This window comes from Enterobacter sp. ENT02, assembly GCF_019219165.1.
Lineage (GTDB): Bacteria > Pseudomonadota > Gammaproteobacteria > Enterobacterales > Enterobacteriaceae > Enterobacter > Enterobacter mori.
The window spans coordinates 629,388-744,730 of sequence record NZ_JAHUWD010000003.1 but is presented as its reverse complement, the minus strand read 5'-3'; the positions used below and the strand labels follow the sequence as shown (position 1 = coordinate 744,730).

The following is a 115,343-nucleotide window of genomic DNA, read 5'->3' as shown; positions in this document are numbered from 1 at the left end:
CAGCCCTTCAACAATGGCGGTTTTACCAACACCAGGTTCACCAATCAACACCGGGTTGTTCTTGGTACGACGTTGCAGTACCTGGATAGTACGGCGAATTTCTTCGTCACGGCCGATCACCGGGTCAAGTTTGCCCTGTTCAGCACGCTCGGTCAGATCGACCGTAAATTTCTTCAAAGCCTGACGTTGGTCTTCGGCTCCCTGATCGTTCACGCTTTCACCTCCGCGCATTTTCTCAATCGCCTGAGTCACATTGGCGGTGGTTGCACCAGCAGATTTCAGCAGGTCGGTTAAGGTACCGCGTGATTCAAGCGCCGCCAGAACAAAAAGCTCTGACGATATAAAGTTGTCACCACGTTTTTGCGCCAGCTTGTCGCAAAGGTTCAGCACGCGCACCAGATCCTGAGACGGTTGAACGTCACCACCGGTACCTTCTACCTGCGGTAAACGGCTCAGCGCCTGATCGATAGCGGTGCGTAACTGGCCAGCATTAATGCCAGCGGACGTTAATAAAGGACGTACCGATCCCCCTTCCTGATTCAGCAAGGCGCTCATTAAATGAAGAGGTTCGATAAATTGGTTGTCGTGCCCCAGTGCGAGAGACTGGGCATCGGCGAGAGCAAGCTGGAATTTATTAGTAAGACGATCCAGACGCATAACTCCTCCCATTACAGGTCAAATTTGCTACTGGAGATTAAATGAGGTCATCCCTCAATTATTCAAGGTTAATGACCTGAATTATGTGAAAAGAAAACGGCACGTACCGGATCGTCTTGATTCTTTAGGTTATATCAGCCAAATGAAACTTGCCATACGACCCGTCGTCTTGTCGCGGCGATAAGAGAAAAAATCACCCTTTTCGGTGAAGGTACAGCGATCGCCGCCGAAGATCTGCGTTACGCCCACGTTATTCAGGCGCTGACGAGCGAGCGTGTAGATATCGGCCAGATATTTACCCCCTGAAGGCAGGAAGGCTTCCACTGCTTGCGGATCTTTTGCCATAAAGGCTTCGCGGACCTCTGGGCCCACTTCAAATGCGCGAGGACCAATGGCCGGGCCGAGCCAGGCGATGATATTGTCTGGCTCATCGTTAAAGCAGGCGACAGTCTCTTCCAGCACACCTTCACACAGACCACGCCAGCCCGCATGAGCTGCCGCGACTTCAGTGCCCGCACGGTTACAGAACAGAACCGGCAGGCAGTCAGCGGTCATCACGGCGCACACCGTTCCTGGCGTGTTGCTGTAGGAGGCATCGGCACGTTTAGACGCATAGGGTTCCCCCGACAGCGTCAACACATCCTTGCCGTGAACCTGCTCAAGCCAGACAGGTTTAGACGGTAACTTGCCCGCAGCAAACAGACGTTTACGATTTTCTTCAACGTGTTCCAGGTTGTCACCACAGTGCGCGCCGAGGTTCAACGACTCCCACGCACCCTGGCTCACACCGCCGATTCGGGTCGAACTGCAGGCAGCCACGCCTTCGGGCAGCGGCCACTCCGGAACAATCAGTTTGGTCATAACCAGTCCACGTGATCCTTATGTTCTTCAAAGTCAGCGCGCATGGCGTCGATAAGTTCCACCATATCCTGTGGGATCGGCGCATGCCATTCCATCTGAATCCCCGTAATCGGGTGGTAAAGACGCAGCATGGTTGCGTGCAGTGCCTGACGGTCAAACTTACGCAGTACAGAAATGAACTCATCAGACGCGCCTTTTGGCGGACGAGGACGACCACCGTAGACCTGATCCCCCACCAGCGGATGGGTAATGTGCGCCATATGCACGCGGATCTGGTGAGTACGGCCGGTTTCCAGACGCAGACGCAGGCGTGTATGTATGCGGAAATGTTCCATGATGCGGTAGTGCGTCACCGCTGGTTTACCCATCGGGTGCACCGACATATGGGTACGTTTGGTCGGGTGGCGACTGATAGGCTCTTCAACCGTGCCGCCAGAGGTCATATGACCAATGGCTACTGCTTCATACTCACGGGTGATTTCGCGCAGCTGCAGGGATTCCACCAGACGAGTCTGAGCAGGAACAGTCTTTGCCACTACCATCAGACCCGTGGTGTCTTTATCCAGACGGTGCACAATACCGGCGCGCGGTACATCTACGATTGGCGGATAATAATGGAGAAGTGCGTTAAGTACCGTACCGTCAGGATTCCCCGCGCCTGGATGAACAACCAGGTCGCGCGGCTTGTTGATCACCAGAATGTCATCATCTTCATAGACGATGTCCAGTGGGATATCCTGCGGCTCGAAGCGGATTTCCTCTTCGATTTCAGCATTGATGGCGACAGCTTCCCCACCTAACACTTTCTCTTTTGGTTTGTCCCAGATCTTGCCGTTTACCATCACGCGCTGGTCAAGGATCCATTCTTTTATGCGTGAACGCGAATAATCAGGGAACAATTCGGCCAAAGCCTGATCTAAGCGTTGACCGAGCTGATTTTCGGAGACTGTTGCGGTGAGTTCTACTCGTTGTGCCATAAACTGCTTCTTCGTTTAACGTTGGGTTTTACGGCTTTGCCGTTTAATATAGTGTGCTATTGTAGCTGGTCTTAATCGGGAGCAGGAACAGAGTTTCTCCCGGACAAACATTTGAGGAAAGTCAAAACGTCATGACGCGCATGAAATATCTGGTGGCAGCGGCCACGTTGAGCCTGGCTTTGGTGGGCTGCTCCGGTTCAAATGAACAGGTCCCTGACAATCCGCCGAATGAAATCTATGCGACTGCACAACAAAAGTTGCAGGACGGTAACTGGAAACAGGCGATAACGCAACTGGAAGCGTTGGATAATCGCTATCCATTTGGTCCCTATTCACAGCAGGTACAGTTAGATCTTATCTACGCGTACTATAAAAATGCCGATCTTCCGCTGGCTCAGGCCACCATCGATCGCTTCATGCGTCTGAACCCAACTCATCCTAACATCGATTATGTCATGTATATGCGCGGACTGACCAACATGGCGTTGGATGACAGTGCACTGCAGGGCTTCTTTGGCGTGGATCGTTCTGACCGTGACCCGCAGCACGCACGTGATGCCTTCAATGACTTCTCCAAGCTGGTGCGCGGCTACCCGAACAGTCAGTACATTACCGATGCCACCAAGCGTCTGGTGTTCCTGAAAGATCGTCTGGCGAAATATGAATACTCCGTGGCTGAGTACTACACCCGCCGTGGCGCTTGGGTTGCCGTGGTTAACCGTGTTGAAGGTATGCTGCGTGACTATCCGGATACTCAGGCAACGCGCGATGGCCTGAAGCTGATGGAAAATGCCTATCGTCAGATGCAGATGACTTCGCAGGCTGAAAAGGTCGCGAAAATCATCGCCGCGAACAGCAGCAACACCTGACAGAAGCGTCAATGCAAATCGGCAGCCTCAGGGCTGCCGATTTTTTATTCATTTCTGTCACCCGCTGAAGCGCTTTAGCCTCAACACATCCCGTCAACTATGGCCCCAATTTTTGTCTTCGACAAGGTAAATCTCACCTCTTCCTGCCCTGCCTCACAAAAAAGATTCCCTGACAAAAAGTGACAAAATAACGTGATCTAAATCACACATTTTGACATTAGGTCGGGTATGCTGGAATCACCAAGACGGAAAGACAAGAGGTAAAATTTATGACAATGAACATTACCAGTAAACAAATGGAAATTACTCCGGCAATTCGCCAGCACGTCGCAGACCGTCTCGCCAAACTGGATAAATGGCAAACACATTTGATTAACCCACATATCATTCTGTCCAAGGAACCGCAGGGTTTCATCGCTGACGCAACTATCAATACTCCAAACGGCCATCTGGTCGCCAGCGCAAAACATGAGGATATGTACACCGCTATTAACGATTTGATCAACAAGCTGGAACGGCAGCTCAATAAAGTGCAACACAAAGGTGAAGCCCGTCGCGCCACAACATCGGTGAAAGACGCCAGCTTCGCGGAAGAAGTTGAAGAAGAGTAATCCTTTAAATTGAGTGTACCGCCAACGCGCCTTCGGGCGCGTTTTTTATTGACAGGGTGAAAACAGTACGGGTACTTTAACGGTATCAATTTCAGGATGACTTTATGAAACTTACGCCGTTCTTCTTCGCATTCTTTTTTACCTTCCCCTGACTGGGAGGCGTTTCGTCGTGTGATAAAGAATGCGAAGACGAACAACAAGGCCTCCCACAGCGGGAGGCCTTTTTTATTGATAACGATAAAACGAGACAGGCAACACTATGACACCGGAAAACCCGTTACTGGATCTGCGCGTAAAAATCAGCGCGCTGGACGAGAAATTACTGGCGCTGTTGGCCGAACGCCGTGCCCTCGCCGTCGAGGTGGGTAAAGCCAAGCTGGACTCTCACCGCCCCGTGCGCGATATCGACCGCGAGCGCGATTTACTGGAACGGTTGATTCAGCTCGGCAAAGCGCATCATCTTGATGCCCACTACATCACCCGTCTGTTCCAGCTCATCATCGAAGATTCCGTTCTGACCCAGCAAGCGTTGCTCCAGCAGCATCTGAACAAAACCAACCCGCACTCTGCACGCGTCGCGTTCCTCGGTCCAAAAGGCTCCTACTCCCACCTGGCTGCGCGCCAGTACGCAGCCCGCCATTTCGAAGAGTTCATTGAGAGCGGTTGTGCGAAGTTTGCTGATATTTTCAATCAGGTAGAAACCGGCCAGGCGGATTACGCCGTGGTGCCTATTGAGAACACCAGTTCCGGCGCCATTAATGATGTCTACGATCTGCTCCAGCACACCAGCCTGTCGCTGGTTGGCGAGCTGACAATCCCAATCGACCACTGCGTGCTGGTCTCCGGCTCAACCGACCTGAGCAAGATCGAAACGGTTTACAGCCATCCTCAACCGTTCCAACAGTGCAGCCAGTTCCTGAACCGCTATCCGAACTGGAAAATTGAGTACACTGAAAGCACCTCGGCGGCGATGGAAAAAGTGGCGCAGGCTAACTCTCCAACCGTCGCCGCGCTCGGCAGCGAAGCGGGTGGCGCGCTGTATGGCCTGCAGGTGCTTGAACGCAATCTGGCAAACCAGACGCAAAACATCACCCGTTTCGTGGTGCTGGCGCGTAAAGCAATTGATGTCTCGGATCAGGTTCCGGCAAAAACGACCCTGCTTATGGCTACCGGTCAGCAGGCAGGCGCACTGGTTGAAGCGCTGTTGGTACTGCGTAATCACAATCTGATCATGACAAAGCTGGAATCACGTCCGATCCACGGTAATCCGTGGGAAGAGATGTTCTACCTCGATATCCAGGCCAACCTGGAATCTGCATCCATGCAGAAAGCCCTGCGCGAACTCGGCGAGATCACGCGCTCCATGAAAGTGCTGGGCTGCTATCCGAGCGAGAACGTGGTCCCGGTTGACCCGGCTTAATGTTCAATAAATCGACTTTTCTTCATCCCTGCCACGCTGACGGGCAGGGTGAAGATGGCACCGGAGAGGGGGTACTTCGCCACCTCTTCCGCATCCATATTTTCCCGCGTGGTGGTAATAAACAGCGTTTTCATGTCATCACCGCCAAAACAGACCATCGTCGGGCAACGTACCGGCATGCGGTATTCTTCAAGTTGCTCCCCTTGCGGTGAAAAACGGGCAATACGCCAACCGTCAAACATCGCGCTCCAGTAGCAGCCTTCTTCATCCATAGCCGCACCGTCGGGTATGCCTTCCCCCTCGTTAAACCGGCGAAACGCCTCGCGCTTGCCGGGTTCGCCCTGCTTATCAAGCGGCGTACGGTAGATCACGCCGTTTGGCGTGTCTGAGGTAAACATCCACTGCTTGTCCGGACTAAACGCTAAGCCGTTATGCCCGTGAATATCACACTGGATCACTTTCGGCGTCAGGTCGTTATCGATACGCATCAGCATGGCACCGTTATAATCTCCCGGCCCCCAGAAGGTGCCTGCATAGAACCGTCCCAGATGGTCGGTACCCCCGTCGTTAAAACGAGCAAGCTGCGGGTTGGACGGGTTATCGCACACCTTGCGCCGGAGCAGACCGTGTTTATCGGTCAGCCAGATCCCCGTACGCATCGCCACAATAAACCCGCCACGCTCGCGCAGCGCGAAACAGCCCACCTCTTCGTGAAAAGAGAGCACTGTGTGTTCTGCCGTGGGCAGATGAAAACGATGGATCTCCCCTTCCAGAATATCCGCCCAGTAGAGTGCATTCTCTTCCGCACTCCACGTCGGGCACTCTGGCAAATGTCCGGTGTAATTCAACAGCAGCTGCGGTTCAGCCATGACAAGTCCCCAAAATGAAAAAAGCCAGCAACGCTGGCTTTCAGTATATACATCATCGCATTACTGGCGACTGTCATTTGCCTGACGCAACAGCGTGCGGCTTTCACTCTGGAAACGCGTGGCGTAATCGCCAAACCAGTGCTCTACCTTACGGAAGCTGTCGATAAACGCCTGCTTGTCTCCGTGCTCCAGCAGCGTAATAGCTTCGCCAAAGCGCTGATAGTAGCGCTTGATCAGCGCCAGGTTGTTTTCGGAGGACATAATAATGTCCGCGTAAAGCTGTGGATCCTGAGCAAACAGGCGCCCGACCATCGCCAGTTCCAGACGATAGATAGGTGAAGAGAGCGCCAGCAGTTGTTCAAGCTGCACGTTTTCTTCCGCCAGATGCAGACCATAGGCAAAGGTTGCAAAGTGGCGCAGCGCCTGAATGAAGGCCATGTTCTGGTCGTGCTCAACCGCGCTAATGCGGTGCAGTCGCGCCCCCCACACCTGAATTTGTTCCAGGAACCACTGGTATGCTTCCGGCTGACGCCCATCACAGTAGACGACTACCTGCTTCGCCAGGCTGCCACTGTCCGGGCCAAACATCGGGTGCAGACCCAGTACCGGGCCCGTATGCGCAGCCAGCATTGCCTGCAGCGGACCATTTTTGACGGAAGCCAGATCCACCAGAATGCAATCATCCGGTAAAGGAGGAAGCTTCCCGATGATCTGCTCCGTCACGTGAATCGGGACGCTGACAATAACCATTCCGGCATCTTTCATGAGTTCCGGGGCATGCTCCCAGTCCTCTTTTTCCAGAATGCGTACCTGGTAGCCAGAAAGCGTCAGCATTTTTTCAAACAGACGGCCCATCTGACCGCCGCCGCCGACAATCACTACCGGGCGCAGCGAAGGACAAAGGGTTTTGAAGCCTTTGTCATTTTCACTGGAGTAAGATTCGCGCATCACGCGGCGCAGGACATCTTCAATTAAATCCGGAGAAACGCCCAGCGCCTGAGCCTCTTTACGGCGGGAGGCGAGCATAGAGGCTTCGCGTTCCGGGACGTAAATCGGCAGGCCGTATTTGCTTTTGACCTCACCGACTTCAGCAACCAGCGCCATGCGGCGCGCCAGCAGGTCCAGCAGCGCCTTATCCACTTCATCAATTTGATCGCGTAATGCGGTCAATTCAGCAACCATAACTACCCTCTTAAGCCAGACGCGTCGCCAGCTGGCCGTTCAAATCTTTGTGGATCTCACGCAGCAGCGCATCGGTGGTTTCCCAGCTGATGCAGGCATCCGTAACGGAGACGCCATGCTTCATTGCGCTACGCGGTTGTTCCGATGACTGATTGCCTTCATGAATGTTGCTCTCAATCATCAGGCCGATAATGGAACGGTTGCCATCTTTAATCTGTGCGATCACCGATTCCGCAACCGCAGGCTGGCGACGGTAATCTTTATTCGAATTACCATGACTGCAATCTACCATCAGCGCCGGGCGCAGTCCTGCCTGTTCCATCTCTTTTTCACACTGCGCGACATCAGCCGGGCTGTAGTTTGGTGCTTTACCGCCGCGCAGGATCACATGGCCATCGGGGTTGCCCTGCGTTTGCAGCAGGCACACCTGGCCCGCCTGGTTGATACCGACAAAACGGTGCGGCATTGCGGCAGCGCGCATCGCGTTAATCGCCGTCGCCAGACTGCCATCGGTACCGTTTTTAAAACCGACCGGCATCGACAGGCCAGACGCCATCTCGCGGTGGGTTTGTGATTCCGTGGTACGCGCACCAATCGCAGACCAGCTGAAGAGATCGCCCAGGTACTGCGGGCTGTTCGGATCCAGCGCTTCGGTAGCCAGCGGCAGCCCCATGCTCACCAGTTCCACCAGCAGGCGACGCGCAATTTTCAGTCCTGCTTCCACATCAAACGAGCCATCCATGTGCGGATCGTTAATCAACCCTTTCCAGCCCACGGTAGTACGTGGCTTCTCAAAATAGACGCGCATCACGAGATAGAGGCTATCGCTGACCTCCTCCGCTAATGCTTTAAATCGACGAGCGTACTCAATGGCGGTTTCAGGATCGTGAATGGAGCAAGGACCGCAAACCACCAGCAGGCGCGGATCGCGGCCAGCGATGATGTCAGAAATGGTCTGGCGCGAGTGCTCGATTTGAGCTTCCTGCGCAATGCTCAGCGGAAATTCCGCTTTAAGCTGATCCGGGGTGATTAAAACCTGTTCGTCAGTGATATGTACGTTATTCAGCGCGTCTTTTTGCATGATGGCGATCCTGTCAAGCTCGTTTGCGATAGTTGGTTTTCCTCGAAGAGGTGAAACCACCATACCATAAAAAGTAAACATTTCAATCCAAAATACGTACACATTAGTTTACACAAGCCAATTTATTGCAAAATTCAGCCAATAAAAACGTAAACTTTAAATTACAGACGAATTTTCATTTACCAGGCTATGCTGAAGAAAAAGGAGAATGGCTATGCGTTCAATTGCTCTTACGCTGTTGTCACTGTTCTTATCAGGTTGCCAGATCAATCCTTACACCTTCCAGCCTGACTGGACCAGCCCGAGTTGGTTTGATGCAGGTAAAGAAGACGCCATGAATGGCCTGCCGGTTAAAGATAATCAAACCCTGGCCGATAGTTTTAACGACCCCCATGTCGATCGGAGTGAATATCTCCGGGGTTATACTGACGGTCAGAAGAAAGTGTGTGAAGAGGGTTTTATTCACGCATGGGGATTAGCAGGTAAATCTTTTCCTGCCAGTTGTGATACTGCCGAAAATGCAGCAAAGCTGCATGAGTCATGGCAAAAAGGGATGGATGAAAGTATGAGTACCAGCAGACTTAATTGAGTCTGGCTTTTAATGTCCAAATATAAGTAATTGTAGGATTTAGCTTAAGTCTGGCCTGCGATTTTTCTGACATAATGACGGCGTTGATAAACAATGGTATTCTGCCAACAACTCTTAAGAACAACTATTTCCAGAGCAGTGTGGCGGAATCTGGTGAGAAATTTATTCTTGATCTCTTTGTTCCGATTCACTCTGGTGATAATGCTGTTCTTTACGGCAGGTTCAGCGACGGCAGCTCCGTTCACAGATACCGATAAATCGGTACGTTCGATTGTTTCCGGTATTGTGAGCTATACCCGATGGCCTTCACTCTCAGGGCAGCCTAAGCTCTGTATTTATGCTTCATCTCACTATACGCAAATACTCAGCAGTGAAGATGCGCAAAGCCAGTTACCTTATACTCCTGTCATTGTACGTAACGATCAGGAAGCACTCTCCGCGACGTGCGATGCTATTTATTTCGGGGCTGAATCGCCTGCAAAACAACTTGAATTAATTAGTCAATATCAGGGCCGAGCGTTGCTATTAATCTCAGAGCAAAATCCTGAATGTGTTATTGGCAGTGCATTTTGCCTGATAACAGAACAGAACCAGGTCAGATTTTCCGTCAATCTGGATGCATTGACGCGCAGTGGCGTGCGCGTCAATCCAGATGTATTAATGCTTGCACGGAATAAAAAGCATGAATAAGGATTTCGCCTCTACACCGCGTCCGACGTTTAAAAGAACGTTGCGCCGGATCAGCATGATAAGCGTCATCATTACAATGACATTTATATGGTTATTGCTGTGCTTCGCTTCCGTGGTGACATTAAAGCAATACGCGCAAAAGAATCTCGAACTCACCGGCTCAACCATGAGTCACAGCCTTGAAGCCTCATTGGTTTTCAATGATTCACTCGCGGCCAATGAAACACTTGCAGCCCTTGGGAAACAGGGGCAATTTGCCGTGGCGGAAGTTCTCAATGCCCACCAAAAACGTTTCGCTTACTGGTCATGGGATCCGGAAGATAACACCGACACCCTGGGTGCGCTGGTCAGTCGCTGGCTGTTTCCTGTCCCTGTTGCACAACCGATCGTGCATAACGGCACGGTGATTGGCGAAATTCGCCTTACCGCACGAGACAGCCTTATCAGCCACTTTATCTGGCTGTCGTTTGCTGTCCTGACCGGCTGCATTCTGTTAGCTTCTGCCGTTGCGCTCACCATTACACGTTCCCTGCATCACGGCATGGTTACGGAGATGCAGAATATTACCGACGTCGTCCATGACGTGCGCGCCAACCGTAATTTCTCCCGTCGGGTGACGGAAGGCCGTATTGAAGAATTCCACCAGTTTGGCGAAGACTTCAACAGCCTGCTGGATGAGATGGAAGAGTGGCAGCTTAAGCTCCAGGCGAAGAATGCCCAGTTACTCCGTACTGCCATGCACGACCCGTTAACCGGGCTGGCTAACCGCGCTGCGTTTCGTAATAGCATTGCGGCACTGATGAACGATTCATCGGCAAAGGCAAACTCGGCCCTGCTTTTCCTCGATGGGGATAACTTCAAGTTTATCAACGATACCTGGGGACATGCGGCAGGTGACGGCGTGCTGATTGAAGTCGCCAGCAGGATGGTTGAGTTTGGTGATAAACGTCATCAGTCATACCGCCTCGGCGGCGACGAGTTCGCTATGGTGCTGTACGGCGTCCATTCTGAGCGTGAAGTTCAACATATTTGTGCTGCGCTTTCGCAGCAGTTTATCCGTCCGTTTGATCTGCATAACGGGCAAACCGCATCATTGTCACTCAGCATTGGCTTCGCTCTGGCGTGGGAAAATGCCTCCGTGGAAGCATTACTGGAGCAAGCCGACCGCAATATGTACCTGGTCAAAAATCAGCGTACAAAAACAATAACTTAGAAAGGAATGCACTATGTTAAAGCGATATATCGCGCCCTTGCTACTCGGATCGCTGGCCCTGGCAGGCTGCCAGACACCGCCAGGTAAATTTACACCAGAACAAGTTGCGGCGATGAAGTCTTACGGCTTTAACGAACTGAATGGCGATTGGTCCCTGGGGCTGTCGGATAAAATCTTATTTGATAAAAATGATGCAAGACTGCGCCCGGAGAGTGAAACACAGATCCAGACCATGGCCTCGCGTCTGGCGGCAACCGGCCTGAACCACGCCCGGATGGACGGTCACACGGATAATTATGGTGAGGATAGCTATAACGAAGCGCTCTCGTTAAAACGCGCCAATGCCGTTGCAGACACCTGGGCAAAGGGTGCGAATATCCCACGCAGTAACCTCACCACGCGGGGATTAGGCAAAAAATATCCTGTTGCCAGCAACAGCACCTCGCAAGGGCGCGCTGAAAACCGCCGGGTCGCGGTAGTCATCAGCACGCCATAAGGTTATTTAACGGAGGATCCGGCGAGCGACACGCCTGACGCCGCTCGCCAGCGTAGCCAGTCGACAAAGATAAACAAGACCAGACTAACGCCCATCACCGGCAACGCCAGTCCCAGCAGAGCACTAACCACTATCGTGACCGCCCTCCCCCAGATTGACAGCGCCAGCCAGCTCTGACAAAGCGTCTGCACCGGGTTCGCAGCTGACCTCGCCGGACGACGCATCCACCACATTCGGTATCCCCAGATAATGAGCACGCAAAGGGCAAGTCCGAACGCAACGAGCAGCAGCTGATTCACCAGCCCGAATAAGATCCCCATATGGAAATCCACGCCCCAGCGGGTCAGTTTTGCCATTAATGGGAAATCTTTAAAGCGGGTTCTGTCCATGACCTGCATCGTATTGGGATCAACCGCAACGGCATCAATCTGCGTTGGCCAGCTGCGATCGATTTCCGTTACCGTCCAGGCTCGATCGGACGTACTGGCGGGGCGGATCTCAAGCTTGTTAGCATCAATTCCTGCCTTTTGCGCAGCACTCAGCACGCCATCAAACTGCGTCAGATCCATCGCCGTCTCCGGCACGATCATTCCCCCATGATGGCCGTGATGTTCGGCGTGTTCGTCCATGACCATGGGCGTACCGGAGAGCATTGTATTGACCTGCGGCGTCAGCCAGTTCATCTCAGCACGCAGCTTATCAACGTTCCCCCCCGCCCACTGGGACCAGGTCAGGCCGGTTGCTGAGAATAACAACATTCCGCCCAGCAGCGTCCAGCCTAACGCCACATGCACTCGACGCCGGTTCTGAAAGGAGTTGTTAATGCGCCGTTTGGGTCGGGTATAAAACCACAGCGCAATGCCGCCGAGCGCAGCGACCCACATCCACGAGGCCGCCAGCTCGCTGTAGAGCCGCCCAACATCGCCCAGCATCAGCGACGTATGCAGATAATCAATGGTCTGACGCAGCGGTAAAATCCCGCTGGTGCCGTATACCGTCATGTCCCCCAGCACCGCCAGGCTTATCGGATCGACAAAGATAGCCCGATGCTCCGACGGGCCAAGCGACGGGTCAGCAAACATCACGCGGGTGGTTTCACCCTCAGCCAGCCCCGGACGAACGGCGTGCAAACGCAGATCTGTTCCAAGGGTTTTTTCCGCCACGGCAATTTGTTCCGCCAGCGGCTGCAACTCACCCACAGAATTTGTGTGGAGCGCATGCCGGTAGAGCGCATTCTCCAGCTGCGGGGTTGCCACATACAGCGTACCGGTCAACGCAGCGAAGAAGATAAACGGGCCGACAAACAGCCCGACGTAGAAATGAAGGCGACGCAGCAGGTTTCCCCATGCCGCGCGCGGCGTGCAGGTAGTCATACTTTTCCTTTTTAAGGCAGTAAGTTATCGATTTATTTTTAAAGGGAAAAAGCAGACTGCCGCGGCGGCGCGCGGGTATCAGGGTAAAGCCAGGGAAAAAAGTGCCAGTGGCTGACCGCCTGGCGCGGCGGCTTAACGCGCAGCCTTTGCAGCACCGCGCTTAGCAGGACGATCAGCGCCAGCATCACGCCAGGGACATGCGCTAACAGCACGCAGTAGCCGCAGGCCTCCGCATGGTCAACAGGCATGGAATGCTGCATATCGCCGTGATGGTCATCCATCGACATCATGCTCATATCATGATGCATGCCCGGCATGGAGCTCATGGGATCTTTTTGCAGCGAGACAGAGATAAGCGGCGCGACCACGATCAGCAGGATCGCAAACAGCGCGGTCAATGCCGCTGCGCGTTTCCCATTATGCTGATGCAGTACGTTATCCACTTACCCTCCGGTGAAGAGGCAAGCATTGTAAATGATTTATGTCGAAAGAGTTAATGCGTGAGATGCGATTACAAAAAAAAGGGCCAGCCTTTCGGCCAGCCCTTTCTAACAGGATGTCGCTTAAGCGAATCTTAGTTCAGACGCTCTTTAATACGAGCAGACTTACCAGTACGCTCACGCAGGTAGTACAGTTTAGCTTTACGTACAGCACCACGACGTTTAACAGCAATGCTGTCAACTACCGGAGAGTGAGTCTGGAAGACACGCTCAACGCCTTCGCCGTTGGAAATTTTACGAACAGTGAATGCAGAGTGCAGACCGCGGTTACGAATAGCGATAACCACGCCCTCGAATGCCTGCAGACGTTTTTTGGAACCTTCAACAACCCATACTTTCACTTCCACGGTGTCACCTGGACGGAAGGAAGGTACGTCCTGCTTCATCTGCTCTTGTTCAAGTTGCTTAATAATGTTGCTCATAATTTAATCTCTTATCCTGGGTAAACTGATATTCGGGAGCGTATTACGCATTCCCATCATGTTCATGCTGCTGGTGCGCGTGTTCAGTTTTGAACTCGGCCAGCAACTTTGCTTGCTCTTCAGTCAGAGCCAGGTTTTCCAGAAGTTCAGGTCTTCTAAGCCAGGTTCGGCCCAGCGACTGCTTCAAACGCCAGCGACGTATCTCGGCATGGTTTCCAGACAGTAACACTGCCGGGACGTCCATCCCTTCTAACACTTCAGGACGAGTATAGTGTGGACAGTCCAGCAATCCATCGGCAAAGGAATCTTCCGTTGCCGAAGCTTCATGGCCCAGTACCCCCGGAATAAACCGGGCGACGGAGTCAATCAGCGTCATTGCGGGTAACTCACCACCGCTGAGAACGTAATCGCCGATAGACCATTCTTCGTCAATCTCGGTTTGAATTACGCGCTCATCTATCCCTTCGTAGCGACCACAGACCAGAATCAGCTTTTGATTCGTCGCCAGTTCGCTCACGCCCGCTTGATCAAGCTTGCGTCCCTGAGGTGACAGATAAATCACCTTTGCGCCTTCACCTGCCGCGGCTTTTGCTGTGTGAATGGCGTCCCGTAAGGGTTGCACCATCATTAACATCCCCGGTCCGCCGCCGTAAGGACGATCGTCCACGGTACGGTGCCGGTCATGAGTGAAGTCACGAGGACTCCAGCTCTGGATGCTCAGCAGGCCATTCTTTACTGCCCGGCCAGTTACCCCGTAATCGGTAATCGCGCGGAACATTTCAGGAAACAGGCTAATTATGCCAATCCACATAGCGCCGTCTTTTACCGTTTATCCGGAGAATTTAAAAACCAGGATCCCAATCTACTTCAATGGTTTGAGTAGTGAGATCGACTTTCTTGATAACCTGTCCATCGAGGAACGGAACCAACCGCTCCTTGATGCCAAATGCATCTTTCAGGTTTGCCTTAATGACGAGAACGTCATTTGACCCGGTTTCCATCATATCGATGACTTTCCCCAGGCTGTAGCCTTCGGTAGTGACTACCTGGCAACCCATAAGGTCTTTCCAGTAGTAGTCACCCTCTTCCAGCTGTGGCAACTGCGACGAATCCACGACAATTTCACAATTAGTCAGGGCATTCGCGGCATCACGATCGTCAACGCCTTTCAGCTTGATGATGATGTCCTGATTGTGGTGACGCCAGCTTTCCAGCTCGACCTCTTCCCACTTACCGCCTTTCTGGATAAACCAGGGCTGGTAATTAAAAATGCTATCAGCGTCTTCAGTGGAGGAAAACACTCTGAGCCAACCACGGATACCGTAGCAAGAACCCATTTTTCCCAATACGATCGGTTCAACAGGTGCTTTATTGCTCATCATGACCACCGTGACAGATTAAGCTGCTTTGTTTGCTGCTTTGATCAGCGTAGCAACGCGATCGGAAACAGTAGCGCCCTGGCCAACCCAGTGAGCGATACGATCCAGATCCAGACGAGTTTCTTCTTCTGCGCCAGCGGCCAGTGGGTTGAAGAAACCAACGCGCTCGATGAAGCGACCGTTGCGTGCATTACGGCTGTCAGTCACAACAACCTGGTAGAACGGACGCTTTTTAGCGCCGTGACGAGCTAAACGAATAGTAACCATAACATCCTCTTGTGTGAATAAAACAACCGGGCCCCATCGAGGAACGGAGCCCGGGTGTCATATTAAAAGCCCGAAAATTTTACTCATTTTCGGGCAAAAAGCAATCTCAAAAGCGATTAACGCCCTGGAAAACCGGGTGGCATCATGCCTTTCATGCCGCGCATCATCTTCGCCATGCCGCCTTTCTTCATTTTCTTCATCATGCGCTGCATGTCGTCGAACTGTTTCAGAAGGCGGTTTACGTCCTGCACCTGCATGCCGCAACCGGCCGCGATACGGCGTTTACGGGAACCTTTGATGATTTCTGGCTTCGCACGCTCTTTCAGCGTCATCGAGTTGATGATCGCCTCCATACGCACCAGCACTTTGTCATCCATCTGGGATTTTACGTTGTCAGGGATCTGGCCCATGCCCGGCAGTTTGCCCATCAGGCTGGCCATGCCGCCCATGTTTTTCATCTGACGCAGTTGCTCAAGGAAGTCGGTGAGATCGAAACCGTCACCTTTTTTCAGCTTGCTGGCCAGCTTCTCGGCCTGCGCGCGGTCAACCTTGCTCTCGATATCTTCGATCAGCGACAGCACGTCGCCCATGCCGAGAATTCGGGAAGCAATGCGGTCCGGATGGAACGGCTCCAGCGCTTCGGTTTTCTCACCGACGCCGAGGAACTTGATTGGTTTACCGGTGATATGACGAATGGAGAGCGCCGCACCGCCGCGGGCGTCGCCGTCCACTTTGGTCAGCACCACGCCGGTTAACGGCAGCGCTTCGTTAAACGCTTTCGCGGTATTCGCCGCATCCTGACCGGTCATGGCGTCAACAACAAACAGGGTCTCTACCGGGTTGATAGAGGCATGCACCTGCTTGATCTCGTCCATCATCGCTTCGTCGACATGCAGACGACCGGCGGTATCCACCAGCAGCACGTCGTAGAATTTCAGCTTCGCTTCTTTCAGCGCCGCGTTAACGATGTCGACAGGCTTCTGCGCCACGTCCGACGGGAAGAAATCCACGCCAACCTGCTCTGCCAGCGTTTCCAGCTGTTTGATCGCCGCCGGGCGATAGACGTCCGCAGACACCACCAGCACTTTTTTCTTGTGCTTTTCGCGCAGGAATTTACCCAGCTTACCAACGCTGGTCGTTTTACCCGCACCCTGCAGGCCCGCCATCAGCACCACGGCCGGAGGCTGAGCGGCCAGGTTAAGCACCTGGTTCTCTTCGCCCATCGCCGAAACCAGCTCGTTACGTACGATTTTGACGAACTCCTGACCCGGAGTCAGGCTCTTGTTAACTTCATGTCCAACCGCTTTTTCTTTTACGCGGTTGATAAAATCACGCACGACCGGTAACGCAACGTCTGCTTCGAGCAGCGCCATGCGCACTTCGCGCAGCGTTTCCTTGATATTCTCTTCGGTGAGGCGTCCGCGGCCGCTGATGTTGCGCAGCGTGCGCGACAAACGATCGGTTAAATTATCAAACATTGTCTCTCGCCTGGGGTAGAAACGTTGGGTCGCGTAAGCGACACATACACAGAATTTTGCCGGAGTATAACATGAAGGCAGCTTTGTTGTTATGCAACGGTTGGAGCACGCGTCACGTAACGTTATACTGCTTATCTTTCTTATTAAGACAACTGTCGACGCCTATATGCCTGTTTTCGCACTGATCGCCCTTGTTGCCTACTCTGTCAGCCTCGCGCTGATCATTCCCGGCCTGCTGCAAAAAAACAGCGGCTGGCGGCGCATGGCTGTTCTTTCGGCGGTGATAGCACTGATAAGCCATGCTTTTGCACTGGAATCTCGCATTATTCCTGGCGACGGCAGCGTGCAAAACCTGAGCGTATTGAATGTCGGCTCACTGGTCAGCCTGATGATTTGTACGGTGATGACCATTGTTGCGTCCAAAAACCGCGGCTGGCTTCTGCTGCCGATTGTTTATGCCTTTGCGCTGATCAATCTGGCGTTAGCCACGTTTATGCCCAATGAGTTCATTACCCATCTGGAAGCCACGCCGGGGATGCTGGTGCATATCGGCCTGTCGCTGTTTGCCTACGCGACGCTGATTATTGCGGCGCTTTACGCCATGCAGCTCGCCTGGATTGATTACCAGTTGAAGAACAAAAAGCTGGCCTTCAATCACGAAATGCCGCCGCTGATGGTCATTGAGCGTAAGATGTTCCACATCACCCAGGTCGGCGTGGTGCTGCTGACGCTCACGCTCTGCACCGGTCTGTTTTACATGAAGAACCTGTTCAGCGTGGAGAATATCGATAAAGCGGTGCTCTCCATCATCGCGTGGTTTGTCTATATTGTCCTGTTATGGGGCCATTATCATGAAGGCTGGCGCGGTCGTCGCGTAGTCTGGTTCAACGTCGCGGGCGCGGGCATTCTTACCCTTGCCTATTTTGGAAGTCGCTTCATACAGCAATTTGCTGGCTAAGTAACAAAGGAGTTCCCCCTGGAACACATCTCCACCACCACGCTGATCGTCACCCTGATCATCATGGTGGTCATCTCCGCCTATTTCTCAGGCTCGGAAACCGGCATGATGACGCTCAACCGCTACCGGTTACGCCATCGCGCCAAACAGGGTAACCGTGCCGCCCGCCGTGTCGAAAAGCTGCTGCGTAAACCGGATCGCCTGATTAGCCTTGTGCTTATCGGTAACAACCTCGTCAATATTCTCGCCTCGGCACTGGGCACCATCGTCGGGATGCGCCTGTATGGCAACGCTGGCGTCGCGATTGCCACCGGGGTACTGACGTTTGTCGTGCTGGTATTTGCGGAAGTACTGCCCAAAACCATTGCCGCGCTTTACCCGGAGAAGGTTGCCTACCCGAGCAGCTTCCTGCTGGCACCGCTGTTGATACTGATGATGCCGCTGGTCTGGCTGCTGAATATGGTGACTCGCCTGCTGATGCGCATGGTCGGCATCAAAGCAGACGTCACCATCAGCAGCGCGCTCAGCAAAGACGAGTTGCGCACCATCGTGAATGAATCCCGCTCGCAAATCTCCCGGCGCAATCAGGACATGCTGTTGTCGGTACTGGATCTGGAAAAAGTCAGCGTGGACGACATCATGGTGCCGCGTAACGAGATCGTTGGGATTGATATCAACGACGACTGGAAAGCCATCGTCCGACAGCTGACGCACTCCCCACACGGGCGCATCGTGCTGTATCGCGATTCTCTGGATGATGCCATCAGCATGCTGCGCGTGCGTGAGGCGTATCGTCTGATGACCGAGAAAAAAGAGTTCACTAAAGAGGTGATGCTGCGCGCCGCAGATGAAATTTACTACGTGCCAGAAGGGACACCGCTCAGCATACAGCTGGTGAAGTTCCAGCGTAACAAGAAGAAAGTCGGTCTGGTGGTTGATGAGTACGGCGATATTCAGGGATTAGTGACGGTCGAAGATATTCTGGAAGAGATTGTCGGCGACTTTACCACATCCATGTCACCTTCCCTTGCCGAAGAAGTCACCCCACAAAATGACGGCTCGGTGCTAATCGACGGCAGTGCAAACATCCGTGAACTCAATAAAGCGTTCAACTGGCATTTACCGGAAGATGAAGCGCGCACCGTAAATGGAATGATTCTGGAAGCGCTGGAAGAGATCCCGGCAGCAGGAACGCGTGTGCGTATTGAACAGTATGATATTGATATCCTGGACGTGCAGGACAATATGATTAAGCAGGTTAAAGTCCTGCCCGTTAAGCCTCTACGCGAAAGTATTGCCGAATAAAATGTAGGCCGGGTAAGGCGAACGCCGCCACCCGGCACTACAGGCAGCACGTTACGCTTTCGCTTTCGCCACGGTCACCATTGCCGCGCGAATGGTACGGCCGTTCAGGGTATAACCTTTCTGCATCACACCCAACACCTTACCGGCTTCAATCTCTTCAGATTCCACCATGGCGATCGCCTGGTGTACGTTCGGATCCAGCGGTACATTGGTATCGGCAATCACCTCCACGCCAAACTTACGTACCACGTCCAGCATCGACTTCAACGTCAGCTCGATACCTTCGATCATTGCCGCGTTATCCGGATTCGCTTTGTCTGCCACTTCCAGCGCACGATCCAGGCTATCGATGACCGGCAGCAGTTCATTGACGAATTTTTCCAGCGCAAATTTGTGCGCTTTCTCAACGTCCAGCTCGGTACGACGACGCAGGTTTTCCATTTCCGCTTTGATACGCAGCACGCCATCGCGTTCGCGATTTTGCGCTTCTACCAGCTGGGCTTCCAGGTTGGCAATTTTTTCATCGCGCGGGTCCACCTGCTCAGCAGACGCTTCTGGCTCTACAGCCTCAACTTCATCGTGCTGTTCCGTGATAATTTCTTCAGGGGCTTGCCCCTCAGGCGTTTTCTGTTCTTTACTACTCATGAATTTCTCCGCGTTTTTCTGCATTCATCTCGCTAACTTCGCTTATTATGGGGATCAGTTTCCGGGATTCAAGGGAACAAGACAGATTGTCATCATTCATCAGGCACAAGGACCTCCAGAAAATGAATAATCATTTCAGGTGTATTGGGATCGTCGGGCATCCGCGTCACCCTACCGCATTGACGACACATGAAATGTTGTATCGCTGGCTGTGTGGCAAAGGCTATGAAGTGATGGTCGAACAGCAGATTGCTCAGGAGCTGCAGCTGAAGGGCGTTAAAACCGGCACGCTGGCAGAAATTGGTCAGCAGGCGGATCTCGCCGTGGTGGTGGGCGGCGACGGCAACATGCTTGGCGCAGCCCGCACGCTGGCGCGTTATGATATTAAGGTCATCGGCATCAACCGTGGCAATCTCGGTTTTTTAACCGATCTCGACCCGGATAATGCCCAGCAACAGCTTGCTGACGTGCTGGAAGGGCACTACATCAGCGAAAAACGTTTTTTACTGGAAGCGCAGGTGTGCCAACAGGACTGCCAGAAGCGCATCAGCACCGCGATCAACGAGGTGGTTCTTCACCCCGGTAAAGTGGCGCACATGATTGAGTTCGAAGTGTATATCGACGAAATCTTTGCCTTTTCGCAGCGCTCTGACGGGCTGATTATCTCAACGCCGACGGGCTCTACCGCCTACTCGCTTTCCGCTGGTGGCCCAATCCTGACGCCATCACTGGATGCCATTACCCTGGTGCCGATGTTCCCGCACACGCTCTCCGCCCGCCCGCTGGTTATCAACGGCGACAGCACGATTCGTCTGCGCTTCTCACACCGCCGTAATGACCTGGAGATCAGCTGCGACAGCCAGATAGCGCTGCCGATCCAGGAAGGTGAAGATGTCCTCATTCGTCGATGTGATTACCATCTGAATCTGATTCATCCGAAAGATTACAGTTATTTCAATACATTGAGCTCAAAACTCGGCTGGTCAAAAAAATTGTTCTGATTTTGCACCCAGCACTTTACTGTATAAAAAACCAGTTTATACTGTATGAAAACACAGTCATGGTTTTTCATACAGGAAAACAATTATGCTGGCACAACTGACCATCAGCAACTTTGCCATTGTTCGTGAGCTTGAGATCGACTTCCACAGCGGCATGACGGCAATCACCGGTGAAACCGGTGCGGGTAAATCTATTGCCATTGATGCCCTCGGCTTGTGCCTTGGCGGCCGCGCAGAGGGCGATATGGTGCGCCGGGGCGCAACCCGTGCCGACCTGTGCGCCCGTTTTTCCCTGAAAGACACCCCTGCAGCCCTGCGCTGGCTGGAAGCGAACCAGCTCGAAGACGGACGTGAGTGTTTACTCCGCCGCGTCATCAGTAGCGACGGTCGTTCCCGCGGTTTTATCAACGGTACAGCGGTCCCCCTTTCCCAGCTTCGCGAGCTTGGCCAGTTGCTTATCCAGATCCACGGTCAGCACGCGCATCAACAGTTGATTAAACCCGAGCAGCAGAAGGCCCTTCTTGATGGCTACGCAGGTGAGTACGCGCTTACTCAGCTTATGGCGGAACACTATCGCCAGTGGCATCAGAGCTGCCGTGAACTCGCTCAACATCAGCAGCAAAGTCAGGAGCGAGCAGCCCGTGCGGAACTGCTGGCGTATCAGCTTAAAGAGCTGAACGAATTCAACCCGCAGGCGGGAGAGTTTGAGCAAATCGACGAAGAGTACAAACGTCTGGCTAACAGCGGTCATTTACTTTCAACCAGCCAAAATGCGCTCAACATGCTGGCAGATGGCGAAGACGTAAATCTACAGAGCCAGTTGTATAACGTCCGTCAACTGGTTACCGAACTGGTCGGGATGGACAGTAAACTCTCTGGCGTCCTGGATATGCTGGAAGAAGCGGCTATTCAGATCTCCGAAGCGGGTGACGAACTGCGCCACTACTGTGAACGTCTGGATCTCGACCCGAACCGTTTGTTTGAGCTTGAGCAGCGTATATCCCGTCAGATCTCACTGGCGCGTAAGCACCACGTCACGCCGGAGGAGTTGCCAGCCTTTTATCAGTCTCTCCTTGATGAACAACACCAGCTCGACGATCAGGCTGATTCACTGGAAACGCTGTCTCTGGCGGTAAACCTGCACCATCAGCAGGCGCTGGCAACGGCGAAACAGCTGCACGATATCCGTCAGCACTATGCGCAGGAGTTAAGCCAGCACATCACCGACAGCATGCACACCCTGGCGATGCCGCACGGCGTGTTCAGTATTGATATTCGCTTCGAAGAGAGCCACCTGACTGCGGAAGGCGCGGATCGCATCGAATTCCGCGTCACCACGAACCCAGGTCAGCCTTTGCAGGCCATCTCTAAGGTCGCCTCCGGTGGCGAACTGTCGCGTATTGCACTGGCGATTCAGGTGATTACCGCGCGTAAAATGGAAACCCCGGCGCTGATTTTCGATGAAGTGGATGTAGGGATCAGTGGTCCGACAGCGGCCGTTGTAGGCAAACTGTTGCGCCAGTTGGGCGAATCGACTCAGGTAATGTGTGTCACCCATCTTCCGCAGGTGGCTGGCTATGGTCATCATCACTTTATCGTCAGCAAAGAGACGGATGGTGAAATGACCGAAACGCACATGAAACCGCTGGATAAACGCGCGCGTCTGCAGGAGCTCGCGCGCCTGCTCGGTGGTAGCGAAGTCACCCGCAATACGCTCGCGAATGCGAAAGAACTGCTGGCGGCATAAACTTTTTCGGGATCTCAGAGTCATAGAGAACAACAAAAACGCCGCCAGACCGGTTTCAAAGTGGGGCAAGGTCTATTATCATCGGCATATTACATATGAGCCGCGTTCTGCTCGGGCCCGAAAAGGAATCAAATCACTATGCGTTGTAAAATGCTGACCGCTGCCGCAGCGGTTCTTCTGATGTTGACCGCAGGCTGTTCCACTCTGGAGAAAGTGGTTTACCGTCCTGACATCAACCAGGGGAACTACCTTACCCCTAACGATGTGTCCAAAATCCGTGTGGGAATGACACAACAGCAGGTCGCTTATGCACTGGGAACCCCGATGATGTCCGATCCGTTCGGTACAAATACATGGTTCTATGTATTCCGTCAGCAGCCAGGCCACGAAGACGTGACCCAGCAGACCCTGACGTTGACCTTCAGCAGCGCCGGTGTCTTAACCAACATCGACAACAAGCCTGCCCTGACCAAGTAATCAGGTGTCAGAAATGCAAAAAGGTGCTCAATGAGCACCTTTTTTGTTTTCCGTTGATTCCCTCGCCCCTTTGGATAGAGGGTCAGGGTGAGGGATAAGAAAGCGCTACTTACCCGCTTTCTCCGCGCGCTGACGACGCAACTCTTTCGGGTCAGCAATCAGCGGGCGATAAATCTCAACCCGGTCGCCCTCTTTCAATACGTCGCCAAGTTTCACCGGACGGCTGTAAATCCCGACCTTATTCTTCGCCAGGTCGATATCGCTGCGAAGCTCAAGGATGCCGGAAGCGCGAATAGCCGCCTCGACGGTGGCCCCCTCTTCCAGCGTCACGCGCTGCAGATACTGCTTTTCCGGCAGCGCATACACCACTTCCACCGCAATCTTATGCGACACTGTAAACCTCTTTGGCGCGGGTCGTGAACGCCTGAACCATATTAGACGCCAGCTCTTTGAATATGCGGCCAAACGCCAGCTCAATAAGCTTGTTGGTAAACTCGAAATCCAGCTGGAATTCGATACGACAAGCATCTGCGCTCAGCGGCGTAAACTTCCAGCCGCCCATCAGGGTCTTAAACGGACCATCCACCAGATGCATCAAAATACTCTGATTATCGGTCAGCGTATTGCGGGTGGTGAACGTCTTGCTGATCCCCGCTTTGGAGACATCCACCGCCGCCGTCATCTGCGTTGGGCCGGACTCCAGAACACGACTTCCGGTACACCCGGGGATGAATTCAGGATAAGACTGAACGTCGTTCACTAACTGATACATTTGTTCCGCGCTGTAAGGCACGAGCGCAGTACGGCTAATCTGAGGCATAGCATTTTCCATGGTCACACAACGGACAAATAATAACATTTATCACCTGTTAAAAAAACGCTAAGCCTCATCTCGTGCTAATATAGCGCGTTAGACCTCACGGGACGCAATGAGGTGACTTTTTGAAATCAGATTACCGACGGCTTTACGACACTTATGACGAAGAAAAAAGCACATAAACCAGGATCGGCGACCATTGCGCAAAACAAGCGTGCTCGCCACGAGTATTTCATTGAAGAAGAATTCGAAGCAGGCCTTGCGCTGCAGGGCTGGGAAGTAAAATCGCTGCGCGCGGGTAAAGCGAACATTGGCGACAGCTACGTGATCCTGAAAGACGGCGAGGCTTTCCTGTTCGGTGCGAACTTCACGCCGCTGACCGTCGCCTCTTCACACTACGTATGCGACCCAACGCGCACGCGTAAACTTCTGCTGAACAAGCGTGAGCTTGAATCTCTTTACGGGCGCATCAACCGTGAAGGCTTTACCGTTGTTGCGCTCTCTATGTACTGGAAAAATGCCTGGTGCAAAGTGAAAATCGGCGTGGCGAAAGGTAAAAAACAGCACGACAAACGTACTGACCTGAAAGAGCGCGAATGGCAGTTGGATAAAGCGCGTATCATGAAAAACGCAGGACGTTGATTCTGCACACTTATTGTACTATTCAATAAGTTAGCGTTTCGGGCTGGTATCCAGGAAGTGAAATCTGGTATACTCAGTTCAACACTATTGGGGCTGATTCTGGATTCGACGGGATTTGCGAAACCCAAGGTGCATGCCGAGGGGCGGTTTGCCTCGTAAAAAGCCGCAAAAAAATAGTCGCAAACGACGAAAACTACGCTTTAGCAGCTTAATAACCTGCTAAGAGCCCTCTCTCCCTAGCTTCCGCTCTTAAGACGGGGATCAAAGAGAGGTCAAACCCAAAAGAGATCGCGTGGAAGCCCTGCCTGGGGTTGAAGCGTTAAAACTAATCAGGCTAGTTCGTTAGTGGCGTGTCTGTCCGCAGCTGGCGTGCGAATGTAAAGACAAACTAAGCATGTAGTACCGAGGATGTAGAAATTTCGGACGCGGGTTCAACTCCCGCCAGCTCCACCAAAATTCTCCATCGGTGATTACCAGAGTCATCCGATGAAGTCCTAAGAGCCCGCACGGCGCAAGCCCTGCGGGCTTTTTTGTGCCCTCAGTTTCCGAAAGAATCACTAGCAAAATCATATCCCTACCAACTATGGTTTCTTGTCATCTAGGTTAAAAATCATTATTGTTTTCAGATACCTGATACAGCGGAATGTGGCGATGTATTCGATAAGTTTGCAGCCAGTGAAAATCTCAAATCCGCTGCCCGGTATGTCAACGTGGGCTTTTAATCCTGATGAAGAGATATTTTCAGCCTCGCAAGAAATCCAATGCCTGTCAGGACTCCGTGCAAAACTACAAAGCCCCAGCCTGTGGATGATCGCAAAAGTATGCTTTGCTACCGGCGCGCTGGAGTCAAGCTGAAAATCTTCAAGGCCATCAGTTATCAAAATACCGGATCACCTATACCAAAACCAAAGGCAAGAAAAAGCGACCTGTACCGATATCTCAGGAGCCGTATGACGAACTCCCCAAGAACGGAGGGAGACTATTCACCCCGTGCAGAAAAGCCCTTGAACGGGCGGTAAAAAGAACTGGTATTGAACTGCCTGAAGGCCAATGCACCCACGTGCTACGTCATACATTCGCCAGTCACTTTATGATGAACGGCGGAAACATACTCGTCCTTAAAGAAATTTTGGGGCATGCCGATATAAAGATGACAATGATTTACTCACACTTTTCACCTGTTCATCTTGAAGATGCAGTTACAAAAAACCCTTTGCATAATCTATATGGATTTTAAAATGGACATTAAAAACTCTATAATAATATTGGCAGTATACATAATCATTCTAGCATCAATTATTGCTCTTATAGTATTTAAACGATGGTACAAACTAGATCATAGGAATTTATTCTCTCAGGAGATTTTTTGGTTTGCAATATTAACACCTCTTTTTAGTTTTTTTTACTTTGGGATTTTTTCATGGATAGGCCATCTGCCACAACTTGACAACGAAGGAATGAATAATTTCATAGCGATTTCTAAACTTCCATTACTTTTGCTAGCATCATCAGTACCGCTCGGCGCTATTGTCACTAATCTTCATAGAACTTATCAAGTAGAAGCTCAAATAAAAACTGCCGAAACCAAAAACCATACAGATGGTTATTATGCTCATAATAAGTATCACGTAGAGTTTCTTGGAAAGGTTAATTATAGCAAGAGAGTGGTAAAATCTCAAAATGAGAAAACAGAACAAGCAAACAATTTAATTATATCCGTCGCCCAACCTCACAGCTTGTATAAAAGATTATTCCCAGACTCATCTCCAATACTAGGGCCACAATATACACCATCTAATTCAACAATAAAAAAAATCAATATATTATTAGATAAAAATATAAACGCATTCAAGGCATTAGATAGCAACTATTACATTAACACAATATCTAATGGCGTTGATGAAAACAATGAAGAACTAAAAACAATAAGAATAAACCTGCTAACTTTATGCGCTTTTTTATATTTAAATGATGACGTTAGAGATATTACTGTAATTGATACAAAAAGTCGAAGCCCAAAATTATGCATGATAATTACTATGTTAAGGATGAGACTTATTTGTCATAAAATTAGCGTGGTTCTATTAGAAATCCTTGATATATATGGAATTACTAAACAGAGCCATCCTGACTTGATAAATAAAGTGAAAAGCTTTCGTAACAGCGCTAAAGAAGCAAGGCTCATTTTAGATCAAACACCATTGCCAGCGCGTTCAAAACCCTTGAAAGGGGTTTTAACTTCTATAAATGAAGCTGAGACAGCTTCTATGCAGGAAGATAAACATTCAAGCGAACAGCCTGCAAAGTCTCTCACTGAGCCATCCAGTGAATAACAGAGTAAGATTTAGTAGTTCACCTACACAAATGTTGTAGGAGGTAAGACTTTGCTTGGCGGCAGGGTATTAAAAATGCGTAAAACGGAAGAATACCGAATAATACTAACCCACTGTTTTTAAGAGTAAATGGCTGTTTTTACTATACTAAAAATGGTATGTAGAAATTTCGGACGCGGGTTCAACTCCCGCCTGCTCCACCAAAATTCTCCATCGATGATTACCAGAGTCATCCGATGAAGTCCTGAGAGCCCGCACGGCGCAAGCCCTGCGGGCTTTTTTGTGCCCTCAATTTGTCCCGCGAAGTCCGTAAATTTTCCCGACCATACTGGAGCATCACGCCATTAAACATTATTTCTCTCATGCTCAATGAGCCATTCTTTTCGAGAAATACCGCCGCCATAACCTGTCATCGCGCCATCTTTTCCAATTATCCTGTGACAGGGGATCACAATCGCAATCCGGTTTGCACCATTAGCAGCAGCGACGGCGCGCACAGCATTTGGCTTATTCATCCGTAGTGAAATGGCCTGATAGTGTGAGGTCTGTCCATAGGGAACTGCCCGCAGCTCGCGCCAGACGGATTGTTGAAAATCACTCCCTAGGGCATCTACTGAGAGATCAAACTGTCGGCGCGTTCCGGCAAAATACTCACTGATTTCCTTTACTGTCTGCCGGGTATGGCTGTTTTCTCCGGTGACGATTTTGGCGTTAAATAAATGCTGAATATCGCGAAATTCTGTTTCTAACATCCGGCGATCGGTAAACTCCAGTAGACAAACTCCCCGCTCTGTCGCACAGACAAACATCGGCCCAAGCGTCGTGGTAAAACGGTGAATGACAATCATCTGGGTTGCCTGAGTCGGCGCTGCACCAGTAAGTCGCTTGTAGGTATAACCAAACCCGCTCAGGGATTCATAGCCGTTGTCCAGCGCAACGTCAGTCGCCGTTCGTCCGCTTTTCAGCTCCTGCAGGGCAACGTTCACCCGCTGCATTCGTTGGAAAGCCTGAAAAGTGATGCCGTGATGTTGCAGGAACCAGCGTCTTACCCGCTCCGGACTGATTCCATGCTGGCGAAGCTCCGCGTCTGCAACACGGGATTTAATATCGCGCCTGACAAGCTCAAGCGCCTGTTCAACAAATAATGGCGCGCTGTGCGCATTCTCAGCGGGTCTGCAGACCTTACAGGGTCGAAAACCGGCCGCAAGGGCAGATTTGGCATCTTTATAAAATTCGACATTTTCACGTTTGGGCTTTCGCGCCCTACATACCGAAATGCAGAACACGCCAGTGGTTTTGACGCCGACAAAAAACACGCCAGTATATTCTGAAGCACGTTCCAGTAATGCCTGATACCAGATATCACATAAATTCTTATCGGTTATTTTCATCACCAAAAAGTCCTTCAAACGTCTGACGAGATCGGATCGTAAGCATGATATCAGTCAGCGTTGACTGCATGGCTGAATGCACAAAATTGCCCATAGAAATGCGGCTTACTCCGGCCATCTTCAGCCTGTCGAACGACGAAAGCTCGGGCATACACATGACATTAAGAGGAAGACCCGTTGCCTCTGCAATGAGGCTGATGTGTTTCTCTGACGTCAGGCAGGGAACAAAAAGGCCGTCAGCACCTGCAGCTTTATAGCTTTGACCCCGTAATATCGTCTCCTGCAACGCATCTACATGCCCGAGCAGGTAAGTGTCAGTCCGGATGTTCAGAAACAGGCTATGATTTTCGCTTCTCAGCGCATCGCTTACTGTTCTCAGGGTACAGGAAAAATCAGAGGCATCGTCAAGCTGACGCACGCCGTTCATGACTCTGCTGTCTTCAAGGTTAACGCCTGCGACGCCTGTCTGAGCAAGGCGCCTGAGATTGGCTGTAATCTCTTCGGCTGAATCACCATACCCTGCTTCCATGTCAACGCTCAATGGCAGCTTGCTGACAGCCTGGATACGGGTGACCATATAAAATAACGCATCAAACGGCATTCCCTGCCCGTCTTCATATCCCAGCGTGGACGCGATTGCTGCGCTGGACGTTCCCAATGCCTGATAACCTGCTTCTTGCGCTGCGACAGCACTGGCTGCATCCCAGACATTAGCGATAAGAAGTGGCTCATGCTGGTTGTGGAGTTCTGCAAAGTTCATATCCATATCCTCTCGATAAATTGAAAATGAATCTAAGCAGTAAGCAAGAACGTCACAACCGAAATTCAGACGACCATTTTTTTAGCAATCGTCGTCTGAACTTGGGGGCGAACCAGACCGAAACCTTTAGGGTCGGGTTCAGGCTTTCAGCATGGCAAGAACCGCCCATCGTGCCGCATCGTCTGCGATATTTTTCGGCAGCGCATCAGCGCGCAGATTGATATAAGCGTCAATAGCCTTTCTGATGGCCATGCTGACGGACTCACGATCGTGCGTTGCCAGCGTGGATGCAAGCAGGCCATCGGGATCAATGCCATGGAATTCAATGCGGCGAACCCCACGTTGCGGCAGATTTGCACGACGGCACAGCATAGGTCCCAACACTTGCTCGCGGAAGAATGACAGCATGCCAATCGCTTCAAAATGTTCGCCTCTTCCCAGTTTCACCGCCGCATAATGAAGCCAGATCCAGGCTCGGGACTCAAACCACTCCGGCGTCATGTCAGGCCATTGAGCACTATATTTTGCCAGTTGTTGTTCCAGAGCCAGGTGATCGCGGGTAAATAACACTGCAGGCTCCTCAACGCGTTGAGTGAGCATGTCCAGTGTGACAAATTTCAGATCGACATGGAGGAGTTCAGGACCATACAGGCATATAAGCAGACGAGGCTCTCCGACATGTTCCCCGGTGAAGGCATGCAGCAGATGCCCCAGCGTTCCGGCGAACTCAGTACGCTGCGCCATGATTTCGTCATAGCAGAGAGGGTCTACCACAACGACAAAATCGAGATCGGAGTAATTATCGAACCCGCCATGAACGAGCGAGCCGCCAGCAAGAAGAGAGTGAATTCGCGAGTCAGCCTGAAATTTAAGCTTGAGTTGCTCTGCAAAACTTCTGTGTAAATCGGGTAATGTACTTAGCATCCTTTTTCCTGTTCACAAAAAAGACAAAGCATTACAGACTATCGAGCTCTTTAAATAAGGGCCAGATATTTTTTGCAGTAGCAGTTTTGTCCCTGAGGAGTTTACTCGCTTAGCCATAAAGCAATCTCTTAGATATGAAGGGCATAGTTATGTTCTGACTGCCAGGCACGATATCGTAATTCATCACTTCAGCGATTGTTGAATCTGTTTTTAATCAGCCATACCTGTTATTGTTTTATATAATTTAAGCAGGAGCATTCAACGTTCAGGAGTGAATAGTGATAGACGCGCAACAGGAAACGAAACTTCGTTCATACGGGTTTACTGATAGCTTTGCGTGCCGTACTTAAAGACCCGAAACGTAAAGATCGGACTCTGTATTCACTTTTAGTTGAGCTAAAAAGACGCCTCTACACGTCCTGGATCATTGTCATTGGTTTACTTTTTTTTGCCACCTATACCACTATCACTAATGATTATGGAAATGGTTGGGTTTATTTCGCAACAATTATCGTTTTATCTCTTTTTATACTGGGAATGGCCCCGCTGTCTGTTTCATGGAAGGCGGTGAAATTTTTACGCAAGGAGGAGTAACCCTCCTTTCTGCCTGGCGAGTAAACTCTTTTTCATCGGTATTATATGTTTGCCAATTGTATAAAGTTTATGGGCTAATTTTTTTACCTTCAATAGCCAATGCCGACCCTGTCATTAAATACGATGAGGCGTTACATTAAAAACTATTTTCATGCGTTCAATATCAAAAAGCATAAAAACATTTCTGTAATTACAGGGATGACTAATGAATGTTGCATTCAAAAAATTGTATAGTGTTTATATAGGGAGAAAATTAGCCAGAGATATTATCTCAACCACGCTGTTCGTCATGATGAGGTGCTGAATGGGATTCACATACCCCGCCGTTGCTGGAGCAATGCAGAATGATCAGAGAGCCTTTTCTGCTGCTCTAGCTTCGCTGCAAGGAACGGCGTCAAACTTTGCTGCACATTGTATACAGGACTCGCGTGTCAGAGAGCAATATTTGCGCGATATTCAGAAAATGTCTGCTGAGTTTGTGCAAGCAGTGGAGAGTGGAAAAATGTCTCCCCGAGAAGCAGCAACTTTAGCCTCCCAAACGCGTAACGAAATACTCGACCTTTCGCGGCTAAGAAACAGCCCTGTAGGCAAAGCCTATGCGAAAAAGCTAAAACCATCGGGACGCACGATGGCTGACCTTACCGAACATTATGCAACTAAAATGTTTCAGCAATCTTTTGTGTCTTTATCGGAAAGGCAGCAGGCCACTGTATTCAAGGAAATGATCCAGTCGGCCGGACGTGACAGGGGCGTGGTATCAGGTATTGCTAAAACATTGGGTAAGGCTGGTAAACGGGTTATCTTCGTTTCTTTAGCGGTCGCCGCGTATGAAATTTATCAGGCAGAAGATAAAAGCACCGAAACAATGCACCAGGGCGCTATAGTTACTGCGGGTATTGCAGGCGGATGGGGAGCGGGTGCAGCGGTGGTAGCCACGGGTGTGTGCGCAGCAACTGCACCCGTTTGTATTGGTGTTGCGGCATTAGTGGGCGGAATTCTTGCGTCGATTGGAACAGACCTCCTGTTCGGAACCGTGTATGTTTCACCGCAAGGGAGAAATTAAAATGCATTTGACTGAAACTCAGCTGATCGCCCGCGTCCCCGTCTGGCACGCCTTATCAGAACTCTTTACCGGCCGCGAACTCCAGGAGTATGACTATCAATGGATGGCAGAGGTGCTGAAAAAATCCGGATTAAACCGGGAAGAGATCTTCAGAATTGTGGATGAGGAAGTCGCCCCTGCTCTACAGGCTAATCTGCTTTACAACCCAACGCCGGTGATGGACGGTTGGTCAGAGGAAGACATCAAACGGCTTGTCACAGCGTATTTGAAAAGAAAGCCGACAATTATCGAACGCATCATTCCTGCCCGGCTACTGTTAAAACAACGGCGTAAACACATCAGCAAGGAACTTAACAGGCTATCCGCTGAGCTGGATAAAGGTGTAATAAGTTAGAAAGCGAGATGATAACTAAAGGATGTTAATAGCACAGGTCTTCTCGCACAGACAAAAACCGCACACCTCAGGCATGCGGTATTTATATACCCGTCAGGTCAACCTTACTCGGCGACCACAAACCCCGGCAGCTCGGCATCGAAGTAATTGTGATACATATTCATCACCTCAGGGTTGCGGAAGCTGTAGGTTTTCAGCAGCCAGCGTTTTTCCGCGGAGTAAGGATCTCGCACCTGGATGATTTCCCGGTTATGCAAAGAGTCCTGATTGGCGAAGGAGAACAGGTCGCCTTTGTTAATCGCGACGCGGCCTTTTGCCGCTTTGGTGATCGACACCTTAAGGTCAATCAATGCTTTGATCGCCTCTGCTGGCGCGTCCGGAGAATAAGTCGTTCGTGTGTCGTAGTAGCGGAAAGTATGAATATTTTCCAGGATCGGATGCAGTTCAGAATCAATCTGGCTGGCGTTCGAATCGCGAGAGTATTCATCAAAAGGGGTAATAAAAAGCGGCTTTCGTAACCACTCCTGGGATTCAGCTTTCAGGTTATCCAGAATCGCTTTACCGTCCAGGTAGCCAGTAAAAATCAGGTTTTCTTCGCTGCAACGCATGCCTAATAAGCTGAGAAAATCAGCGCGCACGGGGTGAGCGGTACGATCGTTGTGGTAGTAAAGTTCGCCGTCCGTTTTTTGCGTTTGTGTGTTGCTGTATTTTTTGTCGGCATAAACATCATGGAAAAAATCACCGTTGTTGCGCGTGCGGTAGGCCAGTAACGGGGAGTCGGTGAGCTGAGCGAACAACTCCAGCAGCGCCTCTCCAACAAAGGTCAGCTTTTTGGCGTACTTATCGTTAACGGGATTGGTCTGATCAAATTCAGGAATGATGGTGTCGAGTGGAACGTTTTTTAATAAATGCGCGTTAATCCCCTGATCCTTGCGTTCTTGCCTGACGCGCTCGCAGGCCTGTACAAAAAAAGTAGGAACCAAACCATTTTCAATGAGTTCGGTGATGGACTGCTTGAAAAGTTTGTAGTCCGTATAAGGGCTGATGGTGACGCGGCTGATAAGTTTTGATAGCTCATCTTTTTGAAGATCGTTAAACTCTAGCTGGGTGATCATAGTTTGATTGCCTTATGTACGCTCAAAACAGACGCTGCACCCTGAGAAAGTAAGGCGTCTTGTTTTGAGTCTTATGGTTGTAATGGATTAAATCTTTCCTGTTTGCCTTGCGTAAGCGAACAAGCCACCCGCGGCGACAATGTTCGCAAGTTCCCCTACCGGAGCGGTTTTCAGAATCCCATCAGCAGTAGCGATCTGATGAGCGTCTAAATCGATTTCAATGGTATCCCCCGTTTTCAGCGCACGGATATCGCAGCCTTCATTCAGCGTGACGGGCATGATTTGCCCCGTGGATACACAGTTACGGAAAAAAATACGGGCGAACGACTGCGCGACGACGGCCTTCACGCCGGATGCTCCCAGTGCCACTACCGCATGCTCGCGCGAAGAGCCACAGCCAAAATTTTTCCCGGCCACAATAAAGTCATAACCGGCACGCTGCGTCTGCGAATTGATAAACGGCAGCGCCCCTTCCGGCAGTCCGCACATGGCAAGCGTTGCCAGCTCCTCACGCCCCTCGGCAGAGGCCGGGTTAATTTTCAAATATTCCGCCGTTAATATCTGGTCGGTATCGATATTGTCGCCTAACACATAAACCGTACCGCGCATTACGTTATTAATAGTCATTAGTTAAGTACCGTTCTGGATTAGTAATAAAACCGGATACTGCTGCGGCAGCCACGGCATAAGGTGAGGCCAGATAAATCATCGCGCCCTTATTTCCCATTCGCCCCACAAAATTACGGTTGGTGGTTGAAATCACGCTTATCGGATCCCTGACTCTGCCAAAGGTATCCGCGGGTCCGCCGCAGCAGGCCGCGCAGCCGGGTTCAGACGATAATTTGACGCCAGCACGGGTCAGAATTTCGTATACGGAACGGCCCTTCACCTGGGTGGTGATCAGATTATGAAATACCTCTTTGGTCGCAGGGACGGCATAGGTTGGAATGGTCACCTTGCGCTGCCAGAGTATTTCTGCAGCAGCAATAAAATCATCCGTTTTACCGCCCGTGCAGGAGCCAATATAGGCTTGTGAAATAGCAATGTTTTCCAGCTGCGCTACCGCTACCACATTATCAGGCGAGTGTGGCCGTGCAATAACGCTGGTTAATCCCGATACGTCAATATCGATCGTGCGAACGTATTGAGCATCTTCATCAGGCGTCATCACGGTATACGGGATGCGGGTTCTGGTCGCCAGATAATCCAGCGTGGCCTGATTTGGCACCATAATGCCGTTTTTAGCCCCGCACTCCACGACCATATTGCACATCGTCATCCGCTCTTCGACCGATAATTCGTCGATGACGTTTCCGGTAAATTCGATGGCATTATAGGTCGCCCCTTCCACACCCAGTTCTTTCATCAACACCAGAATTAAATCTTTCGCCTGGACGCTTTTCGCTTTCTTTCCGTAGTAATTCACTTTTATGGTGGCGGGAACCATCAGCGGGATCGCCCCCGTGCCCAGGGCATACGCCCCGTCAGTGATCCCCACGCCAATGGCGAAAGTGCCAAAGGCGCCAGCGGTCACGGTGTGAGAATCGGTCCCCAACAGCACCTCTCCCGGCCGGGTATGTCCCCCTTCCGCCAGACCGATATGGCACACACCTTTATAGTCTGGAGTACCCACATCATAAAAATGCGTAATATTTTGCGCGTTTGCGAATTCCCGCATCACCCGAATATTTTGATTCGCCTGTGGGTCTGCGGAATAAACAAAGTGATCAGGGATCATAATAAAACGATCCGGGTCCCAGACTTTTGCTTCTTCACCAAACTCTTTTTTAAATACGCTGGCGACGCCAGGCGTGCAGGGATCGTGGGACATCAATACATCAACATTCACGAAAAGAACTTCACCCGGTGAAACATGCGTTCTGTTACTGGCTTTGGCGATAATTTTTTCGGTTAACGTCATCCCCTGATTGATATTTACCGACGCATAATCATCAGTTTCGTGAATATTCATTTTTTTCTCCTTATTATCTGATGAGGAAATTACACCGTACAGAGAAGGGTCTTTCAACGGGAATCCGTTATTAGTCAGGTTAGTTTCATTTTGCGTGTGAATTGTTCCTCAGGTGGAACTGTGGTCCCCGCAGCGTAGATTCTTTAAGTAAAGAAGAGCAGATATGCATACCACCGAAATATAGATCAGACAGAAGATCAGCATCAGCGTGGTAAAGTCCCTGCTCACCAGCAGCCACGCCCCGACGGCCAGTAAAAATGCATTGGCCAGCCCGAAATCACGCTCCATGCGTGCAAACACGCGCATGCGCTCATCCGGGGTATTGGCAGAGAGATCGAGGTTAGCAAGCGTGACGGGCCGAATCGTCCCTGAGCCAAACCCCAGCAGCACCAGCGCCAGCAGCCCGGAGATAAAATAGTCCATGCCTTTCGCTGCAAGCCATTCATTGCTGGCAAAAAGCCCCAGCGCCGCCGTCATGAAAAGGCTGGTCGTCGACAGCAACGCCGTTACCCCAAACCGGGCGATGAAAGGTCCGGCTATTTTGATTGCCCCCCAGGACGAGAGCGTGAAGCAGCTCAGCACGGCCCCGAAAAGCAGAGGGTCGACGTTCACCATAATAAAGTAGAACGGAATAAAGCCGATGAAAGGCGCCAGCGTAAACGCTCTTGAGATGGAATAGAACAGCATCCAGAAGAGCTGATCCCCTCTGGGCGAAAAAGAGACCCGCTCAACAGGCCGCGCAGGTTCATGCTCTGACTCCTGCACGCGAATCAGCAATACGCATCCGGAGGAGATAACGCTCACCAGAATGGCGGCGATAAACGGCCACTGGGGATTATAGTCAAACAGAATGCTCCCCAGCGAGCCTGCCACCAGCGTGGCAATAAACATCCCGCTTTGCGACGTGGTCTGGATCTGCATAAACCGGTGCTGATCGCCTGCGGTGAGCTGGCGCAGCAGGGCCGCATCCGTGGTTAGCGCGATGGTAAACCCCGCGCCGCCAAGCAGCTGCGACGCCACCAGCAAAGTAAGATTGACCTCACTTTGCCGGGTACTCCACAGCATCAGCGCCATTCCCAGCGCCTTCAACAGTTCGCCTGCAACCACCGTCTGTCTGGGAGACCAGAAGCGCAGCAGCCAGCCGGGTATGCCGCTGCTGAAAGTACTGGTTAATCCATACAGCGCCAGCAGGAAAATAATCCGGTACATCCCCATATCTATCGTCCAGAAATAGAGTAACAAGACGGGAAGATGGAAATAGCAACGGGAAATAATACGGTAGGCCAGGAACAGGCCATGGTTGCCAGATCCGGGATGTAACCGGCGCGTCGTCATGACGACAGCATCGCCATAATGTCCATATCTCCCGCACGAAGGATGTTAATCTCCTTCTCCAGCAGCGAGACGATGGTGCTCGAGACCGTTGTCACAGGGCGCTGGGCTGCGGGCAGAATATAACCCACACGGTCGCCAAACGTCTGGCGGGCGGCATCAATGTCGATCAGGCAGTCAGACTCCACACCGGAGAGATTGGCTGAACTCATCCCCAGCGGGCGGCCAAACAGCGCAATGACCTCTCGCAACACGCTCTGATGGTTGCACACCAGAGAAACAGATTCAGGCTTCAGATACGGGTTCTGCGGTACTTTATCCGATGCCGGAACCACCACATTCAGCGCGCCGGGCATGGCACCAATCAGCTTGTCGAGCGCAGCGCGGTGCTGAAGCTTATCAACAGCGATGTACTCCCACGCCTGTGCCGGTTCCGCGACAAAAAGCGTCAGCGGTTTCTGTCGTTCGCGTTTTTTGAGATCGTAAATTTTCTGGCAGGCGTCAATATTCCACGGGTCTGCCGCCAGGGCGTAATTGGTATCCGTGGGAACCAGAACCACCTCACCGCGCTTGAGGGCGGCGACCGTATTGTGTATATGCTGCATCTCTTTTCCTGTTTAAATGTTGACGGTTACGCTACGGCCCGCGAGACAGAAACTGGCGGGATCCGGCACGTCTTTCCAGTCGATATCGATATGTGCAGTCAGGACTTTCACGGGCAACTGGCGCCGCGCGATTTCAGGTGGGGGCTGAACGTCCCTTTCCCCTACCGCCACACGTCCACTCCCCGCGCGGAGGGTTCTTATTGTTCCTTTCCAGCGCATGGCTGACGAGGTGCTCAGGCGAACCGTGACGGCCATCCCCGGACGCAGACGATCGGCATCAGACTCATCAAAAAACGCCTCAACCCAGCGGGTGCGGCAATCCAGAATGCGCACAATCGGCGAGCCGTTCTGAACGCTTGCGCCATTCTCCTCGGTGACGTCCCAGATCACGCCGTCCGTGCTGCTGCTGAGCGTCGCCTGCTGACGAGAGTGAAGGAGCGCGGCAACTTCCTGAATGCTTTGCGTCGTCGCCTGCCTGCGGGCAATCAGCTGCAGCCTCTCCTGCTGCATATTCTCGATCGTGAGCGACATATCGCGCTGATTTTGCTGTGGCGCATCCAGCGTTCTTGGCCCTGTCAGCTGAAGGCCGGATTTCGCGGCATTCACGTCAAGTAAACGCTGACGCAGCTCGGCCGCTTTCGCCTCCTGGCTGGCCTGTAGCACCTGCGTGTTGTTCTTACGCTCTTCATACTCCATGCGGCTGATAAAACGCTGCTGGTAGAGGTTTTTATAGCGCTGAAGCTGCTGTCGGGAGAATGCGGTTTGCGCCGTAATCGCGCTCAGCTCCTCCTTCAGCTGCACAAACGTGGCTGCCGATTGTTTCTCACCTAACTGCTGCTGCATCCTGCTCTCTGCGAGGTATTGCTGTCGCTGCTGCTGATAAACCTGCAGTCGCTGATCGATCCCCGAAATGTGCTTGTCGAGCTCAGCAAGCTGGATCTCCAGCGCGCTGCGCTGGGCCACCAGGCCAGGGATCTGATCGTTTGCCTGTGTGGTCACCACATTGCCCAGGGACTGTCGGGCCTGGACCGCCTGGCCCGGCGCGATGTTCTTCGCCAGCACGAGCTGTCCCGGCAGCGGGGAGAGCACCGTGGATATTCGACCATTGATAAAGGCCTCCTTGCTGGAGACCCCCATTCCTGCGAAAAACAGCAGAACAATGGCCGCCAGCACGCCACCCGCCACGCCCCATTTGAGGAGGCTATGCCGGGCGAAAACCGCTCTGATTCGGTTAATCACACACGCCTCATTAACGCTTATACAGCGTGACGATGCTGGCTTTCTCAAGGGTATGCATGTTGATGAGGAAACGTATCACCGCGTTGGGCAGATCCGGCGTCACGCCCAGATCATCACAGCTCAGGGCGTGCAGGGTGAAGATGTAGCGGTGCGGAATATCGCCTTCTGGCGGGCAGCAACCGCCGTAGCCAGGCGCGCCAAAATCTGATTGCGCATGTGTGATGTCGGGTGTGTTCGCCGGGTTTCCCGCTCCCGCCGCAAGTGCGGTCAGGCTGGCAGGAATGTTATAGGCCACCCAGTGCCAGAAACCGCTGCCCGTTGGCGCATCAGGATCGTAAGCGGTGACGGCAAAACTTTTGGTCCCCTGCGGGACATGTTCCCAGGACAAGGCGGGAGAGACATTATCGCCATTTCCGCCAAAATTATGATATTCGTTCGCTTTAGTAAGAAAACCATAGTCGTATAAACCTGCAATAGATAATTTCATAGCGTTAACCTCTGCTTGATTGTTGGCATTTGCCGGTGGGTTGTTCTATTGGTAACCGATTGAAAGCAAAACCGGTAACAGAATTCGCCAACCCGGCGAATTGCCCAGGAATAACGCGATATTGTTCCAACACTGAAACAATGCGGTGAAAATTTCTCTGCCGATTGCGAAGCCTCTTATTACACGACATCCTTGCCCTAAATTTATGACACCAGTGTGGTGCAGGGAGAATGAATGATGAATAAGAAAGTCGCGTGGAATGGTCAGGTTCAGCCGGAAGCGATTAACGTATTATCGGCGGAAGGCGGAATGATTGTTTGCCCTACGAAAGTGGGTTATATCATTATGACCTCGGATAAAGAGGGGCTTGAGAGAAAATTCGAAGCGAAACAGCGAAACCGTAATAAACCCGGCGTGGTATTGTGCGGCAGTATGGAACAGCTGAAATCGCTGGCGGAAATGAACCCGGAAATTGAGGCATTTTATCAGGCACACTGGGATGCAGACGTATTACTGGGCTGTATTTTGCCGTGGCGAGAAGATGCCATCGCCAGATTGCCTGATAACGGCCTGAAAGATCTGATGATGGACGGCAGAAAAACCAGCTGCTTCGTGATTAAATTTGGCAAACCCGGTGAAATGATTGCCAAAGAGCTGTGGGAAAAACATCAAAAATTCTCTTTTGCCAGCTCGGCGAATCCGTCAGGCAAAGGCAACCGCGGCATGGTGGAGTTCATTGGGGAACGCATCGAAGCGCGTGCAGACGTAATTATTTGTGCCAACGAGTACGTTAAGTCTATTCAGCCTGATGAAACCCAGGAGAGTCGCTATGAACAAGGCGTCATGGTGTCAATGGTAGACAGTGAAGGGAAACTGGTTCCTGAACAGGGTAGCGCCCGAAAAGTGACCCCTTGCCCGGTATTAATTCGCAAAGGTCTCGACGTCAATAAAATTATTAACTTCATGTCAGCCCAGTTTAATACCTGGGACTATCGCCACGGCGATTATTATTAATATTTCGGGTTTAACCACGTCACAGGGATATCGATAATTATGTCATTTATAGACAAGGCCATTACCGTATTGCGTAATAGCGGGATCATACTGATCCCTACCGATACCCATTTTGCACTGGCGGCCGATCCTTACAGCCTGGACGCCATGGAAAAATTGACGCTGTTAAAAAGATCGCCCGGTACGAGAGAGATGACGTTTTGCTTCTGCGAACTGGCTGATATATGGGAATGGGTGGATGTCAGCCCGTGGCAAAGAAGCAAAATTGAAATGCTCAGCCGGGCCTGCTGGCCCGGCACCCTGAAAATCAGCCTGCGAAAGAAACAGCTAGCCGGTTTTCTTCCCGGCGCAGGCGATATTCTTCCGGTCGTCTGCGTGAAAAACAGTCAGATGCGAACCATCATCAGCCGGTTAGGCAGGCCTTTGGCGGTCATCCCGGCAGGATATCCGCAGGCTGAGGGCGATCTTGTGAGTTTTACGCTCGCCCGGGAAGACATGGGAGACCGCGTCGATCTGGTCGTCCCGTCCAACTGCAAAAATCCCAGCCGTACCGCCACCACGCATATCTCTTTGCTGGATGACAACGTCTCGATCCTTCGTCATGGTGAGCTGGATATCAGTAGCCTGCTTTGACCTCAGCTCCGGTGATAAGCTGCTGAAGTTCGTCGCTAAAACGCTTAATGCCTGACGTCATCGTATTTTTATTTTTTGACAGCAGCCAGACTTTATATTCATCCATCTGCCAGCCGGGTAAAAGCCGGACCAGTTTTCCGGTGGCGAGACTTTCTCGCGCAATGTAATTGGGCAAGTAGGCAATGCCCAGACCGGAAAGTGCCATGCTGATCAGCGCCACGCTGTTATTACTTCTGAAGCGGCTATGGACGTCAATATTGACCTTCTGTTTCTCTTTTCTGAACGGCAGCGAAACCGTACGTGCCACACCACGGAACAGGATGTAGTTATGGGCGGGGAGATCGCTCGGGGTCTGGACAGGACGCATCCGGGAGATAAAGTCAGGGGTAGCATACAGCCCCCACTGGATGGAGCATAAAAATTTGGTATGCTCATGCGTTGGCGTGTCCTGAGCCACGATGATGGACAAATCGTACGGGCTCTCTTTGATATCCACCGCTTTATCGGATAAATCGAGATCGACGTTGGCCATAATATTTCGTTCTAAGTAAGCATTTAAAGCTGGCACAACATACTCTTTTCCGAACGTCACCGGGGCCAGTATTTTTATTGTCCCCGCCGGCTCCTCATAATAATCCCGTATAAACCGTTCTGCAGAACGCAGCTCATTCAATATTTTGAAGCAGTGCTGATAGTAGCTCAACCCCAGCTCCGTAATCTCTATTTTCCGGGTGGTACGCTTAAGCAGCATTGCACCAATACGTTTTTCCAGCGTTGAAATATCCCGGCTAACTGACGACTTCGACATTCCCAAAGAGAGTGCGGCCTCGGTGAAGCTCAGGGTTTCGACGACACGCGCGAAAACCACCATCGGAATTAAATTCTCGATTTTTTCCATTCTACAATCTGCACCCGATCAGCAAACGTCACCCGACAATTAGTCGCAAAAGTCCTTACTAGCGTCAAGTGAAAAATTTCCAGCGTGCCGCCCTTTGTGCGTTTTTTATTAACGCAAAGAGGGCGTGTTGATATTTTTTCTCATCGACGCAAGGATATATTTTCGTCGAAAAATGAGAGAAGCCGACAGGTGAATATCCACGCACTAAAAGAAAAATATCTGGTTTTTTATGCTTTATTTATTGCTTCTGAATACGAATTAAATATTTAAATCCGCTAATTTCCCACTAGCATAACGACTCAGGGTGAATGTTACTAGAGGGTTAACAGTGAGTGAATGCATAGTTTCAGGAACACAGTGGGGGGCACAAAACCCCATCCGCGAGGACGATCTTGCGGCAAGGATCGATGCCTTACCGGCTTCCGCCGGGCTTTGGCGATTCATCGCCTTGCTGTCTCTTGGCGGTTTTTTTGAGCTTTACGATCTGTTTCAAACTGGCTATATCAGCGCCGGGCTCATTGCTGATGGGATCTTTCATACCGGGCAGCAGGGTGTGTTCGGTATGGCCGACCAGGCCGCATTTGCTTCCGCGACCTTTCTGGGGCTCTTTATCGGTGCCAGCCTGCTGAGCCCCTATGCTGACCGCATTGGCCGACGCGCGACCTTTATGTATGCCCTGCTCTGGTACGGGCTGTTTTCCCTCGTCATGGCGTTTCAGCATCAGGCGGAATGGGTGATCTTTTTCCGTTTTATGGTGGGGATCGGGCTCGGCGTTGAACTGGTGACCATTGATACCTATCTGACAGAGTGGGTACCCGCTCACCTTCGCACCCGCGCATTTGCTTTCGCCTTTTTCATTCAGTTTCTCTCCGTTCCTGCCGTGGCGCTGATGTCGTGGTGGCTGGTCCCGCAGACGTGGTTTGGCCTGAGCGGATGGCGGTTCGTGGTGATTGCCGGCGCGCTGGCGTCCATCGTCATCTGGCTTGTACGTAAGGGGCTGCCGGAATCGGCACGCTGGCTGCTGCAGCAAAAGCGCTATCTGGAGGTAAGGAACGTCATGCATGAGATGGAAAAACGCTGCGGTGCCGACGAGCAGGCTGATTTCCCTCTCCGTGCCGGGCAGCACAGCGACCAGCCTTCCATCAAGGGCAGATTTAAAGACATCTGGTCCCCGCGCTACCGTGGCCGGGTTGTCATGCTGGTGGTGATGAATATCTTTCAGGCGATCGGCTTTTTTGGCTTCGGAAACTGGCTCCCTGCCCTGCTGTCCGGCAATGGGACATCGGTCACGCACAGCCTGCTGTATGCCTTTTTCATCACGCTGGCCTATCCTCTCGGTGCGCTCATCTGTAGCCGCTATGCCGATCGGATGGAAAATAAATGGCAAATCGTCTTGTCCTGTCTGACCACGGTCATCTTTGGTTCGCTGTTCGCGCTTCAAAGCAACCCGCTGCTGTTGATTGCCTGCGGCTTCTTTATTACCTGGTCCAATGCCTGGCTGACCTACAGCTACCACTCCTATCAGTCTGAGATTTTCCCCACCCGTATTCGGGCTCGCGCGGTCGGCTTTTGTTATTCCTTTAGCCGTTTATCCACCGTATTCAGCAGTATAATTATCGGTCTTATCTTGCAATATAGCGGCTCGACGGCGGTTATTGCCTTCATTGTAATAAGTATGCTGATTGTGATGCTGACCATTGGTATTTTTGGCCCCAACACGCGTGGTATCGATTTGGAAAATATTTAATCACCGTGACTAATAAAATGCCGTCTCACGCCAGGTGAGCGGCATCCATGATTATTTCTGCTGCCCCGGAAATAATAGCCCCGTCATGGCATCTCCCTTTTTACAGTTTTTTCCTAAAGCCGCTTCGCTTCGTCTGTGACATGCTGAATCACGCTCATAACCGATAACGTTAAATGAGGATATTATGAAAAAAACAATTATCGCATTATCTGCCATTCTGCTGGCTTCCCCCGTTTTTGCTGCGACCACACATGCAACTGACGACACTGTCGCCGCGGCGAAAGCAAACGCCAACGACGCGAAGCAAAAACTGCACGAAGAGCAGAACAAAGGTGAAGAACTGAAGCTGAAAAACGAGCATGCCGCAGAAGGTAAAAGCGAAAGCTTTGGCAGCAAGGTCAGCGAAGACTCCCAGAAAGCCTGGCATAAAACCAAAGAAGGCACCGAAAAGGGGTGGGATGCCACCAAAGAAGGTGCTGAGAAAGGCTGGAATAAAACCAAACAGGGTGCCAGTGAGTTAGAAAAGAAAGTCACTGAGTAATCCCCAAAGAGGCCGCGTTAGCGGCCTTTTTTTTGTCTCTCCGAACAAAGACGCAAGATACCCGCGTGGCGCGCAGAAAAAGATCGGTGTTGCTATCAACCGAATGTATTTACCCTTCTCTCAACGACGTTTAGCGCTCTCTAATTAGCAGAAATTTGTCTGCGCATCAGAATATATTTTACTACTTCAAAAACATAATATATCTTACATCAAAAATGTTACCCTAACTTAAACACGAATTAAGCAACCATAAATAATATAATTTAAAATAAAGGGTGACTTTCTTTCTGCCGCATTATTTTACTTCTTAAGAAACGTTCAAAAAGATATCAGGCTTTAATAAAAAACCTTCAAAAACAGAGCGTTAATTATTTGCACCGATAATTAACATCAATATATTAATGCCAACTTCACAATACCCACCAGTATTTACAGCAGCTTAATTTGCATATCGAGACTTTTCTGACTATATCATTTTCATACCGTTTCGGATTAATTCCTCTATTAATTACAGGGTTATCTAGAGCACAAAAAAAAGAATACGCAATATTTTCCATCAAATAAATAGATTCGCTCTGATGTTGCCACTCTATATCCTGGCGGGCATCGTTCGCTCTAAAAAAAATACGGTGAGTACTGCTTAATTGCAGTGACTCCGCCGGGGGCGCGCTTTTCCCTTCATAAACAGATGGCTCATCTTGCACGCCGTTCACGACAACTCGTCTGGAGTAATGACTAAATGAGCCAAATCTCTGTTATATCGAAACTTACTGGCGTGGAAACCACCACAGAGGGCACCCAGGTTACGCTGAGCCATTCCTCTATCGTGGAGCTACACGTAGAGCGAACCGATATTTCTCATTTCGCCCGTAGCGGTAACGATCTGGTGGTAACGCTGCACTCCGGCGAGGTGATCACCCTGAAAAACTTCTACGTCACGGATGCCCAGGGCGTGAGCCAGCTGGTCCTGGAGGAGAGTGACGGCGCGCTGTGGTGGATTGAAGATCCTACCGGGGCCGCCACATACGAATTAATCGCCTCCACGGACGTATTACTTGCCGCGTCAGGGAGTGATGCAGGCGGTGCCGCCGTCTGGCCATGGGTGCTGGGTGGTCTTGCGGTAGCGGGTGGGATTGCCATCGCGGCGGGCACCGGCGGAGGAGGTGGCGGTGACGATGATGACAACAGCAACCCCGGCAATCCGGGCACGCCGACGGATCCCGATACCACGGCGCCAACCGCGCCAACCAACTTACAGTTCTCCGACGATGGCAAAACCGTCACGGGTACCGCGGAGCCGGGCAGCACCGTCACGCTAAAAGATGCCGACGGTAACGTGGTCGGCACCGGAAAAACGGGCAATGACGGCAAATTTACCATCGTGCTGGATAAGCCCCTGACCAACGGCGAGGTGATCACCGCTACCGCGACGGATTCATCCGGTAATACCAGCCAGGCCGGGCACGTCACCGCGCCCGATACCACCGCACCGGATGCGCCCACCAATCTGCAGGTATCGGATGACGGCACCACCGTCACGGGTCGCGCTGAACCGGGCAGCACCGTCACGTTAAAAGATGCCGACGGCAACGTGGTCGGCACCGGGAAAGCAGGCAGCGATGGCACATTCACAATTGAACTGGGTAAACCGCTGACCAACGGCGAGCAGCTTACCGCCACCGCGACGGACACCGCGGGCAACACCAGCCAGCCTGGTCAGGTCACCGCTCCAGACTCCACCGCGCCAGATGCGCCAAACCTTCTCATCGTAAACGATAATGTCGGCACGGAAACGGGCCCGCTGGACAATGGCCAGCGCACTGACGACGCCCGCCCTACCCTCAGCGGCATTGGCGAAGCCGGAACCACCCTCACCATTTACGATAACGGCACCCAGATCGGCACCACCAAAGTGGATGCTAACGGCAACTGGAGCTTTACCCCAGCAGGCAATCTCGCCAACGGAAGCCACACCATCACGACCACGGCAACCGATGCGGCGGGCAACACCAGCGCGCCATCGACCGCCGTGACCTTTATCGTCGATACCGTCGCCCCGACGGCGCCGGTCGTCATCAGCGTTGTTGATGATGTCGCCCCCATTACCGGTACGCTGGGCAATGGCAGCAGTACCAACGATCCGCGGCCACAGCTCACCGGTACCGCAGAAGCAGGCTCGACCGTCACCATTTATGACGGCACCATCGCGATCGGTACCGCCGTGGTAGCCGCTAACGGAAGCTGGACGTTTACGCCCTCCGTGAACCTCAGCGAAGGCAGCCATCAGCTGACCGTGCGTGCCACCGACGTCGCAGGCAACATCGGCCCAGCCTCCCCGGCGTTTACCCTTACCGTGGATCTCACTGCCCCGTCTACGCCGTCTGCATTCGTGGTTAATGATGATACCGGAGGCCTCAAAGGTGCCATCAGCGCAGGACAGTTTACGGATGCCTCACAGCCGCGTCTGACGGGCAGAGGTGAACCTGGCAGCACCATTACCGTTTACGATAACGGCGCGCTCGTAGGAACTGCCACGGTGCAGCCTAACGGCACATGGAGCCTGACCCCGACATCACCTCTTGCAGAAGGCGCGCACTCGATTACGGTGCGTGAAACCGATGCGGCAGGCAACCAGAGCGGCCTGTCTCAGCCGATTAATTTCATCGTTGACACCACACCGCCGGATCAACCCGTCATTTCTCTGAATCCGGCTGGCACGCAGATTACCGGCACCGCCGAGCCCAACAGCAGCATTGTGATCACCAACAGCGACGGAGACGTCATTGGCCGTACGACCACGGACGGCAACGGTAACTTTGTTGCCACGCTTACCCCTGCGCAAACCAACGGCCAGCTGATCTCCGTGGTGGCGTCTGACGCTGCAGGTAACCAGAGCACGCCAGCGATCGCTACCGCGGCCGATACCACCCCGCCAGCCCTGCCCGGCAACCTCGTGGTGTCCGACGATGGTCAAAGCGTCAGCGGGACGGCAGAACCGGGCAGTACCGTCACCATTAAAGCCCCGGATGGCACAGTCATCGGCGAAACGACAACCAATGGCGACGGGACCTTTAGCACGCCAATCAGCCCGGCCCAGACAAACGGCGAAGTGCTGACAGTTATCGCAACCGATGACAGCGGTAACGTTAGCCTGCCGGCTACGGCCACTGCACCTGATTCGACGCCACCTCTCGCGCCGGATAACGTCGTCGTGTCCGGTGACGGCACAACGGTCACGGGCACCGCTGAACCGGGTAGTACGGTGACTATTCGTGAAGGTAACGTCACGGTGGGTCAAGGCAAAGCCAATGATGACGGTAGCTTCAGCGTCACGCTCACGCCGCCAAAAGCCAACGGCGAAAGTTTGACCGCAGATGCCACCGACGCCGCAGGCAACACGGGGCCAACAACCCCTACCGTTGCGCCGGACATCACGCCTGCGCAAACGCCGGTGATTATTTCCGTGGTGGATGATGTGCAGGCCACCACGGGTCCTGTCGCCCAGAATGGCCTCACTAACGACCGGACGCCTACCATCAACGGGACGGGTGAACCCGGTACAACCATTACCGTTACCAGCGGCAGCACCGTCATCGGTACCGTGACCGTTCCGGCGTCCGGCGAATGGAGCATTACCCCAACCGCACCGCTGCCTGATGGCGGTTACGTCCTGACGGCAACGGCAGTCGATGGAGCAGGTAACCCGAGCGGATCCTCAAATCCCTGGAGCATCACCGTTGATGGCACTGCGCCGGTCGCACCGGTCATTACGCAGGTCGTGGATGATGCCCCTGGACGCACCGGCCCGCTCGATACCGGTGAAACGACAAACGACGCCACCCCGACGCTCAACGGTACCGCCGAGCCGGGTTCAACGGTCACCATTCGTCTTGATGGCAACGCCATTGGTACCGTGCTGGTCGACAGCAACGGTGCGTGGACCTTCACGCCCACAACGCCGTTGAGCGAGGGGCCGCATACCCTGACCGCCGTCACCACCGACGCGGCGGGTAACACCAGCCCGTCATCCGGCGGCTTTACGCTGACGGTCGACGTTACGCCACCGGTGGCGGCCACTATTGAGACAGCGCTGGATAACGTGGGTCCGGTGCAGAACCCGCTTCAGGACGGTGATACGACGGACGACACCCAGCCTCAGCTGCAGGGGACGGCACCGGCGGACACCATCATCACGCTTTATGACGGTAATACCCTGCTCGGCACGGCGACTGTAACGGGGGGAACATGGACCTTCACGCCAACCACCCCGTTAACCAACGGCCCACACTCCCTGACGGTGCACGCCACGGATGATGCCGGTAATACGACGATTTCGCCTCCGTTCGTGCTCACCATTGATACCATCGCGCCTGATACACCGGCGATACCGGATATCACCGTAAACCCGGACGGCAGCACGCCGGGTACCGCACTGAACCCGGGTGAAACGACCCGCGATACCACGCCAACCCTGAGTGGAACGGGCAACCCGGGTGACGTGGTGAATATTTATGATGGCACGACCAAAATCGGTGAATCTCTGGTGGACGGTGACGGTAACTGGACCTGGACGCCGAACCCACCGCTGGGTAACGGGACCTACGATCTCTCCCTGACGGTCACCAATCAGGATGGCGCAGGCAACGAAAGCGCCCCGTCCACCCCGGTGACGATCACCATTGATACTGAAGCCCCTCTGGCCCCAACGGTGCCGGTCGTGACCGACAGCGTGAGCCAGATCACCGGCCCCGTAGCCGACGGCGAAACCACCAACGATCCGCGCCCGGTATTGAGCGGAACAGGTACGCCAAACGATGTGATCACCATCTATGACAGCCGCGATGGCGGCACAACGACGACAGCCGTAGGCACGGTGACGGTAGACGGAAACGGCAACTGGAGCTGGCGCCCTGATAGCAACATTGGGGAAGGCACGCATGAATATACCGCCACGGCCACCGATGAGGCGGGCAACGAATCGGATCCATCAACCGGCATCACCATTACGGTAGACACGCTCGCGCCCGATACACCGGCGATCTCGGCCATCGGTGGTGCACAAAACGGTGGTTTTACGACGGATAACACCCCAACGATCGGCGGAACCGGTCCTGACGGTGAAACGGCGATCATTTACAACAACGGTGTTGAACTGGCGCGCGTGGATATCGTCAATGGCCAATGGACATACACGCTTCCGACGGCCCAAACAGACGGCCCGCTGAATATTACCGTTGCGGCAGTGGATAGCGCAGGTAACGTCAGTGCGCCAGGCCCGGTCTTTACCGTGACGATCGATACGCAGGCTCCCGCGACGCCAGCTATCGACGCGGTTTCTGATAGCCAGCTCACCAACGGCACTCTGTACTCACGCGACGGCACGCCAACGCTCTCAGGAACAGGTGAGCCCGGAACGATCATCACCGTCACCGTGGATGGCTCCGCCTCAACGGTGACCGCGACGGTACAAGCTGACGGTACATGGGAGTGGACCTCGCCTGTAACATTAACGGATGCCCCGCATACCTTCTCGGTCGCCGCGAACGATCCTGCCGGCCTCAGCTCCGGCAGCTCTCCAACCCTGAACGTCACGGTCGATACCCTCGATCCCGCCGCGCCGACGGGGATCAGCGTGGCCGCTCAGGGTACCCCGATGACCGGGAGCGCGGAAGCAGGCTCCACCATCACCGTAACTGATGCTGACGGCAACGTGGTTGGCACTGGCGTTGCTGCCGGCGGCGGCAGTTTCTCTGTTGCGCTCAGCCCTGCTCAGCCAAATGGTGCAGTGCTGACCGTGACGGCTACCGATGCCGCGGGTAACTTAAGTCCTGATGCCTCCTACACCGTCACCAACACTTTACCTAATCTCCCTGACGTGCCGATCATCACCGCTATCAATGATGATGTTTCCCCGGTCACGGGGGATGTAAAAGACAAAACGACCAACGACACCACACCAACCCTCGTCGGCACAGCTGAAGCAGGCAGTATCATCACCATCTATCAGGACGGGGTACAGATCCCACTGATTAACGTGGTTGCGGACGCGAACGGTAACTGGAGCTATACGCCGGTTCTACTTACTGAAGGAGAACACACCTTTGAAGTCACCGCCACGCTGAATTTACAAACCAGCGGACGCTCTCCTGCCGCAACCGTCACCATTGACCTGACCGCACCCGACACACCGGCTATCGGCTCCATCATCGATGACGTCGGTCCGGGCATTGGGCCATTGAGCGACGGCCAGACCACCAACGATAACCGTCCAACGCTGAACGGCGTGGGGAACGTGGGTGATACGATTACCATTTACAATAACGGTACTCCGTTAGGCAGCGTGGTCGTCGGCTCAACGGGCACATGGACCTACACCCCGCCTGCGCTGGCTGATGGCGATCATACCCTGACGGTCCGGGCCACCGATCCGGCGGGCAACGCGAGCGGACTCTCTACGGGCATCACCATCACCGTTGACACCGTCTCCACGACGCCGGTGATCACCAGCGTGACCGACGACGCGGGGAATGCCGCGACCGTAGTACCTAACGGTGCGCCAACCAACGACGCCACGCCAACCCTGACCGGGACGGCGGAAGCGGGCAGTGTCGTCGTTATTTATGATGGCACAACGCAGATCGGTATCGTGGCAGCAGACAGCGTCACCGGCGCATGGACCTTTACGCCTGAAACCGCCCTCGTGGAAGGCTCTCACTCCTTCACCGTCAAAGCCACCGATCCGCAGGGCAACGTGAGCCAGACCTCCAACGCCTGGAGCGTTGACATCGACCTGACGGCGCCAACGGTGCCGACGCTCGATACGGTTAACGACAACGTGGCGGGCGGCGTGACCGGTAATCTGACCGCCGGCCAGGTCACCAACGACAATACGCCGACGCTGAGCGGGACAGGTGCGCTGGGCAGTACAATCCACATTCTGAATAATGGGGTGGAGATTGGTACCACCACGGTAGACAGCAACGGCAACTGGACCTTTACGCCTGGCACTGCGCTTGGCGATGGCAACTATAACATTCGCGTCAACGCCACGGATGCCGTAGGCAACGTCTCGGCTAACTCTCCGGTATTCGCCTTCACCGTGGATACCGCAGGCCCTGACGCGCCGGTTGTAACGACTGTCATTGACGATGTCGGGCCGGTCACCGGGACGCTCCTCACCGGCAACAGCACCAACGATGCGCGCCCAACCTTCAACGGCACGGGCGAAGTCGGTGCGACGGTTCACGTGATTGTGGATGGCACTGAAATTGGCACCGCCGTGGTGAATGCTCAGGGGAACTGGACCTTTACCCCGGGCACGGCGCTCGGTGAAGGGCTGCACGCCATCACCTTCAACTCCACCGATACGGCGGGTAACACCGGCGCCACCTCGCCAGCGTTTAACCTGACGGTGGATACCGTCGCACCGCTGGCACCGGTCTTTACGCCAGCAACGGATAACCAGGGTACCGTTCTCAACCCACTCACCTCGGGGCAAAGTACCGACGACACTACGCCAACGCTGAACGGAACCGCAGCGGCCAACGCCACTATTACCCTTTATGAAAATGGTCAGCAGGTCGGTACCGTTCAGGCCAACGGCAGTGGCGTATGGAGCTTCACGCCTGCTAACCCGCTCAGCAGCGGCAGCCATACCTGGACCGCCACGGCAACCGACGCGGCAGGCAACGTCAGCCCGGCTTCACCGGCCTTTACGCTGATTGTCGATACCACTCCACCGAACGCACCGGTTATCTCGCAGGCTATCGATGATGTCGGCACGGTGACGGGCGCGCTTGGCTCAGGGCAAAGCACCGACGACACCGTACCGCGTCTTGTGGGCACCAGCGAGCCATTTGCTACGGTGAACATCTATGAAGGCACAACGCTTGTCGGCACGGGCACTGCAGACGCCAGCGGCAACTGGAGTATCTTGCTCAACACGACGCTGGCGACTGGCCCGCACAGCTTTACGGCACAAGCCACCGATGCGGCTGGCAATACCAGCGCGTCATCAGCCACCTTCACGCTGACCATCGACACCACGCCGCCAGCGCTGCCGGTGCTGACAAGCATCACGGATGACGTCGGTAACGCCGCCACGCCAATCGCCAACGGTGGCTTAACCAACGATGCGCAGCCGACGCTCACGGGCACGGCAGAAGCGGGCTCAACGGTGAAAATCTTCGATAACGGCGTGCAGATAGGCAGCGTCGTTGCGACCGGCGGAAACTGGAGCTTTACCCCTTCTCCGGCGCTGGGCGACGGCTCGCACAGCCTGACCTTCTCGGCGACCGATCCGGTAGGTAACGCCAGTGCGCAAACCACTGGATATGTGATTAACGTTGACGCAACCGCGCCAACAGCGCCGGTTATCAGCTCTGTTGTCGATGACGTGGGCACCGTCACCGGTCCGGTGACGGGCAGCAACCCGACCAACGACACGCGCCCTACGCTCAACGGCACCGCGGAAGCCAACGCCACCGTTCGCATCTATGACGGTACGACGCTCGTGGGTACCGTGACGGCGGATGCCAACGGGAACTGGACGCTACCGCAAACCAACACCACGCTGGCGGAGGGGCAACATAACTTCACCGCCACGGCGACCGATGCCGCAGGCAACACCAGCGCGCCATCGTCAGTCACCACCATCACCGTTGACCTGACGCCGCCAGCGGTTCCTGCCGGCCTGGCGGTGATCACCAACGGGACGCACGTCACCGGCACCGCCGAAGCGGGCAGCACGGTTACCATCACCACCAGCACCGGTACGGTCCTCGGTACGGCGGTAGCAGACGGTAGCGGCAACTTTAACGCCACGATCTCCCCCGCGCAGACGGGAGGAGAGTCGCTGGTGGTCTACGCCACCGATAAAGCCGGAAACGCCGGTGTGAGCGCATCGGTTACCGCGCCGTTCACGACGCTGCCGAACGCGCCAGTAATCGCCACTATTACCGACAACGTCGGTACGGTCACCGGTAATCTGACCAACGGTAAAACGACCGATGACACCACGCCAACCCTGAGCGGAACGGCGCAGCCTAACGCTACCGTCACGCTCTACAATAATGGCGTCGCAATGGGCAGCGTTGTCGCCGACGGATCAGGCAACTGGACCTTCACCACTCCGGCGATGAGCGAAGGCTCCCATGCGTTTACTGCCACCGCGAGTAACGGCTCGGGAACCGGTCCGTTCTCTTCCGCCACGACGGTGATTGTCGACCTCACCGCGCCAAACACGCCAACCGGCAGCTTTAACGCCGACGGTAGCGTCCTGACGGGTAACGCCGAAGCGGGCAGCACCGTCACCATCCGTCTGGCAGATGGCAGCACGGTGACCACAACGGCAGGCAGCAACGGTACCTACAGCTATACCTTCCTCAATAAACAGACCGAAGGTCAGACGCTGCAGGTCACCGCGACCGATGCCGCAGGTAACGTTTCGCTGCCAGGATCGGCCCTCGCCCCGGTCGTGCCGCTGTCGGCCAGTAGCAACGTTGAAGAGTTGGACCTCACCACAACCGCAACGGTCACCAACTCGCAGTACAGCGATTACGGCTTCCTGCTGGTGGGCGCGCTGGGTAACGCGCTGACGCTGCTCGGCAATGACACCGCGCAGGTCGGCTTTACGGTGGGCAGCGGCGGCAGCGCGGACATCACCGTCAACGCCAACGCCACGGGTGCGGTGCTGTCGCTGCTCAATACCCTTGAACTGGTGGTGCAGCGGTTCGACAGCGTCAACAACACCTGGACAACGGTGGTGGATACCGGCCAGCCACAGTTTGCCGATCTGCTCACGCTCGGGGCGACCGGCGTTTCGCTGAACCTGAACGGCCTGGCTAACGGGCAGTATCGCGTCCTGAGCTACAACACCAACCTGCTGGCGACGGGCTCTTACACCAGCATTGATGTGGGCGTGAAAGAGACCAGCGCAGGCACCGTCACCGGCGAAACCAGCCTGGGCGGCAACGTCATCCTCGACGTTGACCCGACTACCGGTAGCGATAACGCTCCGGCTGGCACCACGGTTACCGCCGTCACTAACGCCCTGGGGGTAACCACCAGCGTCACCGCCGACGGCACGGCAATTCAGGGGCAGTACGGTACGCTGACCATCAACCGCGACGGCAGCTACACCTATACCCTGACGAATACCAGCGCCTCGGTGATTGGCCGTACGGAGAACTTCACCTATACCATCTCCCACAACGGAACCAGCGCCTCGGCGAACCTGGTGCTGTCGCTGGGAACAGGCACAGCCACCAGCGGCATCGTGGCCGTAGATGACACCGCATCGCTGACCTTTGACACCACCGTGAGCGCCATTAACAACGGCACCTCGTCGCAGGGCGGCTTTACCGTGGTCGGGATTAACCTCGGTAATACCCTGGGCCTGAATCTGCTGGATGATTTGAGCAATCCGATCATCTACAGCGTGGAGGAAGGCACCACCCGCACCATGACCATTCAGGCCTCCGTGGGGGGCGTAGCGCTGGCCTCGGTGTTTGACCTGTACATCTATAAGTTCAACGATGCGACCCAAACCTTCGAGCAGATGCGCGTTCAGCCGGGCTGGCTGCGCGCGCCGCTGCTGGGCGGCACCTCATCCACGCTGACGCTGAATCTGCCGTCTGGGGAGTACCTCTTCCTCCTGAACACGGCGGCGGGGATCACCGCGCTGACGGCCTACACGCTGAACGTGCTGGAAGACCACGTCTATAGCGTGGCAAGCGTCGGTACCAGCACCACCGGGGATGTGCTGGCGGATGACGTCGCGCCATCCGGCACGCTGGTGACGGAAGTAAACGGCGTGGCGGTAAACAGCAGCGGCCTCACCACCATCGTGGGGGAATACGGCACGCTCTCCATTAACGCGTCCGGTCAGTACACCTACACCCTGAAGAGCGGCGTTGGCGCTGACCACATCAGCACGCCGGATACCTTCGTCTACACCATTACCGCGCCGAACGGTGCCAAAGATACGGCCTCGCTCAACATCACCCCAACCGCGCGGGCGATGGATGCGGTGAACGATGTCAGCACCGCGATGGACGTGACCTCGGTACACCATACGACGGCCTACTCGGATACAACCGTAGGGACGGCGAGCTGGAACGCCGCGCTGTTGGCATCAACCCAGGGTAGCGGAAACGGTACCTTCGTGGTGGATCCGAATACGGCCCTGCACAACGTGGTCTTGACCTTTAACGTCGCATCGCTCCTTTCTCTGGGCGGGTTGACGGTGGACTGGACGATAACCAATGGCGCGACCACCGTAAGAAGTGGTTCATTCAACGGCGGGCTGCTGCTGGGCGGCACAGCCACCATCAACCTGACGGGACTGGATCTGGATGCAGGTACCTATACGCTCAGCTATACCGGCAAAATGGGCCCACTGGCTGCGGGAAATATCACCATTACCCCAAGCGTCAGCGGCACCGCCTACTCCCTGACCCAGTTCGACTCCACCAGCGGTCATACCGTCAACGGCAACATCTTTGACGGCACCGACTCCGCCGGGGCAATGGATCAACTGCACTCGGTGGATACTCGCCTGAGCATCACCGGCTACAACGGCGTGACCACCACCCTGGATCCTTACACCGGCAGCACTGCGGTGAACATTGTTGGCCATTACGGCACGCTGGCGATTGCGGCAGACGGTCATTACACCTACAGCCTCAACGCCGGGGTATCGCTCTCAACCATCACCTCGAAGGAGGTCTTTAACTACACCCTGACCGACGCGACCGGTAAAACGGATACCGCCTCGCTGACCATTAATATGGCGCCGCAGTTCATCAGCTCTGAACACAACGACGTCATTACCGGTACGGCTTACGGCGATACGCTGATTTACCAGGTGCTGAACAGCACGGCAGGCAACGCAACGGCGGGGAACAGCGCGGGCGACCACTGGACCAACTTCTCACTGGCGCAGGGAGACAAGATCGACATTGGCGATCTGCTGGTGGGCTGGAACGGCAGCGCGTCGACGCTGGGTAACTATCTCACTGTTTCACAAAGCGGTGGCAATACTGTGATCTCCATCGACCGTGACGGTACAGGGGCCGCCTACACTAAATCTGCACTCGTTACGTTGGATAACGTTCAGACCACCTACGACGAGCTTGTTAACCAGCAGCACATCATTACCTGATAGCAGCAGAACCACCTGACCCGGGCGCACAGCGCCCGGGCACAACAATAAAGCTGTACCATTTTATTAGGGACAAGACATGGGAAAGAAGATGCCTTACTGGTGGCTCTCGTGCTGCCTGATATCTGTGCCCGCTCTAGCTGCCAACCCGGCGGGAACGATCAATGCCGAACAACTCAGCGAAACGCAGGAACTCCCCTCTTTGAACGGCCGCGTGGCCCCGGTGGCCACGAAAGCCGCGCCCGGCACGCTGCAGCTGAGCGAAGCCGTAAACCGTGCCGTCACCTGGCACCCGGCCATCAGCGAAGCGGTAGGTAAACTCTACCAGCAGAGCGAAAACGTGGACGTCGCCAAATCGAAATACTATCCGCAAATCAATGCCGGAATGGAGAACGGCTATACCCACGACGGTGACGACAACGGCTTCACGCCATCGCTGGTGCTCTCCCTCTCGCAAATGCTCTACGACTTCGGCAAAGTGGCGAGCCAGGTGCGCGCCGAAAGCGCGGGCGTCGCCCAGCAGCAGGCTAACGTGCTGGTCAGCATTGACACCATTGCCCACGATACCGCCATCGCCATGGTGCAGGTTCAGACCTTGCAGCAGATGGTAGACACCGCCAAAGAGCAGCTTGATGCCCTCTCCTCTATCGGAAAGCTGACAAAGCTGCGCAATGACGAAGGGGCCACCTCTCTCTCTGACGTGGTGCAGACCGATGCCCGTATCGAAGGCGCGCGCGCCCAGCTGATGCAGTACCAGGCCAGCCTCGACAGCGCCCGCGCCACGCTGATGAGTTTTCTGGGCTGGGACAGCCTGAACGTCGTCAGTAACGACTTTCCCCAGAGCCTGGCCCGCAGCTGCGACATCGCCGAGCCGGACGATCGTCTGGTGCCCGCCGTGTTAGCGGCCTGGGCGCAGGCCAACGCCGCGCAGGCCAACCTTGACAATGCCAACGCGCAGATGACGCCGACCATTTCGCTTGAGCCGGAAGTGCGCCACTACCTTAACGACCGCTATGCGGGCAACGAAACGCGGGATCGCACCCAATACTCCGCCTGGGTCAAAGTGCAGATGCCGCTCTATCAGGGCGGCGGCCTGACCGCCCGACGCAATGCGGCCGGACATGCGGTCGAGTCAGCGCAGTCCACCATTCAGCGCACCCGCCTCGACGTGCGGCAAAAACTGCTCGAAGCGCGCAGCCAGGTAATGAGCCTGATGGCCACGCTGCAAATTCAAGGGCGTCAGGAAGCGCTCAGTGCCCGCACCCGCGAGCTATATCAACAGCAGTATCTCGACCTCGGCTCGCGTCCACTGCTCGACGTGTTAAACGCCGAACAGGAGGTTTATCAGGCGCGTTTCACCCAGCAGCAAACCGCCGGACAGCTGCATCAGCTTCAGCTCAACTGCCTGTACAACACCGGGCGCTTACGTCACGCGTTCGATCTTGATAACCGTACCATCCAGACCGTGGAGATCCAGCCATGAAGCAACGCGATATCCCACAGGGTGAAAACATGACGGATGATGCGCTGGAACAGTGGGCACAGGCGTTTGGCTACGTGGCAACGCGTTATCGCGTAGCCTGTTCACCCGGCGCGCTGATGGCGGGTGCGCCGTGGCTGAAAGGTAAACCGATGGTGCCTGCCCTCACCCAGCTTGCGCGCGAGGCCGGACTGTCATTTGAGCTGCTGACGGCAGATCGGCAGTCCATCAATAGCTGGCGTTTGCCCGTCGTGGTGGAGCTGAGCGAGGGGAAAATCGGCGTTATTGAACATTTCGACGGCGAGGACACGCTTGAGGTCAGCTTTTTCGACGACAACACGCACACCAACCGCCTGTCGATGACGGCCATGCTCCCGGCCATCCGCCATGTAATCGCCCTGCGTCCCCTGGCCGCCCTGAAGGACAGCCGGGTGGATGCCTATATCTCTAAATATCGCCCGGACTGGCTCTACCGGCTGGTGATGCGCGATCTGCGCCCCTACAGCTGGGTCATGCTCGCCGCGCTGTTTATCAACGTGCTGTCGCTTTCGGGGATCGTGTTTTCCATGCAGGTCTACGACCGGGTGATCCCGGCCCAGTCCTACCCGACGCTGTACGTTCTGACTATCGGGGTGCTGATCGCCACGCTGTTTGGTTTTGTGCTGCGCGTGGCGCGCGGGCACATTATGGATCTGCTGGGCAAGCGCTCGGATCTGCGCGTGTCGGATCGCGTCTTTGGCCATGCGCTACGCCTGCGCAACAGCGCCATCCCCCGCTCCACCGGCAGCTTCATTTCCCAGCTGCGCGAGCTGGAGCAGATCCGCGAAATGGTCACCTCCTCTACCATTTCCACCATTGTTGACCTGCCTTTCTTCCTCCTGTTTGTGGTGGTGCTGGCGATCATCGCGCCGCAGCTGGCGTGGATCGCCCCGGTCGCGGCGGTGATCATGGTATTGCCGGGCCTGCTGCTGCAAAAGCGGCTGGCGGAGCTGGCGAAGCAGTCGGCACACGAATCCACCCTGCGCAACGCGGTGCTGGTGGAGAGCGTGCAGGGGCTGGAGGACATCAAATTGATGCAGGCGGAAAACCGCTTTTTGCAGCAGTGGAACAGCTATATCCAGATCACCGCGGAATCTGGCCTGCGTACCCGCGAGCTGACGCAGAACCTGATCAACTGGGGGATGACCATTCAGAGCCTGGTGTATGCCGCCGTGATCGTGGTGGGCGCACCGATGGTGATCGACGGAACGTTAACCACCGGCTCGGTGGTCGCCGCCTCTATGCTGGCCTCCCGCATGATCGCTCCGATGGCGACGCTGTGCGGTGTGCTGGCCCGCTGGCAACAGGTGAAAGCCGCCAAAGAGGGGCTGGACAGCATTATGCAGCTTCCCACCGAAAACCAGCGCGAAGAGACACCGATCCGCCAGGACGTGCTGCGCGGCCATTACCTCTTCGAGCAGGCGCAGTTCCGCTATCACCCGGAGGATCCGCGCATGGCGCTGCGCATTAACCGTCTGGAGATCAAACCTGGCGAGAAAGTGGCGATCCTCGGGCGCAACGGCGCGGGCAAGTCCACCCTGCTGCAGGCGATGGCGGGCGGGATGGATCTGGCGGGCGGCGAGCTGCGGCTCGACAACTTCAGCCTGCCCCATCTCGACGTGGCGGACGTGCGGCGTAACGTCGGCTTTATGACCCAGAACGCGCGGCTGTTTTACGGCACCCTGCGCGAGAACATCACGCTGGGTATGCCGCGCGCCACCGATGAAGAGATTTTTGAAGTGCTGGAGATGTGCGGCGCGGCGAGCTTTGTGCAGAAGCTGCCGAAGGGGCTGGACTACCCGATTATGGAGAATGGCGTGGGGCTGTCCGGCGGGCAGCGGCAGTCCATTCTGCTGGCGCGCATGCTTCTGCGCGATCCGAATATCGTGCTGATGGACGAACCCACGGCGTCGCTTGACGAGCATACCGAGCGGGAATTTATCCAGCGCCTCAACGCCTGGCTCGGCAACCGCACGCTGGTTGTCGCCACCCACCGCGTCCCGGTGCTGGAGCTGGTGGAGCGTGTGGTGGTGTTGAAAGAAGGGATGCTGGTGATGGATGCGCCAAAAGCGCAGGCCCTGAGCAACAGCCGTATGCAGCAACAGCAGGCAGCAACCGGACGGGAGTGGAAAAATGAAAATCAGTCAGCGTGACGTTGCCGCAATGGACGATCTGGATAACGCCCTCGACTCCGAAAGCGGCTACACCGGGGCGCGGCGGATTGTCATCTTCTCTCTGCTGCTGTTTGTGGTGCTTGGCGTCTGGGCGTGGTTCGGCATTCTTGATGAAGTTTCCACCGGAACCGGCAAAGTGATCCCCAGCTCGCGCGAGCAGGTTTTACAGTCGCTCGACGGCGGAATCCTGACGGAATTGAACGTGCACGAAGGGGATCAGGTTCAGGCTGGGCAGGTACTGGCGCGACTCGATCCGACGCGTTCGGAATCGAACGTCGGCGAAAGCGCGGCGCGCTACCGGGCATCACTCGCCTCCAGCGTCCGGTTGTATGCCGAAGTGAACGATCTGCCGCTGAAATTCCCGCCTTCGCTGGCGAAATGGACGGATCTGATCGGGGCCGAAACGCGCCTTTATAACTCACGTCGCGCACAGCTTGAAGATACCCAGCGCGAGCTGCGCTCGGCATTAGATCTCGCCAATAAAGAGCTGGCGATCACCCAGCGGCTGGTCAAAACCGGTGCCGCCAGCCACGTGGAAGTGCTGCGTCTGCAGCGGCAGAAAAGCGATCTGGAACTCAAGCTGACCGACGTGCGCTCGCAGTATTACGTCCAGGCGCGCGAGGCGCTCTCCAAAGCCAACGCGGAGGTGGATATGGTTTCCGCCATTCTCAAAGGGCGTGAAGATTCGGTGACGCGTCTGACGGTGAAATCCCCGGTACGCGGCATTGTGAAAAACATCAAAGTGACCACCATCGGCGGCGTGATCCCGCCCAACGGCGAGCTGATGGAGATCGTACCGGTGGACGATCACCTGCTGATTGAAACCCGCCTGTCGCCGCGCGATATCGCCTTTATCCACCCTAATCAGGAAGCGCTGGTCAAAATCACCGCCTACGATTACGCGATTTATGGCGGACTGCATGGCGTGGTGGAGACCATTTCGCCGGATACCATCCAGGACGAAGCTAAGCCAGAAGTGTTCTATTACCGGGTATTTATCCGCACCAGCCAGGATTACCTGGTGAATAAGGCGGGCAGGCACTTCTCGATTGTGCCGGGGATGATTGCGACGGTGGACATTAAGACCGGAGAGAAAACGGTGCTGGATTATATGATCAAGCCGTTTAACCGGGCGAAAGAAGCGCTGAGGGAGCGGTAGTCAATCGCCGGGTGGCGGCTCCGCCTTACCCGGCCTACATCCGCATGGAGTAAAAATTCGCTATGATTTTCTCCCTCTCCCTGTGGGAGAGGGCTGGGGTGAGGGCATCACAAAATGCAGAAAACCAAGGAGCGAGAATCGAACACCTCTAACATAACCATCACCCCCCAATCTGCTAAAGTAGCTCAAACTCATTTTCAGGAAGAAACCATGCGCCAACGTACCATTGTCTGCCCCATCATTCAGAACGACGGGGCCTATCTGCTGTGCAAAATGGCCGACGATCGCGGCGTATTTCCCGGCCAGTGGGCGCTGTCCGGTGGAGGGATGGAGCCGGGTGAAACGATGGAACAGGCGCTGCGCCGGGAAATCCGCGAGGAACTTGGCGACGCGCTGGAGATTACCGAGGTAAAACCCTGGGCATTTCGTGATGACACTCGGGTGAAAACCTACGCCGACGGCACCACGGAAGAAATTTATATGATTTACCTGATCTTCGACTGCATCAGCGCCAACCGTGAGGTGACCTTCAACGAAGAGTTTCAGGAAATTGCCTGGGTTCGCCCGGCGTCCTTACAAGATTTGGATCTGAATGAAGCCACTCGTATGACATTTGCCCAGAAAGGGCTGCTGTAAGAAAGGCTTGCGCATAACGGCAGGAGCGCCATTATGCGCAGGTCTTTTACAGCGAGATTTTCAAACGTCGAACCGCTTCTTTCAACTGCTCATCCGTTGGCGTCACAAACGACATACGCAGCGTCGTATGGTCCGGTTCATTGCAGTAGAAGAACTCACCTGGTACAAACACCACGCCGTTGCTTAACGTCTTCTCCAGCCAGCGCGTGGTGTTCATGCCGTTGTTCATTTTCGCCCACAGGAACATGCCGCCCTTCGGCTTGTGGAACGACATCACATCGCCCAGCTCGGCCTCCAGTTCAGTGGCAAACGTCTGGTATTTCTGGCGATAGGCTTCGCGGATCATCTTAATCTGCCCCGCCAGACGACCGGTTTTCAGGTACTCATAGGTCATCAGCTGTGACAGCGTGCTGGTGTGCAGATCGGTGGTTTGCTTCAGATTAACCACCGCACGTTTCAGCCACTCGGGGACCAGCACCCAGCCCACGCGGGTTCCCGGTGCGAGGATTTTAGAGAAGGTGGAGGTGTACACCACGTTCTCTTCATTGCCGATATCTTTGGCGTGAGCAATCAACGGGCGGAACACTTCGTCGGTGTAATTAATTTCGCTGTACGGGTCGTCTTCGATAATCACGAAATCATAACGTTTTGATAATTCCACCAGCTGTTTACGGCGCGCTTCGGAAAGCGTCACGCCGCCGGGGTTACCAAAGGTTGGAACGATATAGACCGCTTTGATGGCTTTATTTGCCACCAGCGCTTCAAGCTCATCCACCTTCATACCGTCGCCGTCGGTGCCGACGGATTCAAAGTTGGCCTGCGCCAGGCCGAAGACCTGCAGCGCGGCGAGATAGGTTGGACGCTCAACGACAACGGTGTCACCCGGGTTGATTAACGCACGCGCCAGCACGTCCAGTGATTGCTGCGAGCCGGAAGTAATAACGACATCATCGGCCTTACAGGCGATACCGCGCCCCTCGCAGATGCGTTTAATTTCCTCGCGCAGCCCCGGGACGCCCTCCGTCAGGCCGTACTGGAACGCCTCGCCAAAATGCTGTGATAAGACGGAATCGGCAGCAATTTTAAGCCCTTCGTGATCGAACAGCTCGGGATTAGGAATACCACCGCCCAGCGAAATCACCCCTGCCATTTTGCTATGTTTTAATAATTCACGGATGGCAGAAGATTGCAGGCCCTGCGCGCTGCTGGCGAGTTTGTTTGCAGACATTCTTTGATTACCTTCTTTTTTTATATTGTGCCCAATCTTAGCAGAATATGGGCGATAAATTCCGTAAGCTTAGGCAGTTGACGTAAATCCTGACGCCACAATAAATGCACCGGCCTCGGCGCGGGCGTGTACTGCTCCAGCACCCGCACCAGCCTGCCGCTTGCCAGCTCTTCCGCCACCAGCACCTCCGGTTGCAGCAGTAATCCTGCACCTGCCCGCGCCGCCATGCGTAATCCATAGCCATCGTTGCATCTTAAGATCGCATCCCGCTTCCAGCGCACTTCTCCTTCCATGCCCGGTAGCCGCCACTCATTACGCGCGGTCCACACCGTGTGCGATAGACACAGATGATTCACCAGATCGGCAGGCGTCTGTGGCGTGCCGTAGCGCGCTAAATAGTCCGGCGCGGCGCAGATCACCATCCGGTAGGGGCAGAGATACTTCGCTACCAGATCGTCGTTTTGAATGTCGCCAATGCGAATGGCCAGATCGACCCCTTCATCCACCAGATCGACCATCCGGTTGGTGAGATCCAGCTCCACACGCACCTCCGGATACCGCTGTAAATAGGTGGCGGTGAGCGGTGCAATCACACAGCCACCAAACGACGTCGGTGCCGTGACGCGCAACGTTCCGGCAGGCGCCGCACGCAGCCGCTCGACTGCATTTTCAGCAATGGAGACCTGCTCCAGCACCCGCTTCGCCTCCTCGAAATAGACGCGCCCGGCGTCGGTCAGGCTTTGACGGCGCGTGTTGCGCTCCAGCAGTCGCGTGCCGAGCTGGGTTTCCAGCAGGGCAATATACTTCCCCACCATCACCGCCGACATCTCCAGACGTGATGCAGCACCAGTAAAGCTACCGCTTTCCACCACCGCAATAAACGTCTCCATACCGCGAAGCTTATCCATATTCCGAACCTCTGGTTAGCAATCTTCTAACGTTAGCCCAGTTTATCTGACTTTTTATTTATTAAAGAATGAAGTCTCACAACATAAGGAGTCTGCTATGAAAATCGTCATTATTGGTGCCAGCGGTACAGTCGGTCGTGCAGTAACGGAAGCGCTGAGTCGTCGTCACGAAGTCATCCGCGTGGGTCGCACGCAGGGCGACTATCAGGTGGATATCACCTCGCAGGCGAGCGTCCAGGCGCTGTTTGAGAAAATCGGTCCGGTGGACGCGATTGTCTCCGCCAGCGGCAGCCTTCACTTTGGCCCCCTCGCGACCATGAAGGACAGCGATTTCAACCGGGGATTGCAGGATAAGCTTTTGGGGCAGGTGCGCCTGGCGCTGACCGGCCAGCACTACCTGAACGAAGGCGGCTCGATTACGCTGATAAGCGGGATTGTGGCGCACGAGCCGATTGCGCAGGGCGTGAATGCCACCACGGTAAATGCGGCGCTGGAAGGGTTTGTGCGCGCTGCAGCCTGCGAACTGCCGCGCGGGATCCGCATCAACCTGATTAGCCCGACGGTACTCACCGAATCCGTCGAAGCGTACGACGGCTTCTTCCCGGGGTTTGAGAGTGTTCCCGCCGCGACCGTGGCGCAGGCCTACCGTCGCAGCGTGGAAGGCGTGCAGAGCGGACGCGTGTATAAGGTGGGTTACTGAGCCTTACGGGCGGCGATCAGCACCAGCATCGGGCGCTCTGCCTCTTCGGCCAGCGCGGGCCAGGCGTCAATCTGCGCCTGCGTTGGCCCCCACTCGTTGACCTCGCTTATCGTTAACCCGGCGCCTATCAGCGCGTTCAGCGTGGTGCCCAATGTGCGGTGATACTTGATAACGCCGTCCGCCAGCCAGTTGCTGACGCGCTTGCCTTCTTCCTGATAATGGTTCACGCCCCAGAACCGCTCGCCACTGTCGTCGGTCAGCCAGCCTTGACGGGTGGCGCAGGTGTAAATGGGGTGCTCCATGGAAAAGACCAGGCTGCCGCCGGGCTTAAGCGCGCGCTGAACCTTCGCAAACAGGGCATCCAGCGCCGGCAGGTAGTGCAGCGCCAGCGAACTGTAGACCAGATCGAGGCTGTTCTCGTTGAGCTCAAGTGATTCCAGATCGCTACGCTGATAGTGAACCTGTGGGTCAGCGGTAAGCTCCCCAGCGCGGGCGAGCATCTTTTCGGAGATATCAACGCCCGTGACGTCAGCAGCGCCCAGCTCGCGCGCCGCGCGGCAAAACCAGCCGTAGCCGCAGCCGAGATCGACAACCGATTTGCCGGTTAAATCCGGCAGCATGGCTTTAAGCGCGGGCCACTCCGGCGCGCCGTCGAGCCCCTGAACCGAGCGCGGAAGCTGGGCGTAACCTTCGAAAAATGCCGGGTTGTCGTAGATGTTTTGTGCCATGACGGACTCCTTTATCGCAACTGGGGCGAGGGTAAAACACCCCTCGCCCGTTGACAACGTATCCGTCTGATAAATCAGAGCCTGCGTCGGATTTTCTCCACCATGGCGGTGGTTGAGATCCCGTAGCGGTCATGCAGGGTGGGCAGCGCCCCCGCATCAAGGAATGCGTCCGGCAGTGCGACGGTATCGAAATCCACATTCACGCGGTTACGCATTAGCAGCGACGCGACAGCCTCACACAGCCCGCCAACGCTGCTGTGGTTTTCCGCCACAATGACCAGCCGTCCCGGCTTCGCGGCCTGTGCCAGGATCGTCTCTTCATCCAGCGGCTTAATCGTGGGCGAGTGCAGTACCGCCACGCTGACATTATCCTTACGCAGCTGTTTCGCCGCCTCCAGCGCGCGCATAGTCATCAATCCTGAGGCGATGATCAGCACGTCGCGCCCCTCTTCCAGCAGCGCGGCTTTGCCAATCCTGAACTGATAGTTGTACCGATCCAGCACCACCGGCACCTTGCCGCGCAGCAGGCGCATATAGACCGGACCATCGTGCGCCGCCATCGCCGGTACCGCCTGCTCGGTGTCTATCGCGTCACAGGGATCGATAATCGTCATGCCCGGAATACCGCGCATAATCGCAACATCTTCCGTTGCCTGGTGGCTCGGCCCGTAGCCGGTGGTCAGTCCCGGCAGCGCCGCGCAGATCTTCACGTTGAGGTGCTCTTCTGCAATCACCTGATGGATAAAGTCGTAGGCGCGGCGGGTGGCGAAGACGGCATAGGTGGTGGCGAAAGGAATAAAGCCCTCTTTCGCCATGCCGCCCGCGGCTCCCATCAGCAGCTGCTCAGCCATACCCATCTGGAAGAAGCGTTCCGGGTAAGCCTGAGCAAAGATATGCAGATCGGTGTATTTCGACAGATCCGCCGTCATGCCAACCACCTCCGGGCGCTGTTCCGCCAGCTTTACCAGCGCGTGGCCAAACGGTGCGGCGCGCGTCTCCTGCCCTTCTTCCGCGATAGAGGCAATCATGGCCGACGTGGTTAAACGCGGTTTTTTCTCCGTGGTCTGGCTCATTACTGCACTCCTTCTGGTTTGTTCGCATCCAGCACGGCGAGAGCCTTTTGCCACTCGTCAGCGTCCACGCGAATAAAATGGTTTTTATCTCGCTGTTCGAGGAAAGGCACGCCTTTGCCCATCAGGGTGTCGCACAAAATGACGCGCGGCTGGTTTTCCGGGTAGCGTTTGGCGTTGTCAAACGCCGTCACCAGCGCAGGGACATCGTTGCCGTTTACGCGCTGCACGTACCAGCCGAAGGAGGTCCATTTATCCTCCAGCGGCTCAAAACCGAGAATGGTGTGCGAATTGCCGTCAGCCTGCTGGCGGTTGATATCCACCAGTACGATCAGGTTCGACAGGCCATGGTGTGCCGCAGACATCGCCGCTTCCCAGGTGGACCCTTCGTCAAGCTCACCGTCCGACATGGAGTTGACGACCCATGCCGCGCTCTGCTTGTGCTTCATCCCCAGTGCCATGCCGACACCAATGCTTAACCCCTGCCCCAGCGAACCGCCGGATATCTCCATGCCCGGCGTGTAGGTCGCCATGCCGGACATCGGCAGGCGGCTGTCATCCGAACCGTAGGTTTCGAGTTCCTCTTCCGGAATAATTCGCGCTTCGATCAGCGCGGCATAACAGGCAATGGCGTAGTGGCCATGGGAGAGCAGAAAGCGGTCTCGCCCTTCCCACTCCGGCTCGCCCGGTTTGATGTTCATAGCGTGGGCAAACGCGGTGGCCAGCACGTCGGCATAGCCCAGCGCCTGACCGATGTAGCCCTGTCCCTGCACTTCGCCCATTCGCAACGCGTAGCGGCGAATGCGCCAGGCGGCTGCGGCGACCTGTTGAACTGTCGTATCCGTCATCTTCATGTCTCCTTAATGGATCAGCATGCCGCCGTTCACGTCGAGCGTGATGCCGGTGGAGTAAGACGAGAGTTCGCTGCCGAGAAACAGCGCGGCGCGGGCGATATCCTGCGCGTCGCCGAGGCGATTAAGCGGGATCCCCGCCAGGATGGCGGTTTTCATCTCATCGCTGAGCTTGCCTGCGGTAATATCCGTCTGGATAAGCCCCGGCGTGATGCAATTTACGCGCACGTTATCCGGCCCCAGCTCGCGGGCCATCGCTTTTGCCAGCCCCAGCACCCCCGCTTTAGCCGCGCTGTAGTGAGGTCCGCCAAAAATGCCGCCGCCGCGCTGGGCAGACACCGAAGAGATGCAGACAATACTGCCCGACTTCTGCGCGCGCATCGTCGGGATTACCGCCTGGGACATCAGCAGCGTACCGCGCAGGCTCACGTCCAGCACCGCATCGTAATTCTCACGCTTAATCTCCATCAGCTTGATCGGCTGAGTAATACCCGCGTTATTCACCAGAATGTCGATGCGCCCGTATTTTCCCAGCACCTGTTCAATGGCGGCGTTGACCTGAAGCTCGTTGCTGACGTTCGCCGCAAGGCCCAGATGTTCGTCCCCCAGGCTCGCTGCTGCTGCCCGGCTGGCTTCGGCATCTAAATCAATAATCACCACCTTCGCGCCCTGCCCGGCATATAATTTTGCCGTGGCGAAACCCAACCCGCGTACGGAAGCCGCGCCGGTAATAACGGCGACTTTATCTTTCAGAAGCATATCGTTACTCCATTCTTTTAAGAGGGATTTAATTTATTATTTCGGTTCTTCCAGAAGCATAATCAGCACTAAGCCAATCGCTGCGCAAATACCGAAATAAATAAAGACAGAATTAAAGCTGCCTGTTTTATCCAGCAGATACCCCGCCAGCATCGGTGAAACAAATCCGCCGAGATTACCGCCGCTATTGATAATTGACGCAGCAATCGGATAGGTTTTACTGTCCGCAACGGCCATGCCGTAAGCCGTAAAAGCGGGCCAGCCAATATTCAGACAAAGACCGACAAAAAATAGGCCGATGCAGACCGCTACGGTGCTTTGCGGAATATTCAGCATAATGACCATCATTAAGACGGTGCTGACGGCGGTAAACATCATGGTCGGTTTGCGACGACGGCCGAGCAGCTTATCGGAGACGTAACCGCCAAAAATTGCCCCGATAAATCCGCCAATGCACGGCATGCTGGCGACCAGCCCCATGCTCATAAACGTAAAGCCTTTCTCTTTCACCAGATAGAGCGGGATCCAGGTCAACAGGCCGTACAGCACGCTGACCATCATGAAATAGGCCATACAATCACCGAGAATATTCTTTGAGGTGAACAGGCCTTTAACCGTGCTTACCGGGGCTAAGTCCCGTACGCGGATCAGGCGATCCAGGCGCGCAAAGCCTGGTGAAATAACGATATTGTCTCGTCTGGCATCCGGCGTCTCCTGACCGGCGGTAATGGTCTCCAGCTCCGCTTTCGAGACGAAAGCACTCTCGGAGGGCTTTGTACGCACCAGCAGATACCACAGGACGGCGATGACCAGCCCGGGGATCGCGAAGGAGAAAAAGACCCAGCGCCAGCCCCAGGTCATGGCGATCCACACCGCCAGCGGCGGCACGAAGATGGGCGCAAACATGGTGGCCGCGATGTAGACGCCCGTGGCCGTGGCCTTCTCCTTTGGCGGAAACCAGTTATTGATGGTGGAGGCCAGTCCGACGGGACACGGCCCCTCCGTTAATCCCAGCCCCAGACGAATGCACTTCAGCCCCAGAACAGAGGTCGCCGTGCCCATCAGCCAGGTAAACGCGGAGAAGCCGAATATCGACAGTGCCACCATGCCGCGAATACCCTTTTTGGCGATAAAAAAGCCTGCCGGAATTTGGCTCAGGGCATATCCCAAAAAGAACATACTGGCAATAGCGCCGGCTTCGAAATTATTGATATGAAATTCGTCAATGATAAACGGCAATACTGCACCAATATTTGTTCTGTCGGCATAGTTAATGGCATAGACAATAAAAATCAGTGCCAGCACAACGAAACGATAATTGGTTTTTTTAGTGTTTATGTAGGGGACAGCTTGTTCTATACGAGACATATTTTACCTCATCATTCGAACAACGTGAGTCGTTTTATTTATATGTTCAACGTCAATATATCGGCTCACGAATGAAACGCCATGCAATAAAACTCATTTATTACTGAGATAAATTTGATTCGCGATACAGCTCAAAAAATAACATCGGGATAAAATTGCCCGCCGGTAGGCTCAATGTTATGTTTTTTATCAGTAATCATAGAAGGAGTAGGCCATGTCCGCGCCGGACCGCCAGACGTTATCTCTGCCCTCGCTCAGAAATCTGCAGGCTTTCATCGCCGTCGCTAACGCATTGAGCATCCATCAGGCCGCTGAACAGCTCAACGTCACGCCCTCGGCGGTGAGCCATCAGATCGCGTCGCTGGAGTCCTGGATGGGCAAGAAATTGTTCATCCGCAGCGGCAAAGGCGTTCAGCTAACGCCGACGGGAGAAAAATATCTGCGGGAAGTCTCAGCGGCAATGAGCGCCATCGGCCGTGCTACCGATCAGATCGTCAAAGAGAAAGATAACGCCGTGCTTCGCGTGCACTCCTCGCCCACCTTCGGGTTGTCATGGCTGTTGCGTCGTCTGGGTAAGTTTCGCGCCGAGTATCCCGATATCACCATCAATCTCACCTGCTCGTATGAAAACCTGCAGTTCGCCAGAGACAATATCGACATTGATATCCGCCACGGCATACCGGACTGGGATGCCTATCGGGTGATGACCATTAAAAACGACACGCTGGTGGTGCTGGCCTCACCGGAGTATGCAGAAAAACATCCCATCGTCACGCCCGCCGATTTACTACAACAGTCGCTCATCTCCTCCACCAGCACCCTGGTAAACTGGGAAAAATGGTTTGCCTGGCACAACATTGACCGACCGTGGCTGAACTTTAGCCTGAGCTTTGACCGCTCCTATATGAGCTTTGAAGCGGCGCGCATGGGGCTGGGGTTTATTCTGGAGAGTAAAATGATGGCAACCGATCACCTGAAAGATGGCTCGCTGGTGCAGGTGCTGCCGGATGAGATGGGGATCGCCATTAACGCGCACCATTTGGTGATGCCGCACATGAACGAACGCGCGTGGAAAATCCAGCAGTTTGTCGAGTGGATTGACCGGGAGTTGCGATTGTCGGGGTATCATCTGTAACGTCGGGTGGCGGCTTCGCCTTACCCGACGTACAAAAGTGCGGCCTGATGCCCTCACCCCAACCCTCTCCCACAGAAAGAGGGAGAAATGCACGTCAACCCACAACGCCCCAGACCAAATTGCCCTTGTGGAACGTCGCGGTACGAGGTGAAATGCGCGCCACCGCTTCGGCGGAACAGGAGGCATCCACCAGCACAAAGCTGGCGTCGTCCTGCGCTTTCGGCCACACGCGCTCGCCTTTGTCGTTCAGCGGCAGCACGTCGCCGGTGGCGATACCGAGCGCGCGGGAGAGCGTCTGCTCGTTCGGGCGGATGTAGAGCTGCGCATAAAGATTCGCTTTTTCCAGCATGTCCCCCAGACCGTAGGGCGACCAGTGGTCGATCACGCTGTCGGTCCCCGTCATCACGAACACGCCCTTCTCACGCAGCTGCTTCAGCGGCATATGCAGGGTGCCAATCGGCACGGTGGAGGCGATGGTCACCTGCTGCGCCGCCATGCGGGTGGCGATCTCATCCACCTGCTGCTCGTTGAGCGTCGCCAGCGCGAAGGCGTGGCTGATGGTCAGTTTGCCCTTCAGCGCCGGCGTTTTCTCCACGGTTTCGACCATGTAGTTCACCGCCGCCACGCCCGCCGGGCTGGTTTCGTGCAGGTGAATATCCACCCCTTTGTCGTAGTCCAGCGCGATCTGGAACATCAGATCGAGAGATTTCTCCATCGCACCGTCAACGTTAGTCGGGTCCAGCCCGCCCACGTAGTGCGCCCCGGCCTGCATCGCCTCGCGCATCAGCTTTTCAGAATTCGACAGCAGCAGCCCATGCTGCGGGAAGGCGACGATTTCGCAGTCAAACCCCGCTTTGCGGCGCGCCAGCACCGCCTGCAGATTTTCCAGGTTTTTCAGGCCGGAAACCGGCTCAATATTACAGTGGCTGCGGGCGATGCTCGAGCCTTTCGACTGGATCAGGTCGATCAGCTTTTCCGCGCGCTCCTGGGTGTAGGGCTGCAGCTCCGGCAGCATTTTTTGTTCCAGGCGGATCATGTCCTGAATCGTGGTACCCGCCGGACGGTTCAGCGAGCGCCACGGGCCGCCGTAAAAGGTTTTATCCAGGTGGATGTGCATGTCGCGCATCGCCGGGAGCATCAGCTTGCCGCCCGCGTCATAGTGCGACAGCGTGGCGTCGGCATGGCTTTTATTGTCGCGCAGGGCGACGATCTTGCCGTCTTTGATTTCCAGCGTTTTCAGCTCGGTGCGGGTGCTTGTCGCCACGCTGCCGTCAACGTTAAACCCGGCTTCGAGCAGCACGTTGTCCAGATAGTAATGCTTAGCGGTGATGTTCATCAGTTTGCCCGTCTCGCAGGTTGGCTTTGCGGTATCCGCAGCATACGCGACGGAGCCGGTAGCGCCAAACAGCGCGCAGGCGGTGACCATTTTACCGCTCTGGCTGATGAATTCGCGGCGGCTTTTATTTTCACTCATCTTAACTTCCTTCATTAACAATATGGGTACCGGTTTCTTCGCGCAGCGCCGCGGGCAGGCAGTCCGGCGAGGTGATAATCACGCGCTTGCCGCCATGGTGTAAAAATTCCAGCGAGGCGACGATTTTGGGGAGCATGCTGCCCGCCGGGAAGTGGCCCTCTTCCATGTAGCGCGCCATCTGCGCCACGTTTACAGCATCCAGCGCCTGCTGGTTTGGCTTGCCGAAGTTGACGCATACCTTTTCCACGCCAGTGGTGATCACCAGCACGTCGGCGCGGATCTCGCGCGCCAGCAGCGCGGTGGAGAGATCTTTATCAATCACCGCGTCGACGCTCTGATAATCCCCCTGCTCACTGCGAACAACGGGGATCCCCCCGCCGCCCGCGCCGATTACCACAAAGCCTTTTTGCGTCAGCGTCTTGATGGCGTCGGCCTCAACGATGCGCAGCGGCTGGGGTGAAGCCACCACGCGACGGTAGCCCCGACCGGAATCCTCAACAAAATGCCAGTCCGGGTGCGCGCGCTGCAGCTCGTCGCGCTGTGCCTCGCTGAAAAACGCACCGATCGGTTTCGTCGGGTGCGTAAAGCCGGGATCGTTTTTATCCACCTCTACCTGCGTGACGACCGTGACCGCTTTTTGCTCGCCGCGCGCGGCAAGCCGGTTATTGAGCGCCTGCTGGATCAGGTAACCGATGCCGCCCTGCGTATCCGCCACGCAGTTTGCCAGCGGGGTCAGCGGCAGCCCTTCCCGCTCGTGGGCGATTTCGGCACGGCGCAGATCCAGCCCCACCTGGGGGCCGTTGCCGTGGGTGAGCACGATGTCATAGTCGGAGGCCAGCATTTCCAGCACCGACTCGGCCACCGCTTTCACCGCCTGCGCCTGATGTTCAACCGACTGGCTGGCGTTGTCTTTGATAATGCTGTTGCCGCCGATGGCGACGACCATAAGCTCTTTCATTTTGTTTCCTTTAGAAGGTGCGTTCTGGTGCCCTCACCCCGGCCCTCTCCCACAGGGAGAGGGGGATTAACAGAGATATCCAGCACATGTTTCACCACAAACATGCCGCCCATCATCAGATAAGCGGTGACGAACATCAGCGAACTGCCTTCGGCAAATCCCACCACCGGGGCATGGATCACCCCAAACAGCGCCAGCAGCGCCCCGCCCGCCGCGGCGACAGCCCCGCGCAGCGGTTTGTTGATGATGGCGAAGATGGCGATACAGCCCCACAGCATGCTGGCGAGCGGTGCGCCGTTGCCGAGATGCATCAGCCCTTCGTAGTAGATCCCTTTGCTGTGCAGCACGTCGGTGCCGATTTTCCCCGCGCTGGTGCCTGCGGCGCTCATCACGCTGTTCATCATGGTCAGCGCCCAGTTGGCGATCCACGGGAACAGGCAGATGAAGATGACGGGCACCTCCACTTTGGGCGTTTCCCTCACTACCTGGTTGGCCGTCACGACGCCGATAAACACCAGAATCGGCACGATGGCGGTCATCGGTATGATGGCGAGCATAAACGCCCCCAGCCCGAACAGCGGCACGATGAACATGGTCACGCCCGAGGCCAGCGTGTAACCGATGCTGGCCCCCATCGCTTTCCAGCCGGGATGGCCGACGTAGACCGTGACCGGGAACGGGTTCCCCATCAGGCAGCCGAGCATCGACGCCAGACCGTTCGCCAGCATCACCTTGCGGGTCGGGTATTCATCCCCCGCCGCGTGGGCACTTTCGATGTTTTCCAGGTCAAAGATGTAGTTCGCCAGCCCCAACGGTACGGCAGAGGCAAGATACGGCAGCGCGTGCGGCAGGCCTTGCAGGAAGCCTTCTACGTGCACCTGCGGCGGGTTAAAGCCGAAGGATGACATGGACGCTTTAATCGCTTCCGGGCTTTGCAGACCCGAGAGCCACGCTAGCGCCGTTCCTGCAACCAGCAACAGCAGACCGGTCGGGATTTTGGCGAAAATGGGCTTTTTACCGAACCAGTTAATAAAGATCAGCAGCAGCACGATAAACGACACGGTCGGCGCTTCGAACGCCTGCAGCATCGGGTTCATCGCCAGCAGCAGCAGGCCCAAACCGGAGAGGCACGACAGCAGCACGGTGCGCGGGATCATCTTGCGGATAGTCTCACCCAGGAACGAACCGCCCGCCAGGATCATCGCCTCAACAAAGCACCACACCAGGCCAATCTGAATGGCGAACTCCGCATCGCCCGTTTGCTGATACACCGGCATCAGCACCAGGAAGGTCACGGTAAAAATGGACGGCGCGCTGGGGCCGGACGGCAGCGCGGTGACATCCGTTCGCCCGGTGGCGCGCGCCATTTGCATGCCGAACCAGGCGTAGCAAATACTTGCGACCAGCACCGCCAGCCCGAAGGCTGGCGCGATGCGCCCATAAACAATCTCCTTCGGGATGCCGACGACAAAAATGAGCAGCCCCATCATGGTCAGCAAATTGGTCAGGTTGTTGGTCATCAACCCGAAATACGCCGCCCAGTCACCTCTTTTCCACTCCAGTTTCATGTTTTTCATGGATGCTTGCCTTATAAAAAGTAGCGATCGCGGAAGGTCAACAGCGCCTTTTCAAAACAGCTAAACGGCGGGTGAACGATGCCCGCCCCAATCATGCCGATGCCCGCGTCTTTATGGGCAATGGCGGTGTTAATGACCGGCAGAATGCCGCTGCCCGCGACTTTGGTAATGTCGATGGCGGTTGGGATGCCCATAAACGAGAGCAGCGGAATGGTGACGTTCGGGTTTTCGCCGAGGGTGATTTCGCGCATCTGACGGGAGAAGTCGATGGCTTCGTCCACCGTCCCGCCCACCAGCGCGACAATCGCCGGGGCCGTCGCCATCGCAAAGCCGCCAATGCCGTAGGTTTCGGTGATGGCGCTGTCGCCGATATCCAGCCCGGAGTCTTCCGGCTTATAGCCCGCGAACATCGGACCGATCACCTGCTGCGCCGGGCCGGTGAACCACTGCCCCGGCAGGCCGGAAATGCGCAGGCCGAACTCGTAGCCGTTGCGCGCCATGGTGGTGACGACGGTGCTGTACTCAATGCCGTGAGCGGCGTCCAGCGCGGCCTTGCACATCGCCATCCACGTCGGGCCGGAGAAGTAGTCGCTGCTGGCGACAAACTCAAATACCTCGCGCTGCTGCTCCACCGGATAGCCCGCCTGGATCAGCCCCGGCGTCAGCGCCTGGATCAGCAGCGTGGTGCCCGCGTTGTTGCGGTTGTGGCACTCGTCGCCCATGTGCAGCGCCTGCGCCAGCATCAGGCGCAGGTCGATTTCGCCGATAATCTTCATCGCGTCGCGCAGCATCGGGCCGAGCACGTCGCGCATCCAGATCAGGCGGTCGATGACGCTCTGGTCGTTGGCCCCCATGCGCAGGATCTTCGCCATCTGCTCGCTGAGGTTGGTGAACGCGCGATTGCCGTAGGTTTTGTTTTCAACGATGTGCATAAACATCGACGCGGAGGTGACGCCCGCCATCGAGCCCACGCAGTCATGCTCGTGGCACGGCGAGAACGTAATATCTCCGGAGGCGGCGAGCCTTGCCGCATCGTCCAGATCTTTCGCCAGCCCTTCAAACACCAGCGCCCCGGTGACCGCACCCTTCATTGCTCCGCACATGTTTTCCCAGGAGACGGGCGGACCGGCGTGCAGAATGGTGGTGCGGGTCATGCCCGGCACAACGTTAATGGCCTGGTCATAGCCCACCAGTACCGGATGGGACTGAATAATGCGCTCAAGCGCAAGCTTGTTGGCGGTGGCGATTTTCTCCGCCAGCGGTTTTTCGGCCAGCTGGTCGAGCGCCTCAACGACCTGCATATTGCCCTGCCCCGGCGGCGTCCAGTCGAGCTGGGTGACGGGAACGTGCTGTTTTTTGAGGTCATCGCTGAACATCGCAATGCCGACGTTAATGACGTTCAGCGGCTGGTTGAATAAGGTCGTCATTATGCTTTCTCCCCTTTGCAGACAAATTCGCGTGCCAGTAATCCGGTGTTGGTACTGCTGCTGGCCCAGATAACGCCTGCGTCGGTCAGCAGCTGGCACTGCTGCGCCAGCGACTGCGGATCCTGGTCGGTACCGAGCACGTAGCCGAGAATTTCCAGAGGACGGTTATCCGCCTTCGCGATGGCCTGCGCCTCCTTAATGGCATCAAGCATCACCCCCACCGGATCCTCATGCGCGCCGAAGCCCAGCACGAAGTCCATCACGATGACGCCCACCTCTGGATCGCGCGCCTCCTGCAGCAGGCGGCTGATGCGGTTGGTCGGGTCGATCATCGGGTGCGGCTTGCCGTTGGTGAAGTCGTCGTCGCCAAAGTCGAGGAAGGTGTGGGCTTTACTGACGCTGATGTCACTCAGGCGCCTGGCCGGATCAGGCTGAATGTTGCTGTAGACGTCGTCGAATTTCGCAAGCGCCGCAAACATCGCCTCGTCGCACAGGGTGCCGCCGCAGAACAGGCCGCGAATGTACTTCTGCTGCGGGGTCAGGCGGGTGCGCACCTCTTCAATCAAAGGCCAGTTGAGCGGATGCAGGTCCAGGGACTCTTTTTTGATGCTGGTAAGCAGGACTGCCTTCAGAGCCGCCTCTTTGGTGCCGCGGGCAAACTGCAGGCCGTCTTCATCGGCGGGCGGTTCGCTGCGGCCGAGGAAGCAGACGACCACCGGCTTGCGGCAGGCTCTGGCGCGGGCCAGCACTTTTTCTGCCACCGCTGGCGCTGGCGGTTTGGAGATCAGCGTGAGAACCTGGGTGCCCTCGTCGGCTTCCAGCATGTCGATGGCGTCGAGCATCATCAGGCCGCCAATTTTCTCGCTGAGATCGCGCCCGCCGGTACCAATCAGCTGCGACACGCCGCCGCCGAATTCGTGAATGCGCACGCTCAGCTCCTGGCTGCCGGTGCCGGAAGCGCCGACGATGCCAATCGAGCCGCAGCGCACCGCGTTAGCAAAGCACAGTCCCGCGCCGTTGATGATGGCGGTGCCGCAGTCCGGCCCCATCATCAGCAGCCCTTTCTGGTGCGCGAGCTGCTTCAGCGCCAGCTCGTCGTCGAGCGACACGTTATCGGAAAAGAGCATCACGTTAAGATCGTTTTCCAGCGCCTGGCGCGCTTCGCGGGCGGCGAAGGTACCGTTGACGGAAATCACCGCAAGGTTTGCGTCAGGACGATGGGTTTTGGCGCTGGCAATCGTGGCGTAGCGCGCGTCATGGGAGCCTGCGCTCTCTTTACGGGTGAACAGCGCTTCGATGGCCGCCAGTGTTTCATCATTCGCCGCGTCGCCTTTAATCACGATCATCAGGTCGCCGTTTTTGGCTTCGGCTAATTCTGGCGTTAATAGCCCAAGGTTTTTTAATACGCCTTTGTTCATTTCCGTTGCCATGGCCACAAACGCCTGCTCGACGCCCGGCAATTTATTGGCTTTGGTGGAAACGGACATTAATGATACGGAGTCGAAATACGTATTCTTTTTAATCACAATTTTCGTTGGCATTATTTTCTCCTGAAAGCGGATAAAAGGGGGCCGCCGTCGTGCAAAATGCACGTCGGTTAAAAATACTTTTGAATTAACGGCCAGCCGGAAAAGGCTGGCCGAATGCGTTATGCGCCTGCCGCCAGCAGCAGCTCGGCTATCGCATCGAAGCCTTTTTCCCGCGCCAGCTCGAGCGGGGTTTTGCCGTATTTGTCGGTCATGTGCGGGTTCGCGCCGTGATCCAGCAGCAGCTTGACGATCTCCTGCTGCTTCGCGCCGCCGTCGTTAAGCACGATCGCTTCCAGCAGCGGCGTCCAGCCGACAAAATTGGTGTGGTTGACGTTGATATCCGTTTTTTCCAGCAGCTCGCGCACGATCTCCACGTGCCCTTTTTCACTGGCAGGGGTAATGCCCACGCCGCCAAAGCGCGTCAGGCGGTCAAGATCCGGGTTTGCCGGAAGCACAAGGCGCAGCAGGGTAATATCGTTGGTCAGGCAGCTAATCAGGAAGGGGTTAAAGCAGGTCTGGTCCTGTTTATCAATATCCGCACCGGCGGCAATTAATAGCTCCACGCAGGAATAATGCTTTTTCAGGCTGGCAATAATAACCGCGGTTCTTTTCTGACGGTTGGTGGCGTTAATATCCACGCCTTTCTCCAGACAGGCTTTTAGCGCATCGCTATTGCCCTCTTCTGCCGCCAGCAGAAATTCAGTAACGAGTTCAGTTTCAGACATATTCAGACTCCGATGTTTTTTATTTCTGTTGACCTGAGAATAGCAACAGCCTGGTCATAAAAGAATCCGCTTAAAAATGATTCATCGACAGTCAATTCATTGTTGAGTTAAATTCAATAAACCGGTTAAAACGTGCGTCTGTGCAACCTTTTTCTTATGTTTAACCGCGTTTTAGCGCGCGAAGCTGCATTATGCTTATGCCTGACGAAGCCTTACCGAGTGCGGCCTGCAGCAAATAGTCAGAACTGTGACCGGCTTCAAATGCGTTGTAACACCGTTGTTAAAATATGTTCAAAACTGATGGCTGACGGGAGTGAGATATGAATTCCATCTTTACCGAAGAGAACCTGCTGGCCTTCACCACCGCGGCGCGCTTTGGCAGCTTCAGCAAAGCCGCCGCCGAACTGGGCGTGACGACCTCCGCCATCAGTTACACCATTAAGCGCATGGAGACCGGGCTGGACGTAGTGCTGTTTGTGCGCAACACGCGCAGCATCGAACTGACCGAGTCCGGCTTTTACTTTTACCGCAAGGCCACCGACCTGCTAAACGACTTCCATGCCATCAAGCGCGGGATTGATACCATTTCGCAGGGCATTGAGGCGAGGGTGCGCATCTGTATTAATCAGCTGTTGTATACGCCGCGCCACACCGCCAGGCTGCTGCAGGTGCTGAAAAAACAGTTTCCGACCTGTCAGATCACCGTCACTACAGAGGTCTACAACGGCGTCTGGGATTCTATTATCAACAACCAGGCCAATATCGCGATTGGCGCACCGGACACGCTGCTCGACGGCGGCGGGATTGATTACACGGAAATTGGTGCTATTCGCTGGGTCTTTGCCATCGCGCCGGAACATCCGCTCGCCTTTGTTCCCGAACCGATAGCGGAGAGCCAGCTGCGCCTGTATCCGAACATCATGGTGGAAGATACCGCGCATACCATTAACAAAAAGGTTGGCTGGCTGCTGCACGGGCAGGAGGCGATTCTGGTGCCGGATTTCAACACCAAATGCCAGTGTCAGATCCTGGGGGAAGGGATTGGCTTTTTGCCGGAATACATGGCGAGAGAGGCGGTGGAGGATGGACTCCTGGCGACGCGACGCATTAACAACCCGCGCCAGGATTCGCGCATGCTGCTCGCCACGCAGCATGCCGCGACCGGTCAGGTGACGCGCTGGATCAAACAGCAGTTTAGTCCAGAAGGTGTGCTGACCGGGATCTACAGCGATTTACTCTGGCGTGCTTAGCTTTTGGTTTGCACCCAGAACGCGTGGATAAGGCCGGGGAAGTAGCCCAGAATGGTCAGCAGGATATTCAGAATAAATGCCCAGCCAAATCCTTTACCAAGCAGCACCCCCAACGGCGGGAGAATAATCGTAAAAACAACGCGCCAAAAACCCATAATGACTCCGTGCAAGCTAACTAATTGAATAAAAAGAGAACACTCTCTAAGCGTAGCCAGTTTACCCGGCTGTGCCATTGCCCCGCCGTTCTTTTACCCTCTTTTACGATTTTGACACTGGCTTAACGCGCACTTTTACTTTAGCATTTACTTAATTAAGGAAACGCTAAAACAAAATGACTGAACTTGAACAGCTACAGGCCAGCGCTGAGCAGGCCGCAGCATTAATGAAAGCGATGAGCAACCCGCACAGGCTGCTGATCCTCTGCACACTTTGCGGCTCACCGAATACCAGCGCGGGCGATCTGGCGCGCGCGACAGGGCTGAGCGCGTCCGCCACGTCCCAACATCTTGCGCGCATGCGTGAGGAAGGCTTGATAGGCAGTACGCGGGATGCCCAACGCATTCTCTACGCCATTAAGAATGACGCTGTATACCAGATTATCAGCACCCTCAAACACCTCTATTGCCCGTAAGGAGCCGCCATGCCTCTTCCTCTGATTACGCCACAGCAGGCAACTGCGCTTATTGCTGAGGGCGCTAAACTGATTGATATTCGCGATACTGATGAATATGCCCGCGAGCATATTGCCCTCGCCCACTCCGTCCCGCTGGATTCCTTACCCGGCGCACTTCAGGCTCAGGCAGGAGAAACGGTGATTTTCCACTGTCAGTCCGGTGCGAGAACGTCGAACAACGCCGCGCGTCTGGTACAGGCGGCCTCTCCCGCGCAGGCATACATCATTGAGGGTGGCATTCAGGGCTGGAAACAGGCCGGGCTGCTGACCGTCGAAGATAAATCACAGCCTCTGCCCCTGATGCGGCAGGTACAAATTGCAGCGGGGCTGCTGATCCTGCTCGGCGTGGTGCTGGGCTACACGCTCTCAGGCGGCTTTTTCCTGCTGAGTGGTTTTGTGGGGGCGGGCCTGCTGTTTGCCGGTCTGACCGGTTTTTGCGGCATGGCGCGGCTGCTGAAGATCATGCCGTGGAACCGTCGTACCTCGTAAGCAGTACCAGACCGTTTAATGCTGTACCCTTTGCACGACGTGGGCTAAGGTGAAGATCGCTAAATGAGAGGAGGTACTATGTTTTCTGTTGGTGATTATGTGCAGCCGCGTCAGGGCGGTCCAAAACTGAAAGTGCTCGACGTGAAGGACGACAGCATTGTGGTCGTGCAGGCCAGCAATGAACAGGGCGAGACATTTACCCTGAAAGCCGCAGAGGTGACGTTATATACCGAAGCCGGTGATTTTGGCGTCTGCTGATTGTAAAACCGGGCGGATACGTCCGCCCGGCTCAAGACTTAAATCAGAAAATCATCCAGTGTTTTACCGTTTGCCAGCGCATTGGCAATCGCCTTTGGCGTGCGGCCCTGGCCGGTCCACGTTTTCTCTTCGCCATTCACATCGATAAAGCGATATTTCGCTTCACGCACTTTGCGTTTTTTCACCGGTTTGCCCGCCTGCACGCGTTCAGTACCGAGCAGATCGGAAGGTGAAATACCGTCGGCTTTCATCCGTTCCAGCAACGCATTAATTTTATCCTGCTGCTCTGCACGTTGCTGCTCGAATTCCGACTGCTCGTGTTGTTTTTCTTCAACAACGATCCTGACCTTCTCAAGCATTTCTTCAAGAATGTCGACGGATAATTCACGTGCCATTGCACGCAGCGTACGGATATTATTAAGATTCTGTAACGTCAAAGACATAATAATTAAAAACCTTTTCTTTGGAGTAAACCGGAAATCAGCCGACAGAATAATTCATTTTGCACGCAATATCTACCCATCAGCGCGACAGGACAATTTTGTAAATATTTTAAAATAAATAATTTATATATCTGCCGAGAGAACCGCATGCGTCTCGGGAATTAATTGCCGCATCAAAATATACGGTTACCTTTGAGCCAAATTGTAGAATATCACGCGGCTCTCAAAGACGCGGTTACGGCCCCTGAAAGGACTCAACATAACTAATTGATTTATAAATACAAAAATACATGAAGAAGAGAAAATAACGAAGCGAGCAAAAAACAGACAAATTTAGAGCATTTTGTGGAATAAACGCCAACAAATAAAAATTTATCACTAGTTGTTAGTTCAAAGCCAGAGAGATACGCTATACGCGTCAAACAAACCAATCTAAATCACTAAGATTTACCGATAAAACATCACCTTTTGTGCTTCTCAAGGAGTTCAGACATGTTCTCACCGCAATCACGCCTGCGCCATGCGGTAGCGGATACCTTCGCGATGGTCGTCTACTGTTCCGTCGTCAACATGCTGATTGAAATTTTCCTCTCTGGAATGACCTTTGAGCAGTCACTTTCATCTCGTCTGGTGGCCATACCGGTCAACATCGTTATTGCCTGGCCTTATGGATTATATCGCGATGCGATTATGCGCTTTGCCCGTCGCATTAGCCCGGCAGGTTGGGTTAAAAATCTGGCCGATGTGCTGGCGTATGTCACATTCCAGTCACCGGTTTATGTGGCTATTCTGCTGACCGTGGGCGCAGACTGGCATCAAATCGCGGCGGCGGTCAGCTCAAATATCGTGGTTTCGATGTTAATGGGTGCGGTCTACGGCTACTTTCTCGACTACTGCCGCCGTCTGTTTAAAGTCAGCCAGTACAGCCTGGCAAAAGCATGAGGTGGGGCGACTGGCTCATGCCAGTCGCAGACTTACTGAATGTCGCCAAACAGTCCCTTCAGAAAACGCTCCAGCGCCATCCGTGAACTGAAACCGTGCGGAATACCATAATGCTCATGCGTCTCACCGCCTAAATAGAGCGGAAATTGCTGATAATGATCGCAGGTTTTAATATCCGAGGCAGGCTCAGCAAAGGACAAACTTCTGTCTTTAAGGGTCGGGTGAATAATGAGAGCGGTGCGCCCCATTCTCGCTTCACGGTTTACGTAAACATAATTCTCGCCACGGCGATATCCATACGCTTTAGATGTCACCTCATCCATGGTGAATCCCTCTTTTTCAAGAACGCGCGCCACCTCATCGGGTCGTAAATACATATCTCTTCCTCGTTATCTTTTCCTGCCCGGCAACCTTACAGTATTCAGCATTAGCAGGGCTTTCAGAATATTCCATAAACTGTTCAATAAGCCGTGACTCGCTTCAGATATTAAATTTCTGAACTAGACTAAACGGGAACGCAAAATTATGGAGGATCCTATGTTTAACAGACCGAACCGAAACGATATTAATGATGATGCCCAGGATATTCGTAATGATGTCAGCCAATTAGCGGACACGCTAGAGGAAGTGCTGAAGTCCTGGGGAAGTGACGCGAAGGATGAAGCAGATGCCGCAAAACGTAAGGCTCAGTCTCTGTTGCGTGAAACCCGTGCCCGGATGCATGGTCGCTCTCGCGCCACGCAGGCGGCCTGCGACGCGGTGAGCTGTGCCAATACCTTCGTCCGTGAAAAACCGCTTTGTGCACTGGGTACGGTTGCCGCCGTCGGTATTTTTGTTGGTGCCCTGCTCAGCCTGCGTAAGTAAACACGACTTATCAGCCCCGGTTGCCTCAGGCTCCGGGGCTTTTCTTTGTCCGAACGCCTGTAAAACCCGTACAGCACGCCCTGCCCCGTTGTGCTCATCACACGGGCATTATCAATCTAAATTTCCCATATCTTGTATGGTTGATAATTATCACAACTACATCTAGTATTCCTTTAGCAACAGAGACACAACCTGACGCGTTCAATCGCGCCGTTTTCTTATTCTAAATGGAAATACGAATCATGAGCATTATTATTTACACTCGTAACGATTGTGTTCAGTGCCACGCAACCAAACGTGCAATGGAGAGCCGCGGCGTCGCGTTTGAGATGGTAAATATCGACCTGGTGCCCGATGCCGCCGATACCCTGCGCGCGCAAGGTTTCCGGCAGCTTCCGGTGGTCGTTGCCGGAGAAACCAGCTGGTCTGGCTTTCGCCCGGACATGATCAACCGCCTCGCCGCTCAGGCCGCCGGTGCATGAGTGGGCTGGTGTTCTTCTCCAGCAGCTCGGAAAACACGCTCCGCTTTATCGAGCGTCTCGGGCTGCCTGCGACCCGCATCCCGCTTAACGAGCGGGAGCGAATTCAGGTAGACGAACCTTACATACTGGTGGTGCCCAGCTATGGCGGCGGGGGTACGGCGGGGGCGGTTCCCCGTCAGGTGATCCGCTTTCTCAACGATCCCCATAACCGGGCACTGATCCGCGGCGTTATTGCGGCGGGGAATCGCAATTTCGGCGATGCCTTTGGCCGCGCCGGGGATGTCATCTCTCAAAAATGCGGCGTGCCGTATCTCTATCGCTTCGAACTGATGGGGACACAGCAGGACGTAGAAAACGTGCGTAAAGGAGTGAACGAATTTTGGCAACGACAACCGCAGAACGCGTAATGCAGGCAACGCCTGATTACCACGCATTAAATGCGATGCTCAACCTCTATGACCGCGAGGGGCGCATCCAGTTTGGTAAAGACCATGATGCGGTGGACGCCTTTTTTGCCGCCCATGTTCGGCCTAACACGGTGACGTTTGGCAGCCAGCATGAGCGTCTCGACTATCTGGTTAAAGAAGGCTACTACGAAGAACGCGTGCTGACCCGCTACGACCGCACCTTTGTGGTGAAGCTGTTTGAACGCGCGCATGCCAGCGGTTTTCGTTTCCAGACGTTTCTTGGCGCGTGGAAGTACTACACCAGCTATACCCTGAAGACCTTTGACGGCAAACGCTACTTAGAGAGCTTTGAAGATCGCACCGTGATGGTGGCGTTAACCCTGGCGCAAGGGGATGAAGCGCAGGCTGAACGCTTGATGGAGGAGATCCTCTCCGGCCGCTTCCAGCCCGCCACGCCGACCTTCCTCAACTGCGGCAAGGCCCAGCGCGGCGAGCTGGTCTCCTGTTTCCTGCTGCGCATCGAAGACAATATGGAGTCGATTGGCCGAGCGGTGAACTCGGCGCTGCAGCTCTCTAAACGCGGCGGCGGCGTGGCGTTTCTGCTCTCGAACCTGCGCGAAGCGGGCGCGCCAATCAAGCGCATCGAAAACCAGTCCTCCGGGGTTATCCCGGTAATGAAGATGCTGGAAGATGCCTTCTCCTATGCCAACCAGCTCGGCGCGCGTCAGGGCGCGGGTGCGGTTTACCTGCATGCGCACCACCCTGATATTCTGCGCTTTCTGGATACCAAGCGCGAAAACGCCGACGAAAAAATCCGCATCAAAACCCTGTCGCTCGGCGTGACGATCCCGGATATCACTTTCCGGCTCGCCAAAGAGAATGCCGAGATGGCGCTCTTCTCGCCGTATGACATCGAGCGTATTTACGGCAAAGCCTTTGGCGACGTGGCAATAAACGACCTCTACGACGAGCTGGTGGCCGACGAACGCATCCGTAAAAAGTACATCAACGCCCGCGATTTCTTCCAGACGCTGGCGGAGATCCAGTTTGAGTCCGGCTATCCCTACATCATGTACGAGGACACGGTGAACCGCGCGAACCCGATTGCCGGGCGCATCAACATGAGCAACCTGTGCTCGGAGATTTTGCAGGTCAACAGCGCCTCCACCTACGACGAAAACCTGGACTACGCGGACATCGGGAAAGATATCTCCTGCAACCTCGGCTCGCTGAATATTGCCCACACCATGGATTCCCCAGACTTTGGCCGCACGGTGGAGACCGCCATTCGTGGGCTGACGGCGGTGTCCGACATGAGCCACATCCGCAGCGTGCCGTCTATTGAAGCAGGCAACGCCGCGTCCCACGCCATCGGCCTGGGGCAGATGAACCTGCACGGGTATCTGGCGCGGGAAGGCATCGCCTACGGCAGTCCGGAGGGGCTGGATTTCACCAACCTCTATTTCTACACCGTCACCTGGCACGCGCTGCACACCTCGATGATGCTGGCGCGCGAGCGCGACCAGCGCTTCGCGGGCTTTGAGCAGTCACGCTACGCGAGCGGAGAGTATTTCAGCCAGTACCTTGAAGGCGACTGGCAGCCGAAAACCGAAAAAGTGCGCGAGCTTTTTGCCCGCGCGGGGATCGTTCTGCCGACGCGCGAGATGTGGCAGCAGCTGCGTGACGAGGTGATGCGCTACGGCATTTATAACCAGAACCTGCAGGCGGTGCCGCCGACCGGATCGATTTCCTACATCAACCATGCCACGTCGAGCATTCATCCCATTGTGTCGAAAATTGAAATTCGTAAAGAAGGCAAAACGGGGCGCGTTTACTACCCTGCCCCGTTTATGACCAACGAGAACCTGGCGCTCTATCAGGACGCGTATGAGATCGGCCCGGAAAAAATCATCGATACCTACGCCGAGGCGACGAAGCACGTGGATCAGGGGCTGTCGCTGACGCTCTTCTTCCCGGATACCGCCACCACGCGGGATATCAACAGGGCGCAGATCTATGCCTGGAAGAAAGGCATCAAAACGCTCTACTACATTCGCCTGCGCCAGCTTGCGCTGGAAGGCACCGAAATCGAAGGCTGCGTGTCCTGCGCGCTGTAAGGAGAAAGGATGAAACTGTCACGCGTGAGTGCCGTTAACTGGAACAAAATCCAGGACGATAAAGACCTGGAGGTATGGAACCGCCTGACCAGCAACTTCTGGCTGCCGGAAAAGGTGCCGCTTTCGAACGATATTCCGGCCTGGCAAACGCTGAGCCACGCCGAGCAGCAGCTGACGATCCGCGTCTTTACCGGCCTGACGCTGCTGGACACCATTCAGAATACCGTCGGTGCGCCAGCGCTAATGAGCGACGCGCTGACACCGCACGAGGAGGCGGTGATGTCGAACATCAGCTTTATGGAAGCGGTACATGCCCGCTCCTACAGCTCGATTTTCTCCACCCTGTGCCAGACCAAAGACGTGGACGCGGCCTATACCTGGAGCGAAGAGAGCGCGTCACTGCAGCGCAAGGCGGAGCTGGTGCTGGAGTATTACCGCGCCGACGAGCCGCTGAAGAAGAAGATCGCCAGCGTGTTCCTGGAATCCTTCCTCTTCTATTCCGGCTTCTGGCTGCCGATGTACTGGTCGAGCCGGGGCAAGCTCACCAACACCGCCGACCTGATCCGCCTCATCATTCGTGATGAAGCGGTGCACGGGTATTACATCGGCTATAAATATCAGAAAGGACTGGAGAAAGTCAGTCCGGAGAAACGCGAGGAACTCAACGATTTTGCCCTCGATTTGCTGATGGATCTGTACGACAACGAGTTGAGCTATACCGAAGAGCTGTACGCAGGAACGGGCTGGGAGGACGACGTGAAGGCGTTCCTCTGCTACAACGCCAACAAAGCGCTGATGAACCTGGGCTACGAGGCGCTGTTCCCGCCTGAAATGGCGGAGGTGAACCCGGCGATTCTGGCAGCGCTGTCGCCTAACGCCGACGAAAACCACGACTTCTTCTCCGGGTCTGGCTCGTCTTACGTGATGGGCAAAGCGGTGGAGACAGAAGATGAGGACTGGGATTTTTAATGTATGAATTAACGTTCATTAATTAAATATAAATCTCATTATTTCCATACCAATATTTCACCAGGCACTACACTGTAATTTCCACGTCATATTCGCCTGAATCATACCGATTCAGGCGAAATTTCCCGATGCAGCAACAAAAAATTGAGAAAAATTCAATAAGCCCTCAGCCCTTTACCCATGGGAAATTCAGCCGTTTCGCTTGCGTCAAAATTAAGACTTCAGGCCATCTCAGGGTTGTCTCAGATTCTCAGTATGTTAGGGTTATGCCCGTTAACAATTTACCATGGTAATCATATCGACATAAACTAATAACAGGACACTCTCTATTGCATGGCAATTAAATTAGAAGTGAAAAATCTTTATAAAGTATTTGGCGAGCATCCGCAGCGCGCATTCAAATATATTGAGAAAGGCCTTTCGAAAGAGCAAATTCTGGAAAAAACCGGGCTATCGCTTGGCGTTAAAAACGCCAGTCTGGCCATTGAAGAAGGCGAGATTTTTGTCATCATGGGGTTATCCGGTTCGGGTAAATCCACTATGGTTCGCCTTCTCAATCGCCTGATTGAACCCACCCGCGGGCAGGTGCTGATTGACGGCGTGGATATCGCCAGAATATCAGACGCAGAGCTTCGCGAGGTGCGCAGAAAGAAGATTGCGATGGTGTTTCAGTCATTCGCGCTGATGCCGCATTTGACGGTGCTGGATAATGCCGCCTTCGGCATGGAATTAGCCGGTACGCCCGCTCAGGAACGGCAGGAAAAAGCCCTTGATGCACTGCGTCAGGTCGGGCTGGAAAATTATGCCCACGCGTATCCGGATGAACTTTCCGGCGGTATGCGTCAGCGTGTAGGATTAGCCCGCGCGTTAGCCATTAATCCAGACATATTATTAATGGATGAAGCCTTCTCGGCGCTCGATCCGTTAATTCGCACCGAGATGCAGGATGAGCTGGTAAAATTACAGGCTAAACATCAACGTACCATTGTCTTTATTTCCCACGACCTCGATGAAGCCATGCGTATTGGCGACCGTATTGCTATTATGCAAAACGGTGAAGTCGTGCAGGTGGGAACACCGGATGAAATTCTCAATAATCCGGCGAATGATTATGTCCGCACCTTCTTCCGCGGCGTGGATATTAGCCAGGTGTTTAGCGCCAAAGATATTGCCCGTCGAACTCCGAACGGCATTATCCGTAAAACGCCAGGCTTCGGCCCGCGCTCGGCGCTGAAGCTGCTGCAGGATGAAGACCGTGAATACGGTTATCTGGTTGAACGCGGCAATAAATTTGTCGGCGTTGTCTCCATCGACTCCCTGAAAACGGCTCTCACTGAGAACCAGGGGATCGATGCGGCGTTAATTGACGCTCCGCTCGCCGTGGACGCAGAAACGCCGCTCAGCGAGTTGCTCTCTCACGTGGGTCAGGCGCCATGCGCCGTACCGGTCGTTAGTGAGGAACAACAGTACGTCGGCATCATCTCAAAACGGATGCTGCTGCAGGCTTTAGATCGCGAGGGAGCAAACAATGGCTGATCAATCTAACCCGTGGGGTACCACTGAAGCAGCGGACAGCGCTGCACAATCTGCCGACGCGTGGGGTTCCACGCCAGCGCCGACCGATGGCGGCGGTGCGGCAGACTGGCTGAACAGCGCGCCCGCGCCTGCGCCAGAACACTTCAACATTATGGATCCGTTCCACAAAACGCTGATCCCGCTGGACAGCTGGGTTACGGAGGGGATCGACTGGGTGGTCACCCACTTCCGTCCGGTCTTCCAGGGGATCCGCGTCCCGGTGGATTACATTCTGAACGGCTTCCAGCAGCTGATGCTGGGCATGCCAGCACCGGTGGCGATTATCTTGTTCTCCCTGATCGCCTGGCAGTTCGGTAGCGCGGGCATGGGGGTCGCCACGCTGATCTCGCTGATTGCCATTGGCGCGATTGGCGCGTGGTCGCAGGCAATGATTACCCTGGCACTGGTGCTGACCGCCCTGCTCTTCTGCGTTGTCATCGGCTTACCGATGGGGATCTGGCTGGCGCGCAGCCCGCGGGCCGCGAAGATTATTCGTCCGCTGCTGGATGCGATGCAGACCACGCCGGCGTTCGTCTATCTGGTGCCGATCGTGATGCTGTTCGGCATCGGCAACGTGCCGGGGGTAGTGGTGACCATTATCTTCGCCCTGCCGCCGATTATCCGTCTGACCATTCTGGGGATTAACCAGGTGCCAGCGGATCTGATCGAAGCCTCACGTTCCTTCGGCGCCAGCCCGCGTCAGATGCTGTTCAAAGTTCAGCTTCCGCTGGCGATGCCGACCATCATGGCGGGCGTTAACCAGACGCTGATGCTGGCCCTGTCGATGGTGGTGATCGCCTCGATGATCGCCGTTGGCGGACTGGGCCAGATGGTGCTGCGCGGTATTGGCCGTCTCGACATGGGGCTGGCTACCGTCGGCGGCGTCGGCATCGTGATCCTCGCCATTATTCTTGACCGCCTGACTCAGGCCGTCGGTCGTGATTCACGCAGTCGCGGCAACCGTCGCTGGTATACCACCGGCCCCGTCGGGTTACTCACCCGCCCTTTCACGAAGTCAAAATAAGGAACAACGATGCGACATAACGTCCTTTTTGCCACAGCGTTTGCCACCCTTGTCTCCACCAGCACGTTTGCGGCTGAGCTGCCTGGCAAAGGCATTACCGTACAGCCGGTGCAGAGCACCATTTCGGAAGAGAGCTTCCAGACGCAGATCGTCAGCCGCGCGCTGGAGAAGCTGGGCTACACGGTCAACACGCCGAGTGAAGTGGATTACAACGTGGGCTACACCTCGATTGCCTCCGGTGACGCCACCTTTACCGCGGTGAACTGGCAGCCGCTGCACGACGACATGTATGCCGCCGCCGGTGGTGACAAGAAGTTCTACCGCGAAGGCACCTTCGTCACGGGCGCAGCGCAAGGGTATCTGATCGACAAGAAAACTGCCGATCAGTACCACATCACCAATATTGAACAGCTGAAAGATCCGAAGATCGCCACACTATTCGATACCAACGGTGACGGTAAAGCCGACATGATGGGCTGCTCGCCGGGCTGGGGCTGTGAAGCGGTGATTAACCACCAGAACAAAGCCTTCGATCTGGCGAAAACTGTCGACGTGAGCCACGGCAACTACTCCGCGATGATGGCCGACACCATTGCCCGCTTCAAAGAGGGTAAACCGGTGATCTACTACACCTGGACGCCGTACTGGGTGAGCGACGTGCTGAAGCCGGGTAAAGACGTGGTGTGGCTGCAGGTGCCGTTCTCCTCCCTGCCGGGCGAGCAGAAAGACATAGATACCAAACTGCCGAACGGCATGAACTACGGCTTCCCGGTGAACACCATGCATATCGTAGCCAACAAAGCCTGGGCAGAGAAAAACCCGGCGGCGGCGAAGCTGTTCTCGGTGATGAAGCTGCCGCTGGCGGACATCAATGCCCAGAACGCCATGATGCATGCGGGCAAATCGTCTGAAGCGGATGTGAAAGGCCACGTGGACGGTTGGATCAAAGCCCACCAGCAGCAGTTTGACGGCTGGGTGAAAGAGGCGCTTGACGCGCAGAAGTAAAACATTTTCCCTCACCCCAGCCCTCTCCCGAAGGGAGAGGGTGTTAGCGTTCCCTCTCCCTTCGGGAGAGGGTTAGGGTGAGGGGTTAAACCGCACAAACACACACATAACAATCCCCCAACATTCACCATCATTGGTTATTATGGTTTCCGGAAATATAATCACTCAACTAACGATTCCTGAAACTAATGACAAAAACAACTCAGGGGCTTAGCCCCGCACTCATCCTTTTAATGTCCGTGGCAACGGGTCTGGCAGTCGCCAGCAACTACTACGCGCAGCCTCTTCTCGACACCATCGCCCGCGCGTTCAATCTCTCAGCCAGCTCCGCAGGCTTTATCGTCACTGCCGCCCAGCTTGGCTATGCCGCCGGACTGCTGTTCCTGGTGCCGCTCGGCGATATGTTTGAACGCCGGATGCTGATCGTCTCCATGACCCTGCTGGCGGCCGGTGGGATGTTGATCACCGCCAGCAGCCAGTCGCTGACGATGATGATTATCGGTACCGCCCTGACGGGACTGTTTTCCGTGGTGGCGCAAATTCTGGTGCCGCTGGCGGCAACGCTCGCTTCACCGGAAAAGCGTGGCAAAGTGGTAGGCACCATCATGAGCGGCCTGCTGCTGGGGATTTTACTGGCGCGAACCGTCGCCGGGCTGCTGGCTAGCCTCGGCGGCTGGCGCACAGTTTACTGGGTGGCGAGCGTGTTGATGGTAGTGATGGCACTGGCGCTGTGGCGCGGGCTGCCGAAAGTGAAGCAAGAGAACCATCTTAACTACCCTCAGCTTCTGGCCTCCGTGTTCAGCCTGTTCACGCAGGATAAACTGCTACGCACCCGCGCTCTGCTGGGGTGTTTCACCTTCGCCAACTTCAGCATTCTCTGGACGTCGATGGCCTTTCTGCTGGCCGCACCGCCGTTTAACTATTCCGAAGGGGTGATTGGTCTGTTTGGTCTGGCCGGTGCGGCAGGCGCGCTGGGCGCACGACCGGCGGGTGGGCTGGCTGACAAAGGCAAATCGCACATGACCACGACTGCCGGGCTGGTTTTACTTCTGCTCTCCTGGGCGGCTATCTGGTATGGGCACGTCTCCGTGCTGGCGCTGATCGTCGGTATTCTGGTGCTCGACCTGACCGTCCAGGGCGTGCATATCACCAACCAGACCGTCATTTACCGCGTGAAGCCAGAAGCGCGAAACCGCCTCACGGCCGGGTACATGACCAGCTACTTTATCGGTGGTGCTGCAGGTTCGTTGATTTCTGCTTCCGCATGGCAGCATGCGGGCTGGACAGGCGTGTGCGCCATCGGCGCCATCATGGCGGTGCTGAATCTGCTGGTCTGGTGGCGTGGCTATCACCGCCAGGAAGCAATTCACTAAGATTTACACTGCTTTAGGCCTCCTGGGGTGTAAAGGGGGCCTGCATCTGTTAATGTTAACGCAATTATTTATTCCAGAAATTTTAATGTGGGTGACATATTTAGTATACGCATGAATAGCTCAGACCCCCATCCTCACCTCCCCTCTTCAACGGGTTCATACCCTACGCTTTCTGTGCTCACCGGGTCACGGACTTACCCGGCGCTTTCTGATGGTGACATACGTTTGGCGGATATAACCGCACAAATAATTCATTTACATTATTTGTCACTGTCGTTACTATATCGGCTGTAATTAATGAGGTTATGCCCAAAATGGATAGTTCGTTTACGCCCATTGAACAAATGCTTAAATTCCGCGCCAGTCGTCATGAGGACTTCCCTTATCAGGAAATCCTGCTGACTCGCCTGTGCATGCACATGCAGGGTAAGTTGCTGGAAAATCGTAATAAAATGCTGAAAGCTCAAGGGATTAACGAGACGTTGTTTATGGCGTTAATTACGCTGCAGTCTCAGGAAAACCACAGCATTCAACCGTCTGAGCTGAGCTGCGCGCTGGGTTCATCCCGCACCAATGCGACCCGTATCGCTGATGAACTGGAAAAACGCGGCTGGATTGAGCGCCGTGAAAGCGACAACGACCGCCGCTGTCTGCATCTGCAACTGACCGATAAAGGTCACGAATTCCTGCGTGAGGTGCTGCCACCTCAGCACAATTGCCTGCACAAACTCTGGTCTGTCCTCAGCACCGCCGAGCGAGACCAGCTTGAGCACATCACTCGCAAGCTGCTCACCCGTCTGGACCAGATGGATGAAGACGGCGCCATCCTTGAGGCGCTGCGCTAACGCGACGACACGCTCGAATATCCTGATTTAAAAAAGAAAACTGACAGGCCAGCACGTCAAACTGCTGGCCTTTCTGACAACAGGTCGGCTCAGCCGATGTGAAAATAAGAAGATCGTGGAGAACAACAATGAGCGCAAATGCGGAGAATACCAACCCGCAGCAACCGGCCAACAAGAAAGGCAAACGTAAGAGCGCCCTTCTTCTGTTGACCTTGCTCTTTATTATTATTGCCGTGGCATATGGGATCTATTGGTTTTTAGTATTGCGTCATGCTGAAGAGACTGACGATGCATACGTGGCAGGGAACCAGGTTCAAATTATGGCGCAGGTGTCGGGCAGCGTGACGAAAGTCTGGGCTGACAATACCGACTTTGTGCAAAAAGGGGATGTGCTGGTCACGCTCGATCCGACCGACGCCCAACAGGCATTCGAAAAAGCACAGACAGAGCTGGCCTCCAGCGTCCGTCAAACTCGCCAACTGATGATCAACAGCAAACAGCTTCAGGCCAGCATCGACGTGCAGAAAACCGCACTGGCGCAGGCGCAGAGCGACCTCAATCGTCGTGTTCCTCTCGGCACCGCCAACCTGATTGGCCGTGAAGAGCTGCAGCACGCCCGCGACGCCGTTGCCAGCGCGCAGGCTCAGCTGGACGTGGCGATCCAACAGTACAACGCCAACCAGGCGATGGTGCTGGGCACCAGTCTGGAAAACCAGCCAGCCGTTAAGCAGGCGGCGACCGAAGTGCGTAACGCATGGCTTGCCCTGCAGCGTACCAAAATCGTCAGCCCGATGACCGGCTACGTCTCCCGTCGTTCCGTGCAGCCAGGCGCGCAGATTGGCACCACGACGCCACTGATGGCGGTCGTTCCCGCGAACAATCTGTGGGTGGATGCGAACTTCAAAGAGACGCAGCTTGCGCATATGCGTATCGGCCAGACCGCAACCGTTATCAGTGACATCTACGGCGATGACGTGAAGTACACCGGTAAAGTGGTCGGTCTGGACATGGGGACCGGCAGCGCCTTCTCCCTGCTGCCTGCGCAGAACGCCACCGGTAACTGGATCAAAGTGGTGCAGCGTCTGCCAGTGCGTATCGAGCTGGATGCCAAACAGCTGGCGGATCACCCGCTGCGTATCGGTCTTTCCACGCTGGTGACGGTCGACACCGCCAACCGCGACGGTCAGATCCTCGCAAGCCAGGTGCGCAGCAGCCCGGCTTATGAAAGTAACGCCCGTGAAATTAGCCTCGATCCGGTCAACAAGCTGATCGATGACATCGTGAAGGCAAACGCCGGTTAATCCGAAGGTGAGCGTTATGCAACAGCAAAAGCCGCAAAAACCGCTGGAAGGCGCGCAACTGGTCATTATGACCATTGCGCTGTCTCTGGCGACATTCATGCAGGTGCTGGACTCCACCATCGCAAACGTGGCGATCCCTACTATCGCCGGGAACCTTGGCTCATCGCTGAGCCAGGGAACCTGGGTCATTACCTCGTTCGGGGTGGCAAACGCCATCTCCATTCCCATCACCGGCTGGCTGGCGAAGCGCGTCGGTGAAGTGAAGCTGTTCCTGTGGTCAACGGTATTGTTCGTTCTCGCCTCCTGGGCGTGCGGCATGTCCAACAGCCTGACGATGCTGATTTTCTTCCGCGTCATTCAGGGGATTGTGGCAGGGCCGTTGATTCCGCTGTCGCAGAGTTTACTGCTGAACAACTACCCGCCCGCCAAACGCTCCATTGCGCTGGCGCTGTGGTCAATGACCGTAATTGTCGCGCCGATTTGCGGACCGATTCTCGGTGGCTACATCAGCGATAACTACCACTGGGGCTGGATCTTCTTTATCAACGTACCGATTGGTGCGCTGGTCGTGTTGATGACCCTGCAGTCTCTGCGCGGTCGCGAAACGCGTACCGAGCAGCGGCGAATTGATGGCGTGGGGCTGGCGTTGCTGGTCGTCGGCATTGGTAGCCTGCAGATCATGCTCGACCGGGGTAAAGAGCTGGACTGGTTTGCCTCGTCGGAAATCATCGTCCTCACGGTCGTTGCCGTGGTCGCTATCAGCTTCCTGATTGTGTGGGAACTGACGGACGACAACCCGATAGTTGACCTGTCGCTGTTTAAGTCGCGAAACTTCACCATCGGCTGTCTGTGTATCAGCCTCGCCTATATGCTCTACTTCGGCGCGATCGTTCTGCTGCCGCAGCTATTGCAGGAGGTATATGGCTATACTGCGACCTGGGCGGGGCTGGCCTCTGCGCCTGTGGGGTTAATACCGGTTCTGCTGTCGCCGATTATTGGTCGTTTCGCCCATAAGCTCGACATGCGCAGGCTGGTCACGTTCAGCTTCATCATGTACGCCGTCTGCTTCTACTGGCGCGCGTATACGTTCGAACCGGGAATGGACTTTGGCGCGTCCGCGTGGCCGCAATTTATTCAGGGCTTTGCCGTGGCGTGCTTCTTTATGCCACTGACCACCATTACGCTTTCCGGCTTACCGCCTGAGCGCATGGCGGCGGCGTCGAGCCTGTCGAACTTTACCCGAACGCTGGCGGGCTCCATCGGGACGTCGATCACCACGACGCTGTGGACCAACCGGGAATCATTGCACCATGCGCAGTTGACCGAAGCGGTGAACCCGTTCAACCCGAATGCTCAGCAGATGTATAGCCAGCTGGAGGGAATGGGGATGACGGAGCAACAGGCGTCCGGCTGGATTGCTCAGCAGATCACCAACCAGGGGCTGATTATCTCCGCAAACGAGATTTTCTGGATATCGGCGGGGATCTTTATCGTCCTGCTGGGGCTGGTGTGGTTTGCTAAACCCCCGTTTGGCGCCGGTAGCGGCGGCGGCGGCGCGCACTAGTCTTGTGCGCAGGATGCCGGGTGGCGGCTACGCCTTACCCGGCCTACGATAACCGGGCCATCATTCGTAGGCCCGGTAAGCGTAGCGCCACCGGGCAACCGCCCCGGCTGTCCAGTACGCGACAGCAATTGTCAGTTTCGATAAAGCAGCGCGCCTGAAATCGATTCACGATAGTGAAAAGACAACAGGAGCGCATCATGCTGAACACACCCGCCGACAAGTACCAACCTTATCCCACGCTTTCCCTGCCCGACCGCCGCTGGCCGGAGCAACGCATCACCCACGCGCCGCGCTGGCTCTCAACCGACTTACGCGACGGCAACCAGGCGCTTGCCGAGCCGATGGACAGCGCACGCAAGCTGCAGTTCTGGAACCTGCTGCTGGGCTGCGGATTCAAAGAGATTGAGGTGGCCTTCCCGTCCGCCTCCCAGACCGACTTTAATTTTGTGCGTCAGCTGATTGAAGAAAACCGCATTCCGGATGACGTCACGATTCAGGTGTTAACCCAGGCGCGGGAAGATCTCATCCGTCGCACTTTTGAATCCCTGCGCGGTGCGAAACAGGCCACCGTCCATCTGTATAACGCCACCGCCCCGCTGTTCCGCCGCCTGGTGTTCGGCATGGAGAAAGCGCAAGTCGTCGAGCTGGCAACGCGCGCCACGCGCCTTATTCGTCAGCTGTGTGAAGAGAACCCGGATACCCGCTGGCAGTACGAGTACTCCCCGGAGACCTTCTGCTTTACCGAACCAGCGTTTGCGCTGGAGATTTGTGAAGCGGTGGCGGAGATCTGGCAGCCGTGCGATGCGCGGCCAATGGTGATTAATTTACCCGCAACCGTCGAAGTGAGCACCCCGAACGTCTACGCCGATCAGATCGAGTATTTCTGCCGCCACTTCAGCCGCCGCCGCGATGTCTGCATCAGCGTGCATCCGCATAACGACCGCGGCACCGGCGTCGCCAGCGCGGAGCTGGCCATGATGGCAGGCGCAGACCGCGTGGAGGGCTGCCTGTTTGGCAACGGCGAGCGCACGGGCAACGTCTGCCTGGTGACGCTGGCGATGAATCTCTACAGCCAGGGCGTTAGCCCGAATCTGGACTTTAGCGACATGAACCGGGTAGTGGAAGTGGTGGAAGCCTGTAACCAGCTGCCTGTGCACCCGCGCCATCCGTGGGCGGGACGGCTGGCCTATACCGCGTTCTCCGGCTCGCACCAGGACGCGATCAAAAAAGGCTTTGATGCCCGTCAGCCTGGCGAGCGCTGGGAGATGCCCTATCTGCCCGTCGATCCGCAGGATATCGGCTGTACCTATGAAGCGGTGATCCGCGTGAACAGCCAGTCGGGCAAAAGCGGCAGCGCGTGGCTCATCGAACAGAACCATGGCCTGAAATTACCCCGCGCCCTGCAGCAGGATTTCAGCCAGCACGTGCAGCAGGAAACCGATCGCCACGGGAAAGAGATGACGCAAAATGCGCTGTGGCAGCTGTTCCGCACCCGCTACGGCCTGATAGCGACACCGCAGTATGCGCTGCAATCCTACCGCAGCGACAGCCAGCAGGACGGCCAGCTGCACTTAACGGCAAGCATCTATACGCAGGGAGGAACGCGCCAGCTTGAGGGTCAGGGTAACGGTCTGCTTTCTGCCGCCGCTCAGGGCTTAAGCCGCTGGGTCAACGCCCTGTTCGTGATTAAGGATTACCACGAGCATACGTTAGGCGAACGCAGCGACAGCCGCTCGGTGGCCTACATCCGCTGCCTGTTCCAGGACGGCAGCAGCCGCTGGGGCGTGGGCATTGACAGCGACGTGGCGCGCGCGTCGCTTCAGGCGCTGTTCAACGCCGTCAGTCGTTCTTAAAGTAATCGCTGGGTGAAGTTCCCATCACCCGGCGGAACATCGCCGTAAAGGCGCTGTGACTGCCATAACCCAGATCCAGCGCCACACGCAGCACCGGCTGGCCCTGCGCCAGCCGCACTAAGGCTTCCAGCAGGCGCGCCCTTCTCAACCACTCACCGTAGCTTAATCCTGTCTGCTGCTGAAAATGGCGGTTCAGGGTACGCTCGCTCATCCCTACCATGCTCGCGGCCTGCACGCTGCTCCAGCTTTCCCCTGCTTTTTGCCGGATTTGCAGACACAGATGGCGTAATGCCTCACTTTCCGGCTCCGGCAGATAAAACGGCAATGCCGGCATCATGCGGATTTCATCGAGGATCAGCTCATAGACACGTTCATCCCGGCTGCCGGGTGAGTACGATTCAGGTAAAGCAAGGGAGACGAGGATCAGCTCGCGCAACAGCGGCGTGATCTGCACGATCTGGCAGGTGGCCGGGAGATCGGCGCGCGCCAGCGGATCGATAAACAGCGTGCGGGCTGCGACATTGCCGGTGATTCGAAGAGAGTGCTGTGTCCCCGCAGGGAGCCAGACGCCGCGACCGGGCGGCACCACCCAGCAGCCGGATGCGGTATCGACCCGCACCACGCCAGTCAGGCTGTGCAACAGCTGAGCGCAGTCGTGCTGGTGCCACGGCTCGCTGTCGCCGTGAACGTAATCATGGGCAAACGGAACGAGGGGGCGATGGGTAAAGGAGAAGGTTGCGGTTGTGGTCATGAGGTTAAACCACCCTCACCCTACCCTCTCCCTGAGGGAGAGGGAAAAGGTGCACTAGATGTGCAGTTCCTGCAGTTTTTCTTTTGGCAGGGCCAGCTCGTCGTTGCTGTTCACGCGAACGTCGCGTTCGATGATGTGGCGCGCGATTTCCTGCGCTTCTTCCAGAGAGTGCATCTGGTAAGTCCCGCACTGGTAAACGTTCAGCTCAGGGATCTGGTTCTGCTCTTTCACCTTCAGCACGTCTTCCATCGCCGCTTTCCACGCATCTGCAACGCGCGTCTCGTCAGGCACACCAATCAGGCTCATGTAGAAACCGGTACGGCAGCCCATCGGAGAGATATCGATGATCTCAACGCCGTTGCCGTTCAGGTGGTCGCGCATGAAACCGGCGAACAGGTGCTCCAGCGTGTGAATGCCTTTCTCTGGCATCACTTCTTTATTTGGCACGCAGAAACGCAGATCGAAAACGGTGATCGTGTCGCCGTGCGGGGTGTGCATGGTCTTCGCCACGCGGACTGCAGGTGCTTCCATACGGGTATGGTCGACAGTAAAGCTATCTAATAACGGCATACGTCACCTCCGATAGTGATTTTTTTTAAAATAAACTGAACTCTTCTACAGAATGCGCGTCTGAGTATATGAAAGACGCGCATTTGTTATCATCATCCCTGAATTCAGAGATGTATATTTTGGCCACAGCGATGTGGCCTTTTTCTTTTTCAGCTCAAGCCTGCTTCGCCAGAAACGCCTCAAACGACTCGGTATCCGCCGCCTCGACCTCTTTCTGACGCACAACGGACGCATCGCGTTCCGCCACAAAATCCGCTTCGCTCAGCACTTCTAACGGCTCCTGCATCAGCATCTCACGGTACTCCGCTGAGAGTGAACGCCCCGTGCCGCCAATGCCCTGATCAATCATAGAACGCAGAATGCGTGCTGAGAACGTCAGTTCAGGATTATCAAAGCTTTCAACCAGCTGGTCGCAAACGGCCTGATACGCTTCACCACCGTATACGCTGTCCATCGTCTGGGCCACGCGCTTCAGGTCGTGGAACAGATCTTTACCCACCTTAGCGAGCGGGAACTGTGCCGTTTCACAGCCGATGCCTAACGTCAGGCCAGGCTTGCGCCCTTCCAGAATCACGCGATTCCAGTTGGTGCGGGTACAAAGCAGTTCGTCTGAACTCATTTCCGGCGCATCCGCCAGCACGCACCAGACCATAAACAGATCGAGGAAGCGAACCTGCTGCTCGTCGACGCCAATCGGCGAGAACGGGTTGATATCCAGCGAGCGTACTTCAATGTATTCAATCCCGCCGCGCTGCAGCGCGTCCGACGGCGTTTCACCGCTGCGGGTAACGCGTTTTGGACGAATCGGCGCATACAGCTCGTTTTCAATCTGCAGCACATTACTGTTGATTTGCAGGCGTTTGCCGTCTTTTTCGAGGCCGATTTTCTCGTACTCTTCGGACGGGGTTTTGATCGCCCGCTTCAATCCTGCCACATACTCGTGCAAATCGTTAAACGTAATACCGAGATTGCTTTGCGATTTATTGGTATAGCCAAGGTCGCTCAGGCGCAGAGAGGTCGCGTACGGCAGGTAATACATCCCGCACTCGGTTTTCTCGAATGGCAGCGTGGTCGGTTTTCCCTGCAGGAAGGAAGAACAGATCGCCGGAGAAGCACCAAACAGATACGGAATGATCCAGCCAAAACGATAATAGTTGCGGATCAGGCGGAAGTAGCCCGCTGAGATCGCGTCTTTATCGGTTTCGCCGCATTTAGCCTGCCAGAACGCCATTGGCAGTGAGAAGTTGTAATGCACGCCTGAAATCGTCTGCATCAACGCGCCGTAACGGTTTTTCAACCCTTCGCGATAAAGCGTCTTCAGTTGACCGATATTGGACGTGCCGTATTGTGCCAGTTCAATCTCCTGCCCCTGCTCGATATAGCACGGCATGCTGAGCGGCCACATGCGCTCATCGCCCATGTTGCGGGCAGTAAAGCGATGAATGTCACGCAAAATGGAAAGCATATGATCAACATCACCTTCCACCGGCGTGATGAACTCCAGCAGCGCCTCAGCAAAATCGGTTGTGATCCATTTATGTGTCAGCGCCGAGCCTAACGCCTTCGGGTGACCCGTCGTCGCTAAGCTACCATCCGCGTTAACGCGCAGCGTTTCACGCTCAAGACCACGCTGAATACCCTTCAGAGCCTGAGGGTGGTTTTCCAGCCAGGCCAGCGCCTGAGATACGTCCGGGATCAAATTGACCTCCCGCCTGTCAAAGTAATGTTACTCAGCATAATTGTAATGGTTGACGATTGAAGGTCGCGTATTCATTCCACCAATTAGTGCCACCACGTCATACCCTGTAGTGTTGCCCACGCCACGAGAACATAGCGCAACGCCTTGCCAAGGCACAAAAAAAAGAGCACCGGTCCCCAGGAGATGCGCATCCATCCCGCCAGCAGACACAGTAAATCGCCTATTACAGGCATCCAGCTTAATAACAGCGTGGCAGCGCCATAGCGTTTTAGCCAGCCGACTGCCTTTTCCTGCCAGCGCGACTTTTCGCGCAGCGGAAAGAAACGCCCAAGAATAACGTTAGTCAGCCCCCCAAGGCTATTACCCATTGTTGCTATTAATACGAGCAACCAGGGCTGACTCACGCCGGACAACAGCATCGCCACCAGTACCACTTCCGAATTTCCCGGTAACAGCGTGGCGCTTAAAAAACTGCTGGCGAATAATGAGGCGAGTGACAGCGCGTCACTCACAGTAAGCGCACATCCACCGCGTCCATTCCGGCATCACGCGCGGCCTGGATACCGAAATCGGCATCTTCAAACACAACGCATTTTGCCGCTGGGACGCCCATTAACTCTGCACAGAGCAGGAAGGTGTCCGGTGCGGGCTTGTGATGTTTAACATGATCGGCGGCAACTACGGCAGAAAAATAGTGGCGAAGGCCAAGATGGTTGAGTAATGCTTCAGCAATCGCACTTTCGCTGCCTGTTCCTACCGACATCGGGCGGTGCCCGTGCCACTCTTTTACCACGTCAATCAGCGGCAGAGGGCGTACGGTATCTAAAAGCATGGCTTTTACCGCATCGGTTTTTTCACGTGCGAGCAGGTGCGGGTCGAGATCGGCCTGATTCAGTTCAATCACGGCCTGCGCAATACGCCAGGTGGGGGATCCGTTGAGGGCAATCATCGCCTGAAGGTCGAAACGCATACCGTAGCGGCCCAGAACGTCAGTCCAGGCTTTACGATGCGTAGGTTCGGTATCCAGGAGAGTGCCATCCATATCGAAGATCAAACCGTCATACTGTGCGTACATCGTGCTCTCGCTAACCGATTAACAAAGCATTACTTTATCGTAAATGGTGGTTTTTGTCGCTGATTGAGAGTGTGATAGCTGACGGAACGTCGAAGGAATAAACAAAGAAGGAGAAGATGGTGCATCCGGGAGGATTACTCGGCTGCGCCTCGCCCTGCGGGCTGTTGCTGAAGCAACGTTATCCTCCCTGGTGCTTGCGATTAACTCGCAGACCTTGAAACAACAGCGTGGCTATTATCTCGGAGAATATGGTGCATCCGGGAGGATTCGAACCTCCGACCGCTCGGTTCGTAGCCGAGTACTCTATCCAGCTGAGCTACGGATGCATCGGGATTTACTACTGTTACTGCTGATACTCGGTATCACTTCAAAAGCAACACAAAGTAAAAGATGGTGCATCCGGGAGGATTCGAACCTCCGACCGCTCGGTTCGTAGCCGAGTACTCTATCCAGCTGAGCTACGGATGCATCAGGGAACTGCTTTCAGAAATAGTAAATGGTGCATCCGGGAGGATTCGAACCTCCGACCGCTCGGTTCGTAGCCGAGTACTCTATCCAGCTGAGCTACGGATGCATCGGGATTTACTACTGTACTGCTCGATATTCATATCACTTCTAAAGCAATATGAAGTAATAGATGGTGCATCCGGGAGGATTCGAACCTCCGACCGCTCGGTTCGTAGCCGAGTACTCTATCCAGCTGAGCTACGGATGCAAAATGGCGGTGAGGCGGGGATTCGAACCCCGGATGCAGCTTTTGACCGCATACTCCCTTAGCAGGGGAGCGCCTTCAGCCTCTCGGCCACCTCACCACACAACGCCTCTTTCGAGTGCTTCGAGTAACTCGTTAAGAGCTTCTCGTCGCTGCGTGGCGCATATATTACTTTCTGGGACTTATAAGTCAAACAATTTTCCACAACCTTTTATCGTTTGCACAAATCGCACGCAATTCGCATGTAAAAGCCGCAAAGAGGGTGTTTTATAAGCGGATTTTGCAGACATCTTCACAGAAAACTCTTGTGAGAAACACGCAGTCAGGACGAGATAAGAGTGAGGGAGTGGTTAAAAACAGAGCGATTGAAATAGAACGGTAACTTTATGCAGGAAAAATGGCAGGAGGGTTGCGTCTCGCCCGACAGCGAGACGCGACAATATCAGTAACTGGACTGCTGGGATTTTTCAGCCTGGATACGCTGGTAGATCTCTTCACGGTGGACAGATACTTCTTTAGGAGCGTTAACACCAATACGTACCTGGTTACCCTTTACCCCTAAAACTGTCACGGTGACCTCATCCCCAATCATGAGGGTCTCACCAACTCGACGAGTCAGAATCAGCATTCTTTGCTCCTTGAAAGATTAAAAGAGTCGGGTCTCTTGTATCCCGGCATTATCCATCATATAACGCCAAAAAGTAAGCGATGACAAACACGTAAAGTGTAAGCAGTCACGGCATCACATTCTGTTAAACGTAAGTTTAGCCGATATACACAAACTCAACCTGACTTTATCGTTATCGATAGCGCAGTGAACAAGACGCCATAACGTTACCGCTATGGCGTCTGCTTGTGCTTTGTAGTTATTACAGTTTCGCGCTTACCCAGCTTTCAACGCTGGCCAATGCCGCAGGAAGTGCCGCCGCATCCGTACCACCGGCTTGCGCCATGTCCGGACGACCGCCACCTTTGCCACCCACCTGCTGGGCGACCATACCAATCAGTTCCCCTGCTTTGACGCGGTCGGTCACATCCTTAGAGACGCCCGCAATCAGAGAAACCTTACCTTCTGCCACTGTCGCCAGCACGATAACGGTAGAACCAAGCTGGTTCTTGAGATCGTCGACCATAGTGCGCAGCATCTTAGGCTCAACGCCAGCCAGATCGCTGACCAGCAGTTTGACGCCCTTAATGTCTACAGCCTTGCTGGAGAGGTTTGCACTCTCCTGCGCCGCAGCCTGCTCTTTCAGCTGCTGCAGCTCTTTTTCCAGCTGACGCGTGCGATCCAGCGCAACACGCACTTTCTCGCCCAGGTTCTGGCTATCGCCTTTCAGTAGCTGCGCGATGTCGTGCAGCTGATCGCTCTGCGCATGCAGGCTGGCGATTGCGCCTTCACCGGTCACCGCTTCAATACGACGCACACCTGCCGCCGTACCTGATTCGGAAACAATGCGGAACAGGCCGATGTCGCCGGTGCGCGATGCGTGCGTACCGCCACACAGCTCGGTAGAGAAGTCGCCCATGCTCAGCACGCGAACGCGGTCGTCATATTTCTCGCCAAACAGCGCCATCGCACCTTTTTTCTTCGCGTCCTCGAGCTCCATGATGTGGGTCTCGATTGGCAGGTTACGACGGATCTGCGCGTTCACCAGATCTTCCACTGCGCGGATTTCAGACGGTTTCATCGCTTCAAAATGCGAGAAGTCGAAACGCAGCACTTTGTCGTTAACCAGAGAACCTTTCTGTGCAACGTGGGTGCCCAGCACGTCGCGCAGGGCAGCGTGCATCAGGTGGGTTGCAGAGTGGTTCAGACGAATGCGCGCGCGGCGTGCTTCATCAACGTTAGCCTGTACGCCCTCGCCCACTTTCAGAGAACCGGAAACCAGTTTGCCCTGGTGACCAATCGCCTGACCGTATTTCTGGGTGTCGCTGACGCTGAAGCTAAAGCCGTTGCCTTTCAGTTCGCCCTTATCGCCAACCTGGCCGCCGGATTCCGCGTAGAACGGCGTTTTGTCCAGAATGACAACCGCATCCTGACCCGCGCTGATGCTGTCCACGGCTTTACCGTCAACAAACAGGGCGGTCACTTTGCCGGTCAGTTCCAGTGCTTCATAGCCTTTGAATTCTGATGCACCATCAACGCGGATCATCGCGTTATAGTCTGCGCCGAAACCGCTGGATTCACGCGCACGACGGCGCTGTTCTTCCATCGCGGCTTCGAAGCCCGCTTCGTCAACTTTGATGTTGCGCTCGCGGCAGACGTCTGCCGTCAGGTCAACCGGGAAGCCGTAGGTGTCGTACAGGCGGAAAGCGGTTTCGCCATCCAGCGTGTCGCCTTTAAGCTTCGCCAGCTCTTCGTCCAGCAGCGCCAGACCGCGCTCAAGCGTACGCGCAAACTGCTCTTCTTCGGTTTTCAGTACCTGTTCGACCTGCGCCTGCTGGCGTTTCAGCTCATCACCGGCAGCACCCATCACGCCAATCAGTGGCCCAACGAGTTTATAGAAGAAGGTGTCCTTCGCGCCCAGCATGTTGCCGTGACGGATGGCACGACGAATGATACGACGCAGCACGTAGCCACGGTTTTCATTCGACGGGATAACGCCATCGGCAATCAGGAATGCGCAGGAACGAATGTGGTCTGCGATAACGCGCAGCGATTTGTTGCTGAGGTCGGTCGCACCGGTCACTTCTGCGACGGACTTGATCAGCGTGCTGAACAGGTCGATGTCATAGTTGGAGTTAACGTGCTGCAGCACTGCGGCAATACGTTCCAGACCCATACCGGTATCAACGGACGGCTTCGGCAGCGGCTCCATGGTACCGTCAGCCTGTCGGTTGAACTGCATGAAGACGATGTTCCAGATCTCAATGTAGCGGTCGCCATCTTCTTCAGCGCTTCCCGGAGGGCCGCCCCAGATGTGGTCGCCGTGATCGTAGAAGATCTCGGTGCACGGACCGCAAGGACCGGTATCACCCATCTGCCAGAAGTTGTCAGACGCATAAGGTGCGCCTTTATTATCGCCGATGCGAATAATACGTTCGCGCGGGATACCGACTTCTTTTTCCCAGATTTCGAACGCTTCGTCATCGGTTTCGTAAACGGTAACCCACAGACGCTCTTTCGGCAGGTTGAACCAGTTTTCACCGGTCAGCAGTTCCCATGCGTACTGGATAGCATCGTGTTTGAAGTAGTCGCCGAAGCTGAAGTTACCCAGCATTTCGAAGAAAGTATGGTGACGCGCGGTGTAACCGACGTTTTCCAGGTCGTTGTGTTTACCGCCCGCACGCACGCAACGCTGTGAGGTTGTGGCGCGGGAATAATTACGCTTGTCGAGACCAAGGAAAACATCCTTGAACTGGTTCATCCCGGCGTTGGTAAACAGCAGAGTCGGATCATTGTTCGGTACCAGGGAGCTGCTGGCAACAACCTGGTGTCCCTTACTATGGAAAAAGTCGAGAAACGCCTGACGGATCTCAGCGGTGCTCTTGCTCATAATTATCCTGAAATCAAGCTAACGAAATGTCGCAGCAGGTCTGTATCGGTAAACCGTTGGACAGACCAGCTACTGGAAAAAGTGGGAATAAGATAAGTTTTCTTGGGTGGGAAGTAAAATCCCGCATGCGTTCAATCGGCAAAATTACGCCAGATATCCTGAATATCTTCCATCAGAAAGCCGCGGTAGAGCAAAAAGCGTTGGATTTTGACTTTTTCTGAATATTCACGCGGCAGCGGTTCGCCGTATTTCCGAATCGCCTGTTCTTTTGCCAATTCGCACCAGTCGGTATCGCATTCGCGCATCGCTTTTTCAATCGATTCACGGGCAACCCCTTTCTGGTTAAGCTCCTGCCGAATGCGCGCGGGCCCGTATCCTTTGCGGCCACGGCTGGCGAGAAAGCGGGAAGCAAAGCGCTCGTCGTCAAGATAGTGATGCTCATAGCACCAGGCGATCACGCGGTCGTAATCTTCTGCTGTGGCATCAATGTCTTCCGGCCCATTTTTGCTCATCACGGGTGCAGACAGTTTTCGCCGTAACTCTTGTTCGCTGTGGTCACGCACGGCAAGGATGCGCACCGCGCGGTCCAGTAAGCGTGCATACGCGGGTCGACGTGATGTGGATTCACTCATAAAAAACCTGCAGATTCAGAAATGCAAAAAGGGCCGCATCAGCAGCCCTTCATCTTTACACGAGAGACTTAAAAGTCTTCGTTGGTTTCTTCAGCATCCGCGGCGTCCACCACGAAATCAGGTTTGGAGTCCTGGTTATTCAGCAGAAGCTCACGCACCTTCTTCTCAATCTCTTTCGCTGCAGCCGGGTTCTCTTTCAGCCAGGAGATAGCATTCGCTTTACCCTGACCAATCTTGTCACCGTTGTAGCTGTACCATGCGCCCGCTTTTTCAATCAGCTTTTCTTTCACGCCCAGGTCAACCAGCTCGCCGAGGAAGTTGATGCCTTCGCCGTAGAGGATCTGGAACTCAGCCTGTTTAAACGGCGCGGCGATTTTGTTCTTCACAACCTTCACGCGGGTTTCGCTACCGACCACGTTCTCGCCCTCTTTCACCGCGCCGATACGGCGGATATCCAGACGGACAGAGGCGTAGAATTTCAGGGCGTTACCACCGGTAGTAGTTTCCGGGTTACCGAACATCACACCAATTTTCATACGGATCTGGTTGATGAAGATCAGCAGCGTGTTGGACTGCTTCAGGTTACCGGCCAGCTTACGCATCGCCTGGCTCATCATACGTGCCGCGAGGCCCATGTGAGAGTCACCGATTTCACCTTCGATTTCCGCTTTTGGCGTCAGTGCCGCAACGGAGTCTACGATGATCACGTCAACCGCACCAGAACGCGCCAGCGCGTCACAAATTTCCAGTGCCTGCTCGCCGGTATCCGGCTGGGAACACAGCAGGTTGTCGATATCAACACCCAATTTACGGGCATAGACAGGGTCCAGCGCGTGCTCAGCATCGATAAACGCACAGGTTTTACCTTCGCGCTGCGCCGCTGCAACAACCTGCAGGGTCAGGGTGGTTTTACCCGAGGATTCCGGTCCGTAGATTTCTACGATACGGCCCATCGGCAAACCGCCAGCGCCCAGTGCGATATCCAGAGAAAGCGAACCGGTGGAGATAGTTTCCACGTCCATGGAACGGTCTTCACCCAGGCGCATGATGGAGCCTTTACCGAATTGCTTTTCGATCTGGCCCAGTGCTGCCGCCAACGCTTTCTGTTTGTTCTCGTCGATAGCCATTATTACTCCTGTCATGCCGGGAGAAGCGACTGCGCTTCACCGTGGATTTCTGTTCTGTTGGTGCAATTATACTGTATAGTCATACAGTATCAAGTATTTTGTAGAAATTGTTGCCAGAGCGTTTTCAATGCGTATTCCGTTGCCTGCCGACGTACGCTTTCGCGGTCGCCGCTGAAGCACTCCCGGCGGGTGATCCCCTCGCCTTTGGCGGTGGCAAAACCAAACCAGACTGTGCCGACAGGCTTCACGTCGCTGCCGCCATCCGGGCCCGCAATGCCGCTAATGGAAATCGCGTAATCTGCCCGCGCCTCTTTCAGCGCGCCAATGGCCATCTCAATCACCACCGGTTCGCTCACCGCGCCATGCTGTTCGAGCGTCGATTCACGCACGCCAATCATCTGTGCTTTAGCTTCGTTACTGTAGGTCACAAAACCGCGTTCAAACCAGGCGGAACTCCCGGCAATGTCGGTAATCACTTTGGCAACCCAACCGCCAGTACAGGACTCTGCCGTTGTGAGGGTCGCACCACGCTGTTTAAGCGCCAACCCTACCACTTCGCTAAGCTGCATCAATTCATGGTCAGTCATTCTCGCTCCAGGCTTCGGAAAAACGTGCTGCACAAGATAGCACTTTCTCGTTAGATATGGGGATGCGCTTGCGGTTTTACGAGGGAGCTTCAGAAAAAAGCCGATGCAGGCGCACCGGCTCTGGGCATGTTATTTCATGCTGTTCGCAATCGTATCGACATTGTGACGAAACGCCTTAACGTAGGTGTCTGCTACGCCGCCTTTTGACGACAGCGCTTCCGGGTAGAGTTCGCCGCCCGGCTGCGCACCCGTGGCGCTGGCAATCTGTTTCACCAGTCGCGGGTCAAGCTGGTTTTCCATAAACCAGGTTTTTACGCCGTCGGCTTTAATCTGATTAATGATCTCAGCCACCTGCGCCGCACTGGCCTCGCTCTCTGACGACAGCCCCTGCGGGGCCATAAACGTTACGCCGTAGGCGCGGCTGAAATAGCCGAACGCATCATGGCTGGTCAGCACCTTGCGCTTATCCTTCGGGATCGCGCTGAAACGTGTTTTGGTCCAGCTGTCCAGCTGGTTAAGCTGTGCGATATAGGGTTTTCCGGAAGCTTCCAGCGCAGCTTTATCTTCCGGGTCAGCTTTCACCAGCCCGTCCAGAATATTTTGTGCATACAGCGCCCCGTTCGCCGCGCTGTTCCATGCGTGCGGATCGGTCACGGTTTTGCCCTCTTCCTCAAGCGTGTGGGTTTTCACCCCGGTCGACGCCACCACCAGTTGGCCTTTAAATCCTGAGGCCTTCACCAGCCGGTCGAGCCAGCCCTCCAGCCCCAGGCCGTTGACCACAACCACATCGGCCTTATTCAGCGCCGCGCTGTCTTTCGGTGACGGTTCGAAGGTATGCGGGTCGCCGTCCGGCCCTACCAGCGTCGTCACTTTCACGTGGTCTCCTCCCACTTCCTGAGTCATGTCACCCAATATTGAAAAACTGGTCACCACGTTGAGCGTTTTCGCCATCACACCGTGCGACATCATCCCCAGCGCGAGCGCCACAGCTAACCCTGTACGTTTCATCATTTCCCCTTGCGTTAAAAAAGCGCCCGCAGGCTGCCAGCCAGCCTGCTGCGCGTACCAAATAAAACAGAGATAAAGAACAGCGCGCTGGCGGTGAGCACGATGGATGGCCCTGCAGGCAAACTCGCCGCCCAGGAAAGGCTGAGCCCGAGCCACGCACAGAAAATACCGCTGATGCCCGCCATCAATAACAACCCGGGTAACGTGCGTACCCAGCAGCGTGCTGCCACCGCGGGGAGCATCATCAGCCCGACGGCCATCAGCGTGCCAAGCACCTGAAATCCGGCCACCAGATTAAGCACCAGCAGCGCCAGAAACAGTCCATGCAATAAGCCAGGTAACCCGCGAGCATTCACCTGCAGCCAGGCGGTATCAAAGGCCTCTGTCACCAGCCCGCGATAGAAAATCGCCAGCGTGATAAGCGTGACGATGCATACGCCGGTGACGAACAGCGCGGCGTCGTTGTCAACCGCAAGAATGGAGCCAAACAGCAGATGCAGTAGATCGACGTTCGAGCCGCGCAGCGAGACCAGCGTGACGCCCAGCGCCAGCGACCCAAGATAGAAACCGGCAAAGCTGGCATCTTCTTTGAGCGGCGTGCGGCGGCTGACCAGACCGGCCACCAGCGCCACGGTAATTCCCGCGATAAAACCGCCAATACTCATCGCCAGCAGCGACATTCCGCTGAGCAAATACCCCACGGCGACACCCGGCAAAATGGCGTGAGAAAGCGCATCCCCCATCAGGCTCATCCGACGCAGTTGAAGAAACACGCCGAGCGCGGTGGTACTGACGGAGAGCGCCAGGCAAACCACCAGCGCGCGGCGCATAAACCCGTATTCGATAAACGGCTGGAAAAATGTATGCCAGATCATGCCACCCTCACCCGTTCGGTTTTCCACTGGGGAACGTCAGCATCCAGCCGTAAGGTTTGCGGGAAGTGGCGCGACACGCGCTCGCTGTCGTGTAAAACCGCGAGCAGCGTTTGCCCCTGCATATACATCTCCAGCATCAGGTCCATCAGCACGTTGCAGGTGGCTTCATCGACCCCGGTAAAGGGCTCATCCAGCATCACCAGCGGCGCCTGCTGCACCAGGACGCGTGCAAACAGCATGCGCTGAAACTGTCCGCCGGAGAGTTCATCGATGGTGGATAACGCCATGGATCCCAGCCCGACGCGCTCAAGCGCGCTGGCAATCCGCAACCGCGTCTCGCGACGAAAACCGGTAAAAAGCGATATGCGCGGCCAGCAGCCCATGCTTACCACGTCCTGTACGGTCAGCGGAAACTGTGCCTCCAGCGCGTGACGCTGTGCCAGCCAGCCGATTACCGGGCGCTTACCCTGCCAGCGGAAGCCGCCGCTGACTGGAGGAATAAACCCCGCCAGCGTTTTCAGCAGCGTCGATTTCCCGCAGCCGTTAGCGCCGATAATGGCGGTCATGCTCCCCCGTTCGATCCCCCCCGAAAGAGGATGCGTAACGGGCTGGCGGTCATAGCCCGCGACCAGTTCGTTCATCACGATCATGGCAATGCCACCGCCCAGCGCACGGCCAGCCCGATAAAGACAACAAGCACCAGCGCCAGCAACAGCCGAACCAGAGCAGACAGAGAAAAAAGGGACGTTGACATTTTGACACCAAATTAAATGTTATAACATAACAATAATGAAAGGCGGTTAAGATGTAAATGGCGGGTTTGAAAAGGGAGTGTGGCGAAATGTTTCTGCAAAATTCCCCTCTCCCGTGGGAGAGGGTCAGGGTGAGGGTATCAGGCCGCACCGTGCATGCAGCCATGCCGGGTGGCGACGTTGCCTTACCCGGCCTACCCGTCAGAATAACTTACTGACTAAACGGTGACGCCGCCGGGACGCGGGCCTGAGACACCGCCAGCCCCAGCTGCCACACCGCCATTGCGTAGTGGGTACTGTGGTTATAACGGGTAATGGTGTAGAAGTTCGGCATGCCGTACCAGTACTGATACCCGGTTCCCACGTCCAGACGCAGCAGGCTCACCTGCTCGACATTGCCCAGCGGCTGCGTTGGCGTTAAGCCTGCCGCCGTCAGCTGTGCAACGCTGTATTTAGTTTTGAAGCCGTTTTCCAGACCAAACGCCTCGCCGTTTGCCTGCACCGCAACTTGCCCACCCGGCGTCCAGCCGTGCGCTTTGAAGTAGTTCGCCACGCTGCCGATGGCATCCACCGGATCCCACAGGTTGATGTGACCATCACCGTTAAAGTCGACGGCATATTGCTTATAGGAAGACGGCATAAACTGACCGTAACCCATCGCACCGGCAAACGACCCTTTCAGATCCAGCGGGTCGTCCTGTTCGCTGCGCGCCATCAGCAGGAAGGTTTCCAACTCGGAAGAGAAGTACTCCGCGCGACGCGGGTAGTTAAAGGAGAGCGTCGCCAGCGCGTCCAGGATGCGGGTTTTACCCATCACTCGGCCCCAGCGGGTTTCCACGCCGATAATCCCGACGATGATTTCAGGCGGTACGCCGTACACCTGCCACGCGCGGTTGAGCGCATCTTCATACTGATTCCAGAACACCACGCCGTTTTGCACGTTGTCCGGGGTAATAAACTGTTTGCGATAGCGCAGCCACGCGCCGTTTGGCCCGGTCGGCACCTGTGCCGTCGGTGCCTGGCGGTCCATCAGGCGCAGCACGTAATCCAGACGCTTGGCCTGCGACAAAATTTCGTGCAGCTGCTGTCTGTCAAAGCCGTGTTTGCTCACCATTTTATCGATGAACTGTTCGGCCGCCGGGTTATTGGCGAAGTCGCCGCCCATCTGCATCATATTATGCTGCGGCTCCAGCAGGAATCCTCCGGAAGGCGCACCCGCCGTTTGCTGAACGGCTTCGGTCTTAGGTTTGCTACTACAGGCAGACAGCAGAATAAGCGCAGGCAACAGCGCTGCATAACGACGCTTGAACATGAGACATCCATTTAACGGGTTCGATAAGAACCCAGTATGGTAAAGCATCCGCAACACCTCAAGGAAGCGGTACGCACTCCCCCAACGCAAATCCGCGTTTTTTTCCACCGAAAACCATTGACCTCATCAATAAACTTTCAAAATAATCTATTTTTCTTTCATTGTGAGATCTGACTAACACTTTAAAACCTTTCAAAGTGATTATTATTAGCCTGTCAGACAAAAACAAAAAAGCCCCACAGGAGAGAAGAATGATAGAAACCATCACCCACGGCGCCGAGTGGTTCATCGGGCTGTTTCAGAAAGGCGGAGAAGTGTTCACCGGTATGGTGACCGGGATCCTGCCCCTGCTGATCAGCCTGCTGGTGATCATGAACGCGCTGATCAACTTTATCGGCCAGCAGCGCATTGAACGCTTCGCCCAGCGCTGTGCCGGGAATCCGCTGTCCCGCTACCTGGTATTACCGTTCATCGGCACCTTCGTGTTCTGTAACCCGATGACCTTAAGCCTCGGTCGCTTCATGCCGGAAAAGTACAAGCCGAGCTATTACGCCGCCGCCTCCTACAGCTGCCACTCCATGAACGGCCTGTTCCCGCACATTAACCCCGGAGAGCTGTTTGTCTATCTCGGGATCGCCAGCGGTCTCACCACCCTTGGCCTGCCGCTCGGCCCGCTGGCGGTGAGCTATCTGCTGGTCGGCCTGGTCACCAACTTCTTCCGCGGCTGGGTGACGGACCTCACCACCACCATTTTTGAGAAAAAAATGGGCATCCAGCTTGAACAGAAAGTCCATCTTTCAGGAGCCACAGCATGAACCGGATCCGCATTGAGAAAGGCACGGGCGGCTGGGGCGGCCCGCTGGAGTTCGACGCCACCGAAGGCAAAAAGATCGTTTACATCACCGCGGGCACGCGCCCGGCGATCGTTGACAGGCTGCGCGAGCTGACCGGCTGGGAAGCGGTCGACGGCTTTAAGGAAGGCGAACCGCCGGAGGCGGAAATCGGTGTGGCGGTGATCGACTGCGGCGGCACGCTGCGCTGCGGTATCTATCCGAAGCGCCGAATTCCGACGGTGAATATTCACTCCACCGGAAAATCCGGCCCGCTGGCGCAGTACATCCTTGAGGACATTTACGTCTCTGGCGTGAAAGAGGACAACATCACGCTGGTGAATGGGACGCCTGCACCGCAAAAAGCGGCCCCGCGCGAGTACGACACCAGCAAGAAAATCACCGAGCAGAGCGACGGCCTGCTGGCGAAGGTCGGGATGGGCATGGGGTCCGCTGTGGCGGTGCTGTTCCAGTCCGGGCGCGACACCATCGACACGGTACTGAAAACCATCCTGCCCTTTATGGCGTTCGTCTCGGCGCTGATCGGCATCATCATGGCGTCCGGCCTGGGCGACTGGATTGCCCACGGCCTCGCCCCACTCGCCAGCCACCCGCTCGGGCTGGTCACGCTGGCGCTGATCTGCTCCTTCCCGCTGCTGTCGCCGTTCCTCGGCCCGGGCGCGGTGATTGCCCAGGTCATCGGCGTGCTGATTGGCGTGCAGATTGGTCTGGGGAACATCCCTCCGCACCTCGCCCTGCCCGCCCTGTTTGCCATTAACGCCCAGGCAGCGTGCGACTTTATCCCCGTTGGGTTGTCGCTGGCCGAAGCGCGCCAGGACACCGTGCGCGTAGGCGTGCCGTCCGTGCTGGTTAGCCGCTTCCTGACGGGCGCACCGACGGTGCTGATTGCCTGGTTTGTCTCCGGCTTTATTTATCAATAAGAGGTTCCTGCGATGACCGTGATTTACCAGACCACCATTACCCGCATCGGTCAGAGCGCAGCCGACGCGCTGAACGACCAGATGCTGATCACCTTCCGCGAAGGCGCCCCGGCAGATATCGAAGAGTTTTGTTTTATCCACTGCCACGGCGAGCTGAACGGTGAGCTGAAGGCAGGAAGCCAGCTGGAGCTGGGCGAAGCGCGCTATGCCGTCACCGCCGTTGGCGACGTGGCCGAGCAAAACCTGCGCGAGCTGGGCCACATCACCCTGCGTTTCGACGGCCAGCCGCAGGCGGAGTATCCCGGAACGGTTCACGTCGCGGGCCCGGTTCCGCAGGCTGTCACCCCAGGCTGCACGTTAAAATTTGTTGCGTAATTAAGGAGATACACATGAGTCAGGTTGCCGTTGTCATTGGTGGGGGACAAACCTTAGGCGAGTTCCTCTGCCGTGGGCTTGCCGCAGAAGGTTACCGCGTGGCGGTAGTGGACATTCAGAGTGAAAAAGCCGCCCGCGTAGCGGATACCATCAACACCGAGTTTGGCGAAGGGATGGCGTATGGCTTTGGTGCCGACGCCACCAGCGAGCAGAGCGTGATGGCGCTGGCCCGCGGCGTGGACGAGATTTTTGGGCGTACCGATCTGCTGGTCTACAGCGCGGGAATTGCGAAAGCGGCCTTTATCAGCGATTTCGCGCTGGGGGATTTTGACCGCTCGCTGCAGGTAAACCTGGTGGGCTATTTCCTCTGCGCCCGCGAGTTTTCCCGTCTGATGATCCGCGACGGCATTCAGGGACGCATCATTCAGATCAACTCAAAATCAGGGAAAGTGGGCAGCAAGCACAACTCCGGCTACAGCGCGGCGAAGTTTGGCGGCGTGGGGCTGACGCAGTCTCTGGCGCTGGATCTGGCCGAATACGGGATTACCGTTCACTCGCTGATGCTGGGCAACCTGCTGAAATCGCCGATGTTCCAGTCCCTGCTGCCGCAGTACGCCACCAAGCTTGGCATCAAAGCGGAAGAGGTGGAGCAGTACTACATCGATAAAGTGCCGCTGAAGCGCGGGTGCGACTATCAGGACGTGCTGAACATGCTGCTGTTTTACGCCAGCCCGAAAGCGTCTTACTGCACCGGGCAGTCGATTAACGTCACCGGCGGGCAGGTAATGTTCTGAGTTCATTCCCCGGTGGCGCTGCGCTTACCGGGGCTACAATCCCCGTAGGCCGGGTAAGGCGCAGCCGCCACCCGGCAGTTAAGGAGCCATTATGGTCACCGCACTCATCACCGTTGCCGCCCTCGCCTGGATCTGCCAGATGGCGTTTGGCGGCTGGCAGATCCACCAGTTTAACCGCGCGTTTGACGCCCTGTGTCAGAAAGGCCGCGTGGGCGTCGGACGTTCCGGCGGACGCTTCAAACCGCGCGTGGTCGTCGCCGTTGCGCTGGACGAAAACAATAACGTCTGCGATTCGCTCATCATGCGCGGCATGACCGTCTTCGCCCGGCCGGTGAAAATCCAGGCAATCAACGGCATTTCGCTGCAGGAATTACGGCCTGATGTGATCTTTCCCCATGATCCACTCTGTCAGAATGCACTATCATTAGCGCTTAATCTGAAACATGGATAATTTCGTTGTGAAAGCTATAGACTTGCGAAATTATCATTTCGCAACCTAAGGAACGAAGCGCCTATGAAACCTCGTCAGCGGCAGGCGGCCATTCTCGAACATCTGCAAAAGCAGGGAAAATGTTCGGTAGAGGATCTGGCCCACTACTTTGACACCACCGGCACGACAATACGCAAGGACCTGGTATTGCTCGAAAACTCTGGCGCCGTCATTCGAACCTACGGCGGCGTGGTGCTCAATAAGGACGAAGCGGACCCGCCTATCG

The 115,343-nt window shown here is 55.2% G+C and carries 109 protein-coding genes, 5 tRNA genes, 1 other RNA gene, 1 pseudogene and 1 other annotated feature (2 of these 117 cut by a window edge); of the genes and pseudogenes, 54 read left to right on the top strand and 62 right to left on the bottom strand.

Annotated elements, in window-relative coordinates; genetic code table 11:
- The 3 genes from clpB to rluD form a co-directional block, all read right to left on the bottom strand.
- On the bottom strand, window positions 1–657 hold the start of the coding sequence (gene clpB, locus KW829_RS14565; protein WP_218308474.1) for an ATP-dependent chaperone ClpB. Its footprint begins 1,917 nt before the window's first position; the window shows 657 of its 2,574 coding nt (coding positions 1–657); it begins with the start codon at window positions 655–657; its stop codon lies off the left edge, out of view.
- A gap of 129 nt (window positions 658–786) precedes the next feature.
- Complete coding sequence (gene yfiH / locus KW829_RS14560) at window positions 787–1,518, bottom strand: purine nucleoside phosphorylase YfiH (protein WP_174340931.1); 732 nt, start codon at window positions 1,516–1,518, stop codon at window positions 787–789.
- The gene (gene rluD, locus KW829_RS14555; RefSeq protein WP_010434127.1) at window positions 1,515–2,495 is read right to left on the bottom strand and encodes a 23S rRNA pseudouridine(1911/1915/1917) synthase RluD; all 981 of its coding nucleotides are present in this window, start codon (window positions 2,493–2,495) and stop codon (window positions 1,515–1,517) included. Before rluD ends, yfiH begins: the two co-directional genes overlap by 4 nt.
- A 131-nt stretch (window positions 2,496–2,626) precedes the next feature.
- Between rluD and bamD the strand changes: the two genes are divergently transcribed.
- From bamD to pheA, 4 genes are all read left to right on the top strand, one after another.
- A complete protein-coding gene (gene bamD / locus KW829_RS14550; protein ID WP_010434129.1) occupies window positions 2,627–3,364 on the top strand; it encodes an outer membrane protein assembly factor BamD in 738 nt (245 codons plus the stop codon).
- A 269-nt stretch (window positions 3,365–3,633) separates the two neighbouring features.
- On the top strand, window positions 3,634–3,975 hold the full coding sequence (gene raiA / locus KW829_RS14545; protein WP_008502470.1) for a ribosome-associated translation inhibitor RaiA: 342 nt from the start codon (window positions 3,634–3,636) through the stop codon (window positions 3,973–3,975).
- Between the two features lie 103 nt (window positions 3,976–4,078).
- Window positions 4,079–4,204 (top strand) — a sequence feature (Phe leader region).
- The gene (gene pheL / locus KW829_RS14540; protein ID WP_100249759.1) at window positions 4,080–4,127 is read left to right on the top strand and encodes a pheA operon leader peptide PheL; all 48 of its coding nucleotides are present in this window, start codon (window positions 4,080–4,082) and stop codon (window positions 4,125–4,127) included. Its footprint overlaps the feature before it by 48 nt.
- A 30-nt stretch (window positions 4,205–4,234) precedes the next feature.
- Entirely contained in the window at window positions 4,235–5,395 is a 1,161-nt protein-coding gene (gene pheA / locus KW829_RS14535; protein WP_010434130.1) for a bifunctional chorismate mutase/prephenate dehydratase, read from the top strand.
- Here the strand turns inward: pheA and KW829_RS14530 are convergent.
- Genes KW829_RS14530 through aroF form a run of 3 tightly spaced genes read right to left on the bottom strand, consistent with a single transcriptional unit; the run spans window position 5,392 to window position 8,527 of the window.
- A complete protein-coding gene (locus tag KW829_RS14530) occupies window positions 5,392–6,264 on the bottom strand; it encodes an SMP-30/gluconolactonase/LRE family protein (RefSeq protein ID WP_218308473.1) in 873 nt (290 codons plus the stop codon). The two genes, pheA and KW829_RS14530, sit on opposite strands and share 4 nt — an antisense overlap.
- A 60-nt stretch (window positions 6,265–6,324) precedes the next feature.
- Complete coding sequence (gene tyrA / locus KW829_RS14525; protein ID WP_120159269.1) at window positions 6,325–7,446, bottom strand: bifunctional chorismate mutase/prephenate dehydrogenase; 1,122 nt, start codon at window positions 7,444–7,446, stop codon at window positions 6,325–6,327.
- A gap of 10 nt (window positions 7,447–7,456) precedes the next feature.
- Window positions 7,457–8,527, bottom strand: coding sequence for a 3-deoxy-7-phosphoheptulonate synthase AroF (gene aroF / locus KW829_RS14520; protein ID WP_010434135.1), 1,071 nt, complete (start codon window positions 8,525–8,527; stop codon window positions 7,457–7,459).
- A 214-nt stretch (window positions 8,528–8,741) separates the two neighbouring features.
- Here aroF and KW829_RS14515 point away from each other — a divergent pair, with 214 nt between their 5' ends.
- The 4 genes from KW829_RS14515 (at window position 8,742) to KW829_RS14500 (ending at window position 11,515) form a co-directional block, all read left to right on the top strand.
- Window positions 8,742–9,116 (top strand): DUF2799 domain-containing protein, encoded by a 375-nt coding sequence (locus KW829_RS14515; RefSeq protein ID WP_089600696.1) that lies wholly within the window; start codon window positions 8,742–8,744, stop codon window positions 9,114–9,116.
- 153 nt (window positions 9,117–9,269) lie between these two features.
- Window positions 9,270–9,806 (top strand): YfiR family protein, encoded by a 537-nt coding sequence (locus tag KW829_RS14510; protein WP_218308472.1) that lies wholly within the window; start codon window positions 9,270–9,272, stop codon window positions 9,804–9,806.
- A complete protein-coding gene (gene dgcN, locus KW829_RS14505; RefSeq protein ID WP_218308471.1) occupies window positions 9,799–11,019 on the top strand; it encodes a diguanylate cyclase DgcN in 1,221 nt (406 codons plus the stop codon). Before KW829_RS14510 ends, dgcN begins: the two co-directional genes overlap by 8 nt.
- A gap of 13 nt (window positions 11,020–11,032) precedes the next feature.
- Complete coding sequence (locus KW829_RS14500) at window positions 11,033–11,515, top strand: OmpA family protein (RefSeq protein WP_108416517.1); 483 nt, start codon at window positions 11,033–11,035, stop codon at window positions 11,513–11,515.
- Window positions 11,516–11,517: 2 nt separating this feature from the next.
- Here KW829_RS14500 and KW829_RS14495 read toward each other — a convergent pair whose 3' ends face one another.
- The 7 genes from KW829_RS14495 to ffh all read right to left on the bottom strand — a co-directional run bounded on the left by KW829_RS14495 (window position 11,518) and on the right by ffh (window position 16,934).
- Complete coding sequence (locus tag KW829_RS14495) at window positions 11,518–12,888, bottom strand: PepSY domain-containing protein (protein ID WP_218308470.1); 1,371 nt, start codon at window positions 12,886–12,888, stop codon at window positions 11,518–11,520.
- Between the two features lie 38 nt (window positions 12,889–12,926).
- Window positions 12,927–13,331 (bottom strand): DUF2946 domain-containing protein, encoded by a 405-nt coding sequence (locus KW829_RS14490; protein WP_010434141.1) that lies wholly within the window; start codon window positions 13,329–13,331, stop codon window positions 12,927–12,929.
- Window positions 13,332–13,462: 131 nt separating this feature from the next.
- On the bottom strand, window positions 13,463–13,810 hold the full coding sequence (gene rplS / locus KW829_RS14485) for a 50S ribosomal protein L19 (RefSeq protein ID WP_002914145.1): 348 nt from the start codon (window positions 13,808–13,810) through the stop codon (window positions 13,463–13,465).
- A 43-nt stretch (window positions 13,811–13,853) separates the two neighbouring features.
- Complete coding sequence (gene trmD / locus KW829_RS14480) at window positions 13,854–14,621, bottom strand: tRNA (guanosine(37)-N1)-methyltransferase TrmD (protein ID WP_010434154.1); 768 nt, start codon at window positions 14,619–14,621, stop codon at window positions 13,854–13,856.
- 31 nt (window positions 14,622–14,652) lie between these two features.
- Window positions 14,653–15,192: a ribosome maturation factor RimM gene (rimM, locus tag KW829_RS14475; RefSeq protein ID WP_021241995.1), complete on the bottom strand. Its 540-nt coding sequence runs from the start codon at window positions 15,190–15,192 to the stop codon at window positions 14,653–14,655.
- 15 nt (window positions 15,193–15,207) lie between these two features.
- Entirely contained in the window at window positions 15,208–15,456 is a 249-nt protein-coding gene (rpsP, locus tag KW829_RS14470) for a 30S ribosomal protein S16 (protein ID WP_003863133.1), read from the bottom strand.
- A 116-nt stretch (window positions 15,457–15,572) separates the two neighbouring features.
- Window positions 15,573–16,934, bottom strand: a complete 1,362-nt coding sequence (gene ffh, locus KW829_RS14465) for a signal recognition particle protein (RefSeq protein WP_003863132.1) — start codon at window positions 16,932–16,934, stop codon at window positions 15,573–15,575.
- A gap of 166 nt (window positions 16,935–17,100) precedes the next feature.
- Between ffh and KW829_RS14460 the strand changes: the two genes are divergently transcribed.
- Together KW829_RS14460 and KW829_RS14455 are read left to right on the top strand one after the other, a co-directional pair.
- On the top strand, window positions 17,101–17,892 hold the full coding sequence (locus tag KW829_RS14460; protein WP_041951454.1) for an inner membrane protein YpjD: 792 nt from the start codon (window positions 17,101–17,103) through the stop codon (window positions 17,890–17,892).
- A gap of 18 nt (window positions 17,893–17,910) precedes the next feature.
- Window positions 17,911–19,197 carry an HlyC/CorC family transporter gene (locus KW829_RS14455; RefSeq protein WP_089600713.1) on the top strand — a complete coding sequence of 429 codons (1,287 nt, stop codon included), beginning with the start codon at window positions 17,911–17,913 and terminating at the stop codon, window positions 19,195–19,197.
- A 51-nt stretch (window positions 19,198–19,248) separates the two neighbouring features.
- On the opposite strand, the gene grpE is transcribed toward KW829_RS14455, so the two are convergent.
- The gene (grpE, locus tag KW829_RS14450) at window positions 19,249–19,842 is read right to left on the bottom strand and encodes a nucleotide exchange factor GrpE (protein ID WP_139157916.1); all 594 of its coding nucleotides are present in this window, start codon (window positions 19,840–19,842) and stop codon (window positions 19,249–19,251) included.
- Between the two features lie 122 nt (window positions 19,843–19,964).
- Between grpE and nadK the strand changes: the two genes are divergently transcribed.
- From nadK to bamE, 3 genes are all read left to right on the top strand, one after another.
- On the top strand, window positions 19,965–20,843 hold the full coding sequence (gene nadK, locus KW829_RS14445; RefSeq protein ID WP_042717523.1) for an NAD(+) kinase: 879 nt from the start codon (window positions 19,965–19,967) through the stop codon (window positions 20,841–20,843).
- 85 nt (window positions 20,844–20,928) lie between these two features.
- Window positions 20,929–22,590, top strand: coding sequence for a DNA repair protein RecN (gene recN / locus KW829_RS14440; protein ID WP_218308469.1), 1,662 nt, complete (start codon window positions 20,929–20,931; stop codon window positions 22,588–22,590).
- Window positions 22,591–22,728: 138 nt separating this feature from the next.
- Window positions 22,729–23,067: an outer membrane protein assembly factor BamE gene (bamE, locus tag KW829_RS14435; RefSeq protein WP_014884883.1), complete on the top strand. Its 339-nt coding sequence runs from the start codon at window positions 22,729–22,731 to the stop codon at window positions 23,065–23,067.
- A gap of 105 nt (window positions 23,068–23,172) precedes the next feature.
- Here the strand turns inward: bamE and KW829_RS14430 are convergent, their stop codons facing one another.
- Complete coding sequence (locus KW829_RS14430; protein WP_023308884.1) at window positions 23,173–23,460, bottom strand: RnfH family protein; 288 nt, start codon at window positions 23,458–23,460, stop codon at window positions 23,173–23,175.
- Window positions 23,450–23,887, bottom strand: a complete 438-nt coding sequence (locus KW829_RS14425; RefSeq protein WP_010434164.1) for a type II toxin-antitoxin system RatA family toxin — start codon at window positions 23,885–23,887, stop codon at window positions 23,450–23,452. The genes KW829_RS14430 and KW829_RS14425 overlap by 11 nt, the downstream gene beginning before the upstream one ends.
- A 156-nt stretch (window positions 23,888–24,043) precedes the next feature.
- Between KW829_RS14425 and smpB the strand changes: the two genes are divergently transcribed.
- The 4 genes and pseudogenes from smpB to KW829_RS14405 all read left to right on the top strand — a co-directional run bounded on the left by smpB (window position 24,044) and on the right by KW829_RS14405 (window position 26,859).
- A complete protein-coding gene (gene smpB, locus KW829_RS14420) occupies window positions 24,044–24,526 on the top strand; it encodes an SsrA-binding protein SmpB (protein WP_006178063.1) in 483 nt (160 codons plus the stop codon).
- An 89-nt stretch (window positions 24,527–24,615) separates the two neighbouring features.
- Window positions 24,616–24,979, top strand: a transfer-messenger RNA (tmRNA) gene (gene ssrA / locus KW829_RS14415).
- Window positions 24,980–25,156: 177 nt separating this feature from the next.
- Window positions 25,157–25,763, top strand: a pseudogene (locus KW829_RS14410) (tyrosine-type recombinase/integrase); the annotation flags it as partial.
- Between the two features lies 1 nt (window position 25,764).
- Window positions 25,765–26,859: a hypothetical protein gene (locus KW829_RS14405; protein WP_172701714.1), complete on the top strand. Its 1,095-nt coding sequence runs from the start codon at window positions 25,765–25,767 to the stop codon at window positions 26,857–26,859.
- Window positions 26,860–27,203: 344 nt separating this feature from the next.
- On the opposite strand, the gene KW829_RS14400 is transcribed toward KW829_RS14405, so the two are convergent.
- From KW829_RS14400 to KW829_RS14390, 3 genes are all read right to left on the bottom strand, one after another.
- The gene (locus KW829_RS14400; protein WP_218308468.1) at window positions 27,204–28,250 is read right to left on the bottom strand and encodes a bifunctional transcriptional activator/DNA repair enzyme AdaA; all 1,047 of its coding nucleotides are present in this window, start codon (window positions 28,248–28,250) and stop codon (window positions 27,204–27,206) included.
- Window positions 28,234–29,010, bottom strand: a complete 777-nt coding sequence (locus KW829_RS14395; RefSeq protein ID WP_218308467.1) for an isocitrate lyase/phosphoenolpyruvate mutase family protein — start codon at window positions 29,008–29,010, stop codon at window positions 28,234–28,236. Before KW829_RS14395 ends, KW829_RS14400 begins: the two co-directional genes overlap by 17 nt.
- Window positions 29,011–29,148: 138 nt before the next feature.
- Complete coding sequence (locus KW829_RS14390; protein ID WP_218308466.1) at window positions 29,149–29,934, bottom strand: nucleotidyltransferase domain-containing protein; 786 nt, start codon at window positions 29,932–29,934, stop codon at window positions 29,149–29,151.
- 898 nt (window positions 29,935–30,832) lie between these two features.
- On the opposite strand from KW829_RS14390, the gene KW829_RS14385 reads away from it, so the two are divergent.
- Window positions 30,833–31,591, top strand: a complete 759-nt coding sequence (locus KW829_RS14385; RefSeq protein ID WP_218308465.1) for a hypothetical protein — start codon at window positions 30,833–30,835, stop codon at window positions 31,589–31,591.
- Window position 31,592: 1 nt separating this feature from the next.
- The gene (locus KW829_RS14380; RefSeq protein ID WP_218308488.1) at window positions 31,593–31,985 is read left to right on the top strand and encodes a hypothetical protein; all 393 of its coding nucleotides are present in this window, start codon (window positions 31,593–31,595) and stop codon (window positions 31,983–31,985) included.
- A gap of 104 nt (window positions 31,986–32,089) precedes the next feature.
- Here the strand turns inward: KW829_RS14380 and KW829_RS14375 are convergent, their stop codons facing one another.
- The 7 genes from KW829_RS14375 to KW829_RS14345 all read right to left on the bottom strand — a co-directional run bounded on the left by KW829_RS14375 (window position 32,090) and on the right by KW829_RS14345 (window position 38,735).
- Window positions 32,090–33,100: a TauD/TfdA family dioxygenase gene (locus KW829_RS14375; RefSeq protein ID WP_010434255.1), complete on the bottom strand. Its 1,011-nt coding sequence runs from the start codon at window positions 33,098–33,100 to the stop codon at window positions 32,090–32,092.
- Between the two features lie 87 nt (window positions 33,101–33,187).
- Window positions 33,188–33,727 carry a 3-isopropylmalate dehydratase gene (locus KW829_RS14370; protein ID WP_218308464.1) on the bottom strand — a complete coding sequence of 180 codons (540 nt, stop codon included), beginning with the start codon at window positions 33,725–33,727 and terminating at the stop codon, window positions 33,188–33,190.
- Window positions 33,717–35,072, bottom strand: a complete 1,356-nt coding sequence (locus KW829_RS14365) for an aconitase/3-isopropylmalate dehydratase large subunit family protein (protein ID WP_218308463.1) — start codon at window positions 35,070–35,072, stop codon at window positions 33,717–33,719. The genes KW829_RS14370 and KW829_RS14365 overlap by 11 nt, the downstream gene beginning before the upstream one ends.
- A gap of 108 nt (window positions 35,073–35,180) precedes the next feature.
- Window positions 35,181–36,407, bottom strand: a complete 1,227-nt coding sequence (locus KW829_RS14360; protein WP_218308462.1) for an MFS transporter — start codon at window positions 36,405–36,407, stop codon at window positions 35,181–35,183.
- The gene (locus KW829_RS14355) at window positions 36,404–37,009 is read right to left on the bottom strand and encodes an L-threonylcarbamoyladenylate synthase (protein WP_215230154.1); all 606 of its coding nucleotides are present in this window, start codon (window positions 37,007–37,009) and stop codon (window positions 36,404–36,406) included. The genes KW829_RS14360 and KW829_RS14355 overlap by 4 nt, the downstream gene beginning before the upstream one ends.
- A gap of 12 nt (window positions 37,010–37,021) precedes the next feature.
- The gene (locus KW829_RS14350) at window positions 37,022–38,248 is read right to left on the bottom strand and encodes an HlyD family secretion protein (protein ID WP_010434263.1); all 1,227 of its coding nucleotides are present in this window, start codon (window positions 38,246–38,248) and stop codon (window positions 37,022–37,024) included.
- 10 nt (window positions 38,249–38,258) lie between these two features.
- The gene (locus tag KW829_RS14345) at window positions 38,259–38,735 is read right to left on the bottom strand and encodes a YbhB/YbcL family Raf kinase inhibitor-like protein (RefSeq protein WP_010434264.1); all 477 of its coding nucleotides are present in this window, start codon (window positions 38,733–38,735) and stop codon (window positions 38,259–38,261) included.
- A 234-nt stretch (window positions 38,736–38,969) separates the two neighbouring features.
- Between KW829_RS14345 and KW829_RS14340 the strand changes: the two genes are divergently transcribed.
- The gene (locus tag KW829_RS14340) at window positions 38,970–39,749 is read left to right on the top strand and encodes an L-threonylcarbamoyladenylate synthase (protein WP_029485171.1); all 780 of its coding nucleotides are present in this window, start codon (window positions 38,970–38,972) and stop codon (window positions 39,747–39,749) included.
- A gap of 39 nt (window positions 39,750–39,788) precedes the next feature.
- A complete protein-coding gene (locus tag KW829_RS14335) occupies window positions 39,789–40,382 on the top strand; it encodes an L-threonylcarbamoyladenylate synthase (RefSeq protein ID WP_218308461.1) in 594 nt (197 codons plus the stop codon).
- Here KW829_RS14335 and KW829_RS14330 read toward each other — a convergent pair.
- Window positions 40,366–41,280 (bottom strand): LysR family transcriptional regulator, encoded by a 915-nt coding sequence (locus KW829_RS14330; RefSeq protein WP_218308460.1) that lies wholly within the window; start codon window positions 41,278–41,280, stop codon window positions 40,366–40,368. The genes KW829_RS14335 and KW829_RS14330 overlap by 17 nt on opposite strands.
- Before the next feature lie 340 nt (window positions 41,281–41,620).
- Here KW829_RS14330 and KW829_RS14325 point away from each other — a divergent pair, with 340 nt between their 5' ends.
- From KW829_RS14325 to nudI, 7 genes are all read left to right on the top strand, one after another.
- The gene (locus tag KW829_RS14325) at window positions 41,621–43,027 is read left to right on the top strand and encodes an MFS transporter (protein WP_218308487.1); all 1,407 of its coding nucleotides are present in this window, start codon (window positions 41,621–41,623) and stop codon (window positions 43,025–43,027) included.
- Window positions 43,028–43,211: 184 nt separating this feature from the next.
- Window positions 43,212–43,568 carry a hypothetical protein gene (locus KW829_RS14320; protein ID WP_010434274.1) on the top strand — a complete coding sequence of 119 codons (357 nt, stop codon included), beginning with the start codon at window positions 43,212–43,214 and terminating at the stop codon, window positions 43,566–43,568.
- Window positions 43,569–44,307: 739 nt separating this feature from the next.
- Window positions 44,308–55,731 carry a BapA/Bap/LapF family large adhesin gene (locus KW829_RS14315; protein ID WP_218308459.1) on the top strand — a complete coding sequence of 3,808 codons (11,424 nt, stop codon included), beginning with the start codon at window positions 44,308–44,310 and terminating at the stop codon, window positions 55,729–55,731.
- A 79-nt stretch (window positions 55,732–55,810) separates the two neighbouring features.
- Window positions 55,811–57,214: a TolC family outer membrane protein gene (locus KW829_RS14310; RefSeq protein ID WP_218308458.1), complete on the top strand. Its 1,404-nt coding sequence runs from the start codon at window positions 55,811–55,813 to the stop codon at window positions 57,212–57,214.
- The gene (locus KW829_RS14305; RefSeq protein WP_218308457.1) at window positions 57,211–59,403 is read left to right on the top strand and encodes a type I secretion system permease/ATPase; all 2,193 of its coding nucleotides are present in this window, start codon (window positions 57,211–57,213) and stop codon (window positions 59,401–59,403) included. Before KW829_RS14310 ends, KW829_RS14305 begins: the two co-directional genes overlap by 4 nt.
- A gap of 10 nt (window positions 59,404–59,413) precedes the next feature.
- Window positions 59,414–60,583, top strand: coding sequence for an HlyD family efflux transporter periplasmic adaptor subunit (locus KW829_RS14300; protein WP_218308486.1), 1,170 nt, complete (start codon window positions 59,414–59,416; stop codon window positions 60,581–60,583).
- Between the two features lie 210 nt (window positions 60,584–60,793).
- The gene (gene nudI, locus KW829_RS14295; protein WP_218308456.1) at window positions 60,794–61,219 is read left to right on the top strand and encodes a nucleoside triphosphatase NudI; all 426 of its coding nucleotides are present in this window, start codon (window positions 60,794–60,796) and stop codon (window positions 61,217–61,219) included.
- Window positions 61,220–61,265: 46 nt separating this feature from the next.
- Here nudI and KW829_RS14290 read toward each other — a convergent pair whose 3' ends face one another.
- A complete protein-coding gene (locus KW829_RS14290) occupies window positions 61,266–62,447 on the bottom strand; it encodes a PLP-dependent aminotransferase family protein (protein ID WP_218308455.1) in 1,182 nt (393 codons plus the stop codon).
- A 20-nt stretch (window positions 62,448–62,467) separates the two neighbouring features.
- On the bottom strand, window positions 62,468–63,355 hold the full coding sequence (locus tag KW829_RS14285) for a LysR family transcriptional regulator (protein WP_042715351.1): 888 nt from the start codon (window positions 63,353–63,355) through the stop codon (window positions 62,468–62,470).
- 97 nt (window positions 63,356–63,452) lie between these two features.
- On the opposite strand from KW829_RS14285, the gene KW829_RS14280 reads away from it, so the two are divergent.
- Window positions 63,453–64,055: a short chain dehydrogenase gene (locus KW829_RS14280; protein ID WP_089598162.1), complete on the top strand. Its 603-nt coding sequence runs from the start codon at window positions 63,453–63,455 to the stop codon at window positions 64,053–64,055.
- On the opposite strand, the gene KW829_RS14275 is transcribed toward KW829_RS14280, so the two are convergent.
- From KW829_RS14275 to KW829_RS14255, 5 genes are all read right to left on the bottom strand, one after another.
- Window positions 64,049–64,783, bottom strand: a complete 735-nt coding sequence (locus KW829_RS14275) for a bifunctional 2-polyprenyl-6-hydroxyphenol methylase/3-demethylubiquinol 3-O-methyltransferase UbiG (protein WP_172701699.1) — start codon at window positions 64,781–64,783, stop codon at window positions 64,049–64,051. The two genes, KW829_RS14280 and KW829_RS14275, sit on opposite strands and share 7 nt — an antisense overlap.
- A gap of 74 nt (window positions 64,784–64,857) precedes the next feature.
- Window positions 64,858–65,856 carry a transketolase family protein gene (locus KW829_RS14270; protein WP_100166240.1) on the bottom strand — a complete coding sequence of 333 codons (999 nt, stop codon included), beginning with the start codon at window positions 65,854–65,856 and terminating at the stop codon, window positions 64,858–64,860.
- Window positions 65,856–66,707 carry a transketolase gene (locus KW829_RS14265; RefSeq protein ID WP_218308454.1) on the bottom strand — a complete coding sequence of 284 codons (852 nt, stop codon included), beginning with the start codon at window positions 66,705–66,707 and terminating at the stop codon, window positions 65,856–65,858. Before KW829_RS14265 ends, KW829_RS14270 begins: the two co-directional genes overlap by 1 nt.
- A gap of 6 nt (window positions 66,708–66,713) precedes the next feature.
- Window positions 66,714–67,463, bottom strand: coding sequence for an SDR family NAD(P)-dependent oxidoreductase (locus KW829_RS14260; protein ID WP_089598166.1), 750 nt, complete (start codon window positions 67,461–67,463; stop codon window positions 66,714–66,716).
- Between the two features lie 36 nt (window positions 67,464–67,499).
- Window positions 67,500–68,831, bottom strand: coding sequence for an MFS transporter (locus tag KW829_RS14255; protein WP_218308453.1), 1,332 nt, complete (start codon window positions 68,829–68,831; stop codon window positions 67,500–67,502).
- A gap of 214 nt (window positions 68,832–69,045) precedes the next feature.
- Here KW829_RS14255 and KW829_RS14250 point away from each other — a divergent pair, with 214 nt between their 5' ends.
- A complete protein-coding gene (locus KW829_RS14250) occupies window positions 69,046–69,966 on the top strand; it encodes a LysR substrate-binding domain-containing protein (RefSeq protein ID WP_100166244.1) in 921 nt (306 codons plus the stop codon).
- Window positions 69,967–70,060: 94 nt separating this feature from the next.
- Here KW829_RS14250 and KW829_RS14245 read toward each other — a convergent pair whose 3' ends face one another.
- From KW829_RS14245 to KW829_RS14220, 6 genes are all read right to left on the bottom strand, one after another.
- Complete coding sequence (locus tag KW829_RS14245; RefSeq protein WP_218308452.1) at window positions 70,061–71,440, bottom strand: amidohydrolase family protein; 1,380 nt, start codon at window positions 71,438–71,440, stop codon at window positions 70,061–70,063.
- A gap of 1 nt (window position 71,441) precedes the next feature.
- Window positions 71,442–72,398, bottom strand: coding sequence for a carbamate kinase family protein (locus KW829_RS14240; RefSeq protein WP_218308451.1), 957 nt, complete (start codon window positions 72,396–72,398; stop codon window positions 71,442–71,444).
- On the bottom strand, window positions 72,395–73,975 hold the full coding sequence (locus tag KW829_RS14235) for a xanthine permease (protein WP_218308450.1): 1,581 nt from the start codon (window positions 73,973–73,975) through the stop codon (window positions 72,395–72,397). Before KW829_RS14235 ends, KW829_RS14240 begins: the two co-directional genes overlap by 4 nt.
- Before the next feature lie 11 nt (window positions 73,976–73,986).
- On the bottom strand, window positions 73,987–75,402 hold the full coding sequence (locus KW829_RS14230) for a DUF1116 domain-containing protein (protein WP_172411100.1): 1,416 nt from the start codon (window positions 75,400–75,402) through the stop codon (window positions 73,987–73,989).
- Window positions 75,402–76,943, bottom strand: a complete 1,542-nt coding sequence (gene fdrA, locus KW829_RS14225; RefSeq protein ID WP_218308449.1) for an acyl-CoA synthetase FdrA — start codon at window positions 76,941–76,943, stop codon at window positions 75,402–75,404. Before fdrA ends, KW829_RS14230 begins: the two co-directional genes overlap by 1 nt.
- A gap of 107 nt (window positions 76,944–77,050) precedes the next feature.
- Window positions 77,051–77,656 carry an ankyrin repeat domain-containing protein gene (locus KW829_RS14220; protein ID WP_089598173.1) on the bottom strand — a complete coding sequence of 202 codons (606 nt, stop codon included), beginning with the start codon at window positions 77,654–77,656 and terminating at the stop codon, window positions 77,051–77,053.
- 320 nt (window positions 77,657–77,976) lie between these two features.
- Here KW829_RS14220 and KW829_RS14215 point away from each other — a divergent pair, with 320 nt between their 5' ends.
- A complete protein-coding gene (locus tag KW829_RS14215; RefSeq protein WP_089598174.1) occupies window positions 77,977–78,906 on the top strand; it encodes a LysR substrate-binding domain-containing protein in 930 nt (309 codons plus the stop codon).
- On the opposite strand, the gene KW829_RS14210 is transcribed toward KW829_RS14215, so the two are convergent.
- Window positions 78,903–79,061, bottom strand: a complete 159-nt coding sequence (locus KW829_RS14210) for a YqaE/Pmp3 family membrane protein (RefSeq protein WP_010434321.1) — start codon at window positions 79,059–79,061, stop codon at window positions 78,903–78,905. The two genes, KW829_RS14215 and KW829_RS14210, sit on opposite strands and share 4 nt — an antisense overlap.
- 176 nt (window positions 79,062–79,237) lie before the next feature.
- Between KW829_RS14210 and KW829_RS14205 the strand changes: the two genes are divergently transcribed.
- The 3 genes from KW829_RS14205 to KW829_RS14195 all read left to right on the top strand — a co-directional run bounded on the left by KW829_RS14205 (window position 79,238) and on the right by KW829_RS14195 (window position 80,326).
- Window positions 79,238–79,537, top strand: a complete 300-nt coding sequence (locus tag KW829_RS14205; RefSeq protein ID WP_089598175.1) for a helix-turn-helix transcriptional regulator — start codon at window positions 79,238–79,240, stop codon at window positions 79,535–79,537.
- A 9-nt stretch (window positions 79,538–79,546) separates the two neighbouring features.
- Window positions 79,547–80,068: a rhodanese family protein gene (locus KW829_RS14200; protein WP_089598176.1), complete on the top strand. Its 522-nt coding sequence runs from the start codon at window positions 79,547–79,549 to the stop codon at window positions 80,066–80,068.
- A 78-nt stretch (window positions 80,069–80,146) separates the two neighbouring features.
- On the top strand, window positions 80,147–80,326 hold the full coding sequence (locus KW829_RS14195) for a hypothetical protein (protein ID WP_010434327.1): 180 nt from the start codon (window positions 80,147–80,149) through the stop codon (window positions 80,324–80,326).
- A gap of 38 nt (window positions 80,327–80,364) precedes the next feature.
- Here the strand turns inward: KW829_RS14195 and stpA are convergent, their stop codons facing one another.
- Entirely contained in the window at window positions 80,365–80,769 is a 405-nt protein-coding gene (stpA, locus tag KW829_RS14190) for a DNA-binding protein StpA (protein WP_010434329.1), read from the bottom strand.
- A 492-nt stretch (window positions 80,770–81,261) separates the two neighbouring features.
- Here stpA and alaE point away from each other — a divergent pair, with 492 nt between their 5' ends.
- Window positions 81,262–81,711, top strand: coding sequence for an L-alanine exporter AlaE (gene alaE, locus KW829_RS14185; RefSeq protein WP_218308448.1), 450 nt, complete (start codon window positions 81,262–81,264; stop codon window positions 81,709–81,711).
- Window positions 81,712–81,743: 32 nt separating this feature from the next.
- Here alaE and KW829_RS14180 read toward each other — a convergent pair whose 3' ends face one another.
- Window positions 81,744–82,088 carry a DUF2002 family protein gene (locus KW829_RS14180; RefSeq protein WP_010434335.1) on the bottom strand — a complete coding sequence of 115 codons (345 nt, stop codon included), beginning with the start codon at window positions 82,086–82,088 and terminating at the stop codon, window positions 81,744–81,746.
- A gap of 160 nt (window positions 82,089–82,248) precedes the next feature.
- On the opposite strand from KW829_RS14180, the gene KW829_RS14175 reads away from it, so the two are divergent.
- The 13 genes from KW829_RS14175 to leuA all read left to right on the top strand — a co-directional run bounded on the left by KW829_RS14175 (window position 82,249) and on the right by leuA (window position 97,090).
- Entirely contained in the window at window positions 82,249–82,575 is a 327-nt protein-coding gene (locus KW829_RS14175) for a DUF883 domain-containing protein (protein WP_010434339.1), read from the top strand.
- 242 nt (window positions 82,576–82,817) lie between these two features.
- Window positions 82,818–83,057 (top strand): glutaredoxin-like protein NrdH, encoded by a 240-nt coding sequence (gene nrdH, locus KW829_RS14170; RefSeq protein ID WP_108416426.1) that lies wholly within the window; start codon window positions 82,818–82,820, stop codon window positions 83,055–83,057.
- Window positions 83,054–83,464, top strand: a complete 411-nt coding sequence (gene nrdI / locus KW829_RS14165; protein WP_126817634.1) for a class Ib ribonucleoside-diphosphate reductase assembly flavoprotein NrdI — start codon at window positions 83,054–83,056, stop codon at window positions 83,462–83,464. Before nrdH ends, nrdI begins: the two co-directional genes overlap by 4 nt.
- Window positions 83,437–85,581, top strand: coding sequence for a class 1b ribonucleoside-diphosphate reductase subunit alpha (nrdE, locus tag KW829_RS14160; protein WP_218308447.1), 2,145 nt, complete (start codon window positions 83,437–83,439; stop codon window positions 85,579–85,581). The genes nrdI and nrdE overlap by 28 nt, the downstream gene beginning before the upstream one ends.
- Window positions 85,582–85,590: 9 nt before the next feature.
- Window positions 85,591–86,550, top strand: coding sequence for a class 1b ribonucleoside-diphosphate reductase subunit beta (nrdF, locus tag KW829_RS14155; RefSeq protein WP_182401275.1), 960 nt, complete (start codon window positions 85,591–85,593; stop codon window positions 86,548–86,550).
- Window positions 86,551–86,883: 333 nt separating this feature from the next.
- Complete coding sequence (gene proV / locus KW829_RS14150) at window positions 86,884–88,086, top strand: glycine betaine/L-proline ABC transporter ATP-binding protein ProV (protein ID WP_218308446.1); 1,203 nt, start codon at window positions 86,884–86,886, stop codon at window positions 88,084–88,086.
- Window positions 88,079–89,149, top strand: a complete 1,071-nt coding sequence (gene proW, locus KW829_RS14145; protein ID WP_089601292.1) for a glycine betaine/L-proline ABC transporter permease ProW — start codon at window positions 88,079–88,081, stop codon at window positions 89,147–89,149. Before proV ends, proW begins: the two co-directional genes overlap by 8 nt.
- 9 nt (window positions 89,150–89,158) lie before the next feature.
- On the top strand, window positions 89,159–90,154 hold the full coding sequence (gene proX / locus KW829_RS14140; protein ID WP_218308445.1) for a glycine betaine/L-proline ABC transporter substrate-binding protein ProX: 996 nt from the start codon (window positions 89,159–89,161) through the stop codon (window positions 90,152–90,154).
- Window positions 90,155–90,342: 188 nt separating this feature from the next.
- Window positions 90,343–91,527, top strand: coding sequence for an MFS transporter (locus KW829_RS14135; RefSeq protein ID WP_089601290.1), 1,185 nt, complete (start codon window positions 90,343–90,345; stop codon window positions 91,525–91,527).
- Between the two features lie 314 nt (window positions 91,528–91,841).
- Entirely contained in the window at window positions 91,842–92,372 is a 531-nt protein-coding gene (gene mprA, locus KW829_RS14130; protein ID WP_089601288.1) for a transcriptional repressor MprA, read from the top strand.
- A gap of 128 nt (window positions 92,373–92,500) precedes the next feature.
- Window positions 92,501–93,673, top strand: a complete 1,173-nt coding sequence (gene emrA, locus KW829_RS14125) for a multidrug efflux MFS transporter periplasmic adaptor subunit EmrA (RefSeq protein WP_042714077.1) — start codon at window positions 92,501–92,503, stop codon at window positions 93,671–93,673.
- A 16-nt stretch (window positions 93,674–93,689) separates the two neighbouring features.
- Complete coding sequence (emrB, locus tag KW829_RS14120) at window positions 93,690–95,237, top strand: multidrug efflux MFS transporter permease subunit EmrB (protein ID WP_089601284.1); 1,548 nt, start codon at window positions 93,690–93,692, stop codon at window positions 95,235–95,237.
- 197 nt (window positions 95,238–95,434) lie between these two features.
- Window positions 95,435–97,090, top strand: coding sequence for a 2-isopropylmalate synthase (gene leuA / locus KW829_RS14115; protein WP_218308444.1), 1,656 nt, complete (start codon window positions 95,435–95,437; stop codon window positions 97,088–97,090).
- Here the strand turns inward: leuA and KW829_RS14110 are convergent.
- The 19 genes from KW829_RS14110 to mltB form a co-directional block, all read right to left on the bottom strand.
- The gene (locus KW829_RS14110; protein WP_218308443.1) at window positions 97,077–97,841 is read right to left on the bottom strand and encodes a helix-turn-helix transcriptional regulator; all 765 of its coding nucleotides are present in this window, start codon (window positions 97,839–97,841) and stop codon (window positions 97,077–97,079) included. The genes leuA and KW829_RS14110 overlap by 14 nt on opposite strands.
- Before the next feature lie 54 nt (window positions 97,842–97,895).
- On the bottom strand, window positions 97,896–98,411 hold the full coding sequence (luxS, locus tag KW829_RS14105; protein ID WP_010434381.1) for an S-ribosylhomocysteine lyase: 516 nt from the start codon (window positions 98,409–98,411) through the stop codon (window positions 97,896–97,898).
- 154 nt (window positions 98,412–98,565) lie between these two features.
- Window positions 98,566–100,110 carry a glutamate--cysteine ligase gene (gene gshA, locus KW829_RS14100; protein WP_042716438.1) on the bottom strand — a complete coding sequence of 515 codons (1,545 nt, stop codon included), beginning with the start codon at window positions 100,108–100,110 and terminating at the stop codon, window positions 98,566–98,568.
- 83 nt (window positions 100,111–100,193) lie between these two features.
- Entirely contained in the window at window positions 100,194–100,622 is a 429-nt protein-coding gene (locus KW829_RS14095; RefSeq protein WP_008499541.1) for a YqaA family protein, read from the bottom strand.
- The gene (yqaB, locus tag KW829_RS14090) at window positions 100,619–101,185 is read right to left on the bottom strand and encodes a fructose-1-phosphate/6-phosphogluconate phosphatase (protein WP_089601276.1); all 567 of its coding nucleotides are present in this window, start codon (window positions 101,183–101,185) and stop codon (window positions 100,619–100,621) included. Before yqaB ends, KW829_RS14095 begins: the two co-directional genes overlap by 4 nt.
- Window positions 101,186–101,434: 249 nt before the next feature.
- A tRNA-Arg gene (locus KW829_RS14085) sits at window positions 101,435–101,511 on the bottom strand.
- 65 nt (window positions 101,512–101,576) lie between these two features.
- A tRNA-Arg gene (locus KW829_RS14080) sits at window positions 101,577–101,653 on the bottom strand.
- 29 nt (window positions 101,654–101,682) lie between these two features.
- A tRNA-Arg gene (locus tag KW829_RS14075) sits at window positions 101,683–101,759 on the bottom strand.
- A gap of 64 nt (window positions 101,760–101,823) precedes the next feature.
- Window positions 101,824–101,900 (bottom strand) — tRNA-Arg (locus tag KW829_RS14070).
- Window positions 101,901–101,904: 4 nt separating this feature from the next.
- Window positions 101,905–101,997, bottom strand: a tRNA-Ser gene (locus KW829_RS14065).
- 342 nt (window positions 101,998–102,339) lie between these two features.
- Entirely contained in the window at window positions 102,340–102,525 is a 186-nt protein-coding gene (csrA, locus tag KW829_RS14060) for a carbon storage regulator CsrA (RefSeq protein ID WP_000906486.1), read from the bottom strand.
- Between the two features lie 241 nt (window positions 102,526–102,766).
- Window positions 102,767–105,394 (bottom strand): alanine--tRNA ligase, encoded by a 2,628-nt coding sequence (gene alaS, locus KW829_RS14055; RefSeq protein WP_089601274.1) that lies wholly within the window; start codon window positions 105,392–105,394, stop codon window positions 102,767–102,769.
- A 131-nt stretch (window positions 105,395–105,525) separates the two neighbouring features.
- On the bottom strand, window positions 105,526–106,026 hold the full coding sequence (gene recX, locus KW829_RS14050) for a recombination regulator RecX (RefSeq protein ID WP_218308442.1): 501 nt from the start codon (window positions 106,024–106,026) through the stop codon (window positions 105,526–105,528).
- A gap of 68 nt (window positions 106,027–106,094) precedes the next feature.
- The gene (gene recA / locus KW829_RS14045) at window positions 106,095–107,153 is read right to left on the bottom strand and encodes a recombinase RecA (protein ID WP_028014189.1); all 1,059 of its coding nucleotides are present in this window, start codon (window positions 107,151–107,153) and stop codon (window positions 106,095–106,097) included.
- Between the two features lie 89 nt (window positions 107,154–107,242).
- Window positions 107,243–107,740, bottom strand: coding sequence for a nicotinamide-nucleotide amidase (gene pncC / locus KW829_RS14040; RefSeq protein WP_042713547.1), 498 nt, complete (start codon window positions 107,738–107,740; stop codon window positions 107,243–107,245).
- A 129-nt stretch (window positions 107,741–107,869) separates the two neighbouring features.
- Window positions 107,870–108,748, bottom strand: coding sequence for a metal ABC transporter substrate-binding protein (locus KW829_RS14035; RefSeq protein ID WP_108416416.1), 879 nt, complete (start codon window positions 108,746–108,748; stop codon window positions 107,870–107,872).
- A 14-nt stretch (window positions 108,749–108,762) separates the two neighbouring features.
- A complete protein-coding gene (locus tag KW829_RS14030; RefSeq protein ID WP_010434409.1) occupies window positions 108,763–109,623 on the bottom strand; it encodes a metal ABC transporter permease in 861 nt (286 codons plus the stop codon).
- On the bottom strand, window positions 109,620–110,273 hold the full coding sequence (locus KW829_RS14025; protein ID WP_218308441.1) for a metal ABC transporter ATP-binding protein: 654 nt from the start codon (window positions 110,271–110,273) through the stop codon (window positions 109,620–109,622). Before KW829_RS14025 ends, KW829_RS14030 begins: the two co-directional genes overlap by 4 nt.
- A gap of 313 nt (window positions 110,274–110,586) precedes the next feature.
- Window positions 110,587–111,687 carry a lytic murein transglycosylase B gene (gene mltB / locus KW829_RS14020; RefSeq protein ID WP_174340992.1) on the bottom strand — a complete coding sequence of 367 codons (1,101 nt, stop codon included), beginning with the start codon at window positions 111,685–111,687 and terminating at the stop codon, window positions 110,587–110,589.
- 251 nt (window positions 111,688–111,938) lie between these two features.
- Here mltB and srlA point away from each other — a divergent pair, with 251 nt between their 5' ends.
- From srlA to KW829_RS13990, 6 genes are all read left to right on the top strand, one after another.
- Entirely contained in the window at window positions 111,939–112,502 is a 564-nt protein-coding gene (gene srlA, locus KW829_RS14015; protein ID WP_010434421.1) for a PTS glucitol/sorbitol transporter subunit IIC, read from the top strand.
- Window positions 112,499–113,458: a PTS glucitol/sorbitol transporter subunit IIB gene (locus KW829_RS14010; protein ID WP_063144185.1), complete on the top strand. Its 960-nt coding sequence runs from the start codon at window positions 112,499–112,501 to the stop codon at window positions 113,456–113,458. The genes srlA and KW829_RS14010 overlap by 4 nt, the downstream gene beginning before the upstream one ends.
- A 12-nt stretch (window positions 113,459–113,470) precedes the next feature.
- The gene (srlB, locus tag KW829_RS14005; RefSeq protein ID WP_089601265.1) at window positions 113,471–113,833 is read left to right on the top strand and encodes a PTS glucitol/sorbitol transporter subunit IIA; all 363 of its coding nucleotides are present in this window, start codon (window positions 113,471–113,473) and stop codon (window positions 113,831–113,833) included.
- A 14-nt stretch (window positions 113,834–113,847) separates the two neighbouring features.
- The gene (srlD, locus tag KW829_RS14000; protein WP_047348067.1) at window positions 113,848–114,627 is read left to right on the top strand and encodes a sorbitol-6-phosphate dehydrogenase; all 780 of its coding nucleotides are present in this window, start codon (window positions 113,848–113,850) and stop codon (window positions 114,625–114,627) included.
- Between the two features lie 91 nt (window positions 114,628–114,718).
- Window positions 114,719–115,078 carry a transcriptional regulator GutM gene (gene gutM, locus KW829_RS13995; protein WP_045286053.1) on the top strand — a complete coding sequence of 120 codons (360 nt, stop codon included), beginning with the start codon at window positions 114,719–114,721 and terminating at the stop codon, window positions 115,076–115,078.
- Window positions 115,079–115,141: 63 nt separating this feature from the next.
- Window positions 115,142–115,343 carry the 5' end (the start) of a DNA-binding transcriptional repressor gene (locus KW829_RS13990; protein WP_010434430.1) on the top strand. 572 nt of this gene lie beyond the right edge of the window, so only the first 202 of its 774 coding nucleotides appear in the window; the start codon lies at window positions 115,142–115,144; its stop codon lies off the right edge, out of view.

Bases quoted from the DNA above. Each gene is read 5' to 3' on its own strand.
- yfiH (WP_174340931.1), bottom strand. From the start codon at position 1,518: ATGACCAAACTGATTGTTCCGGAGTGGCCGCTGCCCGAAGGCGTGGCT.
- rluD (WP_010434127.1), bottom strand. From the start codon at position 2,495: ATGGCACAACGAGTAGAACTCACCGCAACAGTCTCCGAAAATCAGCTC.
- bamD (WP_010434129.1), top strand. From the start codon at position 2,627: ATGACGCGCATGAAATATCTGGTGGCAGCGGCCACGTTGAGCCTGGCT.
- raiA (WP_008502470.1), top strand. From the start codon at position 3,634: ATGACAATGAACATTACCAGTAAACAAATGGAAATTACTCCGGCAATT.
- pheA (WP_010434130.1), top strand. From the start codon at position 4,235: ATGACACCGGAAAACCCGTTACTGGATCTGCGCGTAAAAATCAGCGCG.
- KW829_RS14530 (WP_218308473.1), bottom strand. From the start codon at position 6,264: ATGGCTGAACCGCAGCTGCTGTTGAATTACACCGGACATTTGCCAGAG.
- tyrA (WP_120159269.1), bottom strand. From the start codon at position 7,446: ATGGTTGCTGAATTGACCGCATTACGCGATCAAATTGATGAAGTGGAT.
- aroF (WP_010434135.1), bottom strand. From the start codon at position 8,527: ATGCAAAAAGACGCGCTGAATAACGTACATATCACTGACGAACAGGTT.
- KW829_RS14515 (WP_089600696.1), top strand. From the start codon at position 8,742: ATGCGTTCAATTGCTCTTACGCTGTTGTCACTGTTCTTATCAGGTTGC.
- dgcN (WP_218308471.1), top strand. From the start codon at position 9,799: ATGAATAAGGATTTCGCCTCTACACCGCGTCCGACGTTTAAAAGAACG.
- KW829_RS14500 (WP_108416517.1), top strand. From the start codon at position 11,033: ATGTTAAAGCGATATATCGCGCCCTTGCTACTCGGATCGCTGGCCCTG.
- KW829_RS14495 (WP_218308470.1), bottom strand. From the start codon at position 12,888: ATGACTACCTGCACGCCGCGCGCGGCATGGGGAAACCTGCTGCGTCGC.
- rplS (WP_002914145.1), bottom strand. From the start codon at position 13,810: ATGAGCAACATTATTAAGCAACTTGAACAAGAGCAGATGAAGCAGGAC.
- trmD (WP_010434154.1), bottom strand. From the start codon at position 14,621: ATGTGGATTGGCATAATTAGCCTGTTTCCTGAAATGTTCCGCGCGATT.
- rimM (WP_021241995.1), bottom strand. From the start codon at position 15,192: ATGATGAGCAATAAAGCACCTGTTGAACCGATCGTATTGGGAAAAATG.
- rpsP (WP_003863133.1), bottom strand. From the start codon at position 15,456: ATGGTTACTATTCGTTTAGCTCGTCACGGCGCTAAAAAGCGTCCGTTC.
- ffh (WP_003863132.1), bottom strand. From the start codon at position 16,934: ATGTTTGATAATTTAACCGATCGTTTGTCGCGCACGCTGCGCAACATC.
- KW829_RS14460 (WP_041951454.1), top strand. From the start codon at position 17,101: ATGCCTGTTTTCGCACTGATCGCCCTTGTTGCCTACTCTGTCAGCCTC.
- grpE (WP_139157916.1), bottom strand. From the start codon at position 19,842: ATGAGTAGTAAAGAACAGAAAACGCCTGAGGGGCAAGCCCCTGAAGAA.
- nadK (WP_042717523.1), top strand. From the start codon at position 19,965: ATGAATAATCATTTCAGGTGTATTGGGATCGTCGGGCATCCGCGTCAC.
- recN (WP_218308469.1), top strand. From the start codon at position 20,929: ATGCTGGCACAACTGACCATCAGCAACTTTGCCATTGTTCGTGAGCTT.
- bamE (WP_014884883.1), top strand. From the start codon at position 22,729: ATGCGTTGTAAAATGCTGACCGCTGCCGCAGCGGTTCTTCTGATGTTG.
- KW829_RS14425 (WP_010434164.1), bottom strand. From the start codon at position 23,887: ATGCCTCAGATTAGCCGTACTGCGCTCGTGCCTTACAGCGCGGAACAA.
- smpB (WP_006178063.1), top strand. From the start codon at position 24,044: ATGACGAAGAAAAAAGCACATAAACCAGGATCGGCGACCATTGCGCAA.
- KW829_RS14405 (WP_172701714.1), top strand. From the start codon at position 25,765: ATGGACATTAAAAACTCTATAATAATATTGGCAGTATACATAATCATT.
- KW829_RS14400 (WP_218308468.1), bottom strand. From the start codon at position 28,250: ATGAAAATAACCGATAAGAATTTATGTGATATCTGGTATCAGGCATTA.
- KW829_RS14395 (WP_218308467.1), bottom strand. From the start codon at position 29,010: ATGAACTTTGCAGAACTCCACAACCAGCATGAGCCACTTCTTATCGCT.
- KW829_RS14390 (WP_218308466.1), bottom strand. From the start codon at position 29,934: ATGCTAAGTACATTACCCGATTTACACAGAAGTTTTGCAGAGCAACTC.
- KW829_RS14385 (WP_218308465.1), top strand. From the start codon at position 30,833: ATGGGATTCACATACCCCGCCGTTGCTGGAGCAATGCAGAATGATCAG.
- KW829_RS14380 (WP_218308488.1), top strand. From the start codon at position 31,593: ATGCATTTGACTGAAACTCAGCTGATCGCCCGCGTCCCCGTCTGGCAC.
- KW829_RS14375 (WP_010434255.1), bottom strand. From the start codon at position 33,100: ATGATCACCCAGCTAGAGTTTAACGATCTTCAAAAAGATGAGCTATCA.
- KW829_RS14370 (WP_218308464.1), bottom strand. From the start codon at position 33,727: ATGACTATTAATAACGTAATGCGCGGTACGGTTTATGTGTTAGGCGAC.
- KW829_RS14365 (WP_218308463.1), bottom strand. From the start codon at position 35,072: ATGAATATTCACGAAACTGATGATTATGCGTCGGTAAATATCAATCAG.
- KW829_RS14360 (WP_218308462.1), bottom strand. From the start codon at position 36,407: ATGACGACGCGCCGGTTACATCCCGGATCTGGCAACCATGGCCTGTTC.
- KW829_RS14355 (WP_215230154.1), bottom strand. From the start codon at position 37,009: ATGCAGCATATACACAATACGGTCGCCGCCCTCAAGCGCGGTGAGGTG.
- KW829_RS14345 (WP_010434264.1), bottom strand. From the start codon at position 38,735: ATGAAATTATCTATTGCAGGTTTATACGACTATGGTTTTCTTACTAAA.
- KW829_RS14340 (WP_029485171.1), top strand. From the start codon at position 38,970: ATGATGAATAAGAAAGTCGCGTGGAATGGTCAGGTTCAGCCGGAAGCG.
- KW829_RS14335 (WP_218308461.1), top strand. From the start codon at position 39,789: ATGTCATTTATAGACAAGGCCATTACCGTATTGCGTAATAGCGGGATC.
- KW829_RS14330 (WP_218308460.1), bottom strand. From the start codon at position 41,280: ATGGAAAAAATCGAGAATTTAATTCCGATGGTGGTTTTCGCGCGTGTC.
- KW829_RS14320 (WP_010434274.1), top strand. From the start codon at position 43,212: ATGAAAAAAACAATTATCGCATTATCTGCCATTCTGCTGGCTTCCCCC.
- KW829_RS14315 (WP_218308459.1), top strand. From the start codon at position 44,308: ATGAGCCAAATCTCTGTTATATCGAAACTTACTGGCGTGGAAACCACC.
- KW829_RS14310 (WP_218308458.1), top strand. From the start codon at position 55,811: ATGGGAAAGAAGATGCCTTACTGGTGGCTCTCGTGCTGCCTGATATCT.
- KW829_RS14305 (WP_218308457.1), top strand. From the start codon at position 57,211: ATGAAGCAACGCGATATCCCACAGGGTGAAAACATGACGGATGATGCG.
- KW829_RS14300 (WP_218308486.1), top strand. From the start codon at position 59,414: ATGGACGATCTGGATAACGCCCTCGACTCCGAAAGCGGCTACACCGGG.
- nudI (WP_218308456.1), top strand. From the start codon at position 60,794: ATGCGCCAACGTACCATTGTCTGCCCCATCATTCAGAACGACGGGGCC.
- KW829_RS14290 (WP_218308455.1), bottom strand. From the start codon at position 62,447: ATGTCTGCAAACAAACTCGCCAGCAGCGCGCAGGGCCTGCAATCTTCT.
- KW829_RS14285 (WP_042715351.1), bottom strand. From the start codon at position 63,355: ATGGATAAGCTTCGCGGTATGGAGACGTTTATTGCGGTGGTGGAAAGC.
- KW829_RS14280 (WP_089598162.1), top strand. From the start codon at position 63,453: ATGAAAATCGTCATTATTGGTGCCAGCGGTACAGTCGGTCGTGCAGTA.
- KW829_RS14275 (WP_172701699.1), bottom strand. From the start codon at position 64,783: ATGGCACAAAACATCTACGACAACCCGGCATTTTTCGAAGGTTACGCC.
- KW829_RS14270 (WP_100166240.1), bottom strand. From the start codon at position 65,856: ATGAGCCAGACCACGGAGAAAAAACCGCGTTTAACCACGTCGGCCATG.
- KW829_RS14265 (WP_218308454.1), bottom strand. From the start codon at position 66,707: ATGAAGATGACGGATACGACAGTTCAACAGGTCGCCGCAGCCGCCTGG.
- KW829_RS14260 (WP_089598166.1), bottom strand. From the start codon at position 67,463: ATGCTTCTGAAAGATAAAGTCGCCGTTATTACCGGCGCGGCTTCCGTA.
- KW829_RS14255 (WP_218308453.1), bottom strand. From the start codon at position 68,831: ATGTCTCGTATAGAACAAGCTGTCCCCTACATAAACACTAAAAAAACC.
- KW829_RS14250 (WP_100166244.1), top strand. From the start codon at position 69,046: ATGTCCGCGCCGGACCGCCAGACGTTATCTCTGCCCTCGCTCAGAAAT.
- KW829_RS14245 (WP_218308452.1), bottom strand. From the start codon at position 71,440: ATGAGTGAAAATAAAAGCCGCCGCGAATTCATCAGCCAGAGCGGTAAA.
- KW829_RS14240 (WP_218308451.1), bottom strand. From the start codon at position 72,398: ATGAAAGAGCTTATGGTCGTCGCCATCGGCGGCAACAGCATTATCAAA.
- KW829_RS14235 (WP_218308450.1), bottom strand. From the start codon at position 73,975: ATGAAAAACATGAAACTGGAGTGGAAAAGAGGTGACTGGGCGGCGTAT.
- KW829_RS14230 (WP_172411100.1), bottom strand. From the start codon at position 75,402: ATGACGACCTTATTCAACCAGCCGCTGAACGTCATTAACGTCGGCATT.
- fdrA (WP_218308449.1), bottom strand. From the start codon at position 76,943: ATGCCAACGAAAATTGTGATTAAAAAGAATACGTATTTCGACTCCGTA.
- KW829_RS14220 (WP_089598173.1), bottom strand. From the start codon at position 77,656: ATGTCTGAAACTGAACTCGTTACTGAATTTCTGCTGGCGGCAGAAGAG.
- KW829_RS14215 (WP_089598174.1), top strand. From the start codon at position 77,977: ATGAATTCCATCTTTACCGAAGAGAACCTGCTGGCCTTCACCACCGCG.
- KW829_RS14210 (WP_010434321.1), bottom strand. From the start codon at position 79,061: ATGGGTTTTTGGCGCGTTGTTTTTACGATTATTCTCCCGCCGTTGGGG.
- KW829_RS14205 (WP_089598175.1), top strand. From the start codon at position 79,238: ATGACTGAACTTGAACAGCTACAGGCCAGCGCTGAGCAGGCCGCAGCA.
- KW829_RS14200 (WP_089598176.1), top strand. From the start codon at position 79,547: ATGCCTCTTCCTCTGATTACGCCACAGCAGGCAACTGCGCTTATTGCT.
- KW829_RS14195 (WP_010434327.1), top strand. From the start codon at position 80,147: ATGTTTTCTGTTGGTGATTATGTGCAGCCGCGTCAGGGCGGTCCAAAA.
- stpA (WP_010434329.1), bottom strand. From the start codon at position 80,769: ATGTCTTTGACGTTACAGAATCTTAATAATATCCGTACGCTGCGTGCA.
- alaE (WP_218308448.1), top strand. From the start codon at position 81,262: ATGTTCTCACCGCAATCACGCCTGCGCCATGCGGTAGCGGATACCTTC.
- KW829_RS14180 (WP_010434335.1), bottom strand. From the start codon at position 82,088: ATGTATTTACGACCCGATGAGGTGGCGCGCGTTCTTGAAAAAGAGGGA.
- KW829_RS14175 (WP_010434339.1), top strand. From the start codon at position 82,249: ATGTTTAACAGACCGAACCGAAACGATATTAATGATGATGCCCAGGAT.
- nrdH (WP_108416426.1), top strand. From the start codon at position 82,818: ATGAGCATTATTATTTACACTCGTAACGATTGTGTTCAGTGCCACGCA.
- nrdI (WP_126817634.1), top strand. From the start codon at position 83,054: ATGAGTGGGCTGGTGTTCTTCTCCAGCAGCTCGGAAAACACGCTCCGC.
- nrdF (WP_182401275.1), top strand. From the start codon at position 85,591: ATGAAACTGTCACGCGTGAGTGCCGTTAACTGGAACAAAATCCAGGAC.
- proV (WP_218308446.1), top strand. From the start codon at position 86,884: ATGGCAATTAAATTAGAAGTGAAAAATCTTTATAAAGTATTTGGCGAG.
- proW (WP_089601292.1), top strand. From the start codon at position 88,079: ATGGCTGATCAATCTAACCCGTGGGGTACCACTGAAGCAGCGGACAGC.
- proX (WP_218308445.1), top strand. From the start codon at position 89,159: ATGCGACATAACGTCCTTTTTGCCACAGCGTTTGCCACCCTTGTCTCC.
- KW829_RS14135 (WP_089601290.1), top strand. From the start codon at position 90,343: ATGACAAAAACAACTCAGGGGCTTAGCCCCGCACTCATCCTTTTAATG.
- mprA (WP_089601288.1), top strand. From the start codon at position 91,842: ATGGATAGTTCGTTTACGCCCATTGAACAAATGCTTAAATTCCGCGCC.
- emrA (WP_042714077.1), top strand. From the start codon at position 92,501: ATGAGCGCAAATGCGGAGAATACCAACCCGCAGCAACCGGCCAACAAG.
- emrB (WP_089601284.1), top strand. From the start codon at position 93,690: ATGCAACAGCAAAAGCCGCAAAAACCGCTGGAAGGCGCGCAACTGGTC.
- leuA (WP_218308444.1), top strand. From the start codon at position 95,435: ATGCTGAACACACCCGCCGACAAGTACCAACCTTATCCCACGCTTTCC.
- KW829_RS14110 (WP_218308443.1), bottom strand. From the start codon at position 97,841: ATGACCACAACCGCAACCTTCTCCTTTACCCATCGCCCCCTCGTTCCG.
- luxS (WP_010434381.1), bottom strand. From the start codon at position 98,411: ATGCCGTTATTAGATAGCTTTACTGTCGACCATACCCGTATGGAAGCA.
- yqaB (WP_089601276.1), bottom strand. From the start codon at position 101,185: ATGTACGCACAGTATGACGGTTTGATCTTCGATATGGATGGCACTCTC.
- csrA (WP_000906486.1), bottom strand. From the start codon at position 102,525: ATGCTGATTCTGACTCGTCGAGTTGGTGAGACCCTCATGATTGGGGAT.
- alaS (WP_089601274.1), bottom strand. From the start codon at position 105,394: ATGAGCAAGAGCACCGCTGAGATCCGTCAGGCGTTTCTCGACTTTTTC.
- recX (WP_218308442.1), bottom strand. From the start codon at position 106,026: ATGAGTGAATCCACATCACGTCGACCCGCGTATGCACGCTTACTGGAC.
- recA (WP_028014189.1), bottom strand. From the start codon at position 107,153: ATGGCTATCGACGAGAACAAACAGAAAGCGTTGGCGGCAGCACTGGGC.
- pncC (WP_042713547.1), bottom strand. From the start codon at position 107,740: ATGACTGACCATGAATTGATGCAGCTTAGCGAAGTGGTAGGGTTGGCG.
- KW829_RS14035 (WP_108416416.1), bottom strand. From the start codon at position 108,748: ATGAAACGTACAGGGTTAGCTGTGGCGCTCGCGCTGGGGATGATGTCG.
- KW829_RS14030 (WP_010434409.1), bottom strand. From the start codon at position 109,623: ATGATCTGGCATACATTTTTCCAGCCGTTTATCGAATACGGGTTTATG.
- KW829_RS14025 (WP_218308441.1), bottom strand. From the start codon at position 110,273: ATGATCGTGATGAACGAACTGGTCGCGGGCTATGACCGCCAGCCCGTT.
- mltB (WP_174340992.1), bottom strand. From the start codon at position 111,687: ATGTTCAAGCGTCGTTATGCAGCGCTGTTGCCTGCGCTTATTCTGCTG.
- srlA (WP_010434421.1), top strand. From the start codon at position 111,939: ATGATAGAAACCATCACCCACGGCGCCGAGTGGTTCATCGGGCTGTTT.
- KW829_RS14010 (WP_063144185.1), top strand. From the start codon at position 112,499: ATGAACCGGATCCGCATTGAGAAAGGCACGGGCGGCTGGGGCGGCCCG.
- srlB (WP_089601265.1), top strand. From the start codon at position 113,471: ATGACCGTGATTTACCAGACCACCATTACCCGCATCGGTCAGAGCGCA.
- srlD (WP_047348067.1), top strand. From the start codon at position 113,848: ATGAGTCAGGTTGCCGTTGTCATTGGTGGGGGACAAACCTTAGGCGAG.
- gutM (WP_045286053.1), top strand. From the start codon at position 114,719: ATGGTCACCGCACTCATCACCGTTGCCGCCCTCGCCTGGATCTGCCAG.